The organism is Cellulomonas sp. NS3, from assembly GCF_024757985.1.
GTDB lineage: Bacteria > Actinomycetota > Actinomycetes > Actinomycetales > Cellulomonadaceae > Cellulomonas_A.
In genome coordinates, this window is record NZ_CP103289.1 from 3,423,703 (window position 1) to 3,538,321 (window position 114,619).

Consider the following 114,619-nt stretch of genomic DNA (forward strand, 5'->3'; position numbering starts at 1 on the left):
GTACGCCGCCGCAGAGCCCGCGACCGCACCGGGACGCTCACCGCGGCCGGGCGTCACGTCGTCGAGCAGCGCCTCGCGGACGATGCGGCGCGGGTCGTAGCGGCGCGGGTCCAGCGCCGCCCAGTCGACGTCACGGACCTCGTCGCCGAGCTCCTCGTCGACGCGCTCCTTGGTGTCCCGCAGGAACACACGCGCGCGCCGCGCCCACCGGCCGAGCTGCTCGGCGTACGCGGGCAGGCGCTCCGGCCCGATGACGAGGACGGCGACGATGAGCAGGACGATGAGCTCGCCGCCGTTGATGTCGAACACGGGCTCAGGCTACCCCGGCGCCGGTCGCCGGTCGTCGTGCGCCGGGACGCGAGGTCGCGCAGCCCGATGTCACCCCGGCCGGCCCCACCCCGGACGTCGCAGCGGCAGCCGCGCGGCGTCCGGGGTGCGGCCGCCGGCTCACTCCGGCGCGGACTCGTCGAGCACGACCCGGACGTCGCGCTCCTCCGAGCCGGTGCGCACGCGCAGCACGATCGTCTCGCCCGGGGTCTTCGCGCGGATCGCCACGATGAGCTCGTCGGGCTCCGTGACGGGCCGGCCGTCGATCGCGACGATGACGTCGCCGCGGCGGATCCCCGCACGGTCCGCGGGTCCGCGCGGCGTGACGGGCGGGGTGTCGCCCCGCTGCTCCGTCGCGACCTGCACGCCCTCGCCGGTGTACGCCTGGTCGAGCAGGACCCCGATGATCGGGTACGTCGCCGCGCCCGTCTCGATGAGCTGCTCGGCGGTGCGCCGGGCCTGGTTCGAGGTGATCGCGAAGCCGAGGCCGATGCTGCCGCCGGCCGAGCTCAGGGCCCCCGGCGGCTGTGCGATCGCGGAGTTGATGCCGACGACCTCGCCCGCCGCGTTGACCAGCGGGCCGCCCGAGTTCCCGGGGTTGATCGCGGCGTCGGTCTGGATCGCGTTGATGAACGCGGTCTCCTGCTCGCTGCCCGCGGACACCGGGCGGTTGAGCGCGCTCACGATGCCGGTCGTCACGGTGCCCTCGAGGCCCAGCGGCGCGCCGATCGCGATGACGGGGTCGCCCACCACGACGTCGTCCGAGTCCCCGAGCACGAGCGGCACGAGCCCGGACCGCTCGACCTTGAGCACCGCGATGTCGTACTCGGGCGTCCGCCCGACGATCGTCGCCGGCTCCTCGCTGCCGTCGGCGAACAGCACGCTCGTCGACGCCCCGGCCGTCGCACCGGACTCGACGACGTGGTTGTTGGTCAAGATGTAGCCGTCCTGGCGGAGCACGAGGCCCGAGCCGGTCGCGGTCCCGTCCGCGCCGGCGACCTCGATGGACACGACGCTGGGCAGCACGGTCGCCGCGACCCCGGCGACGCTCTCCGGTGCACGGTCGCCCGCGCCGGTGCCGACCGCGGCGGGCAGCCCGGCGTCGGCGACCTGGCCGTCGTCGAGCAGGCGCGGCGCGAGGATGCCCCCGGTCGCGCCGGCGAGCAGCGCGATCGCGGCGAGACCCGCGGCCCAGCCGAACGACAGGCCGCGGCGGCGCTCGGGGCGCGCGGGGGCGTCCCGCTGCGGCTCGGGCAGCGGACCGGGGAAGCCGCCGTGCCAGGCGCTGGACTGCGGCGCACGGCCCGACGGCGCACGGAACGGGGCCGTGCCGGGCGCGCCGTAGGGCGAGGCCCCGTAGGCGGGCGCACCGGTCGGAGGTCCGTAGGAGGGTGCGGCGTACGGGGACGGCGCCGGGGCGGACGCGGCCGGGCGCACCGGCTGCACGGGTGCCGGCGACGCGAACGACGGCGGCGCGAACGGGTTCGCGGGCTGCTCGGGCGACGTCATCGGTTCAGGAGCGCTTCGGTCACGGTGTCCCATCCTCGGGTGATGCGGGCCGGGACCCCGTCGTCGAAGCCCTCGCCCGGGAACTCGGCGACGACCGACTCGACGTCGCGCGACGTGCTCGCCGAGACGACCTCGACCACGGTGTCGCCCGACTGCCAGGCAGCGTGCCACGGATGCGTCGACAGGACGTAGACCGTCCGGTCGCCGAGGGTGCGGGGCGTCGCGCCCTCGAGCGCGTCCACGTCGAGGCGCCCGTGCTGCTCGGTCACGACGACCGTGCCGCTGGGCCCGGTGAGGTCGATCTCGACCGTGTCGCGCGCGTCGAGGCGCACCGCCGTCACGTCCCAGCCGGCGGGCAGCTCGACCGGGCACGTCCAGCCGCTTGCGCGCAGGCGCTCGAGCTGGTCGACGGTCGACGGGGCCGCGACGGGTGCGCCGCGGGTGAGCGCGGCCTCGGCGAAGCGCTGCGTGCCAGGGGTCGCCTCGCCGAGCAGGCTCAGGGCCTGCGCCGGGTGGCTGGACGGCACGACGGGCGGCCGGTCGCCGAGCGCGAAGAGCATCGCGGCGACCGCCCCGAGGCCCGCGAGCGAGCCGGCGGCGATGCGCGCCCCGGACCTGCGCCGCTCGAGGTCGCCGGTGAGCGTGCGCGGGTGCGAGGTGAGGCGCGACCCGCCCGCGGGCGTCGCCCGCGCCGCGCCCGGGGACGCGAACGGGTCGCAGCGCTGCATCGGGGCGCGCGGCGGCGTGTCCGGCGCGAGTGAGAGCAGGCGCGCGGTCAGGTCGGCGGTCGGGGTCACGTCGTCCGCGGCGGCGAGCGCCCGCCGTGCGGCACGGGCCGCCGCGAGCTCACCGGCGCACTGCGGGCAGGTGGCGACGTGCGCGAGCGCACGCTCGGCCGCCGCCGGCGCGAGCTGCCCGTCGGCGAGGGCGCTGATCCGCGACCCCAGGTGGCTCACGGCGCCCCGACCCGCTCGGTCGGCTCCCCGGTCGGACCAACGGCGTCCTCGTCGTGCGTCAGCGGGGCCCTGTCCTGCAGCGCGACGCGCAGCCGCGCGCGGGCCCGGTGGATGCGCGAGCGCACGGTGCCCATCTTGATCCCGAGCGTCACCGCGATCTCCTCGTACGACAGCCCCTCGATGTCGCACAGCACGACGGCCGCGCGGTACTCGGGCGGCAGGTCGTCGAGCGCGCGCTGCACGTCGTAGTCGAGGTTGCCGTGCTCGAACGCGCGCTCGGGCGCGTGCGGACCCTCGACGGCCGCGGGGAAGCGGTCGGCGTCGTCCCCCATCGCGTCCATCCGGATGCGCTGCTTGCGGCGCACCTGGTCGAGGAACAGGTTCGTGGTGATGCGGTGCAGCCAGCCCTCGAACGTGCCCGGCGTGAAGCTCGACAGCGAGCGGAACACCCGGACGAAGACCTCCTGCGTGAGGTCCTCGGCGTCGTGCTGGTTGCCCGTGAGCCGGTAGGCGAGGCGGTACACGCGCGCGGAGTGCACGCGGACGATCTCCTCCCAGGACGGAGCCACCCACGGCTCGTCGGGGATGGTGGTCGTCATGCGGTTCCTCTCGTCGTCCTGATGACCCAGTGTCCCAGGACCGGGCGAGCCGCGCTCACCACGGGGGTGCGACGGCCGGCGCACGGGGCCGTGCGTGTTCGCTACCCGTGCGAACGCCCGTCCGCGCGATTTCGTTCCGCCGGGTCGCGATCGGCGTCCCGCGGTCCGTCGGGGCCCCGGACTAGGCTCGGCCGGGAGGGCCCCCGCAGCCCGGGAGCGGACCGGGGCAGCCCTCGTGCACGACACCGACGAGCCGAGGAGGCGGACCATCTCGAACGACAAGGCCCAGAGCTGGGTCTACTGCGAGGGCTTCGTGCCCGAGGACGCGACGCTGCTGCGCGCGCGCGAACGCGCGGGCCAGCTGGGCTGCACGCCCGTCCTCCCGGGCTCGGGCGCCGTGCTGAGCGTGCTCGCCGCCGCCGCGCAGGCCCGCGCCGTCGTCGAGGTCGGGACCGGTGCGGGCGTCGGCTCGCTCTACCTGCTGCGCGGCATGCCCGAGGACGGCGTCCTCACGACCATCGACGTCGAGGTCGAGCACCAGCGCGCCGCGAAGGAGGCGTTCGCCGAGGAGGGCCTGCGCACGACGCGCACGCGCACCATCTCGGGCCGCGCGCTGGACGTGCTCCCACGCCTGACCGACGGCGGCTACGACCTCGTCTTCGTCGACGCGGACAAGGAGAACCTGCTGGGGTACGTGGAGCAGGCGCTGCGGCTCCTGCGCCGGGGCGGGGTGCTCGCGGTCGACAACGCCCTGTGGCACGACCGGGTGCCCGACCCCGCACGGCGCGACGAGGTCACGACGATCGTGCGCGAGGTCGGCCGGGTCGTGCGTGAGGACGACCGCCTCGTGCCGGCGCTGCTGCCGACCGGCGACGGGCTGCTGACGGCCGTCAAGCGCTGAGCGCACCACAGCGCGGCGAGCGAGGCCGGTCCTCCGAGCGCCGCGAAGTCCGTCCAGCGCCGGGAGCCGGGGGCGGTCCAACGCCGTGGTCAGTCCGGTGCGGGTCCGCCCAGCGCCGCGGTCAGTCCAGCGCCGCGAGGTACCGCAGGAGCAGACGTGCGCCGTAGCCGGTCGCGCCCTCGGTGACCTCGTGCTTGTCCGACGCGGAGCGCCCCGTGCCGGCGATGTCCAGGTGCGCCCACCGGCGGGTGCCCACGAACTCGCGCAGGAACAGCGCGGCCGTGATGGACCCGCCGCCGGTCCGCCCGTCGCTCGGCACGTGCCGCAGGTCCGCGACCTCCGAGCGCAGCGCCGACCGGTAGTCCTCGACGAGCGGCATGTGCCACACGGGCTCGCCCGACTCCGCGGCGGCGGCCTCGAGTGCGGCGACGAGCCCGGCGTCGTTGGCGTAGAGCGCGGCGTGCTGGCGCCCCAGGCCGACGCTCGCGGCACCGGTCAGCGTCGCGACGTCGACGAGCACGTCGGGCGCGAGCTCGGCGTCCGCCCACGCGAGCGCGTCCGCGAGCACGAGGCGGCCCTCGGCGTCGGTGTTGGCGACCTCGACGGTCGTGCCGCCGTGGATGCGCAGGACGTCGGCCGGGCGGTAGGACGCGGCGCCGACGTGGTTCTCGGCGAGCGGCAGGACCGCGGTCACGCGGTGCGGCAGCCCGGACGCCGCGGCGCCGAGCACGACCGCGAGCGCGACGGCGGCGCCCGCCATGTCGGTCTTCATCGGGACCATGGCCTCGCGCGGCTTGATCGAGAGGCCGCCCGTGTCATACGTGATGCCCTTGCCCACGACGACGACGTGCTGCGGCGCGCGGCCGCTCACGGCGGCCGGCGTGTACTCGACGACGACGAGCCGGGGCGGCGACGCCGAGCCGGCGCCGACCGCGAGGATGCCGCCGAACCCCTCGGCGGCGAGCTCGGCGGGTCCGCGCACGTGCACGGTGAGCCCGGCGTCGCGCGCCAGGCGGCCGGCCTCGTCCGCGACCCACTCGGGGTTCTTGGTGCTCGACGGGATGTTGGCGAGGTCACGCACGAGCCACGTCGCGGTCGACCCGACCACGGCGTGCTGCACGGCGGCCTCGACGTCGGGGCCGTGCCCGGCGTCGCCCCCCAGGACGAGCAGCTCCTGCGCGGGCGCCTGGCGCTGCTCCGACTCCGGGGTGGATGCCGCGGCAGTGGGCATGCGGTACGCCGCGAGCTGGTAGCCCTCGACCAGCGCCGCGACGCGCGCCGCGGACGTCGGTCCGTGCTCCGCGGCGACCGACGTTACGACCCGCCCGAGCCCGCGGGTCGCCCGGGCCAGCGCGGCGCCCGCACGGCGCAGGTCGGCGGGCGTGCCGGCGCCCACCCCGACGAGCACGAGGCGCGACGGGAGGCCGGACCAGGGCAGCGGGGCGGATCCCACCGGGCGCGGCAGGTGCACGGTGTGCGCCTCGCCCGCGGCGCCGGTCAGGCCGGCCCGTTCCGCGAGCTCCGCGAGGTCGATGCCGTAGCGCGCGGCGGCGTCCGCCGTCCCCGCACGGGGCTGCAGGTCCGTCTCGCCCGGCGCCGCGGGGGCGACGGGCACGGCGAGGGCGTCGACCCCCTCGCCGCCCAGGAGGTCGGTGGTGGCGACGGAACCCTCGGCGAGGGTCACGCGGGGGGGCGTGCGCCCGACGGAGGCGCCGCCGCGCGGCTCGGGTCGGGTCGTCACGACGTCAGGACACGACCGAGGTCAGCGCCTCACCCAGCTCCTGCGCCTCGACGGCGTTGAGCTCGACGACCAGCCGGCCACCGCCCTCGAGCGGGACGCGCATGACGATGCCGCGACCCTCCTTGGTCACCTCGAGCGGGCCGTCACCGGTCCTCGGCTTCATCGCGGCCATGGGGGGCTCTCCTTCACGTCGTTCCTCCCGACCGCCGACCGCGGCGACGGCGGCGGCGTGGGCCGGGCACGTCGACCACGGCCGCAGGGGCCGGATGTCCATCGACCATTCTAGGTCACACGTCCGACCTGTCCGGGGCACTCGGGGCCGCGCGACCTGCGGCGGCACCCCGGCGGGCGTCACCGGGGCCGTCGCAGCGGGCGTCGCCGACGGGCACGGCGCCGGCGCGCGTCCCGCGCGGCCCGGCCGAGGACGCCCCGCGCCGCGCGCGGGCGCCCGGCGCGCCGGGGCTCACGGGGGCCAGCCGGTCGGCGGGGTGAGCCGCCACATGTTGTAGACCCAGACGACGTGCAGCGTCCCCATGAGCACGACCACGAACGCGAACCAGGCGCGCCGGGCCGCGACGGGACGCGTCACGAGGCCCGCGGTCACCGCACCGAGCGGGAACGCGAGGAGCAGGAAGCGCGCGAGGCTGCTGCCCGGCTCGATCGCCGCGACGATGTACAGCAGGTACGCGGCCGACCACGCGTGCAGCTCGTTGCCGAGCCGCCACGCCGCGGGGACCACGAGCGTCGCGATCACGAGCGCGAAGCCCGCGACGAGGACCCAGGGCGCCCAGTCACCGAACCAGAAGCGGGACACGTACCCCCAGGGCTCGAACGGCGCGATCTCCCGGACCCCGCGCCAGGCGCCCTGCGTCTGGAGGTAGCCGTCGGGCTCCCCGGTCATCCAGCCGCAGATCAGGGGCCACGCGACGCCCGAGACGGCCGCGGTCACGGCGAGCAGCCCGAGCCCCGCGACGTCCCGCCGCCCGAGGCGGTCCGTCCCGCGCCGGGCACCCCACCAGCGGACCAGGGCGTGCACCACGACGACCGCGGCCATCGGCAGCGCGACCGCGCGCGTGAAGCCGAGCGCGAGCACCACGAGCGACGCCCAGGCGTAGCGCCGCTCCACGACCAGCAGCAGCGCCGACGCTACGAGCAGCAGCGCGAGGGACTCGGTGTACGCGACCTGCAGGACGGCGGCGGTCGGGAACAGCCCGAGCAGCGCGACCGTCGCGAGCGGCAGCCCCGGGCGGGCGGCGGCGGCCCGCGGCGCACCCCGCTCGACGAGCCGGTGCACGACGACCGCGGCCGCGCAGCCCAGCACGAGCGCGACGAGCGGCGCGACGACGTACCAGTCCGCGCGGGTCACGAGCATCACGCCGCGCACGATCATCGGGAACAGCGGGAAGAACGCCCACGGGTTCTGCTGGACGAGGCCGTCCTCGCCGCGCGGCAGCTCCGCCGGGTACCCGTCCTCCGCGATGCCGCGGTACCAGCTCGCGTCCCACATGAGCCCGGTGAACTGCAGGTACGACGGCCGGGCCGCCGTCCAGTAGTTCTCGACCTGGAGCTGCGCGACGGAGACGAGGACGACGGCCGAGAACGCGCGCGTGAGCGCGTAGAGCGAGAGCGCCTGGGCCCAGCCGGGCCACGTCCGGGGGTCGGTCACGCTGCGCGGGCGCGCCGGGCGCGGACCGGGAGCAGGCGACGCGTCCGTCGTGCTCGCGTCCGCGGGTCCGTCGACCCGGACCCTCGCGAGCGCGGCACCCGTCGGCGCGGACGCCGTCGTGCCCGACGGCTCGCCCGACGCCGGTGCCGGGTTGTCGGTGCTCATGCCAGTCCTCTCACGGCGCGCACGGGCAGCGCGTCGCCTCGGATCGCCGCGACCATGTCGAGGGTCCGCCGGGTCGCGCGCACGTCGTGCACCCGGAACACCCGGGCGCCGAGCCACGCCGCGACCGACGTCGCGGCGAGCGTACCCTCGAGCCGCTCCTCGGGGGGGAGGTCGAGCGTCTCCCCCACGAAGTCCTTGCGCGACAGCGCCATGAGCACCGGGTGCCCGAGGGCGACGAGGGCCTGCGTGCGGCGCACGAGGTGCAGCGAGTGCCACGTGTTCTTGCCGAAGTCGTGCGTCGGGTCGACGAGCACGCTCCCGGGCGGGATGCCGAGCCCGACCGCGCGCTCGGCGGCGCGGCGCAGGGTCGCGACGACGTCGAGCACGACGCCGTCGAGCGGGTCCACGTCCGGCCCTGTCCCGGGCGGCAGGAGGTCGGGCAGGGGGTCCGGCAGCGGGTACTGGACGCGCAGCGGGTCGGTCCGCGGGGCCGCTCCCCCGGTGTGCGAGCACACGACGCCGAGCCCGTGCTCGGCGGCGACCTCGACGAGGCGCGGGTCGTGGCCGGCCCACGTGTCGTTGACCAGGTCGGCACCCGCGAGCGCCGCGGCCCGGGCGACCTCGGCGCGCCACGTGTCGACCGAGACGAGCAGGTCGGGGTGACGTGCCCGCACGCGCTCGACGAGCGGCAGCACGCGCGCGAGCTCCTCGGCGACGTCGACGCGCGGACCGCGCCCGGCGCGCACCCCGCCCAGGTCGACGAGGTCGGCGCCCTCCTCCTCGGCGCGCGCGACCGCGGCGTCGGCGGAGCGCTCGTCGTGGCGCGCCGCGGCGTAGAACGAGTCGGGCGTCCGGTTCACGACGGCCATGACGACCGGGTGGGCCGGCCCGAACGTCCGGCCGCGGAGCACGACGTCGGCCCCCGCCGCCGGCACCGGCCCGGGTGGCGAGGTGCTCATGCCCGGCCCACGGGTCAGCGCCCGCGCTCGGGGTGCCGTGGAACGCCGCCGGCGCGCGGCACGGCGGAGACGGGCGTGCGCCCGCACGTCGGCACGGTCACCGGGGGCTCTGCGCGGCAGCCTGCTGGTCGGCCGCGAGCGCCTGCGTCGCCGCCCGCTCGGCCTCCCGCAGCGCGGCGCCGTGGTCCGTGACGATCTTCACGGCCTCGTCGGCGTCGTCCGTGACGCGCAGCAGCTCGAGGTCGACGGCGCTGATCGTGCCGCGCGCGAGGACGGGCCCGCGCAGCCAGTCGAGCAGCCCCGACCAGTAGTCGCTGCCGAGCAGGATGATCGGGAACTCGGTGACCTTGTGCGTCTGGACGAGCGTGAGCGCCTCGAACAACTCGTCGAACGTACCGAAGCCGCCGGGCAGGACCACGAAGCCCTCGGCGTACTTCACGAACATCGTCTTCCGCGCGAAGAAGTACCGGAAGTTCACGCCGAGGTCGACGTAGCGGTTCATGCCCTGCTCGAAGGGCAGCTCGATGCCGAGCCCGACCGACAGCCCGCCCGCCTCCTTGGCGCCCTTGTTGGCGGACTCCATGATCCCGGGGCCGCCGCCGGTGATGACCGCGTAGCCGGCCTCGACGAGCTTGCGCCCCACGGACTCGCCGAGCGCGTAGTCGGGGTGGTCGACGGGCGTGCGCGCCGAGCCGAAGACGCTCACGGCCGGGCCGACCTCCGCGAGCGCCCCGAAGCCCTCGACGAACTCGCTCTGGATGCGCATGACCCGCCAGGGGTCGCCGTGGATCCACGAGGCGCCCTCGGAGCGGGAGAGGAGGCGCTGGTCCGAGGTCTCGGACGGGACCTGGTCGCCGCGCAGCAGCACGGGACCCTTGCGGTAGCCGTCGCCGGGGCGGGCGATGCCGTCGTCACTCGTCATGGCACCGACTCTAGGCGGCGCACCGCGGCGTCGCGTGCCGACCAGGGGGCCGCGCGACTGCCCGCGGCCGGGCTGCGGGCGGGCCGTCGGACGTGCGGTCCCCGGACCGCCCGGGTGGCGGCCGTCGGGCCGGCCGGGAGGCCCGGCCCGCTCGCTCGGGCGGCCCGGCGGTCAGGCCGTGAGCCAGGACCGCAGCGCGTCGTAGCAGGACCGGAGCTGCCACACGGGCAGCCGCTCGTCGTCCTTGTGGGCGAGCATCGGGTCGCCGGGCCCGAAGTTCACGGCGGGGATCCCGAGCGAGGAGAACCGCGCGACGTCCGTCCAGCCGTACTTCGGGGCCGGCGCGCCCCCGGTGACCGCGAGCACCGCGTCGGCGAACGCGGCCGCCGTCGGGTCGTCGAGCCCGGGGCGCGCACCGGCGGCCGCGTCGGTGAGGACCACGTCGTACCCGTCGAGCAGCTCACGCACGTGCGCGAACGCCTCGTCGACCGACCGCGACGGCGCGAACCGGTAGTTGACCGTGACGACGCAGCGGTCCGGGATGACGTTCGTCGCGGTCCCGCCGCTCACGAGGACGGCGTTGAGGCTCTCGCGGTACACCAGGCCGTCGACGTCGACCGACCCGGGCTCGTAGGCGGCCAGCCGGCGCAGGACCTCGGCGGCGGCGTGGATCGCGTTGACCCCGGCCCACGCGCGTGCCGAGTGCGCCGCGACCCCCGTGAGCGTCACCTCGGCGCGCAGCGTCCCGTTGCAGCCGCCCTCGAGCCCGCCCGCCGTCGGCTCGCACAGCACCGCGAAGTCCGCCTCGAGCCACTCAGGGTGCTCACGGGCGATCCGGCCCAGCCCGTTGAGCGAGGCCTCGACCTCCTCGTGGTCGTAGAACACCCAGGTGACGTCGCGCGTCGGCTCCGTGAGCGCCGCCGCGAGCGCGAGCTGCACCGCGACGCCGCCCTTCATGTCGACCGTCCCGCGTCCCCACAGCTCGGCGTGCGCGCCCTCGCCGACGAGCCGCGTCGGGAGGTTGTCCGCGATCGGCACGGTGTCGATGTGCCCGGCGACGACGACCCGCGAGGACCGGCCGAGCCGCGTGCGCGCGACCACCGCGTCCCCGTCGCGGAGGACCTCGAGGTGCGTGAACGCGCTCAGCGTCGCCTCGATCGCGTCGGCCAGGGCCGTCTCGTCGCCGCTCACCGAGGGCAGGTCGCACACCGCGCGGGTCAGGGCGGTGAGGTCCACCCGCAGGTCGAGCGGCGCCGCGGCGACCGCGGCCGGGTCGGCGGGTGCCCCGGGGACGGGCTCGCCGGTGGGGCGCTCGGGCACGGCGGGCACGGTCTGCGGGGCGTCGGTCACGTCACCGACCCTACCGACGCGCCGTCTAGGGTTGTCGCCATGACTGCGCGTTCCGCCTGGGGCTTCGGGCTGGCCTCCGTGACCGACGACGGCACGACCCTCGACACCTGGTACCCCGCGCCGGCGCTCGGGTCCGCGCCCGAGGGCGCCGCCACACCGGCAGGGCTGACCGCCGCCGAGCGCCGCGACGACGCCCGCGGGGTGACGACGCGCGTCGTGCTCACCGAGGTCGACCTCGACGCCGCGCCCGCGACGACCGAGGACGCCTACCTGCGCCTCCACCTGCTCTCGCACCGCCTCGTCGCGCCCCACGGGCAGAACCTCGACGGGATCTTCGGCGTGCTGCCGAACGTCGTGTGGACCGACGCGGGCCCGTGCGCGGTCGACGGCTTCGAGGACACGCGCGTGCGGCTGCGCGCGGCGACCGGCCGGCCCGTGACCGTGCTGTCGGTCGACAAGTTCCCGCGCATGCTCGACTACGTCGTCCCCTCGGGCGTCCGGGTCGCCGACGCGGACCGCGTGCGGCTCGGCGCGCACCTCGCCGCCGGCACGACCGTGATGCACGAGGGCTTCGTCAACTTCAACGCCGGGACGCTCGGCACGTCGATGGTCGAGGGCCGGATCTCCGCGGGCGTCGTCGTCGGGGACGGCAGCGACGTCGGCGGTGGCGCGTCCATCATGGGGACGCTCTCGGGCGGCGGCCGTCAGGTCGTCTCGCTGGGCCGCCGCACGCTGCTCGGCGCGAACTCGGGCCTCGGCATCCCGCTCGGGGACGACTGCGTCGTCGAGGCCGGCCTGTACGTCACCGCGGGCACCAAGGTCGCGCTCGTCGGGTTCGACGACGCGGGTGCGCCGGCCGGTGCCGAGGGCCCGCGCACGGTCAAGGCACGCGAGCTCGCGGGCGCCTCGGGCGTCCTGTTCCGCCGCAACTCGCTGACCGGCGGCGTCGAGGCCGTCGCGCGCACCGGGGCGGGCGTCGAGCTCAACTCGGCGCTGCACGCCAACTGACCCGCGTGGCTCGTCGCTCCCGGCGCTCGCGCGCCTCCCGCGCCGGGTGCGCCGTCGTGGCGTGCGTCGCCGCGCTCGGCGTCGCCGTGGCGGGCGTCGTGGTGGTGCTCCGGCAGGGCGACGGCCCGACGGTGGTCGCGGAGCGGTGCGCCGCGGTGCTCGACGGCACCGCGTGGTACCTCACGCCCGAGCAGGCCGACAACGCCGCCCTCCTCACCGCGCAGGGCCTGGACCGCGGGCTCCCGGCACGTGCGGCGACGATCGCGATCGCGACCGCGCTGCAGGAGTCGAAGCTCAGCAACATCACCTACGGCGACCGCGACTCCCTCGGGCTGTTCCAGCAGCGGCCGTCGCAGGGCTGGGGCACGCCCGAGGAGATCATGGACCCCGTCTACGCGACCGGACGGTTCTACGACGGCCTGGTCCAGGTCCCCGGCTACGACACCCTCCCGATCACCGAGGCCGCGCAGGCCGTCCAGCGCTCGGGCTACCCCGACGCGTACGCCCAGCACGAGGGCCGCGCCCGCGCCTGGGCCTCGGCGCTGGCCGGGTGGTCGCCCGCGACCCTGACGTGCACGCTGCGCGACCCGGACGGCGCCGGCTCCCCGGAGACCTTCGCCCAGCACCTCGCGCGCGACCACGGGGAGCTGACCGTCTCCCCCGCTGCCGACGCCCCGGGCGAGCTCGCGATCGACGCGCGCCCCGTCGGTGCGGGCACGCCCGAGGGGGACGTGCGCGCCGGCTGGGCGCTCGCCCAGTGGGCCGTCGCCGTCGCGCATCCCGAGGCCGTCACGCAGGTCCGTGCGCTCGACCAGGTGTGGGACCGCACGTCGGGCGGATGGGCCGTCGCCGACGCCCCGGCGCTGCCCGCGGGCGAGGTCCGCGTCACGCTCGCCGCCCCCTGACCGGCGGCACGACTCCCGCCGGTCCGCTCCGGACAGCACGACGGCCGCCGGGCCGCGTCCGAGGACGCGCTCCGACGGCCGTGAGCCGTGCGGCGTTCGGTCAGCGCTGCGACAGGTCCTGGTAGTCGCGCTCCGTCGCCCCGGTGTAGATCTGCCGGGGGCGGCCGATCTTCGTCTGCGGGTCGCTCATCATCTCGCGCCACTGCGCGATCCAGCCGGGCATCCGGCCGAGCGCGAACAGCGGCGTGAACATCGAGTCGGAGAAGCCCATCGCCTTGTAGATCAGGCCCGTGTAGAAGTCGACGTTCGGGTAGAGCTTGCGGGAGATGAAGTACTCGTCGTTGAGCGCGATCTCCTCGAGGCGCATCGCGATGTCGAGCAGCTCGTCGTTCTTGCCGAGCGCCGAGAGCACCGCGTCGGCGCTCTGCTTCACGATCGCGGCGCGCGGGTCGTAGTTCTTGTAGACCCGGTGGCCGAAGCCCATGAGGCGGACGCCGTCCTCCTTGTCCTTCACGCGGCGCATGAAGTCGGTCGCGTCGCCGCCGTTCGCCTTGATCTCGTCGAGCATCTTGAGCACGGCCTCGTTGGCGCCGCCGTGCAGCGGGCCGGAGAGGGCGTTGATCCCGGCGGCGACCGACGCGTAGAGGTTCGCGTGGCTCGAGCCGACGATGCGGACCGTCGACGTCGAGCAGTTCTGCTCGTGGTCGGCGTGCAGGATGAGCAGCTTCTCGAGCGCGCTGACGACGACCGGGTCCGACTCGTACTGCATGTACGGGACCGCGAACGTCATGCGCAGGAAGTCCTCGACGTAGCCGCGCGAGTAGTCTGGGTAGAGCAGCGGCTCGCCGCGCGACGTGCGGTGTAGGTACGACGTGATCGTGCGCGTCTTCGCGAGGATGAGGACCGTCGCGAGCTCGACCGTCTCGGGGTCGAACGGGTCGAGGGACTCGGGGTAGAACGTCGACAGCGCGTTGATCGCGGAGGACATGACCGCCATCGGGTGCCCGTTGCGCGGGAACGTCCCCATGAAGGTGCGGAAGTCCTCGTGCACGAGCGTGTGGCGGTTGACCCGCTCGACGAACGCGTCGTGCTCCTCGCGCGTCGGCAGCTCGCCGTGGATGAGCAGGTACGCGACCTCGAGGAAGGTCGAGTGCTCGGCGAGCTGGTCGATCGGGTAGCCGCGGTAGCGCAGGATCCCCTCGTCACCGTCGATGTAGGTGATCTGCGACTCGCACGACGCGGTGTTCATGAAGCCGGGGTCGACCGTGACCATCCCGGTGTCGCGCAGCAGGGTCGACACGACGATGCCGTTGTTGCCCTCGGTGGCGGGGACGACGGGCAGCTCCCGCGTGACTCCGTCCGCGATCAGCTGGACGGGGGCGATGCCGGCATCGGACATGGTGTTCCTCCCTGCGACTCATGGGCTGTGCTCGGTGTGCGTGCCTGGTGTCGCGGCTCGCGGCCTGTCCGGCCGGTGGACGGCCCTCGTTGGCCACCCCGACGGTACCTGCGGGTGAGGCGTGCTGACCAATCCTTGACGTCCCACGTATCACGGTGTGACCACGGTCACAGGCGCTGGTCCGGTGCCGGTGTCCCGGACGAGGTCAGGAGCCGGATGCAGCGAGCCGGCCGGCCGCCTCCGCGACGCGGTCGTCCGGTGCCGTGAGCGCGATGCGCACGTGCCCGGCCGCCGCCGCGCCGTAGAACTCCCCGGGCGCGACGAGGACGCCGAGGTCGGCCAGCCGGGCCACGACGTCCCAGCACCCCTGCGCACGGTCCACGGGGCGGGCCCAGAGGTACAGCCCCGCGGGCGACCCGTCGAGCTCCAGTCCGGCGCCGGCCAGCGCCGGCGCGAGGACCTCGCGGCGCCGCCGGTACCGCTCGCGCTGCTCGTCGACGTGCGCGTCGTCGCGCAGGGCCGCCGTCATCGCGGCCTGGACCGGCCCCGGCACGATCATGCCCGCGTGCTTGCGCGTCTCGAGCAGGCCCGCGACGACCGCGACGTCCCCTGCGACGAACGCCGCGCGGTAGCCCGCGAGGTTCGACTGCTTCGACAGCGAGTACACGGCGAGCAGCCCCGTGACGTCCCCGCCGCTGACCCGGGGGTCGAGCACGCTGGGCACACCGCCGGACAGCCAGGGCTCCTCCCACGGCATCTCGGCGTAGCACTCGTCGGACGCCACGACGACCGGGCGCCCGGTCCGCTCGGCCGCGGCCCGGGCCGCCGCGACGACCGCGCGCAGCTCGTCCGCCGAGAGCACGCTCCCGTCCGGGTTGCCGGGCGAGTTGAGCCACACGAGCCGCACGTCGTCGGCCCCGGGCGTCGCCGGGTCGAGCAGGCGCACCGGGTCGTCGGAGGGCACCGGGATCGCGCCCGCGAGCCGGGCACCCACGTCGTAGGTCGGGTACGCCGTCGCCGGGTGGACGACGACGTCGCCCTCCCCGAGGCCGAGCAGCGACGGCAGCCACGCGACGAGCTCCTTCGAGCCCACCGTCGGCAGCACGCCGGCCGGGTCGAGCCCGGGCACGCCGCGACGCCGCGCGAACCACCCGACGACGGCCTCGCGCAGCTCGCGCGTGCCGTGCGTCGTCGGGTAGCCCGGCGAGTCGGCCGCCGCGGTCAGCGCGTCGCGCACGACCGCGGGCGTCGGGTCGACGGGCGTCCCCACGGACAGGTCGACGATGCCCCCGGCGTGCGCGCGCGCCTTCTCGGCGAACGGGACGAGGCTGTCCCAGGGGAAGTCCGGCAGGTCTCCGGTGCGCAGGCCCATCGGGCGCGCGGTCAGGCTTCGTGCACCTGGAGCGGGAGCGTCGCGATGATCGGGTGGTCCTTCTGGATCTCCCCCATCTTCGCGGCACCGCCCGGCGAGCCCAGGTCGTCGAAGAACTCGACGTTGGCCTTGTAGTACTCGCTCCACTGCTCCGGGACGTCGTCCTCGTAGTAGATGGCCTCCACGGGGCAGACCGGCTCGCACGCACCGCAGTCGACGCACTCGTCGGGGTGGATGTACAGCGACCGCTTGCCCTCGTAGATGCAGTCCACGGGACACTCCTCGATGCACGCCTTGTCCTTGACGTCCACGCAAGGCTGGGCGATCACATACGTCACGGTCGGTCCTCCCGGGGCCCGGCTGGGCGGTCAGGGGTGCCTCGCGGACCGGGACCGGGGTGGGGTCGCGGGCCGTGGCACGGGTACGGCACCTAGTATCCACCAGGTGCGCAGGTCGGTGTCGTGGTGTCCATCACCGGGCGGGGTGTCGTGAGCGGCCGCGCGGGCGCGGCGCCGGGGCCGGCCTGGCGCGACTGGGCCGTCGGCACCCGCGTCGTCGTGCGGCGCCGGCTCGGTCCCGAGGAGGACCACCTGTACACCGACGTCCTCGGCGAGCTCACGCGGGTCGACGACGACGGCGTGCAGGTCGCGACGCGCCGCGGCCCGGTCGACGTGCCGGGCCCCGAGATCGTGCTCGGCAAGGTGGTGCCGCCCGCGCCGCCTCGCCGCCCTCGCTGAGCTCGTCGCAGCCGCGCACGACGGCGGCGACCCGCGGGCGGTGAGCCCGCGGGTCGTGCCTCGTGCGGGCGGTGTCAGCCCGCCGGTGCCGTCGGTGCCGCGCCGCAGATCACGCGGTTCTGCGGCTTGTACTTCCACGTGAACGACTCGGTGTCCTTGAGCTGACCCTCGAGGAACAGCTTGCGCGTCGTGGTCACCGTGAAGCCCGGGTTGCCGGCCGACTGCGGCTCGCACGTCGGGGACTGCGAGTACGTCGTCGTCGGGCTCACGACGCCGGACCGCCCGCTCGTCGTCGACTCGACGGTCCAGTACTTCGTGCCCCAGATGCGCACGTGCACCCGCCCGCCCTCGACGAAGCCCTGGACGAGCGCGCCGTACGGCGTGTTGTTCTTCCACCGCATGTCGAGCGTCCCGGTGTAGATCGTCGCCTCGCGCCCCTCCGGGTAGCGCGCGAACCACTCGGAGTGCGGCCGGTGCTCGACGTCCTCGAAGCCCGCGAAGTGGGCGGCGTTGAACGTCGTCGTCGAGATCTGCGACAGCCCGCCGCCCATCCCGTCGACGTGCTCGCCGTTGACGATCACCCCTGCGCTCTGGAACCCGTTGGCCGCCGTGATCGGGCCGAGGGCCTCCGTGAGGCTGAAGGTCCCACCCGGCTCCACGAGGGTCCCGGTGATGTTCCTCGCGCCGTTGGCGATGTTCGCGGTGCGTCGCGGCTCGCTCGTGAGGGGCGTCGAGAACTCCGAGACGATCTCCTTGATCCCGAGGGCCTCGAGCTTCGCGGTCGACTCCGCCGGGTCGGTCTCGACGAGCTCGACGGCCGCCGTGCGCTGGTCCCCGGTCGCCGCCGTCGTCACCGCCTGCGCGAGAGCCGTCGGGTCGAGCGTGGTGCCCGGCTTCCCTGGCACGATCACGGGCGCGCCGCCCTGGAACTCGAAGTGGGCGTCCGCCGACTGCGTGAGCAGGTTCGTCGTCCGCGCGAGGACCGCCTCGGAGAGCTTCGCGCCGTCGAGCTGGAGCTCGAGGTCCGACGCCACGGGCACCATGCTGGCCGCACCGGCGACGACGTCCGCGGGGAGCTCGACGCGCTGACCGCCGACCTCGACGACCACGGGCGCCGCGACCACGCGCTGCGCGACGGTCGTCAGGGCCGTCTCGGTCTCCTCCTGCGTGATGTCGGGCGCGACGGGCGTCGTGCGCAGCTCGAGCGGCTGCTCGTCCGTGAGCCACCGCGTCCGCAGCACCTCGACCGCGTCGTCCGCGTCGAGCGCCCAGCCGTCGGCCGCCTCCGTCGCGTGCGCGTCGCCGTCCGCGAAGACGACGCCGCCGTCCACGGGCGCGAGCGTCAGCGTCCCGGTCAGGTCGTCGACCGCCGCCTCGAGCGCCGGCACGTCGACCTCCGTGACGGGAGCGTGCTCGTCGACCCCGAACAGGTGCTGCCACAGCCGCTGGGGGCTGAGGTCGAGCCCGGTGAGCTGGTCGACCGTCTCGGCCGCGTCGAACGCGAGGCCCGCTGCGGCCGGCTCGACGGTCGCGACGACCTCGCCGGCCGTGACCGTCACGGGTGAGGTCGCGGTGTCGCCGAGCTCCTGCTCGAGCTCGGCTCGGGCCTGCTCGGCCGGCATCCCGCCGATCTCCACGCCGGCGACGGTCGCGCCGCGCGGAACCCGGTCGGCCAGCGCGTACGCCGCGCCGACGTAGCCCGCCCCGAGGAGGAGCACGACGACGCCGACGACGAGGAGCACCTTGGGCCAGCGCCGGCGCGGCTCGTAGTCGTCGAACTCGTCGATCGGCGACGGACGGTGCTCGGGGTCCTCGCCGCGGGGCTGGGGCGCGGGCGCGGTGCGGGTCGCCGTCCCGTTCGACGCGGTCGACCCGTTCGTCCCTGTCGCCGGGGCGTCGCCGTGCGGCGTCGCTCCGAGGGGGGTCGTGGCGGCGTCAGCGGGGACCCGTGCGGTGGCGCCGGCCGCGGCGGCGGACGCAGCACCGGCACCGGACGCGGCCGTCGCGGCGCCGGGACGCGCACCTCCGGCGGCTGCCGGACCCGGGTAGGCCGTCGTCGGGGGGCCGGCCGGGTCGCCGGCGGTGGGACGGTCGGCGGGTCGGCCGTCCCCGGGCTTCGTGAAGGACGTCGCGGGAGGGCGCACGGTGTCCGTGGGCGCGCCGGCTGCGGCCGGTGCGGCTCCGACCGGTGCGGGTGCTGCGGCGGCCGGTCGGGCGCCGGCGGGACGCAGCGGCAGCTCGGGCGGCGCGGCGGGCCGCGCGGACGCGGCACCGGGCGCGGGCGCTGCGGCAGCTGGCGTCGTCGCAGCAGCGGAGGACGCGCCGACGGGAGCCGTCACGCGCGCAGCAGTCGCGCCCGCGGCCGCTGCAGCAGCCGCTCCTGCGACGGGCACGCGCGCAGGACCGCCGCCCGGGCGGGCACCGGCCGAGTCCGGGGCGGGCGCAGCCGTGGGACCGGTCGGCCGCTCGGTCGCCGGGCCGGAGGTGCCGGGCCGCTCGGGCGCGCCCGGGCTGCCGGGGGTGCCGGCGTGGTCGGACGAGACGGGCCGCTCGGACGCGGCAGGGCGCTGCGAGGGCGCAGGGCGGTCCGAGGGGGCAGGGCGGGCGGAGCCCGGAGCGCCGGTGCGCGCCGCCGCGTCCAGCGCAGGCGTGCGGACCGGGCCCGCGTCGCGGGTCGGCGGGGTGACCTGGGTCGGCGTGTCGTCGGCGCGTGCCGGCCCTGTCCCCGGCCGGCTCGCAGCGCTCGCGGGTGCGGCACCGTTCTGCTGGGCGGCCGGGCGCGTCGCGTTCGGGCCCGCCGGGGGCGCGGACGCCGAGGGCGCGCGCGACGCCTGCTCGGCGGGCACACGCGCCGGGAGCGGGCTCGCCGAGGCGGGGGACGGCGCGGAGGGCGACGACTCCGCAGCTGGGGACGACACGGGCGGCGCGGCCGCGGAGGACACCGGCGCCGACGGCGACGCCGACGACGCGGGAGCCGACGACGACGGGGTCGCCGCGGCGGCGGGCGCGGTCGGGGACTGCTCGCCGGCGGGAGCCGGCCGCGCGGAGGCCGAGGTGCCGGACGACGGGGCGGCCGACGACAGGGCGGCGCTCCTCGACGTCGGAGCGGCGGCCGTCGACGGCGCGGCCGCGGGCACGACGGGTCCGGCGGAGCGGGCATCCCCCGTCGCGGGGCCGCCGGGCGCGGCCGACCGGGGCTGAGCCGCGACCGTGGGAGCGGCAGGCGCGGTGCGCGGTTCCGCAGCCGTGCTCGCGGGCGCGGACGGTGCCGTCGCAGCCGGACGTGCAGGCTCCGGCTTCACCGGCTCGGGCTTCGCCGTCGCTGCAGACGCGGTCGGCGCAGCGGCGCGGGGTGCGGGCGCCGACGGAGCCGCAGCGGCCACGGGCTCGGGCTTCACCGGCTCGGTCTTCGCCGTCGGTGCAGACGCGGTCGAGGCAGCCGACCCGGGTGCGGGCGCCGCGGCTGCCGCTGCCGAGGGCACGGGCTTCTCGGACGCGGCTGCCTGGCGTGCAGGTGCCTCGGTCGCAGCCGCCCGAGGTACGGCCGTCGAGGCCGAGGGCGCTGCGTCCGACGACGCGGCCGGTGCCGGGGCCGCCGGCTCCCCCGACGGGGCCTGCGTGCGCGGCTCGGCGGCGGCGGCCGGACGCGCGTCCGCGGACCTCGCATCCGGCTGCCCGGTCGCGCCGCGCTCCATGGACCCGGACGCCGTCGACGCGGTCTGCGGCACCGTGGCCTCGGACGTCGCGGCGCGCGCGCCCGCATCCGCACCCGCGTCGCTCCCGGCGCGCTCCCCCGGCTGCGCAGCAGCGGGCGAGGCGGACGTCGAGCCCGGCGCCGTGTCGCCCGACGTGGGCGCCTCGGGCGTCGCCTCCGAGTCGTCGCGCTCGGTGCTGCTGGCCATGGATCGTCCCCCTGCTGCTCAAACCGGGCGCGTGCTCGCGTCGGGCGCAATTCTACGGTCCACGTCGAACCGTTTCGTGCAGGGTTTGCCGCGGATTCACCATCCACCCACGCCTTCGGCGCGAGCCCCACGCATCGGCTCAGGCGAGGCCGCGCGTGCGTCCGCGCAGGTGGACCAGACCCCCGGTCGAGGGATCGCCCTGCCGGGCCTCGAGCACGGTCCCGACGACGACGTCGTGGTCCCCCGCCGGGTGCACCGCGGCCGTCCGGCACTCGAACCACGCCGCGGCCCCCTCGACCCATGCCGCACCGGACCGGGGGGCGCGCACGTGCGGGACGCGGTCGAGCTGCCCGAACGCGGGACGGCCGGGCGACGCCAGCCAGTCGGCGACGGGCGCCTGCGCGTCGCCGAGCACGCTGAGGGTCCACAGGTCGACGTCGTCGAGCGCCTCGCGCAGTCGCGCGTCGACGTGCACGCAGAACAGCACGAGCGGGGGGTCGAGCGAGACGGAGGCGACCGAGCTGGCGGTGATCGCGTGGTCGACGCCGCGCCAGCGCAGCGCGACGACCGCGACGCCGGCGGGGAGCCGCGCGACGGCGGCACGGAAGACGGCGGGGTCGACGGCGTCGTGACCGCCGGGCGCGCCGCCGTCGATCACGGTGCGGGCGGTGCGGGCGGGGCCGGGAGCCGCACGTCGCGGAACCAGGACCGCGGCGCGAAGGCGGCGAGCCCGGTCGCGACGGCGGCGCCGATGACCCAGGTCCAGCCGAGCAGGCCCTGCGCGGTCACCAGGACGTCACCGCCCGGGCCGGGCTGCGAGAGCAGCTGCACGACGAGGAACAGGCCGCCCGCGTAGCCGACGAGCGCCGAGAAGCCGGACCACGCACGCACGGTGACCGCGGAGGCCAGCACGAGCGCGAGGCTGAGGACGAGGCCCCACGGCTCGACGGACCGGTGCATCGTGGTCCCGACGGCCGCCACGAGACCGCCGAGGAGCAGGGCGGCGGCCGCGCGCAGGACGGCTCCGCGGGTCAGGGGCTGCACGGCGTCAGGCTACCCGGCGCACACCGAGCGGCCAGCGCACCGGCCGCTCGCTGCGCCCGTCGGCGAACCGGTACGCCTCGGTCGAGAGCAGCGGCGCGAGGACGCCGTTGCTCAGCGCGTAGGCGCCCACGAGCGTCGCACCCGAGGCGCGGCGCCGCCCGGTGCGCGCGTCGGGCACCTCGAGCGCGGTGACCGCCTGCACCTGCGTCGCGTGCGCGCGCAGGGCGGCGACGACGCGCGGCAGCACCGGGGCGACGTCGACGAGCACGTCGAGCTCGTGGTCGGGGACCGCGACCGTCGGCAACGGCCCCTCGGGGTCGGGCAGCGTGAGGTGCGGGCGCCCGTCACGCAGCGCCGTGAGGGCCGGCGCCTGCGCGAGCTCGGCGTAGGCGGAGCGGAGCGCGGTCGCGCCGAGCGCCGCCACGAGCACGACGGGCCCGGTGTGCGGTGGGTGCCCGCCCGCGGCACGTCCCCACGCGGGGTCGGCGGCGAGCGCGACAGCGCGCCGGGTGACCTCGTGCGCGCGCACGTGGTCGGGGTGGCCGTAGCCGCCGCCCGGCTCGTACGTCACGACCACGTCGGGACGACGCACCCGCAGCACGGTCGCGAGGCGACCCGCCGCGTCGTCGAGGTCGGACGCGACGAACGCGTGCTCGGGCAGCACGTCGAGCCGCCCGGCCTGCGCGGTCCCGGCCCAGGCCATGCCCGAGTCGGCGAAGCGCGCGCCCGGCGCGCCGACCCGGTCGAGGAACACGTGGTCGCTCACCCCGAGCGCGCCCAGCGCGTGCGCGAGCTCGCGCTCCCGGTGCGCGGCGAGCGCCGCACCATGGTGCTCGAGGTGGGCGAGCTCGTCGCCGATGACCTCGCCCTCCTCGCCGCGCGTGCACGTCACGACGGTCACGGGCAGCCCGGCGGCGGCCCACGTCGCCAGGAGCGCGCCCGTCGCGAGCGTCTCGTCGTCGGGGTGCGCGTGCACCGCGAGGAGCCCGCCCGTCACCGGGGCGGGGTGCACCGGGACGGGCGCGCTCATCGCGTCAGGACTTCTTGCTGCGCGCGAAGGCGCGGGCACGCTCGGTCTGGTCCAGGATCACCTTGCGGATGCGCACGACCTCGGGCGTGACCTCGACGCACTCGTCCTCGCGGGCGAACTCGAGGGACTCCTCGAGCGTGAGGTGGCGCGGCGGGGTGAGGTTCTCGAACGTGTCGCTGCTCGCAGCGCGCATGTTCGTGAGCTTCTTCTCCTTGGTGATGTTGACGTCCATGTCCTCGTTGCGCGAGTTCTCGCCGACGATCATGCCCTCGTAGACCTCCTGCGTGGGGTCGACGAAGAACGACCCGCGCTCCTGCAGGTTGATCATCGCGAACGGCGTCACGACGCCCGAGCGGTCCGCGACGAGCGAGCCGTTGACGCGGGTCTCGATGTTGCCGACCCACGGCTCGTAGCCCTCGGCGATGGACGACGCGATGCCGGTGCCGCGCGTGTCGGTGAGGAAGCGCGTGCGGAACCCGATGAGCCCGCGCGCCGGGACCATGAACTCCATGCGGACCCAGCCGGTGCCGTGGTTCGACATCGTCTCCATGCGGCCCTTGCGCTGCGCGAGGAGCTGCGTGACCGAGCCGAGGTACTCCTCGGGGACGTCGATCGTCATGCGCTCCATCGGCTCGTGGACCTTGCCGTCGATCTTGCGCGTGACGACCTGCGGCTTGCCGACCGTGAGCTCGAAGCCCTCGCGGCGCATCTGCTCGACGAGGATCGCGAGCGCGAGCTCGCCGCGGCCCTGGACCTCCCAGGCGTCGGGACGCTCGGTCGGCAGGACGCGCAGCGACACGTTGCCGATGAGCTCCTTGTCGAGGCGGTCCTTGACCTGGCGGGCCGTCACCTTGTGGCCCTTGCCGCCCTTGCCGGCGAGCGGCGAGGTGTTGATCCCGATCGTCATCGAGATCGCGGGGTCGTCGACGGTGATCATCGGCAGCGGACGGGGGTCGTCCGGGTCCGTCAGCGTCTCGCCGATCGTGATGTCCTCGATGCCGGCGACGGCGACGATGTCCCCGGGGCCCGCCGACTCGGTGGGCACGCGCGTGAGCGCCTTGGTCTCGAGGAGCTCGGTGATCCGAACGTTCTGCAGCGTGCCGTCGGCGCGGGCCCACGCGACGGTCTGGCCCTTGCGGATGGTGCCGTTGAAGAGGCGCAGCAGCGCGAGGCGGCCGAGGAACGGCGACGCGTCGAGGTTCGTGACGTGCGCCTGCAGCGGGGCGGTCTCGTCGTACGTCGGCGCGGGGATCTTCTCGATGATCGTCTGGAACAGCGGCTCGAGGTTCTCCGAGTCCGGCAGGCTGCCGTCGGCGGGCTGCGTGAGCGACGCGCGCCCCGCCTTGGCCGCCGCGTAGACGACCGGGACGTCGAGGATCGCGTCGAGGTCGAGGTCCGGGACGTCCTCGTGCAGGTCGCTCGCGAGACCGAGCAGCAGGTCGGTCGACTCGTGCACGACCTCTTCGATGCGCGAGTCGGGGCGGTCGACCTTGTTGACCAGGAGGATCACGGGGAGCTTGGCCTCGAGCGCCTTGCGGAGCACGAAGCGGGTCTGCGGGAGCGGGCCCTCGCTCGCGTCGACGAGCAGGACGACGCCGTCCACCATCGACAGGCCGCGCTCCACCTCGCCGCCGAAGTCGGCGTGACCCGGGGTGTCGATGACGTTGATCGTGATGCCGTCGGGCGCACCCGCCGCGGCCGCCGCGGGACCGGTGTACCGGATCGCGGTGTTCTTCGCGAGGATCGTGATCCCCTTCTCGCGCTCCAGGTCCCCCGAGTCCATCGCGCGCTCGTCGACGTGGGCGTGGTCCCCGAAGGACCCGGACTGCCACAGCATCGCGTCGACGAGGGTCGTCTTCCCGTGGTCGACGTGGGCGACGATCGCGACGTTGCGCAGGTCGGCGCGCACGCTGGTGCCGGCGGGCACAGACATAGGAGTACTCATCTCAGGGTGGTGGGAGCGCGCCGCGTCGTGGGGCGCCGATCGATTCTACCGGCACCCGCGGCGCGGGGCCTACGCGGACGGCGGTCGGCACCCGTCCGGACGGCGGCGACCCCCGCCCCGGAGAGCCGGGACGGGGGTCGCGGCTCGGGTGGCGCGGGGGTCGTCGCGGGTCAGAGCCCGCTGCGGCCGACGCTGCGCGTGTTCGTCTCCGCCCCGAACGCGTCCTCGGTCCGCTGGACGCCCGAGCGGTCCGCCCCGGGGGCGCGGACCCCCGCGGCGACGAGCTCCTCCTCGAGCAGGCGGTCGCGCGCCTCGCGGCGGACCCGCTGCTCGGCGGGGTCCGGCACAGGGACGGCCGCGAGCAGCCGGCGCGTGTAGTCCTGTTGCGGCGCGCGCAGGATCTGGTCACGTGCTCCGACCTCGACGAGCCGGCCCTTGTGCATGACCGCGATGCGGCTCGACAGGATCTCCACGACCGCGAGGTCGTGGCTGATGAACAGGCACGCGAAGCCGTACTCGCGCTGCAGCTCCTGGAACAGCTCGAGCACGCGCGCCTGGACGGACACGTCGAGGGCGGACGTCGGCTCGTCGGCGATGAGCAGCTTCGGGCTCAGCGCGAGCGCGCGCGCGATGCCGACGCGCTGGCGCTGGCCGCCCGAGAGCTCGTGCGGGTAGCGGTTGCGCATCGCCCGCGGCAGGTGCACCTGGTCGAGGAGCTCCTCGACCTTCGCGTTGAGCTGCGCACCCGCGGCGACCTTGTGCAGCCGGAGCGGCTCGCCGATGGACTCGCCGATCGGCAGACGCGGGTTGAGGGACGAGCCCGGGTCCTGGAAGACGATCGAGACGTCCTGGCGCGCGGCCCGCAGCGCCTTGGGCTCGACGCCCTTGAGCTCGAGGCCGTTGACCTTGAGCGAGCCGCCCGCCACCGGGAGCAGGCCCACCGCGGCGCGGCCGACCGTCGTCTTCCCCGAGCCGGACTCCCCCACGAGGCCGACGACCTCGCCGCGCCCGATGGTCAGGTCGACGCCGTCGATCGCCCGGAACGCGGGCACACGACCGCGCGAGGGGTACTCGAGCACGAGGTCGCGCGCCTCGAGCGCCGGGACCGCGTCCTTGGTGAGGTCCGGCGCGGTGCGCGGGACGGCGGACGTGTCCGACACACCCACGACGGCCGCACCACCCGGCGTCGCGGCGCCGAGGTGCGGCACGGCGTCGAGGAGCTGGCGGGTGTACGGGTGCTGCGGGCGGTTGAAGATCTCCTCGACCGGGCCCGACTCGACGACGCGGCCGTTCTTCATCACGAGCACGCGGTCGGCGAGGTCCGCGACGACGCCCATGTCGTGCGTGATGAGGATGATCCCGGAGTCGATCCGCGTGCGCAGGTCGCGCATGAGCTTGAGGATCTCGGCCTGGACCGTCACGTCGAGCGCCGTCGTCGGCTCGTCGGCGATGAGCAGCTTGGGCGAGCACGCGAGCGCCTGGGCGATCATCGCGCGCTGGCGCTGGCCGCCGGAGAGCTGGTGCGGGTACTTGTCGAGCGACGCGACCGGGTCGGGCAGGTCGACGAGCGTGAGCAGCTCGACGGCACGCGCGCGCGCCGCCTTGGGACCCACGTCGAAGTGCACGCGGATGGTCTCCATGATCTGGAAGCCCACCGTGTACACGGGGTTCAGCGCGGTCATCGGCTCCTGGAAGATCACGGAGACGTCGTTGCCGCGGACCTTGCTCAGCTGGGAGTGCTTGAGCCCGATGAGCTCACGTCCGGCGAGCTTGGCGCTGCCGGTCGCGCGGCCGTTCGGCGGGAGCAGCCCGATGAGCGACATCGACGACTGCGTCTTGCCCGAGCCGGACTCGCCGACGATCGCGAGGACCTCGCCCGAGCGCACCTCGTAGCTGACGTCGACCGCGGCCGGGAACCACTCGTCCTCGACGAAGAACTCGACGCCGAGGTCGCGGACCTCGAGGATCGGGGCCTTCGCGGCGGCGCTGGGGGGTGTCTGTGTGGTCACGGTCTGACCGAACCTTTCCGTGGACGATCTGCGAGCATGGCCGCATGGATCCGGCCGACGACGTGGAGCTGCGGCCGGGCTTCGGCCGGGTGCTGACGTACGGGACGTGGCTGGTGTGCGCCGCGACCGTCGTGACGACGGCGCTCGACGTCCCCGCCGAGGGCCTGCGCGTCGCCGCGCCGGCGGCCCTCGTGTCCCTCGTGGTGTGGGCGCTGTTCGGGCGCCCCGCGGTGCTCGTGACCCCGGCCGGCGTCGAGCTCCGCAACGTGCTGCGCACGGTCGAGCTCCCGTGGCCGACGATCCAGCTCGTCGACACCCGGTACGCCCTGACGCTGCGCACCGCGTACGGGACCTACGCCGCCTGGGCGGCACCGGCCCCGAGCCGCTCGACCGCGCTGCGCGCCGGGCCCGGGGACCTCGCCCAGGTGCCCGGCTCCGCACGCGGTGCCGGCGGGGCGGTGCGCCCCGGCGACCTGCCGAGCACCCCGTCGGGCGAGGCGGCCCTCGTGGTGCGCCGGCGCTGGGAGGATCTCCGGGATGCCGGCCACCTCGACGACCCCCGCCTCGAGCGGGAGCGACCGCGCGTGCGCTGGCACGTGCGCACGCTCGCGGCGGTCACGGTGCTGAGCGCCCTGACCTGGGTCGCGCTCTCGGCGTGAGCGCAAGTCAGGCCTTCGCCATCTTGCGCTTGCTCGGGATGCGGCGCTGACGCGGGTCGAAGGCGTCGCGCAGGCCGTCACCGATGAAGTTGATGCACAGCGCGATCGACACGATGAACAGACCGGGCCACCAGAACAGCCAGGGACGCGTCGCGAACGCGCTCTGGTACTCGCTGATGAGGTTGCCGAGCGAGACGTCGGGCGGGTTGATCCCGAAGTTCAGGTAGCTGAGCGCGGTCTCGAGCAGGATCGCCGAGGCCATGACGAGCGTCGCGTTGACGATGATCACGCCGACCGCGTTCGGCAGGATGTGCCGGAACATGATGCGGCCGTTGCTCGCGCCCGCGACGCGCGCCGCGTCGACGAACTCGCGCTCGCGCAGCGCGAGGAACTCCCCGCGCACGAGCCGCGCCATCGATGTCCACGTGACGAGCGAGAGCGCGAGGGCCAGGCCGATCGCGCTGCTGCCGCCGACGAGCCGGCCGAGGATCGCGCCGATCATGATGACCGGGATCGTGATGATCATGTCGGTGAACCGCATGAGCAGGTTGTCGAGGCGGCCGCGGAAGAACCCGGCGGCCGCGCCGACGGCGATGCCGATCGTGGTGCTCAGGAGCCCGACGATGAACATGACGAGCAGCGACGTCTGGGTCCCGCGCATGACGCGGGCGAAGCCGTCGCGGCCGATGTTGTCCTGGCCGAACGGGTGGTCCCCGATGTGGAAGCCGCCCTGGAACCCCATCGTCGGCGCGCCGCCCGCGTTCGTGATCGGCGGCAGGTCGCTCGTCGACCACTTCCACCAGCCCGGGACGGGTCCCCAGCCGATCGACGTCGTCGCGAGCAGGATGATGAAGAGCAGGACCGCGGCCGAGGTCATGGCCCCGCGGTGGCGCAGGAAGCGGCGCAGGACGATGCGCCCCTGCGAGAGGCCCTCGACCTCCTTGAGCTCGATCGCGTTCTCGACGTTCTCGACCGGGTCGTGGTGCCCGGTGTCGGGCTCGAGCGCGTGAGGAGGCGGCGTGGTCATGCGTTCACCCGGATCCTGGGGTCGAGGGCGGCGTAGACGAAGTCGACGACGATGTTGGCGAGGACGAGCAGCGAGCCCGCGACGATGAAGTAGCCCATCACGGGGTTAGCGTCCGAGGCCCGGAGCGCGGTCAGGAACATCGTCCCCATGCCGCTCCAGGCGAAGATGCGCTCGGTGATGATCGCGCCGCCGAACAGCGCGGCGATGTCGAGCGGGACCACCGTCGCGAGCGGGATGAGCGCGTTGCGGAACGCGTGCCGCACGATGACGACCCGCTCCGGCAGGCCCTTGGCGCGCGCGGTGCGGATGTAGTCCTGGTTCATGACCTCGAGCAGGCTCGAGCGCGAGTAGCGCGTGTAGGCCGCGAACGAGATGAGGATGAGCGCGATCGTCGGCAGCAGCAGGTGCGTGAACGTGTCGAGCGTCGAGACCCAGTAGTCGCCCTTGAGGCCGGGCGTCTGCGAGCCGATCGTCGCGATCGGGCGGTTGTTGATGCGGCTGGAGTTCGAGTAGACCTGCCAGGCGCCCATCACGCGGTCCACGAACAGGAGCGCGCCGACGCCGATGCCGGTGATCGCGGCCGCGCGCATCGACAGCGCACGGTCGGGCCCGCCGAACAGCCAGCCGACGAGCAGCCCGGCCGCGACGGTGAGCACCGCGAGGCCGAGGATCAGCGGCGTGCTGGCCCCGGCGAACACGTACTGCAGCGGGACGTAGAGCACGACGCCGAGCACGACCATCGTCAGCGCCGAGAACAGCGCGCGACGGTTGCGGGTCCCGGCGGTCACGACGCTCACGCCGTACGCGATCGCCGCGCCGAGCACGCCGATCACGACCGGGCCGAGCGAGGGGTCGAGCAGCCAGGCGCTCGAGGACAGGTACGCCATCGCGGCGCCCGTCGCGAGCGCGGCCGACGCGAACGTGATCGTGCGGCGGCGCGCGTCACCGGCGACGAGCGCGCTCCACACGGCGCCGCTCACGAGCGAGGCCCCGATGATGACCGGGACCGAGAACGTGGGGTCGCGCAGGAAGTCGTTGAAGCCGATCGCGCCCCAGGTCTTGAGGAGCACGGCGACCCAGAAGGACGGCAGCGAGTACAGGACGAACGACATCAGCGTGACGCCGTAGTCGAACCCGGTGTACTGGCGCAGCGCGCTCGAGATGCCGACGACCACGCCGAGGCCGATCGCGAGCACGGTCGAGGCGAGGACGAGCTGGAGGGTCGACGGCAGCGCCGTGGAGAGCATGGCCGTGACGGGCTGGTTCGTGATCCAGCTGGTGCCGAGGTCGCACACGCCGACGACGCAGCCGCTCGCGCCGCGCAGCCACAGCAGGTACCGGATCGCCGGCGGGGTGTCGAGGTTGAGCGCCCGGACGCGCGCCTCGATGAGCGCCTCCTTGTTCGGGGAGGTGCTCGTGCGCAGGTCCTCGAGCGGGTCGATCGAGTACGACAGGAGCATGTACACGATGAACGTCGCGCCGATCAGGACGATGATCGACGAGATCAGGCGCCGTCCGATGAACGCGAGCATCGGTGCCCCCGCATGGAGCCGGGTGACGACTCCAGACGCCCGGGGTGGGGGCGCCGCGGACTCGATCTCGGCACGGCTCGTCACTGTGGTGGCCATGGAATTCGATCCTCGCAGTTATGTCTGGTGAACTTCGCGATTCTACGCGTGGCCGGTGCGGGCTGCGCAGCGCTCGGACGACGGCGTCCGAGCACCCTCGCGCGCCTGCAGGCGCCGGGCGTGCGGCGGGGGCACCGAGGCCGTGGCCTCGGCACCCCCGCCGTCGGACGTCGTGCTGGTCGACTCAGAGGACCGGTCAGGCCTCCGAGGAGACCTCCCACTCCCAGAAGTTCCAGAAGATGGTCGGGGACAGCGGGATCGTCGAGACACCCTGGAGCACGTCACGCGAGGCGACGACACCCGGGAACTGGAAGATCGTGACGCCGAACGCGGCCTCGTTGAGCTTCGTCTCGATCTGGGCGACCAGGTCGGCCTCGGCGTCGGGGTCCGTGTTGGCCCGCAGCTCCTCCCACAGCGCGTCGACCTCGGGGTCGGAGTAGCCGTAGAAGTTGTTCTGGCCACCCGTGATGAAGTTCGCCTCGGAGTTCAGGGCGAACGTGTTGGTCGACTGCCAGCCGAACAGCGCCGCGTCGTAGCCGGTGCGGTCGGTGTCGAGGCGGTCGCCCCAGTCGGTGCTGCTCGCGTTGATCACGTTGAAGCCGGCCTGGGCGGCGGAGGCCGCGATCAGCTGGAACTCGTTCTCGCGGCGGACGTTGCCCTGACCGAACATGAGACGCACGTCGACCGCGGGGACGCCGACCTCGGCGAGGAGCGCCTTGGCACCCTCGATGTCGACCTCGGCCCACAGCTCGGACTTGTTGTTGGCGACGACCTCGTCGTACGCCTCGGAGCCCGGGACGTAGATGAACGAGTCACGCGTCTCGGCGTCCGGCTGGAGCGGCTTGATGAGCTTCTCGATGATCTCCTGGCGCGGGATCGTCTTGAGGAACGCCTGGCGGACCTTGAGGGCCTTCGTCGCGTCGCCGCCGTAGGTCGCCGGGTCGAACGGGCCACCGTTGGTGACCTGCAGGTCGACGTGCTCGAACGTGCCCTCGGGCGCGCCCTCGACGTTGACGCCCTCGAGCGTGTCGAGCGTCGCGAGGACGTCGACCGAGGACTGCGGGGCGATCAGGTCGAGCTCACCGTTCTGGAGAGCGGTGACCGCGGCGAGCGGGTCCTCGTTGTAGCGGACCGTGACCGAGTCGACCTTGGGGACCGGGCCCCAGTCGTAGTCGTCGCGCAGCTGCAGCGTGAGGTACTCGTTCTCGACGAAGTCCGTGAGGACGTACGGACCGTGAGCCAGGTACTGCAGCTCGTTGTCCGGCATCGACGTGAAGTTGAAGTCCTCGTTCCAGCTCTTCGAGAGCGGGCTCAGGGCCGCCGCGTCGTTGTTCGCGAACGCGTCGATGACGGCCTGCTTGCCCTCCTCGGGGTCCGTGATGTCGAGGCCGAGGGCCGCGACGGCGTGGGCCGCGACGGGAGGCATGTAGAACGAGACCTCCCAGTCGGAGCGGGGCTCGCTGTACGTGATGGTCAGCGAACGGCCGTCGTCGCCGATCTCCGGCGTGTCCGTCACGACGTTCATCGCCTCGGAGGTGCTGTTGAAGAACACCCCGGCGTCGACGACGTCCTGGTTGGTGACGTTGCCCTCCTCGTCCGTCTCCGGCGCGACGGAGTCGAACTTGTCGTTCTGGGCGCCCCAGAACAGCATCAGGTCAGCCGCGTCGACGGGCGTGCCGTCCGACCAGGTCACGCCTTCGTTGACCGTGTACTTGACCGTCAGCGGGTCCTCGGTGACGACCTCGTAGGTCCCGAAGTCCTCGTTCTTGGCGATGTTGAGGTCGCCGTCGTAGTACCAGAACCCGTTGCCCGCCGTCATGTAGATGATGTTGGCGTTGGCCGTCGCGTTCCCGGAGGCCGTCAGGTTGTTCTGGGAGTAGAACGGCTGGTTCCACCCGACGTTGACCGAGGTGGTCTCCTCGATCTCGCTCTCGGCCGGGCCCTCGCTGGTGCACGCCGACAGCACCAGGGCGCCTGTGGCCGCTACCGCGACCACGGCGCTCGTTCGCCTGATCTTCACTGTTCCTCCTGAAAAGGTGGCGCACGCCTCGCTGGACGGGGGCGGCTCGACGCGGGCCGGGCCGTCCCGCACGCGGGCCGTGCTGCCGTGGGATGTGGTCACGCTAACCAAGCGACTCGCGACAAACAGGGCGCCGTTGCCCCGGACCCCCGATCGTTACCCGATTGATACTGGCCGGTAGTGTCCACTATACGAGACCAACGCCGCGGAAACATGGGAGAAACGTTCCGGACGCGCGCACGAGACACACGCGGCCGTAGGCCGGACAGCACCGTCCGCCCTGCTCAGTGGCCAGAGCACGGCCCCCAGTGTGGTAGAGAACCCGCGGTTTCGCTCGTCATGACGTCGCGCTCCGCCCCGACGGGACCCCGATCCGCCGCCGCGCCCGCCGTGTCCGTCGGCCCTCGCCGTGCCGGGCGGGCAGGACGTGGCTAGCGTCGCCGCATGACCCCCGTCTCCCGCGCCGTCGACGCGCTCATCGGCCAGTACCAGGTCCGCCTCTCGCCCGGGAAGGGCTGGTCGTGCGCGCACCGCGTCGCGCACGGCGGCGCGTCGTGCTCCGCGGCGGTGCGCGAGCTCGTCCGCGGCCGGGGGGTGGTGCGCGCGCTCCTGCCGACGGCGACCCGGTTCGTCGCGTGCTACCAGGCCGCGCGCCTCCTCATGGCGAGCGACGTGCAGGGCGTGTGCTGCTGCGGCCCGATCCCCATCCCGTTCCGCTTCTGACCTCACGGTTCGGCACGGGGCGGCCGGCGCGCGCTCCGGTGGACAGCCGCCCAGGACCGGAGCAAGGTGAGGAGCGGCGGAAGCAGACCGCCGCGTTGACCCACGACGAGGTGGTGACCGATGGCGCGACTCTCCGACGTCGCGATGTCCCGGCGGCAGGTGCTCGGTCTCGGGGCGCTCGCTGCGGGAGCCGGGTTCGGCCTGAGCGCGTGCGGGTCTCCCGTGCCGCTCGCGAGCTCCGGGCCCCCGCTCGACGGCGAGTACACCGGCCCGCCGGTGCAGCTCGAGTACTGGAACGGGTTCACGGGCGGCGACGGCCCCGCGATGCGGGAGATCGTCGCGCGGTTCAACGACAGCCAGGACCTGATCCGTGTCCGCATGAACGTCGTGCAGTGGGCGCAGTACTACCAGCGCGTCGTCGCCGCGGTGCACGCCGGCAAGGGCCCCGACATCGGGGCCATGCACGTCGAGCAGCTCGCGACCCAGGCCGCGCGGCAGACGATCGCCCCGATCACCGACATCGTCGACGAGCTCGGCGTCAGCGAGGAGGAGTACCCCACCGAGGTGTGGGAGCGTGGGATGTACGCCGGCGAGCGGTACGGCGTCCCCTTCGACGTCCACTCCCTCGCGTCCTACGCGAACCTCGACGTGCTCGAGACGAACGGGGTCCGCGGGCTGCCCGAGGCCCGCCAGGACTTCGAGGCGAGCCTCGCGACCCTCGTCGGCGCCGGGGTGCCGAACCCGTTCTGGGTGCCGAACCGCTGGCCCGCGCACCTCATCTTCCTGTCGTTGCTCTGGCAGTTCGGGGGCGAGCCGTACTCCGAGGACGGCAGCTCCGCGACGTTCGACAGCGAGGCCGGCGTCGAGGCGCTGCAGTGGCTCGTGACCCAGATCCAGACGGGCGTGAGCCCCGAGAACGTCGCCCCCGACTCCCAGTACACCGCCTTCAAGAACGGCGAGGGCGCCTACACGTGGGACGGCATCTGGCAGATCAACGACCTGCTCACCACCGCGCCGGACCTGCGCTGGGGACTCTCGCCCATCCCGACGATCGGTGAGCAGCCGGCCGTGTGGGCGAACTCCCACCAGCTCGTGATGTTCAAGAGCCGCACGCCCGACGACAACCGGCTGCTCGCGACCAAGACGTTCATGCGCTACCTGGTCGAGAACTCCGAGGTCTGGTCGCAGGCCGGGATGGTCCCCGCACGCGCGGCCGCCCGCGAGAGCGAGGAGTTCCTCGCGAGCCCGCAGGCGCCCATCGCCGAGGCGGTGCCGAGCATGCGGTTCCTGCCCTCGGTCGCCGCGATCGGGGAGGTCCAGGCGCAGACGCTCGAGGTCGGGCTCGCGAACGCGATCCTCGGGCGGCAGTCGCCGCAGGAGGCCCTCGCGGGGGCCGCGACGCAGGCGAGCCAGCTCATGCAGTCGAACCTGCGGAAGTTCGAGGGGTGAGGGGGACGTCATGGCCGACATCGCCGTAGGGCGCCGACAGGGCGTCGCCGCACGAGCCACCACGGACACCGCAGCACGCAGCGCGACCGCGAGCACCCACCAGCGGGACAACCGCGACGGGTGGCTCTTCCTCGCGCCGTACCTCGTGCTGTTCACCGTCTTCGTGCTCCTGCCGCTGGGCTGGGGCATCTGGATCAGCCTGCACGACTACGACTACACGCTCCCTGACAAGCCGTTCGTCGGGCTCGACAACTACTCCGGCCTGATCACGGGCGACTCGGCGTTCGCCGCGACGTTCTGGCAGGCGATGCGCGGGACCGGCATCTTCACGCTCGCGTCCGTGCCGCTCCTGCTCGTCCTGCCGCTGCTCGTCGCGCTCATGATGAACCTCAAGTTCAAGGGCCGGAACTTCTTCCGGGCGATCTACTTCGCGCCGTACGTGCTCGGCGTCGCGGTCGTCGCCGTGCTGTGGCGCTACCTGCTCGACACGAACATCGGGCTCGTGAACCAGTACCTCGGGGCTGTCGGGCTCGACTCGACGATCCCGTGGCTCACGCAGCTGCCGTGGGGCTGGGTCTCGCTCGTCGGGGTCACCGTCTGGTGGACCGTCGGGTTCAACGCCGTCATCTACCTCGCGGCGCTCCAGGACATCTCCCCCGAGCTCTACGAGGCCGCGAAGATGGACGGCGCGAGCGCGCTGCAGCGGTTCCGGAACGTCACGCTCCCCGGGCTGCGGCCCGTGCTGCTCTTCGTCACGAGCGTGACGATCATCGCGAGCGTCAACATGTTCGGCCAGAGCTTCCTCATGACGCAGGGCGGCCCGGGCACCGAGACCCGCACCGCGATCTACCAGATCGCCGACACCGGCCTGACGAACTTCAACTCCGGGATGGCGTCGGCGATGTCGATGATCTTCACGGTGTTCCTGGCGATCGTCTCGATCCTCGTGTTCGTGCTGTTCCGCGAGCGCGAGGCCAAGCGCAGCACCACGACGGAGGGGGACGCGTGATGGCCGTCGCAGCAACCACCACCCGGCGGGACCGCCCGGTCCGCCCGGACACCCGAGGCGGCAACGGCGCGACCCGCACGCTGCTCTACGTCGCGCTCGGCGTGCTGAGCCTGCTGTTCATCTCGCCGCTGATCTACATGGTGTCGACGTCGTTCAAGACGACCGCCGACGCCGCCGCGACCACGCCGCAGTGGATCCCCGCCAACCCGACGCTGCAGGCGTACGAGTCGGTGCTCACGACCGAGGGCACGCCGGTGCTGCGCTGGCTGCTCAACAGCCTCGCCTCCGCGACCGCGCAGACGCTGCTCGTGCTGGTCACGGCGTCGATGGCCGCGTACGCGCTGGCCCGGATCGACTTCACGGGCAAGCGCTGGATCTTCGGGCTCATCATCGCGACGCTCTTCGTCCCGCCCGTGATCCTCCTCATCCCGAACTACCTGATCGTCGGGCGGCTCGGCTGGCTCGACACGCTGCTCGCGGTCGTCGTGCCCGGCGCCGCGGGGGCCTTCGGGGTGTTCTTCCTGCGGCAGTTCTTCCTGAGCCTGCCCAAGGAGCTCGAGGAGGCGGCGTTCATCGACGGCGCGACGCGGTGGCGGACCTTCCGGCAGATCATCCTGCCGCTGTCCCGGCCCGCGCTCGTGACGCTCGCGCTCCTGTCGTTCCTCACGAACTGGAACGACTTCCTGTGGCCGGTGTACGTGCTGTTCTCCCCCGAGAACCAGACGCTCCCGGCGGGTCTGTCGACGCTGCAGAACGCGAACGCGGTGCGCTACGACCTGCTCATGGCGGGGGCGGTGATCGCGAGCGTGCCGGTGCTGCTGATCTACATGGCCGCGCAGCGGTACGTCGTCGAGGGCGTCGGGCGCGCCGGGCTCAAGGGATGACGGCGGGCACGACCGGACCTGCCGGGTCGCCCGGCGGGTCCGGGGCGTCGGGGGCGCCCGGGCCGGAGCGGCAGTACACCAACCCCGTGTGGGACGGGTACTTCGCCGACCCGTTCGTGCTGCGCGCGGGCGGCCGGTTCTGGGCGTTCGGGACCGGCGGGGGCGAGCACGCGCAGGAGCTGCTCGGCCTCGTGTCCGACGACCTCGTCACGTGGGAGCCGCACGGTCCCGTGCTCGACCCGGCGACCGTGCCCGACGGGCGCCCGCACCACTGGGCTCCCGAGGTCGTCGCGCACGAGGGCCGCTACCTCCTGTACTACTCGGCGGGGCTCTACGACACCGGGCACCGGATCCGCGTCGCCGTGGCCGACCACCCCGGCGGGCCGTACCGCGACCAGGGCGTCGACCTCACCGGGAGCGAGCCGTTCGCGATCGACCCGCACCCGTTCCGCGACGAGGACGGCACGCTCTACCTCTTCTACTGCGTGGACCGGCTCGAGGGTGAGCGGGTCGGCACGGTGGTCGTCGTCGACCGGCTCGTCAGCCCGACGCAGCTCGCGGGCGAGGCCCGGCCGGTCGTGACGGCGTCGAGCGACTGGCAGCTCTTCCTCGCGGACCGCTCGATGTACGACGCCGTGCACGACTGGTACACGTGCGAGGGCGCCTTCTGCGTCCACCGCGACGGGCGGTACTGGTGCCTGTACTCGGGCGGGAACTGGCAGCAGGAGAGCTACGGCGTCGCGGCGGCGTCGGCCCCGCACCCGCTCGGGCCGTGGACCGAGGAGCCCGGCGAGCTGCCGACCGTCGTGCGGACGACCCCGCCGGCGATCGGGCCGGGGCACGCGAGCGTCGTCACGGACGACGACGGTCAGGACTGGCTCGTCTACCACGCGTGGGACGTCGGCGGCGAGGCCCGGCGGATCTGCCTCGACCCGCTCGACTGGACGGCGTCGGGTCCGGTGTGCCGGGGCCCGAGCGCGGAGCCGCGGCCCGCGCCCGCGGTCCACGTCTCCGGCTGACGCGGCGACGCGCGGACCACTGCGGGTCCGCCGGGGGACCTCAGCGCCCGAAGCCGCCCTCGGTGCTGAGAGTCTGGCCGACCACCCAGCGACCCTCGTCGCTCACGAGCCACGCGATGAGCCGCGCCGGGTCGTCGGGCTCACCCGCCGTGCCGCCGGGGAAGCTCGCGTGCACCCCGGCGATCCCCGGGTCCGACCGGTCGTCGAGGTAGCCGGTGTTCACCGGTCCGGGGTTCACGGTGTTCAGCAGGATGCCGCGCTCGGCGAGGTCGGCGGCGACCGACGCCGTGACGCCCGCGAGCGCGGCCTTGGACGTCGCGTAGGCGATCTCGCCGCTCATGGGCCCGTGCAGCTGCCCGGACGTCATCCAGACGACGCGGCCGCCCGGCCGGCCGTCGTGCTGGGCCGCGAACGCGCGGGTCGCGAGCAGTGTCGCGCGCGCGTTGACGTACCAGTGCGCGTCGAGCATCTCGGCCGTCACGTCCGCGAGCCGGCCGTCTCCCCCGCTGCGCGCGTGGTTGCACACGAGCACGTCGAGGTGACCGAACGCCGCGACACCCGCCGCCACGAGGGCGTCGGACGCGTCGGCCCGCCCCAGGTCGAGCCCCACGTCGACCAGGCGAGCCCCGGGGGCGAGCCGGTCGCGCAGCTCCGTGAGCACCTCGGTGACGTCGTCGCTCCCCCACGGCTGAGCGGCGTCGTGCGCCGCGAAGTGGTGGACGACGAGGTCCGCGCCCATCGACGCGAGGCGCGCGGCGACCGCGAAGCCGATGCCGCGCCGACGGCTCACGCCCGTCACGACGGCCACACGGCCGGACAGGGGCAGGGAGAGGGCCGGCACGTCCGGCAGGTCGGTCACGGGCAGCAACCTACGGACGTCCGGCGATGCGGTCGCGTGCTTTTCCTCGCGCGCGCCGCCTCGCGGGCTCGGCCTCCGGTCACTGCTGCCGGTAGGGCTCCCCGGGGTGCTCGGCCGGAGGCTGCACGGGCGGGGCGTAGCCGGTCGTGGGCTGCTCCGGTGCCGGCGGGTACGCGGCGGGCGGCGGCGCGGCAGGCGGCGGGTATCCGGCGGCCGGCGGCGGTGCGGCGGCCGCCGGGTGCTCCGGCGCGGGCGACGGCGGGGCGGCGGGCTGCGGGGGCGCGGTTGGGGTGCTCGTCCTCGCGCTCTTCCAGCCCTCGACGACGGCGCCACCGAACCCCTTGAGGTCCGATCCGAGCCGGCGTACCGAGGTGCGCACCTGCGGGTCGTTGACGACCCCGTTGGTGCGGGACACGAGCTGCGAGATCGCGTCGGTGAGGGGATTCGTGCTCGCCATGAGTCAACCTCCTGGTCGGGGTGCGACACACCGTACCCCCGCAGGGGCGGCGGTCAGCCGCCGTAGGCGCGCAGCCAGTGCGTGAGCAGGGCCTCGAGCTGGGCGCGCTGCCCGGGCGTCAGCGCCTGCAGGAGCCGGTGCTCGTTCGCCATGTGGTCCTCCATCGCCCGGTCGATCAGCTCCCGGCCGCGGTCCGTGAGGGCGACGACGCGCCCACGGCCGTCGGCCTCGCTCCGGCGCCGCGTCACGAGCCCCGCCGCGACGAGCCGGTCGACCCGCTTCGTCATCGCCCCGGACGTGACCATGGTGTGGTCGGCGAGCTCCCCGGGTGCCCGCTCGTAGGGTGCGCCGGCCCGGCGCAGGGTCGCCAGGACGTCGAAGTCCCCCTCCCCGAGCCCGTGCCGCCGGTAGACGTCGACGAGCTCCTCGGTGAGGAAGCCCGCGAGCCGGTGCAGCCGCCCCAGGACGCCCTGCGGTGTGACGTCGAGGTCCGGCCGCTCACGCGCCCACTCCTGCTGGATCTGCGCGACGCGGTCGGGCGGCAGGGACGCGTCAGGGGGTGGACGGCGGGCCATGCCGTGACTATACCTTCCATGGAAGGTATAGTCCTTTCCATGGAAGGCAGATGGCGGTGGGTCGCCCTGACGGCGGTCGCGCCGGTCCTCTGGGGGGCAAGCTACGTCGTGACGCGTCAGCTGCTGCCCGCCGACCACCCGCTGTGGGGCAGCGTCCTGCGCGCCCTGCCCGCCGGCCTCGTCCTGCTCGCCGTCGCCCGTCGGCTGCCCAGCGGCTCGTGGTGGTGGCGCTCGCTCGTGCTCGGCACGCTCACCATCAGCGCGTTCTTCGTGCTCGTGTACGTCGCCGCCCAGCTGCTGCCGTCGAGCCTCGCCGCGACGCTCATGTCCGCCTCGCCCGCGGTCATGATGCTCCTCGCGTGGCCGCTGCTCGCCCAGCGCCCGCGGTGGCTGTCCGTGGCCGGGGTGACGCTCGGGGTGGCCGGCGTCGGTGCGATGCTGCTGACCGGCGCCTCCGCACCCGACCTCCGCGGTGTCGTCGCCTCGGTCGTCGCGATGCTGATGTCGTCGCTCGGGTTCGTGCTCTCGACGCGCTGGTCCGCGGACGTCCCCGTGCTCCCGCTCACCGCGTGGCAGCTGCTGGGCGGCGCCGTCGTGCTCGTCCCCGTCGCGGCCGTCGTCGAGGGGGCACCGCCGCGGCTCGACGGCACCGAGGTCGCGGCGTTCGCGTTCCTGAGCCTCGTCGCGACCGCCGTCGCCTACGTCTGCTGGTTCTCCGGGCTCGCCCGGCTCGACGCGGGGACGGTGGGGCTCGTCGGGCTCCTCAACCCCGTGACCGGGGCGCTCCTGGGGGTGGTCCTGGCGGCCGAGGTGCTCACCGTGGCCCAGCTCGCCGGCATGGCGCTCGTGCTGGGCGGCATCGGGCTCGGGGCGTCCCGCCGGGCGGCGCGGGGGACGTCGGCAGCCCCGCCCACGCCTCCCGCGCGGGCTGCGGCCGCGGGGCAGGCCGTGCGCGCCGGTCAGGCGATCGAGGCCGAGCACGCGGTGCGCGCCGAGAAGGCCGTGCCCGACGCGCCCGTCGGTGGCCGGTGGCAGGGTGAGGCGCATGAGCACCCCCTCGGACCCCAAGGCGGACCTGCACCAGTACCTGCGCGAGGCACGTGACTCCCTGCTCACCAAGCTCGACGGGCTCTCCGAGTACGACGCCCGCCGTCCGCTGACCCCGACCGGGACCAACCTGCTCGGCCTCCTCAAGCACGCCGCGAGCGTGCAGCTCGACTACCTCGGTGAGACGTTCGGCCGCCCCTCCGGAGAGTCGATCCCCTGGCTCGCCGACGACGCGGAGACCAACGCCGACATGTGGGCGACCGCGCAGGAGTCGCGCGAGGAGATCGTCGCGTTCTACCGGAGGTCAGCGGCGCACGCCGACGCGACCGTCGAGGCGCTGCCGCTCGACGCGGTCGGCCGCGTGCCGTGGTGGCCCGAGGACCGCAACGAGGTCACGCTGCACCGCGTCCTGGTCCACCTGGCGACCGAGCTCAGCCGTCACGCCGGCCACGCCGACATCGTGCGCGAGCTCGTCGACGGCTCGGTCGGCCTCCGCCGGCCGGGCGACAACCTGCCCGACGTCGACGGCGCGTGGTGGTCGGCGTACCGCGAGCGCCTCGAGCGTGCCGCGCGCGAGGCCTCCGGGCACGACGCCTGAGCGGACGGCCGGGCGTCGGTCGGTTGGCCGGTCGGTCGGTCGGCCGGTCGGTCACGATTGGAGAAGCGGTGCCGGCGCCGCGCTCCCTAGGGTCGGGACGACGCCCCAGCCCCGGACGAGGAGACACCCATGAGCACGACGCAGAAGGCCGCCGGCACCGCCCCGGCGACGGACGACGCGGACGCGACGTTCAGCGCCGAGGAGCGCGCCGCGATGAAGGAGCGCGCACGCGAGCTCCGGGCGCAGAGCCGCAAGCGCGGCGCGAAGGTCGACCCCGAGGCCGAGGTGCTCGCGAAGATCGCCGAGATGACGGGCCTCGATCGCACCCTCGCGGAGCGGGTCCACGCCCTCGTGCGCGAGGTCGCGCCCGACCTCACGCCCCGGACCTGGTACGGCATGCCCGGGTACGCCAAGGACGGCAAGGTGCTGTGCTTCTTCACGGCGGCCGAGAAGTTCGAGGGCCGGTACGCGACCCTCGGGTTCAACGACGTCGCCCAGCTCGACGACGGCTCGATGTGGCCGACGGCCTTCGCGCTGACCGGGCTCTCGGACGACGTCGAGGCGCGCATCCGCGAGCTCGTGGCCCGCGCCGCGGCCTGAAGGACGCCGGCGTGCCGGGCACCCGACGCGCAGGCTCGGTCGGCGGCGTCGCGGTGCCCCGGCGCGGCGCGGGCGTGGTACCCGGTACGACCGTGGTGCCCGGCGCGGGGTCAGACGTTGAAGCGGAACTCCACCACGTCGCCGTCGGCCATGACGTAGTCCTTGCCCTCGATGCGCGCCTTGCCCGCCGCGCGTGCGGCGGCGACGGACCCGGCGGCCACGAGGTCGTCGAAGCCGATGACCTCGGCCTTGATGAACCCGCGCTGGAAGTCGGTGTGGATGACGCCCGCGGCCTGCGGCGCCGTCCAGCCGCGGTGGATCGTCCAGGCGCGCGACTCCTTGGGTCCCGCCGTCAGGTAGGTCTGCAGGCCGAGCGTGTGGAAGCCGACGCGCGCGAGCTGGTCGAGGCCCGCCTCCTCCTGGCCGTTCTCGGCGAGCATCTCGCGGGCCTCGTCGGGCTCGAGCTCGACGAGCTCGGACTCGAACTTCGCGTCGAGGAAGATCGCGTCCGCGGGGGCGACGAGCGCGCGGAGCTCGGCCTGCATGGCCTCGTCGGCGAGCCCGGCGTCGTCGGTGTTGAAGACGTAGATGAACGGCTTGGCCGTCATGAGCTGGAGCTGCGCGAGCTGGTCGGGGTCGATGCCCGCCTTCGCGGCGCCCTGGAACAGCGTGTCGCCGGCCTCGAGCACGGCCTGCGCCTGCTGCGCGGCCTGGAGCAGCGCGGCGTCGGCCTTCTTCCCGCGGACCTCCTTCTCGAGCCGCGGCACGGCCTTCTCGAGCGTCTGCAGGTCGGCGAGGATCAGCTCGGTGTTGATCGTCTCGATGTCGTCCTTCGGGGAGACCTTGCCGTCGACGTGCACGACGTCGGGGTCGGCGAACGCCCGAGTGACCTGGCAGATCGCCTCGGCCTCGCGGATGTTCGCGAGGAACTTGTTGCCGAGCCCCTCCCCCTCGCTCGCACCCTTGACGATGCCGGCGATGTCGACGAACGACACGGTCGCGGGCAGGATCCGCTCGCTGCCGAAGATCTCCGCGAGCGTCTGCAGCCGCGGGTCCGGCAGGGGCACGACGCCGACGTTGGGCTCGATCGTCGCGAACGGGTAGTTCGCGGCGAGCACCTGGGCGCGCGTGAGGGCGTTGAAGAGGGTGGACTTGCCGACGTTGGGCAGGCCGACGATGCCGATGGTGAGTGCCACGACGTGCCATCCTACGGGCCAGCCCCGGACGCCGGGTCGCCTGCCCGGACGCCGCAGCGACGCGCCGCTCAGCCGAAGGAGACGAGTCGCTCGAGCAGCTCGGGGGCGCGCCGGTCGTAGACCGTCCCGCCGAGCCGCACCCCGAGCACGAGCACCAGGGCGCCGACGGCGACGCCCACGACGAGCGCGAGCACGCCGAGGAGCGTCGAGCCCGTGATGATCCCGGCCACCGCGAGCCCGAGCGTCGGCAGCCCCAGCAGGAACACCACGCCGGTCCCGACGAGCTGCGCGACCATTCCCGCGCTGGCGCCACCCTGCGCGCTCGAGAACGGGCTCTCCCCCGCCTTCGGCACCTGGTAGACGAGTCGCGACGACACCGCGCTCGCGACGCCGAGCGAGGTCGCGAAGACGCCGAGGGCCGCCCCGAGCACCGGCAGCGCGAGCGACCAGCGCCCGGTGAGCTGGAGCGAGACGAGCGTGAGCACGACGGTCACCGGCACGCCCAGCACCCCGGCAGCCCACGCGCGCCCGGCCCGGTCGACGCGCCCGTCGATCGGTGCCGCGACGTGCGTCCAGAACGGGGTGCCGTCGTAGGCCACGTCCGCCGAGACCGTCCACCCCATGAGGTAGCCGACGAGCGGGCCGAGCGCGAGCATGACCCAGCCGTCGCCCGCGCTGAACCACAGGATCACGGGCAGCAGCGGGACGATCACGACGCCCGCGGCGTAGCGCGCGTCGCGCAGCCAGTAGGTCAGGCAGCGCGCGGCGACCGCGCCCGTCGGCGTCGCCGGGACCCGACCGAAGAACCCCAGCCCGTGCGTGCGGCTGCGCGTGCGACCCTCCTGCGGACCGCGGACGAGTGCGGCGTCGAGCCCGCGCGACCAGGCGAGCAGGAGCACGGCGAGCGTCGCCCCCGCGATGCCGAGCTTCGCGAGCCCGGCCGCCCAGTCCCCCTCGGCGGCGTCCGCCGTCAGCGCCCACGGGGCACCGAACGGCGTCCAGCCGAGGACCCGGACCACGTCGGGCCAGATGTCCTCGCTGCCCGAGAGCCGCTCCTCGAGCACGCTCCCGATCGGCCCGATCAGCATGATCGGCAGGAAGGCCGCGACGGCGGCGACCTCGCGGAACCGGCGCCGGGTCACGAGCGGGGCCAGCACCGTGGTCGTGGTGCGGGAGCCGACCACGCACAGCGCGAGCCCGAGCAGCGCACCGACGACGGCCGGCCCGAGCGCCTGCGGCTGGCGCCACCAGGTCATGACGGTGCCGAGCGCGACGAGCGTCGTCGCCAGCCCCGGGACGCCCACGAGCCCGACCGCGCTCAGGCCGGCGATCATCGTGCGCCGCGGGAGCGGGAGCGTCGCGAACCGTGCCGGGTCGACGGTCGAGTCGACGCCGAACGCGACGAGCGGCACGACCCACCACCCGAAGACCAGCAGGCTGCCGCCGAGGACGAGCGCGAGCCGGACGACCTCGACGTCCTGCGTGCTCAGCGCGGCGAGGCCCACGAGCACCGCGGCCACGACGCCCAGCCCGTACAGCAGCCCGAGCACGAGCCCGACGACCTGCCACGGGCTGCGCCGCAGCCCGTTGCGCAGCAGGGTCAGCTTGAGGCGGACGAGGTGCGCAACCACGCGAGCCCCTCTCCCGTCGAGCGACCGCCGACGAGCTCGACGAACCGGTCCTCGAGGCTCGAGCCGGCGCGGACGTCGTCGATCGTGCCGGCCGCGAGCACCTGGCCACCGGCGATGATCGCCACGTGGTCGCACATGCGCTGCACCAGGTCCATGACGTGCGACGACACGACGACCGTCCCGCCCGAGGCCACGTACCCGGCGAGGATCTCGCGGATGTTCGCCGCCGAGACGGGGTCGACCGCCTCGAACGGCTCGTCGAGCACGAGGACGCGCGGGGCGTGCACGAGGGCGCACGCGAGCGCGACCTTCTTGGTCATGCCCGCGGAGTAGTCGACGACGAGCGTGTCGGCGTCCGCCGACAGGTCGAGCGCCGTGAGCAGGTCACCGACGCGCTGCGCGACGGTCTCGCGGTCCATCCCGCGCAGCAGGCCCGCGTAGGTGATGAGCTGCGCTCCCGAGAGCCGGTCGAACATCTTGACGCCGTCGGGGAGCACCCCGAGCAGGCTCTTGCCCCGCACGGGGTCGGCCCACAGGTCGTTCCCCTGCACGAGGACCTGCCCGAAGTCGGGCCGCAGCAGCCCGGTGGCCATCGACAGCGTCGTCGTCTTCCCGGCGCCGTTGGGCCCGACGAGCCCGTAGAAGGACCCCGCGGGGACCTGGAGGTCGACGCCGGCGACCGCGATCTTCTGGCCGAACCGCTTCCAGAGGCCGCGCACCTCGAGGGCGGCCGGGCGGTCGGGTGCGGGCGCGACGCCGGCCGGGGCCGGGGCCGTGTGGGCCGCGGCTGCGGGGGCGTCGGTGGGCGTGTCGTCGGAGGGGGTGTCGTCGGGCACGGGCGGCATCGCGTCAGGATAGTCCGGCCGTCTGACGTGGGGGGACGTTCGAGCGGACGTCCGGGGACGTCCGGGCGAACAGGGTGCGGGTCGCGGCTGACGTGTCGGTGCGCTCTGGCAGGGTGACGGCCATGGACCTCCTGCTCCCCCTCGCCGCGCTCCTCGTCGGGTGCCTCGTGGGCTGGCTCGCCTCGGCCGCGCGCTCCGCGCGACGCCTGCGCGCCGCCGAGGTCGACGCGGTGCGCGCCCGGGCCCGGCTCGAGGCCGAGGCCGCGGCGCACGCGGAGCGGCTCGAGTCGCTCGCGGCCGACCACGCCCGCCAGGCCGAGCAGTTCCGGGCGCTCGCGGCGGACGCGCTAGCGAACAACAACGAGCACTTCCTCGCGCTCGCCGACCAGCGCCTCGCGGCGAGCCACCAGACCCAGGCGGGCGAGCTGGCCCAGCGCGAGCAGGCGGTCCGGGCGCTCGTCGAGCCGCTGAGCCGCACGCTCGACGCGGTGCGCTCCGAGCTGACGACCGCCGAGCGGGCGCGCGTCGAGGGTCACGCGTCGCTGCGGGAGCAGGTCCGCGCGATGCGCGAGCAGTCCGAGCTGCTGCGCGCCGAGACCGCGCAGCTCGTCACCGCGCTGCGCTCGTCCCAGGTGCGGGGGCGCTGGGGCGAGATCCAGCTGCGCCGCGTCGTCGAGTCCGCCGGGATGCTCGCGCACGTCGACTTCGTCGAGCAGGCGCAGGTGCGCACCGACGACGGGCTCCTGCGCCCCGACATGGTCGTGCGGCTCGCGGGCGGCAAGCAGGTCGTCGTGGACGCCAAGGTCGCGTTCCTCGGCTTCCTCGACGCCTCCACGACGACCGACGACGCCGTGCGGGCGGACCGGCTCGCGGCGCACGCACGCCACGTGCGCGCCCACGTCGACGACCTCGCCGCGAAGCGGTACTGGGACCAGTTCGCGCCCGCGCCCGAGTTCGTCGTGATGTTCGTGCCCGCCGAGTCGTTCCTGCACGCGGCGCTCGACGAGGACCCGACCATCGTCGAGTACGCGTTCGAGCGCAACGTGGTGATCGCGACGCCCATGACCCTGCTCGCGCTGCTGCGGACCATCGCGTACGCGTGGCGGCAGGACGCGCTCGCGTCGAACGCGCAGGCGGTGCTGAGCCTGGGCAAGGAGCTGCACGGCCGGCTCGCGACGCTCGGGTCGCACCTCGCCCGCCTCGGCCGCGCGATCGACGCCGCGGCCGGCGCGTACAACCAGACGGTGTCCTCGCTGGAGACGCGCGTCCTGGTGAGCGCACGGAGGTTCTCCGACCTGCACGTCGTCGACGCGGACCTCGAGACCCCGCCGGCCTCCAACCCGCGGCTGTCGGCCGTGAGCGCCCCCGAGCTCGTGGCGTTCGCGAGCGAGCACGCCGTCGCGCTCGACGACCTGGGCGGGGGCGGTCACGCGGCGTCCAACGCGTGAGCACCCGGGCGCCTGCGTGCGATCCGCCGAGAAGATGTCAGGATGACCGAAATGACGGATCATGACACGGCGGACCACGACATCCCGGTCGGCGAGGACGCCCCGGTCGGTTCGGGAAGCGCGCGTGCGGGCGTCGTCAGCATCTTCCTGACGACCGTGCCCCCGGAACAGCTCGACGAGTACCGCCTGCTGCCCCTCGACGACGACGGCGACCGCAGCCCCTTCCGGCTCGAGGTGGACGCGGGGCTGGTCTCCGTGGACCCCGAGCTGCTCGAGGTCGACGCGTTCGTCGAACCCGCCGACGACCCGGTCGCGGAGCTCACCGGGTACTCCGCCGGAGCCTCCTTCGCGGACGCGGCCGCCGTCGACCTCGCGCGGCTGCGCGCGGACGAGCACACCGGGCTCGTGCTCGTCTACGACCACGACGCCCGCCGGGGCGCGGGGACGCCCGAGGGCTCGGCGCTGACCCTCGTCGGGGTCTACGCGTACGACTGGCGCCTCTGACCCGACGCGGCGCCGCTCGGCGGCCGGTCCGGCGCGGTGCCGGTCGGCGGCCGGTCCGGCGCGGTGCCGCCGGACGTCAGATCGGCTGGACGCTGAGCTCGCGCCGGGCGCCGCGGCCCGGGTTGCCGCCGCTCTTCTTGAGCGTCGTCCGCAGCTCCTTGGGCAGCGAGAACATCAGGTCCTCGGTCGCCGTCCGGACCTCCTCGACGTCGCCGAAGCCGTGCGCCGCGAGCGCGTCCAGCACGTCGCGCACCAGGATCTCCGGGACCGACGCCCCCGAGGTCACACCGACGGTCGTCACGCCCTCGAGCCACGCGGGGTCGATCTCCGCGGCCTTGTCGATCCGGTAGGACGAGCGGGCGCCCGCGTCGAGCGCGACCTCGACGAGCCGCACCGAGTTCGACGAGTTCGCCGAGCCGACCGTGAGCACGAGGTCGCACTCCGGGGCGAGCTTCTTGACCGCGACCTGGCGGTTCTGCGTCGCGTAGCAGATGTCGTCGCTCGGCGGGTCCTGCAGCGTCGGGAAGCGCTCGCGCAGGCGGCGGACCGTCTCCATCGTCTCGTCGACCGAGAGCGTGGTCTGCGAGATCCACACGACCTTGTCGGGGTCGCGCACCGTCACCGAGTCCACGTCGTCGGGCGAGTTGACGACCTGGATGTGGTCCGGGGCCTCGCCGTACGTGCCCTCGACCTCCTCGTGGCCGTCGTGGCCGATGAGGAGGATGTCGTAGTCGTCCGACGCGAAGCGGACGGCCTCCTTGTGCACCTTCGTCACGAGCGGGCACGTCGCGTCGATCGTCTCGAGCGAGCGCGCGGCGGCCGCGGCGTGCACCGCGGGCGAGACCCCGTGGGCGGAGAAGACGACGCGCGCCCCGACCGGGACCTCGTCGGTCTCGTCGACGAAGATCGCGCCGCGCGCGGCGAGCGTCTCGACGACGTGCTTGTTGTGGACGATCTCCTTGCGGACGTACACCGGGGCGCCGTAGTGGTCGAGCGCCTTCTCGACGGCGACGACCGCCCGGTCCACGCCGGCGCAGTACCCGCGGGGCGCGGCGAGCAGGACCCGCTTGCGCGCGGGGGTCGCGGTATCGAGGTTCACGTCCCCAGTCTAGGCAACGGGTCGCGCCCGCGGACCAGCGCCCGTGCGTGGGGTGGGTCACCCCTCGGGCGGGAATGCGCAGGTCCTGCGCGGATCACGTGGGGGGCCGTCTCGCGGGCGGTCCGCGACGGGCGCGTCGGGGCCCGGCGTCGAGCGGCCGGGGGCCGCGGGCCGTGTCCGCGGGTCGTGGCAGGGTGTGCGCGTGAGGTCGACGGGTGGGGCGCAGGACAGCGGACGCACGGGCGGAGCCGTGCCCTCGGGCGGTGCGGAGCCGGGGTCCGGAGCTGCGGCGGCGCGCCTGCCGGGGGCGGGCTCGGCGCCAGCGCCTGCACCCGCGGACCCCACCGACGCCGCCGCGCCCCGCCGCATGCCGCTGCGCGCGCTCGACACGACGGCGGAGCGCCCGTGGCCGGTCCGCCTGCTGTCCTCGAAGATCGCCGAGTACGTCGCGCGCATGGCCCCGGTCTGGATCGAGGGCCAGGTCGTCCAGCTCAACCGGCGCCCGGGCGCGGGGGTCGCGTTCCTCACGCTGCGCGACACGGACGTCGACATGTCGCTGCCGGTCTCGCTCAAGGTCGGCGTGCTCGCGGCGTCCGGGGCGGCGGTCGAGGAGGGCGCACGCGTCGTCGTGCACGCCAAGCCGGAGTTCTGGACCAAGCGCGGGTCCCTGCAGCTCCAGGCCGACGCCGTGCGGGCCGTCGGCGTCGGCGAGCTGCTCGCCCGCATCGAGCACCTCAAGGGCGTGCTGGCCGCCGAGGGGCTGTTCGACGCCCGCCGGAAGGTGCCGCTGCCGTTCCTGCCGCGCGTCGTCGGGCTCGTGTGCGGGCGCGAGTCCAAGGCCGAGCACGACGTCGTCGTCAACGCCCGGGCGCGCTGGCCGCAGGTCGAGTTCGAGATCCGGGAGGTCGCGGTGCAGGGCGTCGGCGCGGTCGCCCAGGTGAGCGCCGCGATCGCGGAGCTCGACGCGGACCCCCGGGTCGAGGTCATCGTGGTCGCGCGCGGCGGCGGCGCGGTCGAGGACCTGCTGCCGTTCAGCAACGAGGCGCTCGTGCGCGCGGCCGCCGCGTGCCGCACGCCGCTCGTGAGCGCGATCGGCCACGAGACCGACTGCCCCCTGCTCGACCTCGTCGCCGACTACCGCGCCTCGACACCGACCGACGCCGCGAAGCACGTCGTCCCCGACGTCGGCGAGGAGCGGGCGCGCCTGACGCAGGCCCGCTCGCGCATGCGCGGCGCCCTCGTGCACCGGCTCACGCGCGAGCAGCACGGGCTCGACTCGCTGCGGAGCCGGCCGGTGCTGGCGTCACCGGTGCGCCTCGTCGAGACCCGCGAGCAGGACGTGCACCGGCTGCGCGACGGCGCACGCCGCGCCCTCGAGCACGCGCTCGTGCGCGCGGGGGCGGACACCACCCGGCTCGCCGCGCAGGTCCGGGCGCTGTCGCCGGCCGCGACGCTCGCCCGCGGCTACGCGGTGGTGCAGCGCGCCGACGGGGCGGTCGTCCGCGACCCGGGGGACGTCACGGAGGGCGAGGACCTGCGGGTCCGGGTCGCGCACGGCGAGATCCACGCGGCGGTCACGCGCCGCGGCTGAGCACCGGCGCCGGTGGACTCCGCCGTCGAGCCACCTCCGCGGCGGCGGACCAGCCTGCGGACGACGGCGCGACCGTTCGCGCGCGAGGTGGGCGGGTGCTGGTTGACTGGTCCCGTGCCGAAGACGACCGAGCCCGCGTCCGCGCCCGCTGTCCCCACCGCGCCCCTCGACGACGCCCACGACCTGAGCTACGAGCAGGCGCGCGACGAGCTCGTCGCCGTCGTCGCCCGGCTCGAGGCCGGCGGGGCGACGCTCGAGGAGTCCCTCGTGCTCTGGGAGCGGGGTGAGGTGCTCGCCGCTCGCTGCCAGGAGTGGCTCGACGGCGCGCGCGAGCGGCTCGCGTCGGCCCGGGGTGACGAGCCCGGCACCGACGCCGAGGCGTCCGACGCCGCGACGACCGTGGGAGGCGCACGATGAGCGCGGCGGGCGAGCGCGCGCTCGTCGTCGGCGAGGCGCTGGTCGACATCGTCCGGCGCACCGACGGCTCGGTCAGCGAGCACCCCGGCGGCAGCCCGGCGAACGTGGCGCTCGGGCTCGCGCGGCTCGGCCGCACCGCCGAGCTGCTGACGTGGCTCGGCGACGACGCGCACGGCGACCTCGTGCGGGCGCACCTCGAGCGGGACGGCGTGCACGTGCTGCGCGGGGACCGGGTCGCGGCGGCGACGTCGACGGCCGCGGCCACGCTCGACACCGAGGGCGGCGCGACCTACGACTTCGAGCTCGAGTGGGACCTGCCGGCGACGTGGGACTCCTCCGACGGCGCGCCCGTCGTGGTGCACACCGGGTCCATCGCGGCGGTGCTGCCCCCGGGCGGTGAGGCCGTCGCGCGTCTCCTCGCGGAGCACCGCGCGACGTCGACCGTCACGTACGACCCGAACCTGCGCCCGGCGCTCATGGCCGCGCCCGCGGTCACGCTGCCGCTCGTCGAGAACCTCGTCGCGCAGGCCGACGTGGTCAAGGTCAGCGACGAGGACCTCGCGTGGCTCATGCCGGGGGTCGCCCCTGCGGAGATCGCCGAGGACTGGGTGCGCCGTGGGCCGGCCGTCGTGGTCGTGACGCACGGCGGCGAGGGTGCGTTCGCGTGCACCGCGGCCGGCGACCGCCTCGCGATCGCGGCCGAGAACGTCGAGGTCGCCGACACGGTCGGCGCGGGCGACTCGTTCATGTCGGGGCTCATCGACGGGCTGTGGTCCGCGGGCCTGCTCGGGGCGGACCGCCGCGAGGCGCTGCGCGCGATCGACGCGGGGACGCTCGAGCAGGTGCTCGTGCGGTGCGTGCGGATCGCGGCCATCACGGTCTCGCGCCCCGGCGCGAACCCGCCGACCTCCGCGGAGCTCGGCGAGGGCTGACGCGAGGTCGTCGACGGCCTCGGCACGTCCACGCGCAGCGCTCGGTCGCCGACTGCCCGGACCGGGACGGCGTGGCGGGCACGCCGCAGCGCCGGGCACGCCGCAGGGTCGGGCGTCAGCCCTGTGCGTCGAGCTCGTCGAGGGTCAGCAGCACGAGCGAGGCGGTCCAGGCGAGCGGCGCGAGGTCGGCGGGCCGGCCGTCCCACAGCACCTTCTCGGGCAGCGAACCGGCGTCGGTGCGGTGCGCGTCGAGCCAGTCGAGCCGGCTCCGGGCGTCGTCCACCCGGCCGGCGCCTGCGGCCGTCAGCGCGAACAGCGCGGTCTGCGGGGTCCACGAGATGCCGTCGGCCTTCCAGCCGGCGCCGGGGGCGAGCCCGCCCGCGGGTCGCTCCATGCCCTCCGCGGCCGCGAGCCACGCCGCGGTGACGTCGGGCGAGCCGGACGCGAAGGGCGGCATGAGGAACGCGACGGCGGCGTCCCGCACCTGGCCCCCGTCGTGCCGCGGGTACCCGAGCGGGGCGAACCGGGTCGCGAGCGCGCGGTCGAGCATCGCCTCGACGGACGCGGCGCGGGCCTCGAGCTCGGGCGCCCACGCCGGTCCGACGCCGGGCGCGGACCCGGCGACGGACTGCGCGAGCTCCTGCGCCGAGCGCGCCCCGAGGAGCATCGGGGCGACGACGCCGAGGGTCGTGCGCGTCTCGCGGACCTCCCAGTAGTCCGGGGACGGGCGCGGCATCCCGGTGACCGGGTCGATCGCGCCCTCGATGGCGGCGAGCGCGCTCGTGAGGCTGGGGGCGAGAGCGTCGAGCGTCGCCGCGCGTGTCTCGTCGTCGGCCGCCGCGTACCACTCGGCGGCGGCCCACAGGTACCAGGCGCCGCCGTCGAGCTGCGTGCCGCGGTCGTCGGGCACACCGCTCTCGTCGGGCAGGTACCGGGCCTGGAACGTCCCGTCGGCCTCCTGGACGCGCGCCAGGTGGCCCAGGATCCGCGCGGCGTCGTCGGCGTGCCCGGTGCGGGCGAGCGCGACGGCCACGAAGCTCGCGTCGCGCGGCCACGAGTAGAGCCACGCCGCGGTCGGCCCCGCCAGGACGGCGCCGTTGTCGAGCGTCAGCGTGTCGAGGTCGAGCAGCGCCTGCCGCGCCATGTCCGCGTACCGCTCGGGCCCGGGCACGGTCCCCGCGGCCAGCCAGTCCCGCTGGACCTCGGCGAGCGCCTCGAGCTCCGCGTGCCGCTCGGTGGCCGCACGCGCGTCGTCCCCCGCGGCGCTCACGACGGCGGCGGTGACGTTGCTGCCCTCGAAGCGGGTGACCGCCTCGTCGGGTCCGACCGCGACGACCACGTCGTCGACCGAGAGCAGCGCGGCCTGGGTGCGCAGCGCGGGCTCCGCGTAGGGGCGCGGCCCACCGACCGACGACGACGCGAGGAGCAGCGTGGCGGCCGCGACCACGGCGGGCACGGCGGCGCGTCGGAGTCGTCGGGCTGGCACCCGGGAACTCTAGTACGGACGCGCACCGCCACCAGGAGGCCGGGCGCCGCCGACCGCACGCGGTGACCGCTCTGCGAGCCGACCGCGCGGGTCGTCCGACGACCTGCCAGCATGTGCTCCGTGACCCCCACCATCACCCCGGCAGAGGCCTGGACCCGGCTCCAGGAGGGCAACGAGCGCTTCGTGCGCGGCGAGATGCTGCACCCGTCGCAGGGCGTCGACCGGCGCAGCGAGCTGAGCGTCGCGCAGGCGCCGTTCGCGGTCGTCTTCGGCTGCTCGGACAGCCGCGTCGCCGCCGAGATCATCTTCGACCAGGGGCTCGGCGACGTCTTCGTCGTCCGGACCGCGGGCCACGTGCTCGACACGACCGTCATCGGCTCGATCGAGTACGGCGTCAACGTGCTCGGCGCGTCGCTGGTCCTGGTCCTCGGGCACGACAGCTGCGGCGCGGTCGCGGCGGCGACGACGGCGCTGACGACCGGCGAGCTGCCCGACGGGTTCGTGCGGGCGATCGTCGACCGGGTGATCCCGAGCATCGTGAACATCGCGAGCGGCCCGGACGGACGCACGTTCGCGTCGCTGTCGGCGGCCGAGCTGGGGCACGAGCACGTGCGGCACACCGTGCAGATGCTGCAGGGCTACTCCAAGTCGCTCGCCGAGGCGGTCGAGGAGGGCCGCTGCGCGATCCTGGGCGTCGAGTACACGCTCGCCGACGGCCGCGCGCAGGTCACGGAGTCGGTCGGGCCCGTCGGGGTCTGACGCAGGACGCGGCCGCTCTCGCTCGGCGACCGCGAGCGGACGGGCGGTCCGCCGACGCGAGCGCGGCGCGCGCGAGACGCGGATCACGCTGGTCGCGCAGCCGCACCTGGACGACGATCGAGGCCCCGCGCGGGCTCGTCGGCCCGTCTCCGGCGAGGTCCACGGCGCGAGAATGCGTTCGCCCTGCCCCCGCGCGGGTGCCAGGGTCGACGCGTGCCCCGACTCCCCCAGCGCGCCGGACCCGGTGCCTTCGCGTCGTTGCAGGTCCCCGCGTACCGCGCGTGGTTCGCGAGCCAGATCCTCTCGGCGTCGGGCCTCGTCACGCAGTCGGTGGGGACCGCGTGGCTCGTGCTCGAGCTGACCGGGCGCGCCGTCGACCTCGCGCTGCTCTCCGCCGCGACGCTCCTGCCCGTGCTGCTCGCGGGTGCGTGGACGGGCGGGCTCGCGGACCGCGTCGACCGCCGCCGCCTGCTCGTGGTCACGCAGTCGGCGTTCGTGGTGCTCGCTCTCGTGCTGACGGCGCTGAGCGCGTCCGGCGCCGCCCAGGTCTGGTCGCTGCTGCTCGTCAACGCCCTGAGCGGCGCGGTGAACGCGGTCGACGCCCCGACGCGTCAGGTCTACGTGATGGACCTCGTCGGGCGGGACCGGCTCGCGAGCGCCGTGAGCCTCTACGAGGTCATCCTCAACGCCTCGCGCGTCGTCGGGCCCGCCGTGGGCGGGCTGCTGCTCACGCTCTCGGGCCCCACCGCGTGCTTCGCGGCCAACGCCGTCTCCTACGTCGCGCCGCTGCTCGTGCTGTGGCGCTACCGGCCGGCGTCGAGCGGCCCGGCACCTGGCTCCGCACCACGCGCGCGCGGCGCCGCTCGCGCGGGCCTGCGGTACGTGTGGTCCACGCCGGTGCTGCGCGCGTGCGTGCTCGTGGCCGGCGCGAGCGGGGTGCTGTTCAACGCGTCGGTGCTGTTCCCCCTGCTCGCGACGCGCGCGCTCGGCATGGACGGCGCCGGGTACGGCGCGCTGCTCGCGTGCTTCGGTCTGGGTGCCCTGCCCGGGGCGCTCGTCGCGGCGCGGCTCGGGCAGCCGAGCGGCGCGGGCGTCCGGGTGCTCGCGCTCGGGACCGGGGTCGCCATGGCGCTGACCGGCCTGTCCCCGACCGCCGGGGTCGCATTCGCCGCGATGGCGGTCACCGGTTTCGTGTCGATCTGGTGCATCACCGCCGCGAACACGCTCGTGCAGCTGCGCGCGGCGCCCGAGCTGCGCGGCCGGACGCTCGGGGTGTGGACGATGGCGCTGCCGGGGCTCAACCCTGTCACGGGGATCGCCGTGGCGACGCTCGCCGACCACGCCGGCGCCCGGGCCGGCTTCGCCGCGGGCGGTGCGGCGATCGCGGTGGCGGCGCTCGTCGGGTGGCGGGCGCTCGGCCGGGACCGCGCACCCGAGCCCGCACCCGATCCCGCACCCCGCGCCGTGGCGCAGGCCACGCCCGCGCCGCGCTGACGGGTCCCGGGGCCCGGTGAGAGGATGCGGGGCATGAGCAGCGACGTCGCTTCCGGGTCCGGTTTCCGTATCGAGCACGACACGATGGGTGAGGTGCGCGTCCCGGCGGACGCGCTGTACCGCGCGCAGACGCAGCGCGCGGTCGAGAACTTCCCCATCTCGGGGACGCGGCTCGAGCGCAGCCACATCGAGGCGCTCGCGCGCATCAAGAAGGCCGCCGCGCGCGCGAACGCCGAGCTCGGGGTCCTCGAGCAGGACGTCGCGGACGCGATCGTCGCGGCCGCCGACGAGGTCGCCTCCGGGGCGCACGACGCGCACTTCCCCGTCGACGTCTTCCAGACCGGGTCCGGCACGTCGTCGAACATGAACACCAACGAGGTCGTCGCGACGCTCGCGAGCACGCGGCTCGGGCGCCCGGTGCACCCCAACGACCACGTCAACGCGTCCCAGTCGTCGAACGACGTGTTCCCCACGTCGGTGCACGTCGCCGCGACCGCGGGCGTCGTCGGCACCCTCGTCCCGGCGCTCGCGCACCTCGCGGAGGCGCTCGAGGCGAAGGCCACGCAGTTCGCGGGCGTCGTGAAGTCGGGGCGCACGCACCTCATGGACGCGACGCCGGTCACGCTCGGCCAGGAGTTCGGCGGGTACGCCGCCGCGGTCCGCTACGGCATCGAGCGCCTCGAGGCCGCGCTCCCCCGCGCCGCGGAGGTCCCGCTCGGCGGCACCGCGGTCGGCACCGGCATCAACACCCCGGCCGGGTTCCCGCAGCGGGTCATCGCGCTCCTGGTGGAGGACACCGGGCTGCCGCTGACCGAGGCGCGCGACCACTTCGAGGCGCAGAGCGCGCGCGACGGGCTCGTCGAGCTCTCGGGTGCCTTGCGCACGATCGCGGTGAGCCTGACGAAGATCTGCAACGACCTGCGCTGGATGGGCTCCGGCCCCAACACGGGCCTCGGCGAGATCGCCATCCCCGACCTGCAGCCCGGGTCGTCGATCATGCCCGGCAAGGTCAACCCGGTGATCCCGGAGGCGGTGCTCATGGTCGCCGCGCGCGTCATCGGCAACGACGCGACGGTCGCGTGGGCGGGCGCGAGCGGCGCGTTCGAGCTCAACGTGCAGATCCCCGTGATCGCGCTCGGGGTGCTCGAGTCGATCCGGCTGCTCGCGAACGCCTCGACGGTGCTCGCGGACCGCACGATCGCCGGCATCGAGGCCAACGAGGAGCGCGCCCGGGCGTTCGCGGAGTCGTCGCCGTCGATCGTGACGCCGCTCAACCGGGTGATCGGGTACGAGGCGGCCGCGAAGATCGCGAAGCACTCCGTGAAGAAGGGCCTGACGGTCCGCGAGGCCGTCGTCGACCTCGGCTACGTCGAGCGCGGCGAGGTCACCGAGGAGCAGCTCGACCAGGCCCTCGACGTGCTGAGCATGACCCGGCCGCCGCAGGCCTGACACCGGCTGCGGTCGCGCCACTCCCACGCCCGGTCCGGCGCGCACCCGCGTGCCGGGCCGGGCGTCGCGCTGTCGCGGGGCGCCGCGGCCGGGCCGTCGACGGAGGACCTCCGGAGGGCTCCCGCAAGGCCCCGACGGGCCGATCCGGAAAAGGTTGAGTCCCGCTCGTCACGGTTCCGTCGCGATCCGCGTGTCCAGGTCACGGGCCCGTAACGATCATCACACCATTGCGTGCAACCGCTCCCACGGGGCCCGGCGGCCCCACTACGTTCGACGGACCGCGCAGGACCCTGCGGGGCGCACGCGGCGGACGACGACGAGGTCGAGGGGGAACTGTGGGCTGGACGATGCGGCTGCTCGCGCACCGGGCGCTGACGCAGGCGTCGCTGCTGGTGACGGTGCTCGCCGTCGCCGTGCTGGGCTCCGGCCTGCTGGGGACGTTCGGGCTGCTGCTCACCGAGAGCGAGGCGCGGTCGCTGCAGACGGCGCTCAGCCGCGAGCCCGGGACGGCGACCGACGTCGACGTCGAGCTCACGCCCGGCGCCAAGGCGCCCCTGCGGTCGATCGAGGCCGCCGAGGGCGTGCTCGCGACCGTCACGGAGGACGTGCCGACCACGTACGACCGCTGGCTGACCTCGGTCCCGTACCGGATCCCCGCCGGGGACGTGTCCCCCGCGCCGCTCGCCTACGTCGCCGCGCAGCCCGCGCTGGAGGACCGCGCCACGCTCCTCGAGGGCCGGTGGCCCGCAGCGGCGGCCGACGGCGACGGGCGCGTCGAGATCGCGGTCCCCGAGACGGCCGCGGAGGCCTTCGGATGGACCGCCGGCAGCACCTTCCCGCTCACGAGCTCGTCGTCGCGCGACGTCGTCGACACCGTCGTCGTGGGCGTCTTCGAGCGGACAGGGCCGCTCGCGCCGTGGGGACGCGACCTGCTCGACGGCGCGCTCGTCGACCGGAACTTCCCCGTCCCGGGGTCCTTCGGCTTCGTGAAGACGACCGCCTACGGCCCGTTCGTCGCGATGCCCGAGGTCCTCACCGACCAGGTCGTCGAGACGCAGTCGGCCCGCGTGGTCGCCCACCCCCAGCTCGGGGAGGCGACCCCCGCGACGCTCGCCGAGGTTCCGCAGCGCGTCGAGGACGCACGCCCCGCCCTCATCGCCGCGCTCTCCGACGTCGCGCTCGGCGGGTACGTCGTGACCGAGCTCGCGACGACCGTCGACGGCGCGCGCACGCAGCTCGCGGTCACGCGGGTGGGTCTCGCGGTGCTCGGCATCATGCTCGCGGTGCTCGCCGTGACCGTGCTGCTCATCGCCGCCCGGCTGCTCGCGGAGCGGCGCGTCGCCGAGCGCACGCTCCTGACCTCCCGCGGCGCGTCGGCGAGGCAGCTCGTGCGCTTCGCCGGTCTCGAGGCGCTTGCCATCGCGGCGCTCACCGCCGCGCTCGCGCCGTTCGTCGCCCGGGCGCTGTACCGCGCGGTGGTCGCCCAGCCCGTGCTCGCGGCCGCCGGGCTGGACCGCGACCCCGGGCTGCCCCGGCACCTGCTCGTCACGTGCGCCGCCGCCGCCGCGCTCTTCGCCGCCGTGCTGCTCGCGCCGCTCCTGCGCCGGCCGACGAGCGTCGTCGACGACGAGCAGCAGCTCGTCCGTCAGGAGGGACGCGGTTCGTTCGCACGCTCGGGCCTCGACCTCGCGCTCGTCGCGCTCGCCGGCGTCGCGTTCTGGCAGCTGCGCGTCTACCGGTCGCCGGTCGTCGAGGGCGGCGGGATCGACCCCGTGCTCGTCGCCGGGCCGGCGCTGTTCCTGCTCGCCGGGGGTGCCCTGACGCTGCGCGCGGCACCGCTCGTGGCGCGCGGCGTCGAGCGGCTCGCGCGGCGCAGCCGCTCGCTCGTCCTCCCGCTCGCCGCGTGGGAGGTCTCCCGCCGCCCGGCACGTGCCTCGGGCGCGGTCCTGCTCCTCACGCTCGCGGTCGCCGTGAGCTCGTTCTCGCAGTCCTTCCTCGCGACGTGGCGGGTGTCGCAGGCCGACCAGGCCGAGCTGCGGGTCGGCACCGACGTGCGCGTCGACGGGCTCGCCGGGACGCCGTTCGACCAGTCTGCGACCATCGGCGCGCTGCCCGGCGCGACGGAGTTCAGCCCGGTGACGTCCCGGTCCGTGAAGATCGGGCGGCCCGTGACCGACAGCCAGCTCCCGTCGACCAACAAGAGCATCGACCTGCTCGCCGTCGACACCGTGGGCGGCTCCGCGGTGCTGCGCGGGCGGTCGGCGCACCCCCAGGGCTGGCCCGGCGAGGTCGAGCGGCTCGCACCCGAGGACGCGGTCCGGGGACCGGTGCTGCCCGGCACGCCCGAGCAGGTCGACCTCACGCTCGCCGCCTCCGTGATGCCTGCGCTCCCCGGCACCCAGGTGCTCGTCACGGTGACGGTGCAGGACGCGCACGGCGCGCGCGTGTCCTACGAGCTCGACCCGTTCCCGGCGGACGGCACCCCCGCGCAGCAGACCGTGACCGTCGCGGCGGCCGGCGCTCGCCTCGCGACCCCGCTGAGGGTCGTGTCCCTCGTCGGCCAGATCTACCTCCCCGCGGAGGCGGTCGTCGCGATCGGCGACGCCCTGCCCGTCGCCCCGCCCAACGGCTCCGCGCCGCTGGTCTTCTGGGACCTCGACGTCGCCGACCTGCGTGCGCGCACCGGTGGCACCGTCTCGGAGCCCGTCGCGTTCGTCGCCGACGAGTGGTCCGGACGGTCGCTGCCCAACTCCTGGGGCGTCGTGACACCGGTCGACCTCACGGTCGGGGACGCCGGTGCGCTGAGCGCGACAGGAACCCTCCCGCTCGACGACCTGATCGAGGGCGGCCGAGGCTTCTCCGTCACGGCGTTCGAGGCCCCGGAGCACGTCCCGGTGATCGCGTCCGACGCGATGCTCGACCTTCTCGAGTCCGAGGTCGGCAACGAGGCGCTGCTCGCGTTCGGGGCCGTCACCGTGCCGGTGCGCCTGGTCGCGGCGGTCCCCCACCTGCCCGGCAGCCCGGCGCGCCCGGCCGCTCTCGCGGACCACGACACCCTGTGGCGCGCGCTCGCCGGCATCGGCCTGACGGACCCGTTGATCGACGAGTGGTGGGCGGCGGTGCCCGACGACGGCCTCGCCTCGACCCTCGCGGACGTCCGCGGCCGCGACGACGGGACGATCGAGAGCCGCGTCGAGGTCCGCGACCTGCTCACCGACGGCCCGCTGCGGGTCGGCATGCAGGCCGCGCTCTGGATCGTCACGATCGCCGCCGTCGCTCTCGCGATCGCCGGGTTCCTGATGAGCGCGACCGTCTCGGTGCGGCTGCGCCGGCTCGAGCTCGCGCGGCTCCAGGCGCTCGGCGCCTCGCGCGGCGGGCTCGTCCGGGCGGTTCTCGCCGAGCACGGGCTGCTCGCGCTGCTCGGCAGCACCGGCGGCCTCCTGCTCGGCCTGCTGCTGGGCCATCTCGTCGCGCCGCTGCTCACGGTCGCCGCCGACGGCCGACGGCCCGTCCCCCCGGTCCTCGTGCAGTGGCCGTGGGCCGACGAGGCCGTGCTCCTCCTGTCCCTGCTCGCCGCCATCGCCATCACCGTCGGGGTGACCACCATGACCCTCCTGCGCCGTGCGTCCGCAGAGCTCCTGCGGCTCGGGGACGACCGATGAGGGCGCCCCGCGTGCTGCCCCTCGTCGCCGGCTCGCCGCTCCTCGCGTGGCGTCGCGCGGTCGCCGACCGCGGCCTCGTCGCGGTGTGCCTCGCGCTCGTCGCGGTGACCGCGTTCCTCGCGCTCGCCGGCCCGCGCTACCTCGTGGAGTCCGCCGACCGGGGCGTGCGCCAGGCCGTGACCGAGGCGGGCAGCCGCAGCGACGTGCTCGCCGAGCTGCCGCCCGCGATGGGCACGGTGCGGGACACCGTGCGCGACCCGCGGCTGGCCGACAAGCTCGAGTCCGCCGCGAACGACCTGCGTGCGGTGCTGCCCGACGAGCTGCGCGCCACGGTGCTGGAGCCCGAGCTGTCGTTCCACAGCACGGACCTGAGCCTCGCCACCCCGCCCGAGACCGGCCTGTGGGCGCTGCGCCTGAGGTGGGTGTGGAGCGAGCGCTCCGCCGGGGTCCGCTGGGTCGAGGGCGCCGAGCCCGGCGCCTCGCCGGACGTGCGCGCCGAGCACGCGGCCGAGCGCGAGGCTGCGGGCTACGACGTGCCCGTGGAGCTCCGCCCGCAGCGCGTCGAGGTCGGCGTCACGCGCGCCACGGCCGACGCGCTCGGCGTGACCGTCGGGTCGGAGATCGGCCTGGCGGGCGCGCTGCGCGGCGAGGCCGTCGCCGTCGTGACGGGCGTCTACGAGCCGGTCGACCCGGCGGACGAGACCTGGGCCGACGCCCCGGAGCTCGTCGAACCCGTCGTCCGGGAGGCCAAGCGGGGCAATCACACGACCACGGGCCTCTTCCTCTCCCGCGAGTCGGTCCCGGACGCCCGCGCGGCGCTACAGGCCTCGGGCCACCGCACGGTCGTCCGGCTCGCCGTCGACGTCCCGGCGCTCACCGCGGCCCGCGCAGGCGCGGTCGCGGACGACGTCGCGTCGATCACGGCGAACCCGGACCAGCTGACCCTCTCGGGCGGGCGCACCCTGGCCGTGTCGACCGAGCTCGACGAGGTGCTCGGCGAGTTCGCGACGCGGTTGCGCGGCGTCACCGCCCAGGCGTCGCTGCTCCTCGTCGGCATCGTCACCGTCGCCGGCCTCGCCCTCGTGCTCGCGGCGCGCCTGCTCGTGACCCGGCGCCGCACGCTGCTCGAGGCCGAGCGGGCCCGCGGCGCGTCGGTCGCGTCGGTGGCGCTGCGCCTCCTGCTCGAGTCGGTGCCGGTCACGCTCGTCGGCCTGGTCCTCGGCCTGGTCGCCGCGCTGCTCGCGACGCCGGGCCCGACAGCCGTCGTGTGGGCCCCGGCGATCGCCGTCGCGGTCGTGGCCGTCCTCGCGACGCCCGTCCTGGGGGCCGCGCTCGTGGCCCGCGCCTGGACCGGGCGCCAGCTGCCCGCGAACCGCCAGGACCGCGAGCGCGTCCTCGGCCGGCGGCGCGCGCAGCGCAGGACGGCCGAGGTCACGGTCGTGGTCCTCGCGGCCGGGGCGGCGTCGGCGGTGCGCGGACGCGGGCTCCTGCAGACGCAGACGTCCGGCGTGGACCTGCTGCTCGCCGCGACGCCGGCGCTCCTCGCGGCGGGCGCGACGATCCTCGTGCTGCGGGCGTTCCCGGTCGTGCTCGGCGCCGTCGGTCGGCTCGCGGCACGGCGTCGCGGGCTCGTGGGCGTCGTGGCGGCGGCCCGTGCGGCGCAGGCTGCCGGGCTCGGCGTCCCGCTGCTCTCGCTCACCGTCGCGCTCGCGCTCGTCGTGTTCGCGGGCCTCACGGCGGCGACCGTCGGCGTCGGTCAGGAGCGGGCGTCGATCGAGCAGGTCGGGGCGGACGTCCTCGTCGAGGGCGGGGTGACCCGCGAGCTCGCCGACGAGGTGCTGCGGCAGGACGGCGTCGACTCCGCCGCGCTCGGCACGGCGATCGGCACGCGCCGGCTCAACGGCGACGGCGGCGAGGTCGTGACGCTCGTCCTCCTCGAGGCCGCGGCGTACGAGCGTGTCCGCGCGGCCGTCGACCCGCGGTACGGCGGAGAGCTGGCCGGGCTCGACGGGACCGGACCCGACGGCCCACGTGCGCTCGTCAGCCCGTCGCTGCGCGTCGAGACCGACGTCGCCGGGGCCCGGGTCTACGACGGCGAGCAGCGCGTGGTGCTGGAGGTCGTGGGGGACACGACGATGACGTTCGGGCCGGAGCCGGTCGTCGTGGCGGACCTCGCCACCTACACCGCGGCGACCGAGGTCCCGCTCGAGCAGGACACGCTGTGGGTCTCCGGCCCGGGCGCTCCCGCCGCCGTCGAGCGCGCGATCGCCGAGGTCGAGGCCGTCGACCTCGACGTCACCGTGCGCGCCGACCGGCTCGCCGCGGAGCGGTCCTCCGCGCTCGTCCGCGCGCTGCAGCAGCTGCTGCTCCTGACGAGCCTCGTGCTCGCGCTGTTCGCGGCCGTGACGCTCGTCCTCACCGTCGTGGCGACCGCCCCGGAGCGCGGGCGCACGCTCTCGGCGCTGCGCACGCTCGGGCTCGACCCGCGCGGCGCACGGCTCGTCACGCTCGGCGAGCTCAGCCCGCTCGTCGTCGCGGCGGTGCTCGCCGGCGCGCTCATCGGGGTCGCGGTGCCCGTCGTGCTGACGAGCGCGCTCGGGCTGCGTCGGGTCACCGGCGAGCTCGGCACGACCGAGCTCGTGGTCACGCCGCTGCCCTTCGCCCTCGCGGTCGGCGTCGCGGTGCTCGCGCTCGTCGTCAGCGTCGTCGCCGAGGCCGCGGTGCGGCGGCGCGACCGGCTCGGCGACGTGCTCCGGGTCGGTGACCGGTGAGCGGCCGGCGCGCCGACCGGGCGCTCGCCACCCGCCACGGGCCGCCCGCCGGCCCGGCCCCGACACCCGTCCCGCCCACCGTCCGAGGAGCAGCCCGGTGACCACGACGCAGACCCCGCAGCAGTCGCTCGCGACCCTCGAGGACCGGGCCCGTGCGCGTCCCGGCGCGTACGGCGAGCACGCGCTCATCGCGTGCGACAACCTCGTGCGGATCTACCAGTCCGAGGGCATCGAGGTGCAGGCCCTGCAGGGCCTGGACCTGCTCGTCGACCCCGGCGAGGAGATCGCGATCGTCGGCGCGTCGGGCTCGGGGAAGTCGACGCTCCTGTCGGTGCTCTCCGGCCTCGACGTGCCCACCGCCGGGCGCGTGCGCGTCGGGCCCTGGGACCTCATGGGGATGTCGGCGCGCGAGCGCGTCGAGTACCGGCGCCGCATGGTCGGCTTCGTGTGGCAGCAGACGGGACGCAACCTCGTGCCCTACCTGTCGGCGACCGAGAACGTGGCCCTCCCCCAGGCCCTTGCCGGCGTCCGGTCGGCCGCCCGGCGGCGCCGCGCGGTCGAGCTCCTCGACGCGCTCGGGGTCGGCTACTGCGCCGACCGGCGCCCCGGCCAGCTCTCGGGGGGCGAGCAGCAGCGCGTGGCGATCGGCGTCGCGCTCGTGAACTCCCCGCAGGTCCTGTTCGCCGACGAGCCGACCGGCGAGCTCGACACCGCGACGTCCGTCGAGGTGTTCGACACCCTGCGCGCCGCGAACCGCGAGCTCGGCGTCACGGTCGTGATCGTCACGCACGACTCGAGCGTGAGCGAGCACGTGCAGCGCACCGTGGAGATCCGCGACGGGCGGACGTCCTCGGAGGTGCTCCGCCGCACCCACACCGACGAGCACGGCACCGAGCAGGTCGTCGCCGAGGAGTACGCGGTGCTCGACCGCGCGGGGCGCGTCCAGCTGCCGGCGGACTACCGCGAGGCGCTCGAGCTGTCCGGCCGCGTCCGGCTCGCGCTCGAGGCCCGCCACGTCGAGGTGTGGCCCGACCGGCCGCGCCCCGGCCGGCACAGCACGACGGGCGCCCCCGACGGCCCCGGCACGCAGCAGCAGACCCGCGAGGAGGAGTCATGACCGGCACACCCGTGACGGGGACCGCCCCCTGGTCCGCCGTGGGCGGCGCCCCCGCTGCCCCGGCCGCACCGATGGTCGTCGTCGAGCACGTCAGCCGCACGTACGGCTCCGGCGCAGGCGCGGTGCACGCGACGCGCGACGTGTCGTTCACCGTGCAGCCGGGCGAGCTCGTCGCGCTCGTCGGCCGGTCGGGGTCCGGCAAGACGACGCTGCTCAACCTCATCGGCGGCCTCGACCGGCCCGACGAGGGGCGCGTCGTGGTCGACGGTCGCGAGGTGTCGAGCCTCGACGAGCGCGGCCTCGTCGAGCTCCGGCGCGACGTCGTGTCGTTCGTCTTCCAGACGTTCGGGCTGGTCCCGGTGCTCTCCGCGGCCGAGAACGTGGGCGTCCCGCTGCGGCTGCGCTCGGTCCCGACCGCGGTCCGCGAGGCACGCGTCGAGCTGCTGCTCGACCTCGTCGGCCTCGGTGCCCACACCCAGCAGCGTCCGGGCGAGCTCTCGGGCGGTCAGCAGCAGCGCGTGGGTCTCGCGCGCGCGCTCGCGAACTCCCCCCGGCTGCTCATCGCCGACGAGCCGACCGGCCAGCTCGACACCGAGACCGGGCTCGCGATCATGGCGCTGCTGCGGGCGGTCGTGCAGGCCGAGGGCATGACGGCGATCGTCTCGACGCACGACCCGCTGATGATCCAGCTCGCGGACCGCGTCGTGCGGCTCGCGGACGGGCGGCTCGTCGAGAGCTGAGCCCGTCCCGCGCGGCGCGGCCCCGGCGTCGCGGCCGGGGTCAGGCGAGCGTGAACTCGTCGACCCCGGCGGCGAGCTCGGACGCGACCCGCCCGAGCTCGACGACGGCGTGCCGCACGTCCTCGGCGCTGTCGAACGCGCTCCCCGCGGCCTGCGCGACGTGCGACGCGCTGTCCGCGATGTCGCGCGAGCTGCCCGCCGCGACCACGAGGTTGCGCTCGATCTCCGACGTCGTGACGGTCTGCTGCTCGACCACCGCGGACATCGACGCCTGGTGCTCGTCGACCGTCGTGATCGACGCCGAGATGCGCTCGACGGCGGCCCGCACGTCGGCCGAGTCGCGGGCGACCGCGTCGAGCACCGGGCTGATCGTCTGGATGGCCGTGGACGTCTGGTCGGCGAGCTCCTTGACCTCGCCCGCGACGACCGCGAACCCCTTGCCCGCGGCCCCGGCGCGGGCCGCCTCGATCGTCGCGTTGAGCGCGAGCAGGTGCGTCTGGCCCGCGATCGCGGTCACGGTGTCGAGGACCGCCGCGATCTGCGAGGACGAGGAGCCGAGCCGCTCGGCGTTCTCGGCGGCGGCACGGGTCGCGCTCACCGCCGTGCCGGCCTCGGCCGACGCCGCGTGGACGCCGTGCGCGATCGACTCGATCGACGCCCGCATCTCGGTCATCGCCGCGGTCACGGCCTGCACCTCCGAGCTCACCACGACGGCACTCTGTGCGGCCCCGTCCGCGCGCTCGACGGTCTGCCCCGCGACACCCTCGAGCGTCCCGCTCGAGGCGTCGAGGCGGCCGGCGGTCACGCGCACCGCCTCGGCACCCGCCTGCATGCGCACGACGGCGCCGCGCATGCCCTCGATCGCCTCGCCCAGCGCGTCGCCCATGACGCCGATCTCGTCGACGCCCTCACCGCGGACGTCGACCGCGAGGTCCCGTGCGGCGACCCGGCGCAGCGCCGCGGTGAGCCGGGACACGCGGGCGACGATGCGCCCCGAGAGCCCGACGACCGCGGCCACGGCGACCACCGTGACGGCGAGCCCCGCGAGCAGCAGCGTCGTCATGAGCGTGCGGGAGCCGTCCGCGAGCCGGTCGGGGACCGCGCGCAGGTCGGAGTCGAAGCCCCACGCGGCGACCGTCCACCCCCAGGGCCCGTAGCGGCTCACGTCGACCGTCGCGAACCCGTCGCCCGCGAGCTCGACGCGGTGCTGGACGGGCTCGTCGCCGGTCGCCGCCGCGCCCGCGTCCACGAGCGCCTGCGCGAACGGCTCGCCGTCGGCGTCCGTCGCCTCCAGAGCCGGCCCCTCGTCGGCGCCCGGCGGCGGCACGACCCACTCGCCGGCGTCGGAGAGCACCGTGAGGTACCCGTGCTCGCCGACGGTCACGGTGCTCAGGGCCTCGCGCAGCGGCGCGTCGACCGCGGCCTGCGGCGTCCCGACGAACAGCGCGCCGACGACCTCACCGCCCTCGAGGAGCGGGGTGTAGGCCGCGACGTACGGCTGGCCGACGACCGTCGCCGTGCCGTAGAACGGCTCGCCGGCGGTGAGCGCCGCGACCACGGCGTTGGGCGTGCCGTCCGGCCCGACGGCGGGGATGTACGTCCCGATCGCGCGCCGGCCTTCGGCGTTCTGCACGCTCGTCGCGACCCGCAGCATGTCGCCCGCGTCGTTGACCCGCTGGAAGAGCGTTGTCGCGGACCCGAGGAGCTCCGTCACGTCGTCCACCACGGGCGTCCGCACCGCCGGGTCCGCGTTGCGGCCGAGGTCGGCGCCGCCGACCGTCAGGCGCGGGACCTCGACCTCGGTCCGCTCCTGGGTCACCTGGTTCGTCGCGGTCCACCGCTCCGGCTCGGCGAACGCGACGCTGCCCTGCTGCGCGAGCACCTGCGACGCCACGCGGAGCTCGGACTCGAGCCGCTCCGTCACGGTCGCGACCTGGGTCTCGACGAGGGTGAGCGCCTGCTGCGAGGTCTGCCGCATCGACTCGTCGGTGAGGGTCCGGACGTCCCGCTCGGCGCTCGAGGCGAGGCCCGAGACCTGCGACCCGCCGAGCGCGGTGAGGAGGGCCGCCGTCACGACGACGGCGCCGCCCCCGGTGGCCACGAGCTGCAGGCGCAGGCTCCGACGGAGACGTGAGGTGAGGACTGGCACGCGAGGGCTCCCGGGGACGAGGCGGCGGTGCCGGTCGTCCGCCAGCCCCCTGGACGACCAGCGGTGGCACCCGCCCCTTCGGACGTGCCCGCCGGGTCGTGAGGGGTTGCGCCCGGGACCTTGGTCCCACGCCCACGTCTCACCCGACCGGCCGTCCCTCACGCGACCCGTCGTCCGCCCCGCCCGTCGTCCGCCTCGCCCGCCGTGCGCCTCGCCGCTCGTCCGCCCGGTCGCGCACGCCGTCCGGTGCCCGAGCGGTGCGGTTCCCGGGACGGGCGCCGCACCGCTCGGCTGCCGGCGTCAGATCTCGATGCCCTCGAACAGCTCGGTGACGAGCGCGGCGACGGGCGAGCGCTCGGAGCGGGTGAGCGTGACGTGCCCGAACAGCGGGTGGCCCTTGAGCGCCTCGATGACCGCGGCGATCCCGTCGTGCCGCCCGACGCGCAGGTTGTCGCGCTGCGCGACGTCGTGCGTGAGGACGACGCGCGAGCTCTGGCCGATGCGCGAGAGCACCGTGAGCAGGACGTTGCGCTCGAGCGACTGCGCCTCGTCGACGATGACGAACGCGTCGTGCAGCGAGCGGCCCCGGATGTGCGTGAGCGGCAGCACCTCGAGCAGGTCGCGGTCGAGCACCTCCTCGACGACCTCCTTGCTGACGACCGCGCTCAGGGTGTCGAAGACCGCTTGCGCCCAGGGGTTCATCTTCTCGGACTCCCCGCCCGGCAGGTAGCCGAGGTCCTGGCCACCGACCGCGTAGAGCGGCCGGAACACCATGACCTTGCGGTGCTGGCGCCGCTCGAGCACCGCCTCGAGCCCGGCGCACAGCGCGAGCGCCGACTTGCCCGTCCCGGCGCGCCCGCCGAGCGAGACGATGCCGATCTCCTCGTCCAGCAGCAGGTCGATCGCGACGCGCTGCTCGGCGCTGCGCCCGTGCAGGCCGAAGACGTCCTGGTCGCCGCGCACGAGCTGGACGTGCTTGTCGGCCGTCACGCGCCCGAGCGCCGAGCCGCGCGGGCTGTGCAGCACGAGGCCGGTGTGGCACGGCAGGTCACGGGCCGCCGCACCGCGCGCGCTCGTCGCCGCCTCCTCGACACCGCCGGCCTCGAGGTCCTGGTCGAGGTCGGCGAGCGCGAACGACTCGTGCTCCCACAGCCGGGCCATCTGCTGCTCGGAGATGTCGAGCGTGTCCATCCCGGTCCAGCCGGAGTCGACCGCGAGCTCCGCGCGGTACTCCTCCGCGCGCAGCCCCACGGCGGACGCCTTGACCCGCATCGGCAGGTCCTTCGAGACGACCGTGACGTCCTTGCCCTCGGCCGCCAGGTTCGCCGCGACCGCGAGGATCCGCGTGTCGTTGTCCCCCAGCCGGAAGCCGGCGGGCAGGACGCTCACGTCGGCGTGGTTGAGCTCGACCCGCAGCGTCCCGCCCGCGGTGCCGAGCGGGATGGGGTGGTCCAGCCCGCCGTGCGCGACGCGCAGGTCGTCGAGGAGCCGGAGCGCGGACCGTGCGAAGTAGCCCAGCTCGGCGTGGTGCCGCTTGGCCTCGAGCTCGGTGATGACGACGACCGGGAGGACGACGTCGTGCTCGGCGAAGCGGTAGACGGCCTTGGGGTCCGAGAGCAGGACGGACGTGTCGAGGACGTGCGTCCGCAGACCCTCGTCCGGCGCGTCCGTCCCGGCCGGCGCTGTCGGACCCGCGGTGCTGGTGGCGGCCGCGCTCGTGCGGGGTCCCAGATCCTTGTTGCCCACAACAGGCTCCCTCCGGCGCGTCAGCGCCGCATCGGGCACCTCGTGCCGGCCCGCGTGAGCGGTGTGCGCCGGCAGTCGGCGACGAGACGAGGTCGGCCGGCCCCGCAGGGCCAGGACCGGCCCTCCTCCCGGAGCGGTTGCTCCATGGGCTGGCCTCCCGAGGACGGCGGGCGCCGTCCGGTGAGCCAGACGCTACGCCCGGGCTCCGACACGCGGCGCACGGACGCGCGCCCCGGGCCACTTCTTCATCCGATGGATACCTGGCAGACACGCGCGCAGACACACGCGCCCGCCCGCGCACGCGGGCGGATCCGGGTCCTCAGCGCCCGAGGCGGCGCTCGCGCGCGGCGTACGAGCGGACCGCGCGCAGGAAGTCCACGCGCCGGAAGTCCGGCCAGTACGCCTCGCAGAAGTAGAACTCCGAGTGCGCGCTCTGCCACAGCAGGAACCCGCCGAGCCGCTGCTCGCCGGAGGTGCGGATCACGAGGTCCGGGTCGGGCTGGCCGCGCGTGTAGAGGTGCTCGGCGATGTGCTCGACGTCGAACTGCTCGGCGAGCTCGTCGAGGCTCGCGCCGCGCTCGGCGTGCGTGCGCAGGAACGAGCGCACGGCGTCGGCGATCTCGCGCCGGCCGCCGTAGCCGATCGCGACGTTGACATGCAGCCCCTGGACGTCGCGCGTGCGCTCCTGCGCGGCGCACAGCGCGTCCGCGGTCGCGCGCGGGAGCAGGTCGAGCGAGCCGACGACCTGCACGCGCCACCGCCCGCTCGCGGCGAGCTCGTCGACCGCGTCCTCGATGATCCGCAGGAGGGCGTCGAGCTCCTCGGCCGACCGGGTGAGGTTGTCGGTCGAGAGCATCCACAGCGTGACGACCTCGACGCCGATGTCCTCGCTCCAGCCGAGCAGGTCCGCGATCTTGTCGGCCCCGCGCTGGTGGCCCGTCGCGGCCGACTCCCCGAGGTTGCGCGCCCACCGCCGGTTCCCGTCGAGGATGACCCCGACATGCCGCGGCATCTGCGCGGGGTCGAGCGAGGCCGCGATCCGGCGCTCGTAGAGCCCGTACAGCAGATGGGGCAGGCGCACGCTCGAACTCCTCGTCAGCGGGCTGGGAACGGTCCGCGCTCACGCTACTCGCCCGGGCTGCCTGCGACGGACGTGACGTCCGGATCCTGGCGGCCGGTGAGGACGTAGGACCTACGCTGACGTAACCTACGGAGACGTAAGTTGTGCTCGGCGACCGCCACCCGAGCCGTGCGCACGACGAGGAGGACGCCCGTGGACATCCCGCGCTCTGTGGAGCACGCAGCCGAGCAGGTGACGGCCGCGGTCAAGCCGCGGCTGCGGGGCTGGATCCACGCCGGCATGTTCCCCGTGGCGCTCGTCGGCGCGGTCCTGCTGCTCGTCGCCGCACCGCCCGGCACGCCGCGCACCGCGGTCGCCGTCTTCGGCGTCACGTCGATCCTGCTATTCGGCACGAGCGGCGTGTACCACCGCGGCACGTGGTCGCCGCGCGTCGCGGGCGTGCTGCGCCGGCTCGACCACTCGAACATCTACCTGATCATCGCCGGCACGTACACGCCGCTCGCGGTGCTCCTGCTGAGCCCCCGGGACGCGACGGTCCTGCTCTGGATCGTGTGGACCGGGGCGTTCGCCGGCCTGCTCATGCGGGTCCTGTGGCTCGACGCGCCGCGCTGGCTCTACACGCCGCTCTACGTGCTCCTCGGGTGCGCCGCCCTCGGCTACCTGCCGCAGTTCGCGCGCGCCGAGGCCGGCGGGGCCGCGATCGTCGCGCTCGTCGTCGGCTGCGGCGTCGCGTACATCCTGGGCGCCGTCGTGTACGCCACGAAGCGGCCGAACCCGAGCCCGCGGTGGTTCGGGTTCCACGAGGTCTTCCACGTGCTCACCGTGATCGGCTGGGCGTGCACGTTCGCCGCCGTCGCGGTCGCGATCGCGCGCACCTGAGGCCGACCGGCCCGGGCTCCCGGGACCGCCGCCCGGCGCTGCGTCAGCCGCGCGGGACGACCGCGTACCGCCGGTTCGCGAGCGACGGGTTGCGCGCTCGCACCGCGGCCAGGCCCGCACCGTCGACGTCGACCGTCCGGACGTCGGGCCGCTCGTCGAGCTCGAGCCCGACGACCCCGTCCGGCCCCACGACGAGGGAGCGACCCACGACCCCGGGGCCCGCCTGCCCGACGCCGATCACCACGGCGGTGTTCTCGATCGCGCGGGCGACGGCCAGCGCCCGCCAGTGCATCGCCTTGAGCTCCCCCGACGCCCACGCGGCGGGGACGACGAGCACGTCCGCCCCCGCGTCGACCACGCGCCGAGCCGACTCCGGGAAGCGCAGGTCGTAGCAGGTCAGGACACCGAACCGCAGGCCGGCGACGTCGAGCACGAGCGGCGGCGCGTCCGGCGGCCCGGCCTCGAGCCGGTCCGACTCCCGGGCGCCGAACGCGTCGTAGAGGTGCACCTTGCGGTACGTGCCGACGAGCTCGCCGTGCGCGTCGATCCCGACGACCGCGTTGACGGCCCGCGCCGGCCCGGCGGCACCTGAGCCCGCAGCGGCGTCGGCGTCCTCGGCCGGCGATCCCGGCAGCGTCGTGCCCGCGAGCACGGCGACGCCGGTGCGCGCCGCGCGCTCGCGCAGCGCCGTCACGAACGGTCCGGTCAGCGGCTCGGCGTGCTCGGGCCCGACGCCGCGCGGGTCGAACGCCGAGGCGTACTCCGGCAGCACCAGCAGGTCCGCACCGGCGCGGGCCGCGGTGGCGAGCGCGTCGAGCGCGACCTCCCGGGCGGCGCCACGGTCGGCGCTCACGCGCAGCTGACCGACCGTCACGCGCACGTCGGGCCGCGTCGGACGGGAACGGGCGCCGCTGCGGGCCTCGCCGCTCACGCGCCCGCGCCGCCGGGTCGTCCGTCGTGGGGGCCGTCCGCGCCGCCGGGTCGTCCGTCGTGGGGGCCGTCCGCGCCGCCGGGTCGTCCGTCGTGGGGGTCGCCCGCGCCACCCGAGCCGGAGCCGTGCGCTCCGCCCGCGCCCCCCGGTCGGGCGTCGTGCGGTCCGCCCGCACCGCCGTCGTCCACGCCGGGCCCGTCCACCGGCTCCTCGTCCCGCGCGAGCTGCGCGGCCCGGCGGTCGACGACCCGCAGGTGCCGGGTGAGCGACAGCGCGAGCAGGATCGCCGCGACCGCGACCGCGAACGTCACGAGGAAGCCGAGGACGCCCGGGGACGCCTGCTCGGACAGCGGGACCTCGAGCGGCGTCGGGCTGGGCGTCGCCGCGAGCCGCACGACCCACGCCGTCCCCGTCACCGCCGTCACGCGCCGGCCTGGTCGGTGCCGCGCACGCCCGCGAACAGGTCGTCCTCGGGCAGCCGCACGGGGACGCGCGACTCGGCGAGCTCGTACTCCTCGTACGGCCACACCTCGCGCTCGAGGTCGCGCGGCATCGCGAAGAAGAAGCCCTCGGGGTCGATCTGGGTCGCGTGCGCCCGCAGCGCGTCGTCGCGCGCACCGAAGAAGTCGGCGCACGCGATCCGCGTCGTGACCTCCCGCTCGGGGATCTCGCGCGCCGCGCGCGACTCGACCCACTCCCCGAACGGGGACTCGATCCCGCGCTCCACGAGCGCCTCGTGCGCCGCCCGGATCCGCGCCATCGAGAAGCCGTGGTTGTAGTAGAGCTTGAGCGGCGTCCACGGCTCGCCCGCGTCGCGGTAGCGCTCGGGGTCGCCCGCGGCGGCGAACGCCTCGGCGGAGACCCGGTGGCACATGATGTGGTCGGGGTGCGGGTACCCGCCGGTCGGGTCGTACGTCGTGATGACGTGCGGCCGGAAGCGGCGCACGAGCTCGACGAGCGGGCGCGCGGCGACCTCGAGCGGCTGAAGCGCGAAGCACCCCTCGGGCAGCGGGGGCAGCGGGTCGCCCTCGGGCAGCCCGGAGTCGACGAAGCCGAGCCACTCCTGGCTCACCCCGAGGGCCTTCGCGGCCGCCGCCATCTCCTCGCGCCGGATCTCGTGCATCCGGTCCGGGTCGTCGACGGGCGGGTAGCTCGGGTTGAGGACGTCGCCGCGCTCGCCGCCCGTGCAGGTCGCGACGAGGACGTCGACGCCCTCGGCCGCGTACCGCGCGGTCGTCGCCGCTCCCTTGCTCGACTCGTCGTCGGGGTGGGCGTGCACCGCCAGCAGGCGCAGCCGTTCTCCGGTCACGTGGGGCCTCCGTGGGTCGGTCACCCGTGCACGTGGCGCGCACGGGGCGAGGGACAATGATCGCGCACCTCGCCGCACGCCGGGTGCACGACGCCCGCTCGGGGCCGTCCGTACCGGACGAGCGTCCGGCAGGAGCCGCCCGCGCCGGGCCGACCGGCAGGCGTGCCCGACGACCAGGAGCGGACCACGTGACGCAGCAGGACGCAGTCGCACCGGCGGACCGGTACGGACGCCGGACCTCGGTGTCGCGCCGCACCTGGGTCGTCGTGTCGGTCGCCGCCGCCGTGGTCGTCGTCGCGGTGCTCGCATGGATCATGTCGGGCCTGCAGCGCGACCCCGTGCGCTGGCAGGACCACGGGTTCCGCGTCGAGCCGGACCGCGTCGTCATGACGTTCGAGGTCACCAAGGACCCGGGGGCGACGGTCGAGTGCCGGCTGCTCGCGCTCAACCAGGCGGCCGCCGAGGTCGGCTTCCGCACCGTGACCGTCGGGCCGGCGCGCACGAGCGTCGTGCGGCTCACCGAGACCCTCGCGACCGCCGAGCTCGCGGTCACCGGGACGGTCGAGACCTGCGTCGTGGTCCCCGACGCCTGAGGCGCCCACCGGGCCGCCCGCACGGCGCTCGACCCCGCGCCCACCCCCGCCCTCACCCGCGCACGTGCACCATCCGGACACCCGTCTTGCTATCCTTGTCGATTCATACGCCGCCCAGGGTCAGCGCGACCCTCCGGTCGACGCGACCGGCAGGCAGCTGGCAGGGCAGGCTCACCGCACACGTGCACGTCCCTCGTACCCGCACGTGCGCACCAGACGAAGATGGCAAGGAAGGAGCGACCGTGACCGAGACGTCGCAGCCCACGTGGCTGACGCAGGAGGCGCACGACCGGCTCAAGACCGAGCTCGCACGCCTCGAGGGTGAGGGTCGTGCCGAGATCACCGCGCGCATCGCCGCCGCACGCGACGAGGGCGACCTCAAGGAGAACGGCGGCTACCACGCCGCGCGCGAGGAGCAGGCGAAGCAGGAGGCGCGCATCCGCGAGCTCAAGCAGAAGCTGCGGAACGTGCAGATCGGCACGCCGCCGGACGACGGCGTCGTCGAGCCGGGCATGGTCGTGACCGCGCTCGTCGCCGGCGACGAGATGGTGTTCCTGCTGGGCTCGCGCGAGATCGCCGGCTCCGCGGACATCGAGGTCTTCTCCCCGACGTCCCCGCTGGGCGCCGCGATCAACGGGCGCGCGGTGGGCGACACGGTCGCCTACGAGGCTCCGAACGGTCGCGAGATCGCGGTCGAGATCAAGGCCGCGCACCCCTTCGCGGGCTGACGCACGGCAGCCGGCTCACGGGCCGCGCAGCACCCGGGACGACGCCGTCCCACCACGCACGGGCGAGGCCCCGCGGACCCACGTCCGCGGTGCCTCGCCCGTCGGCGTCAGTGGTCCGCGAGCCGGAAGCCGCGGGCCCGCAGGTGCGCGAGCACCTCGCCGCAGTGCTCGGGCCCCTTGGTCTCGACCTGCACCTCGATCTCGACCTCGTCGATCGCGAGGTCCACGGACGTGCGCACGTGGCTCACGTGCACCACGTTCCCGCCCGTGGCGGCGAGCTCGGAGAGGAGGCCCGCGAGGGTCCCGGGCGAGTCGTCGATCCGCACGCGCAGCTGCAGGTACCGCCCCGCGGACGCGAGGCCGTGCCGCACGACGCGCAGCAGGACGAGCGGGTCGATGTTGCCGCCCGAGAGGATCGCGACGACCGGCCCCTCGAACGCGCCCGGCGCGGCCATGACCGCCGCGACACCGGCCGCACCGGACGGCTCGACGAGGAGCTTCGCGCGCTCGGCGACGAGCAGCAGCGCGCGTGAGAGGTCCTCCTCCGTCACGGTCCGGATCTCGCAGCCGTGCTCGCGGAGCACGTCGAACGGCACCCGGCCGGGGGTGCCGACCGCGATGCCGTCGGCCATCGTGCGCAGGTCCGTCATCGGCACCGGGTGCCCGGCGGCGAGCGACGCGGGGTACGCGGCGGCGCGAGCCGCCTGCACGCCGACGACCCGCACGTCGGGGCGCGCGGCGGCGACGGCCGCGACCACGCCGGCGGCCAGGCCGCCGCCTCCGACGGAGACGACGATCGTGCGGACGTCGGGCACCTGCTCGAGGATCTCGAGCGCCACAGTGCCCTGGCCGGCGACGACGTCCTCGTGGTCGAACGGGTGGATGAGCACGCGACCCGTGCGGGTGCACTCCTCGCGGGCGGCGACGAGCGCGTCGTCGACCGACGTCCCGGCGAGCACCACCCGGGCGCCGTACTCACGCGTCGCGGCGACCTTGGGCAGCGCGGCGTCGGCGGGCATGAAGACGAGCGCGTCGATCCCGAGCAGGCGCGCCGCGAGCGCGACGCCCTGCGCGTGGTTGCCCGCGCTCGCCGCGACGACGCCGCGCGCCCGTTCCTCCGCGGACAGCCGCGCCATCCGCACGTACGCGCCGCGGACCTTGAACGAGCCCGCGCGCTGCAGGTTCTCGCACTTGAGCCACACGTCGGTGCCCGCGACGCGGCTCAGCGCACGGCTGTAGTCGACGGGCGTGCGGGTCGCGACGCCCTCGAGCAGCGCGGCGGCGGACCGGACGTCCTCGAGGCCGACCCCGCCCACGACGTCGAGAGCGCTCATGCCTCACCGGTCAGGCGGCTCGTCCCCGGGCCGCTGCGGTCGACCTCGCTGGGCGCGACGACCGCCGCCGAGTCGGCCTCGTCCGGCTCCTCGGGTGCGGTCGGTTCACCGCGGACGATGGCGTGGTCGTCGTCACCGAGCCCGGGGAACTTGTCGTGCCCGTGCAGGTACAGGACCACGGTGTTGATGACCGCGACGATCGGGACGGCGAACAGCGCGCCGACGATGCCGGCGGCGAGCGACCCCGCGGCCACCGCGAGCAGGACGGCGACGGGGTGCAGCGAGACCGCGTGGCCCATGAGCAGCGGCTGGAGGACGTGCCCCTCGATCTGCTGCACGAGCAGCACGACGCCGACCATGATCAGCGCGACGACCGGGCCGTGCGCGACGAGCGCCACGAGGACCGCGACCGAGCCGCTCACGAGCGCGCCGACGATCGGGATGAACGAGCCGAGGAAGACCAGCGTGGCGAGCGGCAGCGCGAGCGGGACCTGGAGGATCAGGGCGCCGAGGCCGATGCCGGTCGCGTCGACGAGGGCGACCAGGATCTGCGTGCGCGTGTAGCCGCCGAGGGTCACGACCCCGCGCCGCCCGGCCTGGTGGATGCGGTCGCGCGAGCCGACGGGCATGAGCCCGACGAACCACGCCCACACCTGCCGGCCGTCGAGCAGGAAGAAGAACGTGCAGAACAGCGTGATGAGCGCGCCCGCGACGACGTGGCCCAGCGTCGTGCCGACCGACAGGGCCCCCGAGACCAGGGACGAGGCGTTGTCGCTGACCTGGGCCTGCGCCTGGTCGATGTACTCGTCGATCTGGTCGGTGCTCAGGTCGAGCGGACCCGCCGACAGCCACCGGGCGAGCTCACGGAAGCCCTCCTGCGCCTGGTCGCTGAGCTCCGCGAAGCCGTTGACGATCGAGCGCCCCGCGAGCGTCAGCAGGCCGGAGACGAGCGCGAGCAGCCCGAGGACCGCGGTCCCGGACGCCAGCCCGCGGGAGAAGCGCGCCCGGCGCTGCAGGAACCGCACGAACGGCGCGAGCAGCACGGTCAGCAGCACCGCGATCGCGACCGAGACGACGAGCACCTTGAAGTACCCGATGACCCAGAGCAGCAGCGCGAGCGCGGCCGCGATCAGGATGATCCGCCACGACCACGCCGCGGCGGCCTGGACGGACGGCGGGACGGCCGAGCGCACGTCGGGCTGCGAGGGGCGCGGGTGCGGGTGCGTGGCGCCCGTGCCGGGTTCCTTCGCGGTCGACACGGGGACGGCGGGGCGGGTCGTGGTCATCGCAGCGCCCTCTCGAGGTCGGCGAGCAGGTCGGCGACGTCCTCGATGCCGACCGAGAGACGGACGAGGTCGTCCGGGACCTCGAGCACGGTCCCGAGCACCGAGCCGTGCGTCATCTTCCCGGGGTGCTCGATGAGCGACTCGACGCCGCCGAGCGACTCCGCGAGCGTGAACACGCGCGTGCGGCCGCACACGTCGAGCGCGGACTGCTCGCTGCCCGTGCGGAACGCGACCATGCCGCCGAACCCGCTCATCTGGCGTGCGGCGACCTCGTGGTCGGGGTGGCTCGTGAGGCCGGGGTAGATCACCTGCGTGACCCGGGGGTGCGTCGTGAGGAACTCGGCGATCGCCACGGCGTTGGCCTGGTGGCGGTCCATGCGCACCGCGAGGGTCCGCAGGCCGCGCAGCGTGAGCCACGAGTCGAACGGGCCGGCGACGGCGCCCGACGCGTTCTGGTGGAAGCCCACCGCGTCCGCGAGCGCGGTCGTCCCGGTGGTCCCGACGAGCCCGACGGGCAGCTGCGCGCCGTCCGCGACGACGACCGCGCCCCCGACGACGTCGCTGTGCCCGCCGATGTACTTCGTGGTCGAGTGCACGACCGCGTCGGCGCCGAGCGCGAGCGGCTGCTGCAGGTAGGGGGTCGCGAACGTGTTGTCGACGACGAGCAGCGCACCCGCGGACCGGGCGTGCGCCGCGAGCGCCGCGATGTCGGCGATCCCGAGCAGCGGGTTCGTGGGCGTCTCGGCCCAGACGACCTTGGTGCGCCCGGGCTGGATCGCCGCGAGCACCGCGTCCGGGTCGCTGAGGTTCACCGGCGTGTGCTCGACGCCCCACGGGCCGAGGACGCGCGCGAACAGGCGGTACGTGCCGCCGTACGCGTCGTCGGGCACCACGACGTGGTCACCGGGACGCAGGACCGCACGCAGCAGGGTGTCCTCCGCCGCGAGGCCCGACGCGAACGCGAAGCCGGCCGCGCCGCCCTCGGCCGCCCGCAGGGCCTCCTCGAGCGCCGCACGCGTCGGGTTGCCCGAGCGCGAGTACTCGTAGCCGCCGCGCAGCCCGCCGACGCCGTCCTGCTTGTAGGTGGACACCTGGTAGATCGGCGGGACGACGGCACCGGTGGCGGCGTCGGGGTCCTGGCCAGCGTGGATGGCCCTCGTCGCGAACCCGGCGGTGGCCCAGTCGTGGTCGAGGTCGGAGGTGGGGAACGGGTCGGTCGTCACGGTCTCAGGCTAGGCCGTGCACCGGGTCCGCACGCGGTGGACGCGCTCCGGGGCGACGCGCGCGGGACGGGGCGACGGACGGTGCGCGGGGCGGGACGCGGGGCGGGAACAGACGCACCCCGCCGGACCGTTGTGCCTGGCGACGCACGGTGCACCCGCACCCAGCAGGCGCCGGCGCGTCGACCCGACGAGAGGTGGACCCCCTGTGAGCTGGCTGTTCGGATCGGCCCTCAAGTCCCAGATGGTGACGCCGGAGCGTGCGCTGCCCGGCCGCGACGACTACCCCTACTCCGTCCCCGCGACGCACGCGGTGCTCGGCACCCCGCTGCGCGGCCCGTGGCCCGAGGGCACGCAGGTGATCTACCTCGCGCTCGGCTGCTTTTGGGGAGCCGAGAAGGAGATGTGGAACCTGCCCGGCGTCGTGACGACCGCCGCGGGCTACCAGGGCGGCATCACGCCGTTCCCGACGTACGAGGAGACGTGCACCGGCCTGACCGGGCACACCGAGACCGTCCTCGTCGCGTACGACCCCGCGGTGCTGCCCACCACGGAGCTGCTGCGCACGTTCTGGACGCTGCACGACCCGACCCAGGGCTACCGCCAGGGCAACGACGTCGGCACCCAGTACCGCTCGGCGGTCTTCACGACGACCCCGGAGCAGGCGGAGGCCGCGGCGACGACCCGCGCGCTGTACGAGCCGGAGCTGCGGCGCAACGGCTACGGCGAGATCACCACGGAGGTCCGCCCGGTCGACGGCGAGGGCGGCGCCGGGACGTTCTACTACGCCGAGGACTACCACCAGCAGTACCTGCACAAGGTGCCGAACGGGTACTGCCCGGTGCACTCGACCGGGGTCGCGTGCCCGGTCCCGTGACGACGGCCTGAGCCGGCGACGACGGCCCGGTCCCCCCGAGGGCCGGGCCGTCGTGCGTCCGGGCGGCGGGTGCGGGCTCCGGGCTCCGGGCTCCGGGCTCCGGGCTCAGCCCAGCGCGTCGAGGTACACCCAGGCGCCGCGGTCGCGCACGAACCGGCTGACCTCGTGCAGCGACCCGGCGCCGTCGACCGAGCGGTAGAACGCCCGGAACTCGACGGTCCCGTGCGTGTCGCCGGGCCCCCCGCCGGTCGACCCGAGCACGTCGAGCCGGTACCAGCGCGTGCCGTCGTCGAGGTCGAGCGTGGGCGGGCGCCCGCTCGCGTGCCAGGTCCGGCGCACGTACTCCGCGTCGCGCACCGCGTAGGCGCTGTACCGCGAGCGCATGAGCTGCTCGGCGGTCGACGCGGCCCGCTCGCCGCGGTGCAGCGGACCGCAGCACTCGTCGTACGTCAGGCCGCTCAGGCACGGGCAGCGGGTCGGCACGGGCTCAGCCCCCGTCGGCGGCGAGCGCGTCGTCGGCGGGCAGGTCGTCGGCGGGCAGGTCGTCCGCCGGCTCGTCGTCGTCCGCGGCTCCGTCCTGCGGCGCGGCGTCGGGCGCCGCGGCCGCGGCCCTGGCGTCCGAGTGCCCGAGCGGCTTGTCGGGGGCGACGCGGTCGCGCACGAGCTGCTTGAGCACCGTGATCTCGGGGAAGCCGCGGCGCTCGGACCGGTCCCAGAGCATCTCCCCGTCGACCTCGACCGTGAACACCCCGCCCGTCGCGGGCCGCAGCGCGACCTCGCCGAGCTCGCGGTGGAACGTCGTGAGCAGCTCCTGCGCGAACCACGCGGCACGCAGCAGCCACCGGCACTGCGTGCAGTAGGTGATCGTCACGCGCGGGAGGGCGGCGTCCGTGCTCATGGCGCCAGTCTCGCGCACGCTTGCGATGATCGGGGCATGGCGACGACGGAGACCCTGCGGAACTGGTCCGGCAACTACACGTTCCAGGCGGCCGAGGTGCACCGGCCGGAGACGGTCGAGCAGGTGCAGGAGGTGGTGGCGGCGGCGCGCGGCGGCGAGGCCGGCCGGGTGCGGGCCATCGGCACACGGCACTGCTTCCAGGACCTCGCCGACACGACCGGCGGGCTCGTGTCGCTCGAGCGGCTCGAGCCGACGATCGAGCTCGACGAGGCGGCACGGACGGTGACGGTCTCGGGCGGGACGCGGTACGGGACGCTCGCCGAGCACCTGCACGCGCGGGGCTGGGCGCTGCACAACCTGGCCTCGCTCCCCCACATCTCGGTCGCGGGCGCGGTCGCGACGGCGACCCACGGCTCGGGCGACACGTCGGCGAACCTCGCGACGGCGGTCGTCGGGCTCGAGCTCGTCGGCGCCGACGGGGAGCTGCGGACCCTGACCAGGGCGGACGCCGACTTCCCGGGTGCGGTCGTGTCGCTCGGGGCGCTCGGCGTCGTCGTGCGGCTCACGCTCGAGGTGGAGCCCACCTACGACGTCGCGCAGGAGGTGCACACCGGGCTGCCGTGGGACGCCGCGCTCGCGAACCTCGACGCGGTCACGTCGTCGGCGGACAGCGTGAGCCTGTTCGTGGACTGGACCGGGGACGCCGTGCAGCAGGTGTGGCGCAAGAGCCGCGTGGTCCCGGGCGAGCGGCACGAGCTGCGCACGGAGCTGTTCGGGGCGGCGCCCTCGCCGGTCAAGCTGCACCCGCTGCCCGGGATCGACCCGGTCAACTGCACCGACCAGCTCGGCGTCCCGGGCCCGTGGCACGACCGGCTGCCGCACTTCCGGCTCCGGTACACCCCGAGCAACGGCGACGAGCTGCAGTCGGAGTATCTCGTGCCGCGTGAGCACGCCGTCGGCGCGATCGGGGCGCTGCGCGGGCTGAGCGACCGCATCGCCCCGCTGCTGCAGGTCTCCGAGATCCGCACGATCGGCGCGGACGACCTGTGGCTGTCGACCGCGCACGGCGGGCCGCGCATCGGCCTGCACTTCACGTGGCTCCAGCGGCAGGCCGAGGTCGAGGCGCTGCTGCCGGCGATCGAGGAGGCGCTCGCGCCGTTCGAGGCGCGGCCGCACTGGGGCAAGATCTTCGCCGACACCGGCCGTGACCTCGCGCGCCTCTACCCGCGGATGGACCACTTCCGGGCGCTCGTCGCGCGCAGCGACCCGGGCGGGGTGTTCCGCGGGCCGTTCCTCGAGCGGCACGTCCTGCTCGGCTGAGCCTGCGACCCGCCGGGCGCACGAGAGGGGCCGCGACACCGAGGTGTCGCGGCCCCTCTCTCGGACGGGTGTCAGTTGACGCCGACGACGTCCACAACGAAGACGAGCGTGTCGCCGCCCTTGATGCCGGCCTGCGGCACGCCGCGGTCGCCGTAACCCTGGTGCGGCGGGATCGAGAGCAGCACGCGCGAGCCGATCTGCTGCCCGACGAGCCCCTCGTCCCACCCGGCGATGACGGCGCCGACGCCGATCGGGAAGTTGATCGACGAGCCCCGGTCGTACGAGTTGTCGAACACGTGCCCGTTCCACGTCTGGCCGAGGTAGTGCACGACGAGGTCGTCGCCCGCCTCGACGAGAGCGCCGTCGCCACGGCTGAGCACCTGGACCTCGAGCTCGGCGGGTGCCGGGCCCTCGGGGAACGTCAGCGTGGGCTTCTCGCCGAACGAGCCCGAGGCCTGGGGCAGCTGTGCGGTCATGGGTGGATCTCCTCGCCTTGATGTCGGTACGCGACCCATCCTCGCCGCTCGCCCCCGCGTCGTGCGCGCCGGGGACGTCTGGTGGACGGGGTGAAGCCTCGACGCCGCGAGCTCACGGCCGTGCGCTCCGTCGACCCGCTCAGGGTCCGCGAAGCCGTCGCAGCGCACCGCACCGGCACCCGGGCGACGCGTCAAGGTCGCCCTCGCACCGGCCGATGGACCCGGTATGAGCACGCCCCTCCCCGGTCTCGCCGTGTCGAGCACCGCGCCGGCACTCGACACGACCTGGCTCGACTGGGCAGGACGCGCTGGCGCGCTCGACGAGCTCGGCCTCGCGATCCGGCTGCTCGCGACGGCACCGGTCGCCGCCGACCGAGAAGCGGTCGCGGTCGCGCGCGCCCGGCTGCTGCTGCTCACGGGCGACCTCGACGGTGCTCGCGCGCAGCTCGCGTCCGTCGGGGTGACGAGCGCCGGGCCGGAGGGGCCCCGCAGCTGGCCCGAGGCGGTGCTCGTGACGGTGCAGGCCGCCGCCGGGCACGCCCCCTCCCTGCACGCTCTCCTCACGCTGCGTGGTCGGGCGGGTGATGCTCAGGGTGCCGTCGCGGTCGGGTACCTCCTCGCAGCGGCCGCGCAGCACTCCGGGAACCTTGAGCTGGCCGGGGACGCGTGGCACGACCTCGCGATCCGCCACGGCGTCGTCACGCCGCTCACGGTCGGCCACCTCGCCGCCCGTGAGGTGCACCGACGCGACCCGCTCGACTCTGGCACCGCGATCCAGGTCGTGTGGACGCAGCGCGAGAACCTGGCGACGCTCGAGCCCGACGCCGCGGTCGACCCCGGCCCGGTGCTCCTCGCGGTCGCCGACCTCCGTTCCCTCGACGACGACGAGGGAGCGCGACTGCTGCTCGAGGCGGTCACCCGCAGCCAGCGCCCGCAGCCAGCGCTGACCGAGGCGCTGGCCGAGGTGACCCCCGCGCGGGCGATGCGGCGCCACACGGTCCTCGTGGTCGCTGCCTGGACGTTCAGCCTGCTCCTGGTGCCGCTCGGCGCGATCGGGATGCTCCTGGCGACCGGTGCGAGCCGGCTGTGGACGACCTACGTGCCGCTGCCCGGTCTGGGCCGGGTGGACAGCCAGGTGCTGCGCGGCCTGCGCGGGCTTCGCTTCGACGCGGGCACAGGAGCCGTCGAGCACGAGAGCGCGAGCCCGACGGGGTGGTACGGCCTCGCCGGGATCGCGGGCTTCGCGGCCGGGCTCGCGGCGGCGCTCACCGGCGCGGACGCGCTGACGCAAGCCCTCGGCCCCAGCACGTCGCGCGACGTCGTCGTCTGGCTCACCGCGATCGTCGGCCTCCCGGTCCTGGCCGTGCTCGCCGCGCGGGCCGGGCACCGCCGGCTCAAGGTCCGCGCGCGCCGACGCGCCGGAGCGGCCCGCATACGGGACGTCGTCGCGACGGCGGACCGGTGTCGCTGCTGGAGCGACGTGAGCCTCGTGGGCGAGCTGGCCGAGGCGTACCTCGAGCGTCACCTGCGGGCGTGGCCCGACGCCGAAGGTCCCGTCGAGGTCGCTCGACGCCTGGGCACGGACGCGCGGCTCGGCTGGTGCCCCACGACCGGCACACCCTGGCTCGGTGGACCGATCGGGCGTGGCGGCTCGTACGTCGCCCTGCGGGGGACGGTCCCGGCAGTCCCCGTGCCCGCACCTCCGAGCGCGCCCGACCGGGCGCCCCGGTCCGGCTTCTACCTCTGAGGCGAGCGAGCCGCACCGCACGTCGGTCGCGGCGTCAGCGCACCCCGGACCGCGCGTTCAGCCACTGCAGCTGGCGCGCGAGCTGGTACCCCTCGCCGCCCTCGTGGTTGTTGTACCCGTAGACCTCGATCTGCTTGTCGGTGACCCCGGCGCGCTCGCCGTACCAGTTGTAGGCGGCGTACACGGTCGACGGCGGGCAGACCGTGTCCATGAGCGCGACCGAGAACAGCGTCGGGGCGCTCGCGCGGCGGCCGAGGTGCACGCCGTCGAGGTAGGACAGCGTGCGGAACACCTGCTCCTCGGCGCCCCGGTGCACCGCGAGGTAGTTGGTGATCTCGCCGTACGGGTCGGAGCCGGTGATCTGCACGGCGCGCCGGAAGTGGCACAGGAACGGCACGTCCGGCATCACCGCGAGCAGGCCGTCGACCAGCCCCGCGACGCCCAGGGCGAGCCCGCCGCCCTGGCTCGCGCCCGCGACGGTGACGCGCTCGGGGTCGACGAACGGCAGCGACCGGGCGGCCTCGACCGCGCGGACCCCGTCGGCGACGACGCGGCGGTAGTAGTGGTCCGCGGGGTCGAGAATCCCGCGGGTCATGAACCCGGGGACGGCCGGGCCCGAGCCGACGGGGTCGGGCGTGTGCCCGCCGTTGCCCCACTTGCTGCCCTGCCCGCGCGTGTCCATGAGCAGGTAGGCGTAGCCGGCGGCGGCCCACTGCAGCCGCTCGTGCGCGAACCCGCGCCCGCCCCCGTACCCGATGAACTGCACGACCGCCGGGAGCGGGCCCTCGGCGCCCGCCGGCCGCGAGAGCCAGCCTTTGACGGGGTGCCCGCCGAAGCCCGCGAACGTGACCTCCGAGGTCTCGATGAGCGTCAGCCCTGCGTCGACCGGCGTGACCTCGACGGCGAGGTCGTGCGTGCGGGTCTCGGCGAGGGTCGCCGCCCAGAACGCGTCGAGGTCGGTCGGCTCGTCGAGCTCGGGGCGGTAGGTCTCGAGCTCGGCGAGCGGCAGGTCGAACAGGGGCATCGTCGCTCCTCGGGGGTGTGCGCCAGGGCGCGTCGTCCGGCGGTCGGGCCGGCGGGGCGAGCCCGCGGCGGCCGGGCAGCAGCGTGTCACACGACGGCGCCCACCCGGCGCAGGCGACCGACGGGTCGCCGGCCCGGGCGGGCGGGCGGCGTGCGTGTGTGTGTGTGAGCGACGGGGCGACCGACGGCCGCGGACGGCTCAGCGCGCGAGGAACCCCAGCAGGTCGTGCCGCGTGAGCACGCCCACGGGCTGCCCGTCGTCGACGACCATGAGCGCGTCGGCCGCCTGCAGGGCCTTGCGGGCGTCCTCCACGCCCTCGCCCGAGCCGATCAGCGGCAAGGGCGACGCCATGTGCCGGTCGACGCGGTCCGCGAGCGTCGCCGCCCCGGAGAACACCGCGTCGAGCAGCCCGCGCTCGCTGACGGACCCGGCGACCTCGCCGATCTTGACGGGCGGCTCGGCGCCGACGACCGGCATCTGCGAGACGCCGTACTCGTGCAGGATCGAGATCGCGTCGCGGACCGTCTCGTTCGGGTGGGTGTGCACGAGCGCGGGCAGCTCGCCGCCCTTGCTGCGCAGCACGTCCGCGACCGTCGCGCCCTGCTCGGAGGACAGGAACCCGTACGAGCGCATCCACGAGTCGTTGAAGATCTTCGACAGGTACCCGCGCCCGCCGTCGGGCAGCAGCACGACGATCACGGCCTTCGCCGCCGCCTCGGGGTCCTCGTCCTGCAGCCGGCGCGCGAGCCGGAGCGCCGCGACGACGGCCATGCCGCACGAGCCGCCGACGAGCAGACCCTCCTCGCGGGCGAGGCGCCGGGTCATCGCGAACGAGTCGGCGTCGGAGACCGCGATGATCTCGTCGGGCACGGACGGGTCGTACGCGGTCGGCCAGAAGTCCTCCCCGACGCCCTCGACGAGGTAGGGCCGCCCGTCGCCGCCCGAGTACACCGAGCCCGCAGGGTCGGCGCCGACGATGCGCACCCGTCCGCCGTCCTCGGGCGCGCGGTCGGCGGAGGCCTCCTTGAGGAACCGCCCGGTGCCGCTGATCGTGCCGCCCGTACCGACGCCGAGCACCGCGTGCGTGACGCGCCCGTCGGTGTCGGCCCAGATCTCGGGGCCCGTCGACTCGTAGTGGCTCAGCGGGCCGTTCTGGTTGGCGTACTGGTTCGGCTTCCAGGCGCCCTCGATCTCGAGCGTCAGCCGGTCCGAGACCGAGTAGTAGGAGTCCGGGTGGTCCGGCGCGACCGCCGTCGGGGTCACGACCACCTCGGCGCCGTACGCGCGCAGCACGTCGCGCTTGTCCTGCGAGACCTTGTCGGGGCACACGAACACGCAGCGGTAGCCCTTGCGCTGGGCGACGAGCGCGAGCCCGACGCCCGTGTTCCCGCTCGTCGGCTCGACGATCGTCCCGCCCGGACGCAGCTCGCCGCTCGCCTCCGCGGCCTCGACCATCTTGAGCGCGATGCGGTCCTTCACGGACCCGCCGGGGTTGAGGTACTCGACCTTCGCGAGGACCGTCGCGGCGAGGCCGTCGGTCACCGAGGAGAGCTTCACGAGCGGGGTGTGCCCGACGAGCTCGGAGATGTGCTGCGCGTACTTCACGGCGGGGTGCTCCGGGAGGTGGGAAGGGGCGCGCGCGACGGTCGGCCGCGAGGCGCGGGAAGGGCGCGGGTGGTCGCCTCACGCAACGACCGCCCGGAGCGATCATCGCATCCGGGCGGTCGGTCCTGCAGTCAGCGGGTGCGTCCGCGGGGGTGAGCCGCGGGCACCGAGGTCAGTCGCCCCGCAGGATCGCGAGGAGACGCAGCAGCTCGAGGTAGAGCCAGACGAGCGTGACAATCAGGCCGAACGCCGCGGCCCACGCGAACTTCGCGGGGACGCCCTGCTCGACGCCGCGCTTGATCGAGTCGAAGTCCATGATGAGCGACATCGCCGCGAGGCCCACGGCCACGAGGCCGACGACCACGCCGAGGACGCCGCCGCGCAGCGGGCCGAACATCTCGCTCGGGAACACGAACGACAGCACCAGGTTCAGCACCGAGAACGCGAGGTACCCGACCATCCCGATGATCAGGAAGCGCGTGAACTTCGGGGTCACGCGGACCTTGCCCGAGCGGAACAGCACGAGCGCGCTCGCGAAGACCGCGACGGTCGCGAGCACGGCCTGCGGGACGAGCCCGCCGCCGAACGCGTCCTCGTAGAACTTGCTGATGCCACCGACGAACACGCCCTCGGCGACCGCGTACGCCGCGATGAGGACCGGGCTCGGGTTGCGCCGGAACGCGTTCACGAGGCCGAGCACGAGCCCGACGACCATGCCGATGATCCACAGGCCCGGCGCGAACGCGTACGTCGCCGCCGCGACGACGACGAGCAGCGCGAGCAGCCCGCCGGTCTTGACGATGACGTCGTCGTAGGTCATCCGGCCGGTCTGCGCGGTCGTCGCCGCCGGCGCCTGGTACATCGAGTCGAGGCTCGCGGCGTCGATGGTCTGCGCCCCCGCGGCGCCGTAGCCGGCGGCCTGTCCGGGCTGGACCGCGGTCCCGCCACGCTGACGACCACGCTTGCGCGGGTCGCCGAATATGTCGCTGTTGTTGAAGACGGGGTTGCTCACGGCTTCCTCCTGGTCGCTGGCGGCCGGTTCTACCGTACGCAACGCTCGCGCGGTCGGCATCGTTCCCGCGTCTCCCGGGGTATCTCTCCCCCACTTCTCGGGGGTGGTCTCAGGGTCACCCCAGGGTCCGTTGGGGGGTTGTCCTCCTTACGGCGTATCCCCAGGGCGGAGAAGGATGAGACTCAAGGACGTTCCGGGGCACCACCGCCCCGGCCTACGTTCGAGGAGTCCACCCACCCCCTGCTGCTCTCACGAGGACGTCACATGATCGAGGCACACGGCCTGACCAAGCGGTACGGGCCGAAGACCGCCGTGGACGGCATCAGCTTCACCGTCCAGCCCGGGAAGGTGACCGGCTTCCTCGGCCCCAACGGCGCCGGGAAGTCGACGACGATGCGGATGATCGTCGGGCTCGACCGCCCGACGCAGGGCACCGTCACCGTGAACGGCAAGCCCTACGCCCAGCACCGCTCGCCCCTCGTCGAGGTCGGCGCGCTGCTCGAGGCGAAGGCCGTCCACACGGGCCGCTCGGCCGCGAACCACCTGGCGGCGCTCGGTGCGACCCACGGCATCGGCAAGGCCCGCGTGCAGGAGGTCATCGAGATGACCGGCCTGCAGACCGTCGCCAAGAAGCGGGTCGGCGGCTTCTCGCTCGGCATGGGCCAGCGGCTCGGCATCGCGTCGGCGCTGCTCGGCGACCCGCGCACGCTCATCCTCGACGAGCCCGTCAACGGCCTCGACCCCGAGGGCGTGCTCTGGGTCCGCAACCTCGTGCGCTACCTCGCGTCCGAGGGCCGCACGGTGTTCCTCTCCTCGCACCTCATGAGCGAGATGGCCCTCACCGCCGACCACCTCCTCGTCATCGGGCGCGGCCAGATCATCGCCGACGCACCCGTCCAGGACGTCATCGCCCGTGCCACGAGCACGACGGTGCGCGTCCGCAGCCCGCACGCGACCCAGCTCGTCGAGCTGCTGCGCAGCGCCGACGTCATCGTCACGACGACGGAGCCGGGCCTGCTCGAGATCACCGGCGCGTCGGCCGAGGTCATCGGCGAGACCGCCGCCACGAATCGGCTCGTGCTGCACGAGCTCACCCCCCTGAGCGGCTCGCTCGAGGACGCCTACATGCAGCTCACCGCCGACCAGGTCGAGTACCACTCGGTCGCGGCCGGCGCGTCCACCGTCAGCGCAGCAGCCCAGGAGCAGGCCCGATGAGCACCCTGACCAAGCCGACGAGCGCCGCCCCGACCGCGCCGCCGCGCGCCGTCCGCGCCCACCTGTCGTTCCCGCACCTGGTGCGGTCCGAGTGGATCAAGCTCTGGACCGTCCGGTCCACCTACTGGATCCTGCCGCTGACGGTCCTCGCGTTCGTCGGCATCAGCTTCCTCGTCGCCTTCTTCTCGACGCAGGACGACGCGCAGGCCAACGGTGCCCCGCCCATGGACGCCAGCTTCCTGCTGACGCCGGGCGTGTACTTCGGCCAGCTCGCGATCGTGGTGCTCGCGGTGCTGACCATCACGGGCGAGTACTCGACCGGGATGATCCGCTCGACGTTCGCCGCCGCACCCGCGCGGCTGCCCGTGCTGACCGCCAAGCTGCTCGTGGTCCTCGTCGTGTCGTTCCTCACCGGCGCGGTCGCGACGGCCCTGACGTGGCTCGTGACCCGGCCGGTGCTGGGCGACGAGCACGCGATCGACCTCGGCTCCGCCGAGACGCAGCGCATCCTGCTCGGCGCGCCGCTGTACCTCACGGCCATCGCGCTGTTCGCGTTCGCGCTCGGCGCGCTGCTCCGGCACTCCGCGGCGGCCCTGGCCACGGTCCTCGGGCTGCTGCTCGTCATCGAGACGGTGTTCTCGGCGATCCCGACGGACTTCTTCCGCAACACCGCGCCGTTCCTCCCCGGCACCGCCGGGCAGCGTCTCACGGCGTCGCAGCAGTTCATGGACATGACGGCGCAGATGTCGGACGCGCCGCAGCTCACCCCGTGGCAGGGCTTCGGGGTCCTCCTGGCGTGGGGCGTGGTCATCCTCGTCGCCGCCGCGGTGCTCGTGCGTCGGAGGGACGCCTGAGCGAACCCGCGCCGTGGGCGCCGCACCGGGAGGAGGGTCCCGGGGCGGCGCCCGCCGGCGTGCCGCTGCTGCTCGACGAGCTCGACGCGCGGCCCGTCGGCCCGGTGCGGCGGTGGCTGCGCCGGAACCCCGTCGCGACGGACTGCCTCGTCGCGGCGTTCTTCGCCGTCCCCGCGTTCGCGGGCGCCTCCGCGCACTGGCCCTCGGCTCCCGCGCTGCTCCTCGCGCTCGCGGGGACGGGCGCGGTGCTCGTGCGTCGGCGGGTGCCGCTGTGGTCGGCGGGTGCCGTGACCGCCCTGGGGCTCGCGTCGGTCGCTCTGCACGGCGGGCTCAACGGCTTCGACGTCGGGCTCGGTCTCGCGCTGTACGCCGTCGCGACGCAGCGCACGCCGCGCCAGGCGTGGGTCGCGGTCGTCGTGCCGACCCTGCTGCTGAGCGCGGCGACGCTCCTGTGGGCGCCCCCGCCGACGCACGGCGTCGAGATCACCGGGCTCGCGCTGGTCGTGCTCGTCGGCACCGCCACCGGGGTCGGGGTCCGCAACCGCCGGCTGCACGGCCGGGCGATCGTCGAGCGCGGGCACGCCCTGGCCCGGGAGGCCGAGCAGCGCGCACAGCTCGCGACCGCCGAGGAGCGGGCCCGGATCGCGCGCGAGATGCACGACGTCGTCGCGCACAGCCTCTCCGTCATGATCGCGCTCGCCGACGGGGCCGCGGCGGCCGTCCCCCGCTCACCCGCGAGCGCGCAGGCGGCCATCACGCAGGTCTCCGAGACCGGGCGTGCCGCGCTCACGGACATGCGGCGCGTGCTGGGCGTGCTGCGCGACGACGACGCGTCGTACGGCCCGCCGCCGGGCGGCACGGACCTCGCCGCGCTCGTGGAGGGCTACCGTCGTGCCGGGCTGCCCGTGCACCTGACCGTGTCGGGCGCCGCCCTGCCGAACGACACGGGCCTGCAGCTCGCGGTCTACCGGATCGTGCAGGAGGCGCTCACGAACGCGCTGCGCCACACGCGCGGCTCGGGGCACGTCGAGGCGCGCGTCACCCGCACGGACGGGACGGTCGAGATCGAGGTCACGGACGACGGCGGCGTCGCGCACCCGGGCGGGCCACCGCCCACCCCGGGCAGCGGTCGCGGCATCATCGGGATGCGCGAGCGCGCCGCCATCTACGGCGGGACCGTCGAGGCGGGCCCGTCGGGCGCGGGCTGGCGGGTCCGCACGGCACTGCACTGGGACGAGGAGAGCACGTGAGCGACGGTCGTACGGACGGCACCCCGACGAGCCCGGGGCGCACGCGCGTCCTGCTCGCGGACGACCAGGCGCTGCTGCGCATGGGCTTCCGGCTCGTGCTCGAGGCGGAGGACGACCTCGAGGTCGTCGGCGAGGCCGGGGACGGGCTCGAGGCGGTGCGGCTGACGGCACAGCTGACCCCCGACGTCGTCCTCATGGACGTGCGCATGCCGGGCCTCAACGGCATCGAGGCGACCGAGCGGGTCGTGGCCTCGGGTGCCTGCACGCGCGTGCTGATCCTCACGACGTTCGACCTCGACGAGTACGCGTTCGCGGCGCTGCGGGCAGGGGCCAGCGGCTTCATGCTCAAGGACGCGCGCCCGGCCGAGCTCGTCTCGGCGATCCGCGCCGTCGCGACCGGCGACGCGGTGGTCTCGCCGCGCATCACGCGCCGCATGCTCGAGATGTTCTCCGACGCGCTGCCCGCCGCGGGACAGCAGCCGCCCGAGCCCCACCCGGCGCACGCGCTGCTCGCGCAGCTCACGGCGCGCGAGGCCGAGGTGCTCGGGGCGGTCGCCGAGGGGCTCTCGAACAACGAGATCGCGCTGCGCCTCTACCTCTCCGAGGCGACGGTCAAGACGCACGTCGGCCGGATCCTCGCGAAGCTCGGCGTGCGCGACCGCGTGCAGGCGGTCGTGCTCGCCTACGAGTCGGGGCTCGTCGGGCGCTGAGCCGGTCGCGCGCACCGCAGGTCGCGCGCCGGGCAGGCCGCGCGTCGTACCGGGCCGCGCAGCTCGGGGCGGCGGTCGCGCGGCTCGGGGCCGCGGCCGCACAGGTCGAGCGCCTAGGCTCGCCCGTGCCGACGGCCCCGCACCCGCCGCGGCAGAGACGAGGAACCCGCATGCCCGACGCCCCCACGCCCGCAGCCCCCGCGACCCGCGCCCGCCCGGCGCCGGTGCGCGCCGCGGTGCTGCGGACCGAGCGCGTCGCCGAGCAGCTGGTCCGGGTGGTCCTCGGCGGGCCGGGCATGCGGGTCGTCGACGCGCCGACGCACGCCGACTCCTACGTCAAGGTCGTGTTCGTGCCGCCGGCCGCGCTCGCCGCAATGACCGAGCGGCCCGACGGCCGGGTCGACCTCGACGCCCTGCGGGCCTCGCTCCCTGCCGACCAGCAGCCCCGCGTGCGCGCCTACACGGTGCGGGCCTTCGACGCGGCCTCGGCCGAGCTCACGATCGACGTCGTCGTGCACGGCGACGAGGGGGTCGCCGGTCCGTGGGCCGCGTCCGCCCGGCCCGGCGACGAGGTCCTGCTCCTCGGGCCCGGCGGCGCGTACAGCCCCGACCCGGCGGCCGACCGCTACCTGCTCGTCGGCGACGCGAGCGCCCTCCCCGCGGTCGCCGTGGTGCTCGAGCGGCTCGCCGCCGAGTGCCCCGACGCGGTCGGTGACGCGATCCTCGAGGTGCACGGCCCGGGCGACGAGCTCCCGCTGACCGCACCCGCCGGCGTCCGGCTCCGGTGGGTGCACCAGGGCTCGGGCGTCGTCGGGCTGCGCCTCGTCGAGGCGGTGCGCGACCTCGCGTGGCCGGACGGCCGGGTCGACGCGTTCGTGCACGGCGAGGCGGGCACCGTGAAGGAGCTCCGTCACCATCTGCGGGCCGAGCGCGGGCTCCCGCGCACGGGCCTGTCGATCTCGGGGTACTGGCGCCTCGGCGCCGCCGACGAAGACTGGCGCGCGACCAAGAAGGACTGGGCGCGGTCGATCGAGGAGGCCGAGCAGGCCGCGGGTCTCGACTGAGCCCGAGCGGCCGCGGCCGGCCCGGCGCCCGGCCAGGCCCTGGGCACCGGCGCGCAGCGCACCGGCCGGCCACCGACGCGGCCCGTCGTGCGTGCCTCCGGGTGATCCGGCGTCACCGCAGGCCCAGGCGCCTGACAGCGCACCACCCGCTCCCCTACGGTGCTCCTGGCGCTCCCGCACGGACGCGTCGTCGCGTCGTGGGAAAGGGCCGTCGTGCGTTACCTGCCGTACCTGCTCGAGCTGGCACTGCTCGTCTACTGCCTGATCGACTGCATCCAGACCGACTCGGCGCTCGTGCGCAACCTGCCCAAGCCGCTGTGGATCCTGCTCATCGTCGTCGTGCCGATCGTGGGCGCGATCGCGTGGCTCGTCGCCGGGCGCCCCGAGCGCAGCGCCCGGTCCCGCCACGTCCCGTGGCCGAGCACCGCGACCGCCGGCTTCCCCGAGTACGAGCGGCCGCGCCCGGTCGCTCCGGACGACGACCCGGAGTTCCTCGCGAGCGTGCGGAGGTCCGACGAGAAGCACGAGCGCATGCTGCGCGACTGGGAGGCGGACCTGCGGGCGCGTGAGCAGCGCTTCGACGACACCCCGCCGTCCGCGGACCCGGGCCACCCGGACGCGCCGCCCGCACGACCGTGAGCACGGCGACGGCCGTGACCAGCCTCGGAAGGACCCCGTGAGCGAGCCGCAGGACCCCACGAACGAGGACGCCGGCGAGCGATCGACGGGTGAGCCGCGCTGGCTGACGCCCTCCGAGCGCGGCGCGTGGCTCGCGCTCTCGGCCATGACGATCACGCTGCCGGGCGCGCTCGACGCCCAGCTCCAGCGCGACGCGGGGCTGTCGTTCTACGAGTACATGGTGCTCGCGATGCTCTCCGAGCAGCCCGACCGGACGCTCCGGATGAGCCAGCTGGCACAGCTGACCAACGGCTCGCTCTCCCGCCTCTCGCACGTCGCCAAGCGGCTCGAGCGGGCCGGCTTCATCCGCCGGGAGCGCTCGACGGTCGACGCCCGCGCGACGAACGCGACCCTGACGGACGAGGGGTTCGCCAAGATCGTCGGGAGCGCGCCCGGCCACGTCGAGGAGGCCCGCCGGCTCGTCATCGACGCCCTGACCCCGGACCAGCTCGAGCAGCTGCGCGCGATCGGCGCCGCCGTGATGAGCCGCGTCGACCCCGGGTCGACGTTCCCGTCGGAGCCGGCCCCGGACGCGTCCGCGCGCTGAGGGCCGCGCCGGGCGGTCGCACGTCGGCCCGCCGGCTCGCTCGCAGCGCGCGCGCCGACCGTGACGGTCAGGCAGCGTCCCTCGCGGCGGTGAGCCAGGCGCGCGGGGAGCAGCCGAGCACCTGGGTGAACGCCCGCGAGAACGACGGCGGGCTCGCGTACCCGAGCTCCGCGGCGACGGCCGCGACCGAGGCACCCGCGCGGAGCCGGTCCTGCGCGACGGTGAGCCGCCAGCGCGTCAGGTACTCGGCGGGCGGCTGCCCGACCGTCTCGCGGAACCGCGCGGCGAACGCGCTGCGCGACATGGTCGCCTCGCGCGCCATCGTCGCGAGCGTCCAGGGCCCACCCGGGGTCTCGTGCACGGCGACGAGCGTACGGGCGAGGCGCTCGTCGGCCAGCCCGGGCAGGAGGCCCGCGGGCAGCGCGAGCTCGCCGGTGTGGTCGAGCAGCCAGCGGAATAGCTGCACCAGGACGACCTCGAACAGCCGGTCCGCGACGACGCGGCTGCCGCAGCGCACGGCGTCGACCTCGGCGAACAGCAGGTCCAGCGCGGTGCCGAGCCCCGGGACCGCGTCGAGCGGGATCACCAGCACGGGCGGCAGGGTCCGGACGAGCGGGTGCGTCTCGCCGCCGTCGAAGTCGAGCGTCGCGCACGCGAAGTCGGCCCCCTCGGTGGGCGCCGTGCGGAAGGCGTGCTCGAGGGGCCGGGGGTAGAGCAGCAGGCTCGGGCGGTCGACGTGCACGGTCTCGAGCCGCCCGCCGGGTCCCTGGTGCGTCAGGTCCATCTCGCCGTCGCGCAGCACGTGCAGGAACCCGCGACCCGGCTGGGCGGCGAACGTCGTGACGCCGCACAGCGGGCCCGCGTGGAACAGCCGCGTCCGCACGCGGAAGCGTTCGAGCAGAGGCGAGAGCCGGTCGAGGGGAGGCACAGGTCCAGTCTCTCAGACGATCCGGTACGTATCGCGGAGCATCTGTGGCTTTTCGTCCTGGCGGGGGCGGCAACCTGGGAGCACGTCGCCACCCGGACCGGGCAGCGGCACCCGCACCCATGACCCAGGAGAAGACCATGTCGCACGTCCCCCTCGTCACCCGCGAGTCCGCGACCGGCACCGTCCGCGCCCAGCTCGACGAGATCTACGACGCCTTCGGCACCGTGCCCACGATGTTCCGGGCCGTCGCGCAGTCCCCCGCCGCGCTCACCAGCCTGTGGGGCTCGTTCGGGGCGCTCGCGGGCGGCACGCTCGGCGCGGCCGTCGGCGAGCAGATCGCGGTCGCCGTCGCGAACCGCAACGCGTGCGAGTACTGCCTCGCCGCGCACACCGCGCTCGGCCGCAAGGCCGGCGTGACGCGCGAGGAGCTGGCCGCCGCGCAGGACGGCGACTCCGACGACCCCCGCACCGCGGCGCTGCTGCGCTTCGCGCTCACGGTCGTGGACCTGCGCGGTCAGGTCACCGCCGAGGACGTCCAGGCCGTCCGCGACCAGGGCTGGGGCGACGAGCAGGTCGTCGAGGTCCTCGCGCACGTCGCGCTCAACCTGTTCACGAACTACGTGAACATCGCGCTCGCCGTGCCCGTCGACTTCCCCGTGGTCGGGCTGCGCCGCGCGGGCTGACCCGGTCGCGGGCGCCGGGCAGGGGCCGGGCAGGTGCCGGTGCCCCCGGCGGGGTTCGAACCCGCACTGGACCGGGTTTAAGCCGGTTGCCTCTGCCGGTTGGGCTACGGGGGCCGTGCGCGCCCATCCTGCCAGCCGGGGCGCGCGGTCAGGCGGACACCGGCACGCGGTCGCCGGGCCGGCCGGCCGCCGCACGCCCGTCGGACCGGAGCAGCGCGAGGCCGGACGCACGAGACCTCCGCACCCGTGCCGGGTGCGGAGGTCTCGGCACTGCGCCTGCCGCGTCAGGCCTTCTTCGGATCGCCCGTCCCCGCGGGGTCGGACGCGGGCGAGCCGGCCGTCGTGAGCGCCGACGCCGCCCCGGGCGGGTTCTCGTCCGCCCGGCCTGCCGACGTCACCGCGGCAGCGTCTGGCCCACCGGTGTCCGCCGCGTGCTCGGGCGAGGAGTCGCGCTTCGTGGCCGCGTTGCCGCCCTCGGCGCCGCCCGCCTTCGGCTTGGGCGGCGCGGACGCCGCCTTGAACTCGGCTCGCGGGTCCTGCAGCGCGCCGAGCGCGACGACCTCACGGCGCAGCAGGAGCGACCCCGTCCACCCGGCCATGATGCGAATCTTGCGGTTCACGGTCGGCATCGCGAACACGTGGTACGTGCGGTGCAGCACCCAGGCCGGGAAGCCGCGCACCTTGACCTTGCCGAACATCTGGGCGACGCCCTTGTACATGCCGAGCGACGCGACCGCGCCGACGTTGCGGTGCTTGTACTCGGTCACGGGCGCCGAGCTCAGCACGCGGGCGAGGTTGTCGCCGAGGTGGTTGCCCTCACGCAGCGCGTGCTGGGCGTTCGGCGGGCAGAAGTTGCCCGGGTTGTACAGGTCGGGCACCGCGGCACAGTCGCCGGCGGCGTACGCGTCGGGGATGACGTTCCCCTCGGCGTCGGCCACCTGGAGCGTCGGCAGGCAGATGACGCGGCCCATCTTGTCGAGCGGGAGGTCCGAGTTCTGCAGCACCGGGTTCGCCTTGACGCCCGCGGTCCACACGATGGTCTCCGAGTCGAACTCGGTGCCGTCCGAGAGGACCACGTGGCCGTCGACGCACGAGCTCAGGAACGTCGAGAGGTAGATCTCGATGTCGCGCTTGCGGAGCTGCTCGAGCGTGTAGACGCCGAGCTCTTCGCTGACCTCGGGGAGGATGCGCGGCGAGCCCTCGACGAGCACGAACCGCAGCTCCTCCTGCTCGATCGCGCCGTAGTACCGGACGGCCGCGCGCGCCATGTCCTCGACCTCGGCGAGCGCCTCGACTCCGGCGAACCCACCGCCGACGAACGTGAACGTGAGCATCTTCTTGCGCAGGTCCGGGTCCCACGTGCTCGCCGCGAGGTCGATTCGGCCGAGGACGTGGTTGCGGACCGCGATGGCCTCCTCGACGTTCTTGAAGCCGATGGCCTCGTCCGCGAGCCCGGGGATGGGCAGCGTGCGCGCGACCGAGCCGAGGCCGACGACGAGGTGGTCGTACGTGATCCAGTACGAGTCGCCCTCGGCCGGGGTGATCTGCACGGTGCGGTCCGCGTGCCGGATCTCCGTGACCTTGCCCTGCAGCACGTCGACGTGCTTGAAGGCGCGGCGGTGGGGTGCGACGACGTTGCGCGGGTCGATGCTGCCGGCCGCGGCCTCGGGCAGGAACGGCGCGTAGGTCATGTAGGGACGCGGGTCGACGACGACGATGGCCGCCTCGCGCTTGCCGAGCCGCTTGCGCAGCCGGCGGGCCGCGTACAGGCCGACGGTGCCGCCGCCGAGGACGACGACGCGGGGGACCTTGCGGGGCTTCCCGCGCTGCCCCGTGTGGGCGCTGTCGGGGCCTGTGCGAGGCCCGCTGTCCACCGTGGTCGAGGCATCCTGAGACATGGAATCACGGTAACGCCGCCCGTTGGCCGCAGCGAGCGCGCGGCCCGTGATCCTGGGCACAGCGCCCGGTCGTGCGGACCGCTCGGGGCACCCTCGGGGCGCGTTCGACGGCACCGCACGTCAGCTCCCCGGTCGCGCGGCCGCCCCGTGCGTCAGGGCTGCGCCGGGCGCTCGCCGGCGGCCGTGGGGTCGGGACCGGCGGCGGTCCCGACGGGGGTCCGGACCGCGCCGTCGCCCGCGTCGGGAGCGGGCGGCGCCGTGGGCGACGGCTCCGGGGTCGACCGGGTCGCGGTCCCCGGCGCGCCGTCGTCGGCCCCGGGCAGCACGAGGGACGGCGCCTTGGCGAACGGCAGCGGCGGCGTGCGGCTGTCACCGGCGAGCACGTGCCCCTCCTCCTCGTCCCACTCGAACTCGCTGCTCGGAGCCCCGGTGAGCGGGAAGACGTTCCAGCGCTGGCGCCCGTCGACGTCCGCGACCGGCACGAAGGACCACGGCTCGCGCACGCCGGGCAGCGCCCACTCGGCCTCGCCGTCGTCGAACGTGGTGCGCACGGCACGGCCGCGGTCGTCGTAGATCTGGACGTCGCCGAGCGGGTTGCCCTGCGCGTCGTACACGAACAGGTTGCTCACCGGCATGCCGTCGACCACGACGCCGTCCTGCGGCACGGTCACGCCCGGCAGCGTCTGGGTCTCGTAGACGACATGGACGCGCTCGGTGTCCGCGCTCACGGTGCCGACCACGGGGAGGGCGGCGAGCACGGCGACGACCGTCGCCGCCCCGCGGACCCACCGGCCGGCGGCACCGGGCTGCCACAACCCGCGGCCCCACTGCACGCTCACCACGGTCAGCGCGGCGAGCGCGACCCAGCCGCCGAACGACCGGGGCATCCACACGAGCTCCGACCCCGTGAGGACCCCGCGCAGGACCTGGTAGAGCACCCACGCGCGGGCGAACCACGCGAGCGGCCGCACGCTGCGGGCGAACTCCTCGAACGGGTCCCACCACGGCTGCGGGCGCAGCACCGCGAGGGCGCGGTCGACCTGCTCGCGCGCGAACCGCCCCGGACCCACGAGCGCCTGGCGCACGGGACCGACCGGCGCACCGGGCTCGGGCAGGCCCGCGGACGTGCGCAGCTCGGCGGCGTACGCCCGCGGGTCGCCGAACCGCGCGACGAGGTCGTGCTCGGCGGCGCCCACCCCCGCTCCGCGCGCGTCGTGGTCGGCGAGCGCGTCGGCGAGGTCGGCCTCGAGGCCGTCCGTCAGGTCGTCGACCTGCTCGGTCGTGAGCCCCGCGAGATGGCGGCGCACCGCCGCCGCGTAGCCGGCGACGTCAGCCGCGTGGGTCCCCGTGCTGGTGCTCATCGCACACCCTCCGTCGTGAGCAGGCGCGACATGGTCCGCGCGAACTCGTGCCAGTCCTTGCGCTGCGCGTCGAGCATCGCCCGGCCCTGAGCGTTGATGCCGTAGTACTTGCGGTGCGGGCCCTCGTCGCTCGGCACGACGTAGGACGTCAGCGCGCCCGACGAGTAGAGCCGGCGCAGCGTCCCGTACACCGACGCGTCGCCCACCTCCTCGAGCCCCGCGGCGCGCAGCCGGCGGACGACGTCGTAGCCGTAGCCGTCCTCCTCGGCGACGACGGCGAGCACCGCGACGTCGAGGACCCCCTTGAGCAGCTGCGTCGTGTCCATCGCCGTCCTTCCCGGTCGCGAGGCGGGCGTCCCGCTCCCGCAGTCGGCACAGTACTCCAGACTGCGCGGTACCGGCCACGATGCGCTACCTCGGGCGTGTCGGGCTCCGGCGGGGGCCCGGCGACCGCGCTCCGGGCAGACGGCTCGGGCTCAGCCCGCTCCCGGCGCACGGCCCCCGCGCAGCCGGCTCCCGGCCACACCGCTCCCGCACAGCCGGCTCCCGGCGCGCGGTCCCGCGCAGGCCGAGGCCCCCGGAGGTCGGCCCGGGTGCTCAGCGCCTGGGCGACTCGGCGCCGGTCAGCGCTCCGCGGCGCTCCACGCGATGCCGTCGAGGATGTCGTGCTCGGAGGTCACCACGTGCGTGAGCTCTCCCCCGGCCGCCGCGACGTCGTCGCGCACGCGGGCGACCACGTCGTGCCACACGAGCGCCCCGGCGCCGATGACGTCGACCCGGCCCGGGTGCATGAACCCGAGCGCCGCCCGCGACGCCCGGTCGCGCGCGAGCAGGTCGTCGCACGCCGCGAGGACCTGGTCGATCGGCAGCACCGACCCATCGATCCGGGCGGGGTCGTACGCGGGCAGGCCGAGCGCGTGGGCGGTCACGGTCGTCACCGAGCCGGCGAGGCCGACGAGGGTGACCGCCTTGCCGAGCGGGACGACGCCCGCGGCGACGTCGAGCGCGGCCGCGACGTCGGCCCGCGCCGCCGCGACCTCGGCGCCCGTCGGGGGGTCGCTGCGCAGGTGGCGCTCCGTGAGCCGGACGCAGCCCACGTCCATCGAGTACGCGGCCTCGGGAGCGTCGGTCCCGAGCACGAGCTCGGTCGAGCCGCCGCCGAGGTCGACGACGAGGAACGGTCCCGGGTGCAGGCCCGCGAGCACGCCCGTCGCCCCGCGGAACGACAGGGCCGCCTCCTCCTCGCCCTCGACGACCTCCGGCTCGACGCCCAGCGCGTCACGCACGCCGTCGACGAAGTCCGCGCGGTTCTCTGCGTCGCGCGATGCCGACGTCGCCACGAAGCGGATCCGCTCGACACCGAGCCCGTCGCACACCGCGCCGTAGCGCCGGGCCGCGTCGAGCGTGCGCGCGAGCGCCTCCGGGGCGATCCGGCCCGTGCGGTCGACCCCCTGGCCGAGGCGGACGACCTCCATGCGGCGGTCGAGGTCCGTGAGGGTCCCCGCCTCGACGTCGACGTCCGCGACGAGGAGTCGGATCGAGTTGGTCCCGCAGTCGATGGCTGCCACACGCGTCATGGCGGCATCCTCGCACCCGACGCCGCCGAGCGCCGCGCCCGCTCAGCAGGTGCAGCGGTCGGGACGCCACACGTCGCGGAGCATCACGAGCACCTCGTCGCCGACCGGGTTGACGCCCGGCCCGGCCGCGAGCGCGTGCCCGACGAGGACGTGCAGGCACTTCACCCGGGTCGGCATGCCGCCGGCGGAGACGCCCGCGATCTCGGGCACCTCGCCGAGCGCCTCCCGGTCGCGCAGGTACGCCTCGTGCGCGCCGCGGTAGGCGCGCGCGAGCTCGTCGTCCTCCGTGAGGCGCGCCGTCAGCTCCTTCATCAGGCCGCTCGCCTCGAGCGTGGAGACGGCCGCGACCGCCGGCGGGCAGGTCAGGTAGTACGTCGTCGGGAACGGCGTGCCGTCGTCCAGGCGCGGCGCGGTCCGCACGACGAGCGGGCGCCCGCACACGCAGCGCGCCGCGATGCCGACGACCCCGCGCGGCGGGCGGCCGAGCTGCTCGGCGAGCACCGCGACGTCGGCCTCGGACACCTCCGGCGCGTCGGCGCGCGCACGCGGCACGTCCGCGGCGGGAGGCGGGACGTCGCTCGGGTCGACGGTGCCGGCGACGGGGTTCTCGCTCACGGGACGTCCGTTCGGGCTCGCCCCCGCTCGGCGAGGGTCGGTGGTCAGGGGGTCGGGGCCGGCTCGTCGCCGGCCGGCGCCTGCCCATTGTCCCCCGGCGCGGGCTGCTCCCCGTCCGCCTCCGGCTCGAGCGCGGCCTCCCCGGCGATCCGCACCGAGTCCCACACCACCGAGTACCAGGGCTGCGTCGAGTCGTCGCCGAGCACCGGCCCGCTGCCCTGCGCCGGGATCTCGGGAGCGGTCGGCTCGGGCACGACCTCCGGGTCGCGCACGCGGTAGGCCGTCTCGCCCGGCAGCACGAACGCGAGCCGGTCGCGCGCCTGCGCGATCACGTACTGCTCGTCGTCCCACCGCGCGAGGTCCGCCTCGAGGTCCTCGTTGCGCTGACGCGCCTCGGCGACCTTGACGTGCAGCTGCTCGAGCTCGACGCGCTGCGCGAGGTAGGAGCGCAGGGTCGGGAAGACGAGGATGAACGCGAGCAGGCTCACGACGCCGAGCACCATGACGCGCACCGTGAACAGCCGCGGCACGCGCACCTGGACGCTCTCCGTGCGGGGCACCCCGCGGGGCGGCGTGGACGCACCGCGCGACGCAGGACGCGCGCCGGACGGGCGGGTCGCCGCGCGCGGCGCGACGGGAGTCGACCCGGTGCGCGGCACGGGTGGGCGTCCGCTCACGACGCGGTTCGCCCCCGTGCGCGGGCCGCTGGGGCGCGACGCGGCTCCCCCGGCCCGCGGACCGGCGCCCTTGCCCGGGCTGGGCGAGGCAGGGCGGCGCGGGGACATGTGTCGATTGTGCCCCGGGCCGGGCTGCACGCACCGCAGGCGGGCCGCTCGCCGTGTCCGTCACCCGTCCGTGGGAGACGAGCCGACGCCGGACGTGCCGGGTCCCGGCACGCCGGAGGCCGGCGACCACGTGGGTCGCCGGCCTCCGGGTGCCGCGGCGTCAGGCGCTCACGCGCGCTGCCGCCTCAGGCGCAGGGCTCAGGCCTGCTTCCAGCGCGGGAACGCGCTCGCGCCGGCGTAGCGGCCGGCGTCGTCCAGCTCCTCCTCGATGCGGAGCAGCTGGTTGTACTTGTTGATCCGCTCGCCGCGCGCCGGGGCGCCCGTCTTGATCTGGCCGGCGTTCGTCGCGACGGACAGGTCGGCGATCGTCGTGTCCTCGGTCTCGCCGGAGCGGTGCGAGGTCATCGTCGTGAAGCCGTTGCGCTGCGCGAGCGTCACGGCGTCGAGCGTCTCGGTGAGCGTGCCGATCTGGTTCAGCTTGACCAGCAGCGAGTTCGCCGAGCGGAGCTCGATGCCCTTCGCCAGGCGCGTCGGGTTGGTGACGAACAGGTCGTCGCCGACGATCTGCACCTTGTCGCCGACCTCGCGCATGAGCTGGGCCCAGGCGTCCCACTCGTCCTCCGACAGCGGGTCCTCGATCGAGACCAGCGGGTAGTCCGAGACGAGCTGCTTGTAGTACGCGATGATCTCGTCGGTGCCGGTCGCCTTGCCCTCGAACTGGTAGGCGCCGTCCTTGAAGAACTCGGTCGCGGCGACGTCGAGCGCGAGGCCGACGTCCTTGCCCGGGACGAAGCCGGCCTTCTCGATGGCCGTGATGATCAGGTCGAGCGCCGCGCGGTTGCTCGACAGGTTCGGGGCGAAGCCGCCCTCGTCGCCGAGGCCCGTCGCGAGGCCCTCGCTCTTGAGCACCGACTTGAGCGAGTGGTAGATCTCCGTGCCGGTGCGCAGCGCCTCACGGAACGTGCCCTGGCCGATGGGCGCGACCATGAACTCCTGGATGTCGACGTTGGAGTCGGCGTGCGACCCACCGTTGAGGATGTTCATCATCGGGACCGGCAGGACGTGCGCGTTCGGGCCGCCGACGTAGCGGAAGAGCGGCAGGTCGACCGAGTCGGCCGCGGCCTTCGCGACCGCGAGCGAGACGCCGAGGATCGCGTTGGCGCCGAGCTTGCCCTTGTTGGGCGTGCCGTCCAGGTCGATGAGGGCCTGGTCGACGAGGCGCTGCTCGGTGGCCTCGAAGCCGATGAGCTCGGGCGCGATGTCGTCGATCACGGCGTTGACCGCGTCCTCGACACCCTTGCCCAGGTAGCGGTCCTTGACGCCGTCACGGCGCTCGACGGCCTCGAACGCCCCGGTGGACGCACCCGAGGGCACGGCAGCGCGGGCGATGGTGCCGTCGTCGAGAGCGACCTCGACCTCGACAGTGGGGTTGCCGCGAGAATCCAGGATCTCGCGGGCGCCGACGGCCTCGATGCTGGCCATGGGTGCTCCTTCGACAGACGGGTGGGTTTGCTCCCTCAGCCTAGTGCCGTCCTGACGGACCCGTGGTGGGACCTTTGACGGGTGGACACCCGGGGGCCTCGTCGGACGCGTCGAACCCCCGCCGGGAGGGGTCCGGGCGGGGGTTCGACGGGGTTTCGACGGGACAGCGACGCGCCTGGTGCCGATCAGGGCGCGCGTCGCGGGGTCACCCGACGTACGACTTGACCCCCGCGAGGATCTGCGCGAGGCCCTTCTTGGCGTCCGCGAGCAGCATGCTCGTCTTCGGGTCGCCGTAGAGCTCGTTGTCGAGCCCCGCGTACCCGTGCCCGAGCGAGCGCTTGATCACGACGATCGAGCGGGCGTGGTCGACGTCGAGGATCGGCATCCCGGAGATCGCGTTGCCCGGCCGGCGCGCCGCGGGGTTCGTGACGTCGTTCGCTCCCACGACGAGCGCGACGTCGGCCGTCTCGAACTCCGGGTTGACCTCGTCCATCTCGAGCAGCTGCGGGTAGGGCACGTCGGCCTCGGCGAGCAGCACGTTCATGTGCCCGGGCATGCGCCCCGCGACGGGGTGCACCGCGTAGTACACGGTGATGCCGCGGTCGGTGAGGAGCTGGCCGAGCTCGCCGCACTCGCGCTGCGCCTGGGCGGCGGCGAGGCCGTAGCCCGGGACGATGATGACCTTGCGGGCGTACGCGAGCTGGATCGCGACGTCCTCCGCTCCCACGCGGCGCACCTCGAGACCCTGCAGGCCGGCGGCCGTGTCGCCGCCCGCGAGCGTGTCGCCCGTCCCGAACCCGCCGACCATGATGGAGAGCACCGAGCGGTTCATCGCCTCGGCCATCTGCTGCGTGAGGATCGCGCCGCTCGCCCCGACGAGGGCTCCGGCGATGATCATGATCTGGTTGTCGACGACGAAGCCCGCCATCGCGACGGCGAGCCCGGTGAAGGCGTTGAGCAGCGAGACGACGACGGGCATGTCGGCGCCGCCGATCGGCAGCACCATGAGCACCCCGAAGGCGAGCGCCGCGAGCACGACGACCCACAGCAGCCACGCGCTCGGGCTCACCACGACCACGACCCCGCCGACGACGGCCGCCGCGGCCGACACGATGCTCGCGAGCCGGGAGCCGGGGAACGCGAGGGGCGCCCCCGAGACCCAGCCCTGCAGCTTCCCCGCCGCGACCAGCGACCCGGAGAACGTGACCGCGCCGATGACCACGTCGAGCACGACGGGCACGGACACCCCGGCGGTCAGCGCGCCGTCACCGTGCAGCCGCTGGAAGTCGACGATCGCGACGACCGCGGCCGCCCCGCCGCCCACCGCGTTGAACACCGACACGAGCTGCGGCATCGCCGTCATCTGCACGCGGCGCGCACCGACGAGCCCGCCGAGCGCCCCGACGACCGCCCCTGCCAGCAGCGCGACACCCGCGAGCGGGACGACCCCGCCGTGCTCGCCGGCGCCCGCGAGCAGCAGGACGACGGTCGCGAGCACGGCCGCGGCCATGCCCGACGCCGAGAGCAGGTTGCCGCGCCGCGCGGTCGCCGGGGACCGCATGAGGTGCAGGCCGAGCACGAACGTCACGGCGGCGCCGAGGTAGACGACGCGCACGACGGTGTCCAGCAGGGGAAGCGCCTCGCCGCTCATCGCGCCGCTCCGTCCTCGGTCGGGGCGGCGTCCGCCGCGGCTGCGGCCGGCCGGGGCCGGGCCTTGAACATCTCGAGCATCCGGTCGGTCACGACATAGCCGCCGACGACGTTCATCGCGGCGAACGCGGCCGCGACGAAGGTCAGGACGTACGCGAGCGGGTCGTCGGCGACGGCCGCGACGAGGATCGCGCCCACGAGCACGACGCCGTGGATCGAGTTCGCGCCGGACATCATCGGGGTGTGCAGCGTGGCGGGGATCTTGCTGATGACCTCGAAGCCGACGAGCAGCGCGAGGACGAACAGGGCCAGGTTGCTGAGCAGCTCGGCGCTCATCTCACTCCCCTTCCGGGAGGCTCGCGGGGGTGGTCGGGGCGGGGCCCTGCGTCGCGGCCCGGAGGTCGGCGGGCGCCGCGGGCCGGACCCAGACGGCGCCCACGACCTCGTCCTGCGGGTCGAGCGCGAGCGCGCCGTCCCGCACCACGGCCGCGAGGAGCGCGGTGACGTTGCGCGCGTAGGCCGCCGACGCGCCGGTCGGCATCTGCGCCGGCAGGTCGCCCGCCCCGATGACCGTGACGCCGCCCTCGGTCAGGACCCGCTGCCCGGGGACCGAGCCGTCGACGTTGCCGCCGAGCGGCCCGGACGCGAGGTCGACGACGACCGAGCCCGGCCTCATCGCCGCGAGCGTCTCGGCCGTGACCAGCACGGGCGGGCGCCCGCCGGGCACCTGCGCCGTCGTGATCACCACGTCGAACGTGCGGATCTGCTGCCCGAGCTCGGCCTGCTGGAGCGCCTGCTCCTCGGGGGTGAGCGCCCGGGCGTAGCCGCCCTCGCCCGCACCCGCCGTCACGGACGTGCGCAGGAAGCCGGCGCCGAGCGACGTGACCTCCTCCCGGGCCGCGGGCCGGACGTCGTAGCCGCTGACCTGCGCGCCGAGCCGGCGTGCGGTCCCGATCGCCTGCAGGCCGGCCACGCCGGCGCCGAGCACGAGCACCGTCGCGGGCCGTGCGGTCCCGGCGGCCGTGATCATCATCGGCACGTACCGCCCGAACGCCTCGGCCGCGACGAGCGCCGCGCGGTAGCCGGCGACGGACGCCTGCGAGCTCAGCGCGTCCATGGTCTGCGCCCGCGAGAGGGTGCGCGGGAGGAGGTCGAGCGACAGCACGACGACCCCGCGGGCGGCGAGCTCGTCGAGCCCCGCCCGGGCGTCACCGCGCGCGTCGAGCAGCCCGATCAGCACCTGCCCGGGCCGCAGCCGGTCGAGCACCGTGGGCTCGGGGCGACGCACCGCGAGGAGGACGTCGGCGGCCGCGAGCACGGCGTCGAGCGTGTCGACCTTGGCGCCGGCGGCGACGTACGCGTCGTCGGGGTGGAACGCCCGCGCCCCTGCTCCGGACTCCAGGAGCACCTCGTAGCCGTCCGCGACGAGCCGGGCCACCACCTCGGGGACGAGCGCGACGCGCTGCTCCCCCGCCGCGCGCTCCACGAGCGCCGCCACCGTCAGTGCCGTCGTCATGCGACCTCGCTCTCGCCCGTGCGGGCCGCTGCGCCTGTGCGCCGCGGCGGCCTCGCTGCCGTCCTCCTACGGTGACATCGTGGCGCTCCGCGCGTCGCGCGACCCCGGACCTCCGTCCCGGGCAAGCGCTTCCCTACTGCTCGGCGGAAGAGCGCTCGATCTGCTGCACCTGCTGCTCGACGCCGCGGACGGCTGCCCGCAGCGCCGACTCGGCGTCGACGCCCAGCTCGTCGGCCGTCGCGACGACCTCGAGCAGCCGGCGCCCCACCTCCGCCTCCTGCCACCCGGCCGCGGCCGGGTCCGCCGGCGACGTGACCTGGGCGTCGGAGCGCCAGCCGGTCGCCGCCGCTCCCGTGAGCTCCAGGCCGGCCCTGCGCGCCCGGCCGAGCACCTTCTGGCCCCGGGCGAGCGCCCCGAGCGCGAGCGGGACGCCGTCGAGCACCGACGTCCGCTGCTTCTCCGCGCGCTTGATCCGGTCCCACTGCACGTGGAGGTCACCGACGGGTGCGGTGGCGTCCGCGCCGGCCGCGTACGCTGCCCGCTCCGGGCCGCGGCCGTCGGCACCGGCCGCGGGAGCGGCGTCCGCGCCCCCTCCGTCCGCCCGGGCCCCGGCGTCCGGGCCGTCGGTGCCCACCGCGCCGTCCGCGCCGAACACGTGCGGGTGCCGCCGCACGAGCTTGGCGGTGATCCCGCGCGCGACGTCGTCCAGGTCGAACGGCTCGGTCGGGTGCTCCTGCGCGATGCGCGCGTGGAAGACGACCTGGAGCAGGAGGTCACCGAGCTCCTCGCGCAGGTCCGCGCGGTCGCCCGCCTCGATCGCCTCCGCGACCTCGTAGGCCTCCTCGAGCGCGTACGGCACGAGGCTCGCGTGGGTCTGCTGCGCGTCCCACGGGCACCCGCCCGGCGAGCGGAGCCGGTCCATCGTCGCGACGAGGTCGCGCACGCCGTCGCCCGGCCGGCCGGGACCCGCGGCGGTCACTCGACCGCGGTCTCGTCGTCGCTCGTCACGAGCCACGGCCGGTCGACCGCGACGAGCTCGTTGCCCTCGTCGACGGTGCCGAACCGCGGGCTGACCTCGACGTCGAGCTCGCTGAGCTCGAGCTGCAGGTCGGGGATGAGCGTCTGCGCGTCGGGGAGCCCCGTGAGCTGCTCCCAGACGAGCAGGTACCGCGACACCGAGACCGCCGGCTCGCCGAACTCCTCCGTCGGCACCTCGAGCTGGGCCGCCGCGTCGGTCAGCTGGGCGCGCGCCGCCTGGTCGGACACCGCGACCCCGTGCTCCTGGGCGAAGGCGCGGATCGTCGGCTCCTGGACGAGCACCGCGAGCACGTTCTCGGACGTCGCGCCCTCGAAGAACGGGGAGAGCTGCGCGACGGCCGTGTGCACGTCCTCGACGGCGATGACCCGGCCGTCGACGACCGCCGCGGCCCCCGGCTGCCCGGTGCACCCCGCGAGGGTCACCGCGGCCACGAGCCCCAGCACCGCGCCCGTGCGCAGCCGTGCACGCCGGCGCGTGCCGGGCCGCCGGCCTGCGTGCTCGTCCGGAACCGTCGTCACCGTCGTCACCCTGGGACCTCCCGCGTCGTCGCTCGTGGATCGGGGCCCATCGTAGGCGCACGCCTCACGTCCGGGCTGACGCCGCCCGCCGCTCGTCCGCGGCGAGACCGGGGTGCACGCGCACGCAGTCCCGGCCGCCGTGCTTGGCGTCGTAGAGGGCGGAGTCCGCCGCGTCGACGAGCATGTCGGGGGCCCCGGTCGGGGACCGGGTCGCCGCGACGCCGATGCTGACCGTGCGCGCGCGGGGGGCACCGTCCGCCGACGCGCACGCGGGCGGTTCGGCGCACCGCGCGCGGACCGTCTCGGCGACGGATGCCGCCGCCGCGGTGTCGGCGCCGGGGAGCACGACGAGGAACTCCTCACCGCCCCAGCGCCCGACGAGGGCGTCCTCGGGCGTGACCTCGCACAGCAGCCGCGCGAGCTGCACGAGCACCTCGTCCCCGGCGCGGTGACCCCACCGGTCGTTCACCTGCTTGAAGTGGTCGACGTCGACCATGAGCACCGCGACCGACCCGCCCGGCCCCACCGACGCGGCCGGCCCGTGCGACGCGGCCATCGCCTCCGCGAGGCCGACCATGAGGCGGCGGCGGTTCAGCAGCCCCGTCAGCGGGTCGCGCGACGCCTGCTCGGCCAGGTCCGCCCGGAGCACCTCGATCGTCCGCAGCTGCTCCCCCAGGCGCTCGTTCGCCGCCGCGAGCTCCCGGCGCTGCTCGTTGGCCTCCGTGACGTCGCGGCCCACGAGCACGACGCCGAGGTCCACCCCGCGGTTGTCCACCAGGCGCGACGAGCTCAGCTGCAGCTCGACCGTGCGGTCGTGACCGTGGACCACACGGTCCACGTCCCCGGACCCGGCGAGCAGGTCGCTCACGTCGAAGCCCCCGAGCGCCGACGACGCCGACGACCCGAGCAGCGTCGCGGGCCCCCCGGGGTTCATCGACCGGACGAACCGGTCCGCCGCGGGGTTGACGTCGAGGATCCGCCCGTCCGGGCTGACGACGATGACGTACTCGCCGATGCGGTCCACGACGAGGGCGCGCGCCACCGGGGCGAACGCGATGAGGTCCTGCCGGAAGATCGCCCAGGCCATGATCGCGCCGGTCGCGGCGAACCCGAGGGGAGTCGGCTGCGTGAGGCCCGGGAGCGCGTCGAAGACGCTCAGCACGTTCACGGCCACCGGCACGAGCGACGCGAGCAGGACGCTGAGGTACTGGCGCCGGAAGACCTGCGGCGCCTTCCACCACCCGACCGCGAGCGTGACCATGCCGACGAGCAGCAGCCCGTAGCTGTACGCGGTGTGCACCCAGAAGGCCGGCCCGTGCTCCCACAGCTGCGGCGTCGCGAGCTCACCCGTGCCGGGGCCGTGGTAGAGCAGGCGGTGCCACGGGTTCGTCGCGGCGACTGCGGTCACGAGCACCGGCTCGACCGCTAGCAGCGCGAGCAGCCGCCGGCTCGGGGACCAGTCGCCGGTAGCGACGCTGCGCGCGAGGACCGTGAACGCGAGGACGAGGAGCCCGATGCCCGGGTACACCGCGAGGCTGGCCACCGCGCTGACGGCGTCACCGGCGCCACCGGCCTGGAGCGCCGCGACGACGGACCACCAGCCGGCGCCGACCGCGACCGCCGCGAGGGACGTCGCCGTCACCGCCCGCCCGACGCGGTTGCGCCACGCGTAGACCGCGACGGTGGTGCACAGGATCGCCGACGCGACGTACACGGACGCGACGAGCGGACCCATGCCCACCTTCCCGGGACTGCGCGGCCCGGCGGGCCCCGTCGACCTGCCCCATCGGCAGCCGGTCGGGAAAGGCAAGCCGTCGGCCGACCGCACGGTCAGGATCATCCGACCGCGCGCTCAGGCCCCGGCGACCTCGTCGGCGGCCTCGTCGGACCCGTCCGCGGCGTCGTCCGCCGGGTCGAGCCGCACGGGCCGGGCGGGCGCGCGCGAGCCGTCACCGGGCGGGGGCGCGCGCCGGACGAGGTTGCGCCCGTGGTCCTTCGCCTCGTACAGCGCCCGGTCGGCGGCGAGCAGGAGGTCCGTGACGGTCCCCCCGCTGACCGGGTAGGCCGCGACCCCGGCGCTGAGCGTGCACCGCACGACGCGCTCACCGCTGCCGAGGGGCTCCGCCTCGCACCGGCGGCGCAGCGTCTCGGCGAGCACGGCCCCCTCGGTCAGGTCGGCCCCCGGCACGACGACCACGAACTCCTCACCGCCCCAGCGCGCGGCGAGCGCACCCACGGGCACGCACTCGCGCAGCCGCTGCGCCATCGCGATGAGCACCGCGTCGCCGGTCAGGTGACCGTGCTCGTCGTTCACGCGCTTGAACCGGTCGAGGTCGAGCACGACGACCGCGAGCGGCTCGCCGGCTCCGGCGGCCTCGCCGAGCATCGGGCCGAAGCGCTCCATGAGGTGGCGCCGGTTGTGCAGGTCGGTGAGGGGGTCGCGCACCGCCTGCTCGGCGAGGTCGCTGCGGAGCCGCTCGATGGTCGCGAGCTGCTCGACGAGCCGGGCCCGCTGCGCGTTGACCTCGGTCACGTCGCGCGCGACGAGCACGGTGCCGATCTCCCGCCCGCGCCCGTCGACGAGCGGCGACGCGCGCACCTCCAGGTCGACGGGCGTCCCGGCGACGACCAGCGTGAGGTGCGCGGGCTCGTCCTCCGCGGCGACGAGCCGGCCGTCGGCGTCGAACAGGCCCCAGCACGACATGACGACCCGCGCGGGCATCCCGATGAGCTGGGTGGTGCCGAGCCGTGGGCCGGCGGTCGCGACGAGCAGCTTGAGCGCCGCCGGGTTCGCGTCGATCAGGCGCCCGTCGGGGCTGAGCGCGATCACGGGGTCGCTGATGCGCTCGATGAGCACGTCGCGGGCGACGGGCGCGAACGCGATGAAGTCCTGCCGGAACATCGCGTTCCCGATGACCCCGGCCGTGACCGCGAAGCCGAGCGGCGTCGGGTCGCCCAGGTCGCCGAACGCGCCGGTGAGGTTGACGACGTTGACGAGCACCGGCACGACGGAGGCCAGCAGCAGGTTCCAGCGCTGGCGCCGGAACGCGGGCGGCGCCGTCCACCAGCCGCGCGCGACGAACACGAGGCCCGCCCCGATGAGCACGTAGGAGTACAGCGCGTGCAGCCAGAACAGCGGCGCTCGCTCCCACAGCATCGGGTCGCCGAGCGTCGCCGCCGCGGTGCCGGAGTAGAAGAGCTCGTGCCACGGGTTCGTCGCGGCGGTCACCGTCACGAGGATCGGCTCGACGCTCAGGCCCGCGAGCACCGCCCGGCTCGGCGCCCACCCCGTCCCCGTCGCGCTGCGGCCGAGGCACGCGAACGCCCCGACGGCGACGGCGACGCCCGGGAACGACGCGAGCGCGGCGACGGACTGCACGCGCGGGTCGAACGGTCCGACGCTGATGGCGTCCGCGAGGCTCCACCACGCGCCGGCGACGGCGAGCACCCCGAGCGACGTCGCCGTCACCGTGCGCGGGCCCCGGCGCCGGAACGCGCCGATCGCGACCACGACGAACACCACGACGGCGGCCAGGTAGACGAGCAGGTGCACGACCGGGCTCACGTGCCTGCGCACCCCCCTCGCCCCGCGTGAACGCTCACGCGTGCACGCACCGCCGCGCGCCGCGGCGACCCAGGGGCGGCCGGGCGAGAATCTCGTCGTCCGCCGCGCCCCCGTCCGGAGCACGCGCGGTCCGTGGTGCGATGGCTTCACACCCGGTGTCCAGGTCATCGTCGCACCTCCCCCGCGGGAGTGCGTCCGGCGTTCGGGGGAGCCTCAGCGCCGTGCCGCGGTCCCCACCGTGGCCGCCGCGGACACGTCGCCGACCACCACCGCGTCGATGAGCTGGCGCGCCCACGCGAGCAGCGCCTCGCCGTGCAGCGGCTTGCCGCCGATGCGCGCCGTCGTCGGGAACGGCACGAGGATCGTGCGGATCGCCGGCTTGAGCACCGTGCCGGGGTAGAGCCGCTTGAGCCGCATCTGCGCCGACTCGGGCAGCTCGACCGGCGCGAAGCGCACGAACTTGCCCTGCGCGGTGACGTCGCTCAGGCCGGCCGCGCGCACGCGGGTCCGGAACGCCGCGACGTCGAACAGGTTGTTCACGGCGTCCGGGACCGGGCCGTACCGGTCCACGAGCTCCGCGCGGACCTCCGCGAGCGCCGCCTCGTCGACCGCGGCGGCGATCTTGCGGTACGCCTCGAGGCGCAGGCGCTCGTGGGCGATGTAGTCGTGCGGCAGGTGCGCGTCGACGGGCAGCTCGATCGTGACGTCGGGCAGCTCCTCCTCGACCTCGCCGCGGAAGCCCGCGACGGCCTCGCCGACCATCCGGATGTACAGGTCGAAGCCGACGCCCTCGATGTGCCCGGACTGCTCGCCGCCGAGCAGGTTGCCCGCGCCGCGGATCTCGAGGTCCTTCATCGCGATCGCCATGCCCGCGCCCAGGTCGGTGTTCGCCGCCATCGTCGCGAGCCGGTCGTGCGCGGTCTCGGTGAGCGGGCGCTCGGGCGGGTACAGGAAGTAGGCGTACGCACGCTCGCGCCCGCGGCCCACGCGCCCGCGCAGCTGGTGGAGCTGCGAGAGGCCGAGCAGGTCGGCGCGCTCGAGGATGAGCGTGTTCGCGTTCGAGATGTCGAGGCCCGTCTCGACGATCGTGGTGCAGACCAGCACGTCGAACTTCTTCTCCCAGAAGTCGACGATGACCTGCTCGAGCTGGTGCTCGGGCATCTTGCCGTGCCCGACGGCGACCCGGGCCTCCGGCACGAGCTCGCCCAGGCGCGCCGCGACCCGCTCGATCGACTCGACGCGGTTGTGCACGTAGAAGACCTGGCCCTCGCGCAGCAGCTCGCGGCGGATGGCCGCGGTGATCTGCTTCTCGTCGTACCCGCCGACGAACGTGAGCACCGGGTGGCGCTCCTCGGGCGGCGTCGCGAGCGTCGACATCTCGCGGATGCCGGTGACCGCCATCTCGAGCGTGCGCGGGATCGGGGTCGCGCTCATCGCCAGCACGTCGACGTTGGTCCGCAGCGCCTTGAGCGTCTCCTTGTGCTCGACGCCGAACCGCTGCTCCTCGTCGACGATCACGAGCCCGAGGTCCTTGAACCGGACCTCTCCCGTGATGAGCCGGTGCGTGCCGATGACGACGTCGATGCTGCCGTCGGCGAGCCCGTCGACGATCGCCTTGCTCTCCGCGGCGGTCTGGAAGCGCGAGAGCGCCTTGACCACGACCGGGAACGCCGAGTACCGCTCGGTGAACGTGTCGAGGTGCTGCTGGACGAGCAGCGTCGTCGGCACGAGCACCGCGACCTGCTTGCCGTCCTGCACGGCCTTGAACGCCGCGCGCACCGCGATCTCGGTCTTGCCGTAGCCGACGTCGCCGCACACGAGCCGGTCCATCGGGACGGGCTTCTCCATGTCGGCCTTGACCTCGTCGATCGTGGCGAGCTGGTCGGGGGTCTCGACGTACGCGAACGCGTCCTCGAGCTCGCGCTGCCAGGGGGTGTCCGGGGCGAACGCGTGCCCGGGCGTCGCCATGCGTGCCGAGTACAGGCGGATGAGCTCGGCGGCGATCTCCTTGACCGCCTTGCGCGCACGGCCCTTGGTCTTGGCCCAGTCGCCGCCGCCCATCTTGTTCAGGCTCGGCGCCTCGCCGCCCACGTACTTGGTCACCTGGTCGAGCTGGTCCGTCGGCACGAACAGCCGGTCCCCGGGCTGGCCCCGCTTGCTCGACTGGTACTCGATGACCATGTACTCGCGCGTCGCGGCGGTCGCGCCCGAGCCGATCGTGCGCTGCACGAGCTCGACGAAGCGCCCGACGCCGTGCTGCTCGTGCACGACGTGGTCGCCCGGCCGCAGCTGCAGCGGGTCGACCGTGTTGCGCCGGCGGGACGGCATCTTGCGCATGTCGCGCGTCGAGGTCCCGGTGCGGCCGGTGAGGTCGGACTCGGAGAACACCGCGAGCCGCAGGCCCTCGGCGACGAACCCGGGACCGACGGGTGCGGGCACGACGAGCACGACGCCACCCTCGGGCGCCGCCTCGATCGTCGGCACGAGCCGCGCGGGCACGTCGGCGGCCTTGAGCTGCTCGGTCATGCGCTGCGCGGGGCCGTGCCCCTCGGTCGCGAGCACGAGGTGCCAGCCGGCCTGCTGGAGCGCGCGCACGTCGGCGACCGCCCGGTCGACCTCGCCGCGGTACCGCTCGACGTCGCGCGCCGCCACGACGAGCGTCTCGCCCGCGCCGGTCAGCACGTCGCCCGTCGCGTGGTCGTCCGTGAGCCCGGCCCGCTCGATGCGGTTCCCGGTCTCCTCGGCACGCGCGACTCCCTCGGCGTCGAGCGTGAACGGGCTGAGCGTCCACCACCCGAGCCCGCGCACGGCCGCGAGCGCCCGCACCTCGGCGAACGAGGCGAACGACGCCGCGGACAGGTCGAGCGGCGTCGCACCGCCTGCCGCCGCGGAGGTCCACGCCGCCGCGAGGAACTCCTCGGTCGTGGCCACGAGGTCGTGCGCACGCCGCCGGACCCGCTCGGGGTCGACGAGCACGAGCAGCGCGTCGTCGGGCACGAGGTCGAGCACGGGCACCATGCGCTCGACGAGCGCCGGCGCGAGGGACTCCATGCCCTCGACCGCGATCCCGTCGGCGAGCTTCTCGAGCATCTCCGCGGCACCCGGGAGGTGGTCCATGAGCGCGATCGCACGGCCGCGCACGTCGTCCGTCAGCAGGATCTCCCGGCACGGCGGCGCCCAGAGCCCGTGCGAGGCGATCTCGAGGCTGCGCTGGTCCGCGACGGAGAACCAGCGGATCTCCTCGACGTCCTCGCCCCAGAACTCGATGCGCAGCGGGTGGTCCTCCGTGGGCGGGAACACGTCGAGGATCCCGCCCCGCACCGCGAACTCGCCGCGCTTCTCGACCATGTCGACGCGCGCGTACGCCGCGCCGACGAGCCGGTCCGCGAGCTCGGCGAGGTCGGCGCGATCCCCGACCGCGAGCGCGACGGGCTCGAGCTCCCCGAGACCGTCGACGACGGGCTGGAGCAGCGCGCGCACCGGCACGACGAGGACGCGGATCGGGCCCGTGAGGCCGTCGTCGTCGGTCGGGTGCGCGAGGCGGCGGAAGACCGCCAGCCGGCGCGCGACCGTGTCGCTGCGGGGCGAGAGCCGCTCGTGCGGGAGCGTCTCCCACGCGGGCAGCACCGCGACCGCGTCGTCGGGGAGGTAGCAGCGCAGGGAGGCGGCGAGCTCGTCGGCGTCGCGCCCGGTCGCCGTGACGACCACGAGCGGCCGCCCCGCGGCTCCCCCGGCCGGCCCGTCCGCGCCTGTTCCGTCCGAGGCCCGGGCACCCGCGAGCGCCGCGAGCAGGGGCGGCCGCACGCCCGCGGGGCCGACGACGTCGACCTCTCCCCGCGAGCGGACGAGCTCGACGGCGCGCGCGGCGTTCGGGTCGGCGAGGAGGGCGGGCAGCAGGCCGGTGAGGTTCATGGTTCCCTTCGCAGGCGCTCCCGCGGCCGGCAGGAGGGCGCAGCAGCGGGGGCACGACAGCACAGGCGCCCCGGAACCGTGCGGTCCCGGGGTCGTCGTGCTGGAAGTCTACGAGCCGCGTCCCACACGCACACGGCGGCCGCGGGCTCCGCGGCGTCCGGGCTCAGGCCTGGCTGAGGAGCTCGGACCCGACCGCGGGGAGCACCTGGACCGCGGCCGCCGGCTCCTCGGCCGGCGGGGCGACCCCGTCGAGCCGCGCGAGCGCACGACGCAGGGCGGTGCTCGACGTGTGCGCGGTGTACGGGAAGTAGTGGACCTCGACGCCGACCGCCGCGAAGTCGCGCTCGAGCTTGTCGCCCTTGGGCGTCCCGCGCCAGTCGTCGCCCTTGAAGATCACGTCGAAGCCGACCGAGCGC

The 114,619-nt window shown here is 75.0% G+C and carries 102 protein-coding genes and 1 tRNA gene (2 of these 103 running past the window's edge); 40 read left to right on the plus strand and 63 right to left on the minus strand.

Features of this window, described 5'->3' with window-relative positions; genetic code table 11:
- The 4 genes from NXY84_RS15565 to sigE form a co-directional block, all read right to left on the minus strand.
- Positions 1–309, minus strand: partial view of a twin-arginine translocase TatA/TatE family subunit gene (locus NXY84_RS15565; RefSeq protein ID WP_258723963.1) — the 5' portion only. 93 nt of this gene lie to the left of the window's left edge; only the first 309 of its 402 coding nucleotides appear in the window; its start codon is at positions 307–309; the stop codon falls past the left edge of the window.
- A gap of 138 nt (positions 310–447) precedes the next feature.
- Positions 448–1,836 carry a S1C family serine protease gene (locus NXY84_RS15570; RefSeq protein ID WP_258723964.1) on the minus strand — a complete coding sequence of 463 codons (1,389 nt, stop codon included), beginning with the start codon at positions 1,834–1,836 and terminating at the stop codon, positions 448–450.
- Positions 1,833–2,792 carry a zf-HC2 domain-containing protein gene (locus NXY84_RS15575; protein ID WP_258723965.1) on the minus strand — a complete coding sequence of 320 codons (960 nt, stop codon included), beginning with the start codon at positions 2,790–2,792 and terminating at the stop codon, positions 1,833–1,835. The genes NXY84_RS15570 and NXY84_RS15575 overlap by 4 nt, the downstream gene beginning before the upstream one ends.
- Positions 2,789–3,391 carry an RNA polymerase sigma factor SigE gene (sigE, locus tag NXY84_RS15580; protein WP_258723966.1) on the minus strand — a complete coding sequence of 201 codons (603 nt, stop codon included), beginning with the start codon at positions 3,389–3,391 and terminating at the stop codon, positions 2,789–2,791. The genes NXY84_RS15575 and sigE overlap by 4 nt, the downstream gene beginning before the upstream one ends.
- A 268-nt stretch (positions 3,392–3,659) precedes the next feature.
- On the opposite strand from sigE, the gene NXY84_RS15585 reads away from it, so the two are divergent.
- The gene (locus NXY84_RS15585) at positions 3,660–4,292 is read left to right on the plus strand and encodes an O-methyltransferase (RefSeq protein ID WP_258727238.1); all 633 of its coding nucleotides are present in this window, start codon (positions 3,660–3,662) and stop codon (positions 4,290–4,292) included.
- A gap of 121 nt (positions 4,293–4,413) precedes the next feature.
- Here NXY84_RS15585 and NXY84_RS15590 read toward each other — a convergent pair whose 3' ends face one another.
- The 6 genes from NXY84_RS15590 to dapE form a co-directional block, all read right to left on the minus strand.
- Entirely contained in the window at positions 4,414–6,033 is a 1,620-nt protein-coding gene (locus tag NXY84_RS15590) for a leucyl aminopeptidase family protein (protein ID WP_258723967.1), read from the minus strand.
- Positions 6,034–6,037: 4 nt separating this feature from the next.
- Positions 6,038–6,205, minus strand: coding sequence for a DUF3117 domain-containing protein (locus NXY84_RS15595; protein WP_258723968.1), 168 nt, complete (start codon positions 6,203–6,205; stop codon positions 6,038–6,040).
- Positions 6,206–6,496: 291 nt separating this feature from the next.
- Positions 6,497–7,864, minus strand: coding sequence for a hypothetical protein (locus NXY84_RS15600; protein WP_258723969.1), 1,368 nt, complete (start codon positions 7,862–7,864; stop codon positions 6,497–6,499).
- Complete coding sequence (gene folP / locus NXY84_RS15605; protein WP_258723970.1) at positions 7,861–8,823, minus strand: dihydropteroate synthase; 963 nt, start codon at positions 8,821–8,823, stop codon at positions 7,861–7,863. The genes NXY84_RS15600 and folP overlap by 4 nt, the downstream gene beginning before the upstream one ends.
- A 97-nt stretch (positions 8,824–8,920) precedes the next feature.
- On the minus strand, positions 8,921–9,745 hold the full coding sequence (locus tag NXY84_RS15610) for a TIGR00730 family Rossman fold protein (RefSeq protein ID WP_258723971.1): 825 nt from the start codon (positions 9,743–9,745) through the stop codon (positions 8,921–8,923).
- A 171-nt stretch (positions 9,746–9,916) separates the two neighbouring features.
- Positions 9,917–10,987: a succinyl-diaminopimelate desuccinylase gene (gene dapE, locus NXY84_RS15615; protein ID WP_258727239.1), complete on the minus strand. Its 1,071-nt coding sequence runs from the start codon at positions 10,985–10,987 to the stop codon at positions 9,917–9,919.
- Positions 10,988–11,134: 147 nt separating this feature from the next.
- Here dapE and dapD point away from each other — a divergent pair, with 147 nt between their 5' ends.
- A complete protein-coding gene (gene dapD, locus NXY84_RS15620; RefSeq protein WP_258723972.1) occupies positions 11,135–12,103 on the plus strand; it encodes a 2,3,4,5-tetrahydropyridine-2,6-dicarboxylate N-succinyltransferase in 969 nt (322 codons plus the stop codon).
- A gap of 5 nt (positions 12,104–12,108) precedes the next feature.
- Positions 12,109–13,008 (plus strand): hypothetical protein, encoded by a 900-nt coding sequence (locus NXY84_RS15625; RefSeq protein WP_425322224.1) that lies wholly within the window; start codon positions 12,109–12,111, stop codon positions 13,006–13,008.
- Positions 13,009–13,108: 100 nt separating this feature from the next.
- On the opposite strand, the gene NXY84_RS15630 is transcribed toward NXY84_RS15625, so the two are convergent.
- From NXY84_RS15630 to fdxA, 3 genes are all read right to left on the minus strand, one after another.
- On the minus strand, positions 13,109–14,407 hold the full coding sequence (locus NXY84_RS15630; RefSeq protein ID WP_258723974.1) for a citrate synthase: 1,299 nt from the start codon (positions 14,405–14,407) through the stop codon (positions 13,109–13,111).
- Between the two features lie 205 nt (positions 14,408–14,612).
- The gene (gene dapC / locus NXY84_RS15635; RefSeq protein ID WP_258723975.1) at positions 14,613–15,779 is read right to left on the minus strand and encodes a succinyldiaminopimelate transaminase; all 1,167 of its coding nucleotides are present in this window, start codon (positions 15,777–15,779) and stop codon (positions 14,613–14,615) included.
- 11 nt (positions 15,780–15,790) lie between these two features.
- On the minus strand, positions 15,791–16,117 hold the full coding sequence (fdxA, locus tag NXY84_RS15640; protein ID WP_034633125.1) for a ferredoxin: 327 nt from the start codon (positions 16,115–16,117) through the stop codon (positions 15,791–15,793).
- A 123-nt stretch (positions 16,118–16,240) separates the two neighbouring features.
- Between fdxA and NXY84_RS15645 the strand changes: the two genes are divergently transcribed.
- Positions 16,241–16,516: a hypothetical protein gene (locus tag NXY84_RS15645; RefSeq protein WP_258723976.1), complete on the plus strand. Its 276-nt coding sequence runs from the start codon at positions 16,241–16,243 to the stop codon at positions 16,514–16,516.
- A 74-nt stretch (positions 16,517–16,590) separates the two neighbouring features.
- Here NXY84_RS15645 and NXY84_RS15650 read toward each other — a convergent pair whose 3' ends face one another.
- Positions 16,591–18,855: a VanW family protein gene (locus tag NXY84_RS15650; RefSeq protein ID WP_258723977.1), complete on the minus strand. Its 2,265-nt coding sequence runs from the start codon at positions 18,853–18,855 to the stop codon at positions 16,591–16,593.
- A 343-nt stretch (positions 18,856–19,198) separates the two neighbouring features.
- Between NXY84_RS15650 and NXY84_RS15655 the strand changes: the two genes are divergently transcribed.
- Positions 19,199–19,717, plus strand: coding sequence for a hypothetical protein (locus NXY84_RS15655; RefSeq protein WP_258723978.1), 519 nt, complete (start codon positions 19,199–19,201; stop codon positions 19,715–19,717).
- An 840-nt stretch (positions 19,718–20,557) separates the two neighbouring features.
- On the opposite strand, the gene NXY84_RS15660 is transcribed toward NXY84_RS15655, so the two are convergent.
- The 5 genes from NXY84_RS15660 to NXY84_RS15680 all read right to left on the minus strand — a co-directional run bounded on the left by NXY84_RS15660 (position 20,558) and on the right by NXY84_RS15680 (position 26,446).
- Positions 20,558–21,076 carry a flavin reductase family protein gene (locus tag NXY84_RS15660; protein WP_258723979.1) on the minus strand — a complete coding sequence of 173 codons (519 nt, stop codon included), beginning with the start codon at positions 21,074–21,076 and terminating at the stop codon, positions 20,558–20,560.
- Positions 21,073–21,462, minus strand: coding sequence for a hypothetical protein (locus tag NXY84_RS15665; protein WP_258723980.1), 390 nt, complete (start codon positions 21,460–21,462; stop codon positions 21,073–21,075). Before NXY84_RS15665 ends, NXY84_RS15660 begins: the two co-directional genes overlap by 4 nt.
- A gap of 4 nt (positions 21,463–21,466) precedes the next feature.
- The gene (locus tag NXY84_RS15670) at positions 21,467–22,492 is read right to left on the minus strand and encodes a PIG-L family deacetylase (RefSeq protein WP_258723981.1); all 1,026 of its coding nucleotides are present in this window, start codon (positions 22,490–22,492) and stop codon (positions 21,467–21,469) included.
- A gap of 4 nt (positions 22,493–22,496) precedes the next feature.
- Positions 22,497–24,425 carry a translational GTPase TypA gene (gene typA, locus NXY84_RS15675; RefSeq protein WP_183296708.1) on the minus strand — a complete coding sequence of 643 codons (1,929 nt, stop codon included), beginning with the start codon at positions 24,423–24,425 and terminating at the stop codon, positions 22,497–22,499.
- 182 nt (positions 24,426–24,607) lie between these two features.
- The gene (locus NXY84_RS15680; RefSeq protein WP_258723982.1) at positions 24,608–26,446 is read right to left on the minus strand and encodes an ABC transporter ATP-binding protein; all 1,839 of its coding nucleotides are present in this window, start codon (positions 26,444–26,446) and stop codon (positions 24,608–24,610) included.
- A gap of 44 nt (positions 26,447–26,490) precedes the next feature.
- Between NXY84_RS15680 and NXY84_RS15685 the strand changes: the two genes are divergently transcribed.
- A complete protein-coding gene (locus NXY84_RS15685) occupies positions 26,491–27,105 on the plus strand; it encodes a PH domain-containing protein (protein ID WP_258723983.1) in 615 nt (204 codons plus the stop codon).
- Positions 27,106–27,112: 7 nt separating this feature from the next.
- On the opposite strand, the gene NXY84_RS15690 is transcribed toward NXY84_RS15685, so the two are convergent.
- From NXY84_RS15690 to NXY84_RS15700, 3 genes are all read right to left on the minus strand, one after another.
- Positions 27,113–28,132, minus strand: coding sequence for an ABC transporter permease (locus tag NXY84_RS15690; protein WP_258723984.1), 1,020 nt, complete (start codon positions 28,130–28,132; stop codon positions 27,113–27,115).
- The gene (locus NXY84_RS15695) at positions 28,129–29,664 is read right to left on the minus strand and encodes an ABC transporter permease (RefSeq protein ID WP_258723985.1); all 1,536 of its coding nucleotides are present in this window, start codon (positions 29,662–29,664) and stop codon (positions 28,129–28,131) included. Before NXY84_RS15695 ends, NXY84_RS15690 begins: the two co-directional genes overlap by 4 nt.
- A gap of 292 nt (positions 29,665–29,956) precedes the next feature.
- Complete coding sequence (locus tag NXY84_RS15700) at positions 29,957–31,780, minus strand: ABC transporter family substrate-binding protein (protein ID WP_258723986.1); 1,824 nt, start codon at positions 31,778–31,780, stop codon at positions 29,957–29,959.
- A gap of 444 nt (positions 31,781–32,224) precedes the next feature.
- On the opposite strand from NXY84_RS15700, the gene yidD reads away from it, so the two are divergent.
- The 5 genes from yidD to NXY84_RS15725 all read left to right on the plus strand — a co-directional run bounded on the left by yidD (position 32,225) and on the right by NXY84_RS15725 (position 36,864).
- The gene (gene yidD / locus NXY84_RS15705; protein WP_258723987.1) at positions 32,225–32,503 is read left to right on the plus strand and encodes a membrane protein insertion efficiency factor YidD; all 279 of its coding nucleotides are present in this window, start codon (positions 32,225–32,227) and stop codon (positions 32,501–32,503) included.
- 120 nt (positions 32,504–32,623) lie between these two features.
- Positions 32,624–33,952 (plus strand): ABC transporter substrate-binding protein, encoded by a 1,329-nt coding sequence (locus tag NXY84_RS15710; protein ID WP_258723988.1) that lies wholly within the window; start codon positions 32,624–32,626, stop codon positions 33,950–33,952.
- Between the two features lie 10 nt (positions 33,953–33,962).
- Positions 33,963–34,961 (plus strand): carbohydrate ABC transporter permease, encoded by a 999-nt coding sequence (locus tag NXY84_RS15715; protein WP_258723989.1) that lies wholly within the window; start codon positions 33,963–33,965, stop codon positions 34,959–34,961.
- Positions 34,961–35,845, plus strand: coding sequence for a carbohydrate ABC transporter permease (locus NXY84_RS15720; RefSeq protein WP_258723990.1), 885 nt, complete (start codon positions 34,961–34,963; stop codon positions 35,843–35,845). Before NXY84_RS15715 ends, NXY84_RS15720 begins: the two co-directional genes overlap by 1 nt.
- Positions 35,842–36,864, plus strand: coding sequence for a glycoside hydrolase family 43 protein (locus tag NXY84_RS15725; RefSeq protein ID WP_258723991.1), 1,023 nt, complete (start codon positions 35,842–35,844; stop codon positions 36,862–36,864). The genes NXY84_RS15720 and NXY84_RS15725 overlap by 4 nt, the downstream gene beginning before the upstream one ends.
- Positions 36,865–36,904: 40 nt before the next feature.
- Here the strand turns inward: NXY84_RS15725 and NXY84_RS15730 are convergent, their stop codons facing one another.
- From NXY84_RS15730 to NXY84_RS15740, 3 genes are all read right to left on the minus strand, one after another.
- Entirely contained in the window at positions 36,905–37,723 is an 819-nt protein-coding gene (locus NXY84_RS15730; RefSeq protein WP_258723992.1) for an SDR family oxidoreductase, read from the minus strand.
- Between the two features lie 79 nt (positions 37,724–37,802).
- A complete protein-coding gene (locus NXY84_RS15735) occupies positions 37,803–38,180 on the minus strand; it encodes a hypothetical protein (RefSeq protein ID WP_258723993.1) in 378 nt (125 codons plus the stop codon).
- 53 nt (positions 38,181–38,233) lie between these two features.
- Complete coding sequence (locus NXY84_RS15740) at positions 38,234–38,755, minus strand: MarR family winged helix-turn-helix transcriptional regulator (protein WP_258723994.1); 522 nt, start codon at positions 38,753–38,755, stop codon at positions 38,234–38,236.
- Between the two features lie 39 nt (positions 38,756–38,794).
- Between NXY84_RS15740 and NXY84_RS15745 the strand changes: the two genes are divergently transcribed.
- The 3 genes from NXY84_RS15745 to NXY84_RS15755 all read left to right on the plus strand — a co-directional run bounded on the left by NXY84_RS15745 (position 38,795) and on the right by NXY84_RS15755 (position 41,000).
- Complete coding sequence (locus tag NXY84_RS15745) at positions 38,795–39,859, plus strand: DMT family transporter (protein WP_258723995.1); 1,065 nt, start codon at positions 38,795–38,797, stop codon at positions 39,857–39,859.
- A complete protein-coding gene (locus NXY84_RS15750) occupies positions 39,801–40,400 on the plus strand; it encodes a DinB family protein (RefSeq protein WP_258723996.1) in 600 nt (199 codons plus the stop codon). The genes NXY84_RS15745 and NXY84_RS15750 overlap by 59 nt, the downstream gene beginning before the upstream one ends.
- Before the next feature lie 129 nt (positions 40,401–40,529).
- The gene (locus tag NXY84_RS15755; RefSeq protein ID WP_258723997.1) at positions 40,530–41,000 is read left to right on the plus strand and encodes an iron chaperone; all 471 of its coding nucleotides are present in this window, start codon (positions 40,530–40,532) and stop codon (positions 40,998–41,000) included.
- A gap of 110 nt (positions 41,001–41,110) precedes the next feature.
- Here NXY84_RS15755 and ychF read toward each other — a convergent pair whose 3' ends face one another.
- The 3 genes from ychF to NXY84_RS15770 all read right to left on the minus strand — a co-directional run bounded on the left by ychF (position 41,111) and on the right by NXY84_RS15770 (position 44,672).
- Positions 41,111–42,196, minus strand: a complete 1,086-nt coding sequence (ychF, locus tag NXY84_RS15760) for a redox-regulated ATPase YchF (RefSeq protein WP_258723998.1) — start codon at positions 42,194–42,196, stop codon at positions 41,111–41,113.
- 68 nt (positions 42,197–42,264) lie between these two features.
- Complete coding sequence (locus NXY84_RS15765; RefSeq protein ID WP_258723999.1) at positions 42,265–43,827, minus strand: hypothetical protein; 1,563 nt, start codon at positions 43,825–43,827, stop codon at positions 42,265–42,267.
- Positions 43,797–44,672 carry an ABC transporter ATP-binding protein gene (locus NXY84_RS15770; protein WP_258724000.1) on the minus strand — a complete coding sequence of 292 codons (876 nt, stop codon included), beginning with the start codon at positions 44,670–44,672 and terminating at the stop codon, positions 43,797–43,799. Before NXY84_RS15770 ends, NXY84_RS15765 begins: the two co-directional genes overlap by 31 nt.
- A 122-nt stretch (positions 44,673–44,794) precedes the next feature.
- On the opposite strand from NXY84_RS15770, the gene NXY84_RS15775 reads away from it, so the two are divergent.
- Entirely contained in the window at positions 44,795–46,120 is a 1,326-nt protein-coding gene (locus NXY84_RS15775) for a DNA recombination protein RmuC (protein ID WP_258724001.1), read from the plus strand.
- Between the two features lie 42 nt (positions 46,121–46,162).
- Positions 46,163–46,624, plus strand: a complete 462-nt coding sequence (locus NXY84_RS15780; protein ID WP_258724002.1) for an immunity 22 family protein — start codon at positions 46,163–46,165, stop codon at positions 46,622–46,624.
- A gap of 76 nt (positions 46,625–46,700) precedes the next feature.
- Here NXY84_RS15780 and NXY84_RS15785 read toward each other — a convergent pair whose 3' ends face one another.
- Entirely contained in the window at positions 46,701–47,723 is a 1,023-nt protein-coding gene (locus tag NXY84_RS15785; RefSeq protein ID WP_258724003.1) for a 4-hydroxy-3-methylbut-2-enyl diphosphate reductase, read from the minus strand.
- A gap of 367 nt (positions 47,724–48,090) precedes the next feature.
- On the opposite strand from NXY84_RS15785, the gene xseA reads away from it, so the two are divergent.
- The 3 genes from xseA (at position 48,091) to NXY84_RS15800 (ending at position 50,663) form a co-directional block, all read left to right on the plus strand.
- Complete coding sequence (xseA, locus tag NXY84_RS15790) at positions 48,091–49,314, plus strand: exodeoxyribonuclease VII large subunit (RefSeq protein ID WP_258727240.1); 1,224 nt, start codon at positions 48,091–48,093, stop codon at positions 49,312–49,314.
- A gap of 114 nt (positions 49,315–49,428) precedes the next feature.
- Complete coding sequence (locus NXY84_RS15795) at positions 49,429–49,731, plus strand: exodeoxyribonuclease VII small subunit (RefSeq protein WP_396126254.1); 303 nt, start codon at positions 49,429–49,431, stop codon at positions 49,729–49,731.
- On the plus strand, positions 49,728–50,663 hold the full coding sequence (locus NXY84_RS15800; RefSeq protein WP_258724004.1) for a carbohydrate kinase family protein: 936 nt from the start codon (positions 49,728–49,730) through the stop codon (positions 50,661–50,663). The genes NXY84_RS15795 and NXY84_RS15800 overlap by 4 nt, the downstream gene beginning before the upstream one ends.
- A 115-nt stretch (positions 50,664–50,778) precedes the next feature.
- Here NXY84_RS15800 and NXY84_RS15805 read toward each other — a convergent pair whose 3' ends face one another.
- Positions 50,779–52,149 (minus strand): glycoside hydrolase family 15, encoded by a 1,371-nt coding sequence (locus tag NXY84_RS15805; protein ID WP_258724005.1) that lies wholly within the window; start codon positions 52,147–52,149, stop codon positions 50,779–50,781.
- Between the two features lie 111 nt (positions 52,150–52,260).
- Here NXY84_RS15805 and NXY84_RS15810 point away from each other — a divergent pair, with 111 nt between their 5' ends.
- The 7 genes from NXY84_RS15810 to NXY84_RS15840 all read left to right on the plus strand — a co-directional run bounded on the left by NXY84_RS15810 (position 52,261) and on the right by NXY84_RS15840 (position 64,141).
- Positions 52,261–52,908, plus strand: a complete 648-nt coding sequence (locus NXY84_RS15810) for a carbonic anhydrase (protein WP_258724006.1) — start codon at positions 52,261–52,263, stop codon at positions 52,906–52,908.
- A 213-nt stretch (positions 52,909–53,121) separates the two neighbouring features.
- Complete coding sequence (locus NXY84_RS15815; protein WP_258724007.1) at positions 53,122–54,402, plus strand: MFS transporter; 1,281 nt, start codon at positions 53,122–53,124, stop codon at positions 54,400–54,402.
- Positions 54,403–54,435: 33 nt separating this feature from the next.
- The gene (locus NXY84_RS15820; protein ID WP_258724008.1) at positions 54,436–55,851 is read left to right on the plus strand and encodes a class II fumarate hydratase; all 1,416 of its coding nucleotides are present in this window, start codon (positions 54,436–54,438) and stop codon (positions 55,849–55,851) included.
- Positions 55,852–56,186: 335 nt separating this feature from the next.
- Positions 56,187–59,513 carry an FtsX-like permease family protein gene (locus tag NXY84_RS15825; protein ID WP_258724009.1) on the plus strand — a complete coding sequence of 1,109 codons (3,327 nt, stop codon included), beginning with the start codon at positions 56,187–56,189 and terminating at the stop codon, positions 59,511–59,513.
- Positions 59,510–62,284 carry an FtsX-like permease family protein gene (locus NXY84_RS15830; protein WP_258724010.1) on the plus strand — a complete coding sequence of 925 codons (2,775 nt, stop codon included), beginning with the start codon at positions 59,510–59,512 and terminating at the stop codon, positions 62,282–62,284. The genes NXY84_RS15825 and NXY84_RS15830 overlap by 4 nt, the downstream gene beginning before the upstream one ends.
- Before the next feature lie 97 nt (positions 62,285–62,381).
- Positions 62,382–63,401 carry an ABC transporter ATP-binding protein gene (locus NXY84_RS15835; protein WP_396126255.1) on the plus strand — a complete coding sequence of 340 codons (1,020 nt, stop codon included), beginning with the start codon at positions 62,382–62,384 and terminating at the stop codon, positions 63,399–63,401.
- A gap of 71 nt (positions 63,402–63,472) precedes the next feature.
- A complete protein-coding gene (locus NXY84_RS15840; RefSeq protein WP_258727243.1) occupies positions 63,473–64,141 on the plus strand; it encodes an ABC transporter ATP-binding protein in 669 nt (222 codons plus the stop codon).
- 40 nt (positions 64,142–64,181) lie between these two features.
- Here the strand turns inward: NXY84_RS15840 and NXY84_RS15845 are convergent, their stop codons facing one another.
- From NXY84_RS15845 to NXY84_RS15855, 3 genes are all read right to left on the minus strand, one after another.
- Positions 64,182–66,242, minus strand: a complete 2,061-nt coding sequence (locus NXY84_RS15845) for a methyl-accepting chemotaxis protein (RefSeq protein WP_258724011.1) — start codon at positions 66,240–66,242, stop codon at positions 64,182–64,184.
- Positions 66,243–66,590: 348 nt separating this feature from the next.
- A complete protein-coding gene (locus tag NXY84_RS15850) occupies positions 66,591–67,940 on the minus strand; it encodes a PhoH family protein (protein ID WP_258727244.1) in 1,350 nt (449 codons plus the stop codon).
- A gap of 415 nt (positions 67,941–68,355) precedes the next feature.
- Positions 68,356–69,117 carry an isoprenyl transferase gene (locus tag NXY84_RS15855; protein WP_258724012.1) on the minus strand — a complete coding sequence of 254 codons (762 nt, stop codon included), beginning with the start codon at positions 69,115–69,117 and terminating at the stop codon, positions 68,356–68,358.
- A 192-nt stretch (positions 69,118–69,309) separates the two neighbouring features.
- Between NXY84_RS15855 and trhA the strand changes: the two genes are divergently transcribed.
- Complete coding sequence (gene trhA, locus NXY84_RS15860; RefSeq protein ID WP_258724013.1) at positions 69,310–69,996, plus strand: PAQR family membrane homeostasis protein TrhA; 687 nt, start codon at positions 69,310–69,312, stop codon at positions 69,994–69,996.
- 43 nt (positions 69,997–70,039) lie between these two features.
- Here trhA and NXY84_RS15865 read toward each other — a convergent pair whose 3' ends face one another.
- From NXY84_RS15865 to mca, 3 genes are read right to left on the minus strand one after another with little or no spacing between them, the layout of a single operon-like run.
- Positions 70,040–70,927, minus strand: coding sequence for a nitrilase-related carbon-nitrogen hydrolase (locus tag NXY84_RS15865; protein ID WP_309485004.1), 888 nt, complete (start codon positions 70,925–70,927; stop codon positions 70,040–70,042).
- Positions 70,924–71,352 carry a hypothetical protein gene (locus tag NXY84_RS15870; protein ID WP_258724015.1) on the minus strand — a complete coding sequence of 143 codons (429 nt, stop codon included), beginning with the start codon at positions 71,350–71,352 and terminating at the stop codon, positions 70,924–70,926. The genes NXY84_RS15865 and NXY84_RS15870 overlap by 4 nt, the downstream gene beginning before the upstream one ends.
- Positions 71,349–72,236: a mycothiol conjugate amidase Mca gene (mca, locus tag NXY84_RS15875; RefSeq protein WP_258724016.1), complete on the minus strand. Its 888-nt coding sequence runs from the start codon at positions 72,234–72,236 to the stop codon at positions 71,349–71,351. Before mca ends, NXY84_RS15870 begins: the two co-directional genes overlap by 4 nt.
- A 188-nt stretch (positions 72,237–72,424) precedes the next feature.
- Here mca and NXY84_RS15880 point away from each other — a divergent pair, with 188 nt between their 5' ends.
- Together NXY84_RS15880 and greA are read left to right on the plus strand one after the other, a co-directional pair.
- Positions 72,425–72,829: a DUF4307 domain-containing protein gene (locus tag NXY84_RS15880; protein WP_258724017.1), complete on the plus strand. Its 405-nt coding sequence runs from the start codon at positions 72,425–72,427 to the stop codon at positions 72,827–72,829.
- Between the two features lie 242 nt (positions 72,830–73,071).
- On the plus strand, positions 73,072–73,557 hold the full coding sequence (gene greA / locus NXY84_RS15885; protein ID WP_258724018.1) for a transcription elongation factor GreA: 486 nt from the start codon (positions 73,072–73,074) through the stop codon (positions 73,555–73,557).
- 107 nt (positions 73,558–73,664) lie between these two features.
- Here the strand turns inward: greA and ilvA are convergent, their stop codons facing one another.
- The 3 genes from ilvA to NXY84_RS15900 are packed head-to-tail and all read right to left on the minus strand — an operon-like array spanning position 73,665 to position 77,400.
- Complete coding sequence (ilvA, locus tag NXY84_RS15890; protein WP_258724019.1) at positions 73,665–74,891, minus strand: threonine ammonia-lyase; 1,227 nt, start codon at positions 74,889–74,891, stop codon at positions 73,665–73,667.
- Positions 74,888–76,177: an AI-2E family transporter gene (locus NXY84_RS15895; RefSeq protein ID WP_258724020.1), complete on the minus strand. Its 1,290-nt coding sequence runs from the start codon at positions 76,175–76,177 to the stop codon at positions 74,888–74,890. The genes ilvA and NXY84_RS15895 overlap by 4 nt, the downstream gene beginning before the upstream one ends.
- Positions 76,174–77,400 (minus strand): cystathionine gamma-synthase, encoded by a 1,227-nt coding sequence (locus NXY84_RS15900; RefSeq protein WP_258724021.1) that lies wholly within the window; start codon positions 77,398–77,400, stop codon positions 76,174–76,176. Before NXY84_RS15900 ends, NXY84_RS15895 begins: the two co-directional genes overlap by 4 nt.
- A 241-nt stretch (positions 77,401–77,641) precedes the next feature.
- Between NXY84_RS15900 and msrA the strand changes: the two genes are divergently transcribed.
- On the plus strand, positions 77,642–78,274 hold the full coding sequence (gene msrA, locus NXY84_RS15905; RefSeq protein WP_258727245.1) for a peptide-methionine (S)-S-oxide reductase MsrA: 633 nt from the start codon (positions 77,642–77,644) through the stop codon (positions 78,272–78,274).
- 105 nt (positions 78,275–78,379) lie between these two features.
- Here the strand turns inward: msrA and NXY84_RS15910 are convergent, their stop codons facing one another.
- A complete protein-coding gene (locus NXY84_RS15910) occupies positions 78,380–78,757 on the minus strand; it encodes a YchJ family protein (RefSeq protein ID WP_258724022.1) in 378 nt (125 codons plus the stop codon).
- Positions 78,758–78,761: 4 nt separating this feature from the next.
- Positions 78,762–79,172, minus strand: coding sequence for a SelT/SelW/SelH family protein (locus NXY84_RS15915; RefSeq protein WP_258724023.1), 411 nt, complete (start codon positions 79,170–79,172; stop codon positions 78,762–78,764).
- Between the two features lie 36 nt (positions 79,173–79,208).
- Here NXY84_RS15915 and NXY84_RS15920 point away from each other — a divergent pair, with 36 nt between their 5' ends.
- The gene (locus tag NXY84_RS15920) at positions 79,209–80,492 is read left to right on the plus strand and encodes an FAD-binding protein (RefSeq protein ID WP_258724024.1); all 1,284 of its coding nucleotides are present in this window, start codon (positions 79,209–79,211) and stop codon (positions 80,490–80,492) included.
- A 71-nt stretch (positions 80,493–80,563) separates the two neighbouring features.
- On the opposite strand, the gene NXY84_RS15925 is transcribed toward NXY84_RS15920, so the two are convergent.
- Entirely contained in the window at positions 80,564–80,968 is a 405-nt protein-coding gene (locus NXY84_RS15925) for an FKBP-type peptidyl-prolyl cis-trans isomerase (protein WP_034632015.1), read from the minus strand.
- A 226-nt stretch (positions 80,969–81,194) separates the two neighbouring features.
- Between NXY84_RS15925 and NXY84_RS15930 the strand changes: the two genes are divergently transcribed.
- A complete protein-coding gene (locus NXY84_RS15930) occupies positions 81,195–82,715 on the plus strand; it encodes a hypothetical protein (RefSeq protein WP_258724025.1) in 1,521 nt (506 codons plus the stop codon).
- A gap of 34 nt (positions 82,716–82,749) precedes the next feature.
- On the opposite strand, the gene NXY84_RS15935 is transcribed toward NXY84_RS15930, so the two are convergent.
- The 3 genes from NXY84_RS15935 to NXY84_RS15945 all read right to left on the minus strand — a co-directional run bounded on the left by NXY84_RS15935 (position 82,750) and on the right by NXY84_RS15945 (position 86,356).
- Positions 82,750–83,739 (minus strand): acetylxylan esterase, encoded by a 990-nt coding sequence (locus NXY84_RS15935; RefSeq protein ID WP_258724026.1) that lies wholly within the window; start codon positions 83,737–83,739, stop codon positions 82,750–82,752.
- A gap of 198 nt (positions 83,740–83,937) precedes the next feature.
- Positions 83,938–85,344, minus strand: a complete 1,407-nt coding sequence (locus NXY84_RS15940; RefSeq protein WP_258724027.1) for a cystathionine beta-synthase — start codon at positions 85,342–85,344, stop codon at positions 83,938–83,940.
- Between the two features lie 172 nt (positions 85,345–85,516).
- A complete protein-coding gene (locus NXY84_RS15945; protein ID WP_258724028.1) occupies positions 85,517–86,356 on the minus strand; it encodes a Bax inhibitor-1/YccA family protein in 840 nt (279 codons plus the stop codon).
- 264 nt (positions 86,357–86,620) lie between these two features.
- On the opposite strand from NXY84_RS15945, the gene NXY84_RS15950 reads away from it, so the two are divergent.
- From NXY84_RS15950 to NXY84_RS15980, 7 genes are all read left to right on the plus strand, one after another.
- Positions 86,621–87,571 (plus strand): ABC transporter ATP-binding protein, encoded by a 951-nt coding sequence (locus tag NXY84_RS15950; protein WP_258724029.1) that lies wholly within the window; start codon positions 86,621–86,623, stop codon positions 87,569–87,571.
- Complete coding sequence (locus NXY84_RS15955) at positions 87,568–88,425, plus strand: ABC transporter permease subunit (RefSeq protein ID WP_258724030.1); 858 nt, start codon at positions 87,568–87,570, stop codon at positions 88,423–88,425. The genes NXY84_RS15950 and NXY84_RS15955 overlap by 4 nt, the downstream gene beginning before the upstream one ends.
- Before the next feature lie 59 nt (positions 88,426–88,484).
- On the plus strand, positions 88,485–89,675 hold the full coding sequence (locus tag NXY84_RS15960; RefSeq protein WP_258724031.1) for a sensor histidine kinase: 1,191 nt from the start codon (positions 88,485–88,487) through the stop codon (positions 89,673–89,675).
- A gap of 80 nt (positions 89,676–89,755) precedes the next feature.
- Positions 89,756–90,385, plus strand: a complete 630-nt coding sequence (locus NXY84_RS15965; RefSeq protein WP_396126403.1) for a response regulator — start codon at positions 89,756–89,758, stop codon at positions 90,383–90,385.
- 170 nt (positions 90,386–90,555) lie between these two features.
- Entirely contained in the window at positions 90,556–91,449 is an 894-nt protein-coding gene (locus NXY84_RS15970; protein ID WP_258724033.1) for a siderophore-interacting protein, read from the plus strand.
- A gap of 213 nt (positions 91,450–91,662) precedes the next feature.
- Positions 91,663–92,088, plus strand: coding sequence for a PLD nuclease N-terminal domain-containing protein (locus tag NXY84_RS15975; protein ID WP_258724034.1), 426 nt, complete (start codon positions 91,663–91,665; stop codon positions 92,086–92,088).
- Between the two features lie 37 nt (positions 92,089–92,125).
- On the plus strand, positions 92,126–92,674 hold the full coding sequence (locus tag NXY84_RS15980) for a MarR family winged helix-turn-helix transcriptional regulator (RefSeq protein ID WP_258724035.1): 549 nt from the start codon (positions 92,126–92,128) through the stop codon (positions 92,672–92,674).
- A gap of 67 nt (positions 92,675–92,741) precedes the next feature.
- Here NXY84_RS15980 and NXY84_RS15985 read toward each other — a convergent pair whose 3' ends face one another.
- A complete protein-coding gene (locus NXY84_RS15985) occupies positions 92,742–93,602 on the minus strand; it encodes an AraC family transcriptional regulator (protein ID WP_258724036.1) in 861 nt (286 codons plus the stop codon).
- A gap of 137 nt (positions 93,603–93,739) precedes the next feature.
- On the opposite strand from NXY84_RS15985, the gene NXY84_RS15990 reads away from it, so the two are divergent.
- Positions 93,740–94,285, plus strand: coding sequence for a carboxymuconolactone decarboxylase family protein (locus NXY84_RS15990; protein WP_258724037.1), 546 nt, complete (start codon positions 93,740–93,742; stop codon positions 94,283–94,285).
- Positions 94,286–94,325: 40 nt separating this feature from the next.
- Here NXY84_RS15990 and NXY84_RS15995 read toward each other — a convergent pair.
- The 17 genes from NXY84_RS15995 to NXY84_RS16075 all read right to left on the minus strand — a co-directional run.
- Positions 94,326–94,399 (minus strand) — tRNA-Leu (locus NXY84_RS15995).
- Between the two features lie 170 nt (positions 94,400–94,569).
- On the minus strand, positions 94,570–96,183 hold the full coding sequence (locus tag NXY84_RS16000) for an NAD(P)/FAD-dependent oxidoreductase (protein WP_258724038.1): 1,614 nt from the start codon (positions 96,181–96,183) through the stop codon (positions 94,570–94,572).
- A 152-nt stretch (positions 96,184–96,335) separates the two neighbouring features.
- Complete coding sequence (locus tag NXY84_RS16005; protein ID WP_258724039.1) at positions 96,336–97,544, minus strand: HAAS signaling domain-containing protein; 1,209 nt, start codon at positions 97,542–97,544, stop codon at positions 96,336–96,338.
- Positions 97,541–97,870: a PadR family transcriptional regulator gene (locus NXY84_RS16010; RefSeq protein ID WP_258724040.1), complete on the minus strand. Its 330-nt coding sequence runs from the start codon at positions 97,868–97,870 to the stop codon at positions 97,541–97,543. Before NXY84_RS16010 ends, NXY84_RS16005 begins: the two co-directional genes overlap by 4 nt.
- Before the next feature lie 297 nt (positions 97,871–98,167).
- On the minus strand, positions 98,168–99,121 hold the full coding sequence (locus tag NXY84_RS16015; protein ID WP_258724041.1) for an exopolyphosphatase: 954 nt from the start codon (positions 99,119–99,121) through the stop codon (positions 98,168–98,170).
- A 42-nt stretch (positions 99,122–99,163) separates the two neighbouring features.
- A complete protein-coding gene (locus NXY84_RS16020) occupies positions 99,164–99,673 on the minus strand; it encodes a DUF501 domain-containing protein (protein ID WP_258727246.1) in 510 nt (169 codons plus the stop codon).
- A 107-nt stretch (positions 99,674–99,780) separates the two neighbouring features.
- Complete coding sequence (locus tag NXY84_RS16025) at positions 99,781–100,296, minus strand: FtsB family cell division protein (RefSeq protein WP_258724042.1); 516 nt, start codon at positions 100,294–100,296, stop codon at positions 99,781–99,783.
- A gap of 423 nt (positions 100,297–100,719) precedes the next feature.
- On the minus strand, positions 100,720–102,003 hold the full coding sequence (eno, locus tag NXY84_RS16030) for a phosphopyruvate hydratase (protein WP_258724043.1): 1,284 nt from the start codon (positions 102,001–102,003) through the stop codon (positions 100,720–100,722).
- Positions 102,004–102,208: 205 nt separating this feature from the next.
- Positions 102,209–103,654, minus strand: coding sequence for an NAD(P)(+) transhydrogenase (Re/Si-specific) subunit beta (locus tag NXY84_RS16035; protein ID WP_258724044.1), 1,446 nt, complete (start codon positions 103,652–103,654; stop codon positions 102,209–102,211).
- Positions 103,651–103,989, minus strand: a complete 339-nt coding sequence (locus NXY84_RS16040; protein ID WP_258724045.1) for an NAD(P) transhydrogenase subunit alpha — start codon at positions 103,987–103,989, stop codon at positions 103,651–103,653. Before NXY84_RS16040 ends, NXY84_RS16035 begins: the two co-directional genes overlap by 4 nt.
- 1 nt (position 103,990) lies before the next feature.
- The gene (locus tag NXY84_RS16045) at positions 103,991–105,169 is read right to left on the minus strand and encodes an NAD(P) transhydrogenase subunit alpha (protein WP_258724046.1); all 1,179 of its coding nucleotides are present in this window, start codon (positions 105,167–105,169) and stop codon (positions 103,991–103,993) included.
- Between the two features lie 133 nt (positions 105,170–105,302).
- Positions 105,303–106,148 carry a MazG family protein gene (locus NXY84_RS16050; RefSeq protein WP_258724047.1) on the minus strand — a complete coding sequence of 282 codons (846 nt, stop codon included), beginning with the start codon at positions 106,146–106,148 and terminating at the stop codon, positions 105,303–105,305.
- Complete coding sequence (locus NXY84_RS16055; RefSeq protein ID WP_258724048.1) at positions 106,145–106,726, minus strand: SurA N-terminal domain-containing protein; 582 nt, start codon at positions 106,724–106,726, stop codon at positions 106,145–106,147. The genes NXY84_RS16050 and NXY84_RS16055 overlap by 4 nt, the downstream gene beginning before the upstream one ends.
- A gap of 64 nt (positions 106,727–106,790) precedes the next feature.
- A complete protein-coding gene (locus tag NXY84_RS16060; RefSeq protein ID WP_258724049.1) occupies positions 106,791–108,461 on the minus strand; it encodes a histidine kinase N-terminal 7TM domain-containing protein in 1,671 nt (556 codons plus the stop codon).
- Positions 108,462–108,578: 117 nt separating this feature from the next.
- Positions 108,579–110,291 (minus strand): histidine kinase N-terminal 7TM domain-containing diguanylate cyclase, encoded by a 1,713-nt coding sequence (locus tag NXY84_RS16065; protein ID WP_258724050.1) that lies wholly within the window; start codon positions 110,289–110,291, stop codon positions 108,579–108,581.
- A gap of 213 nt (positions 110,292–110,504) precedes the next feature.
- On the minus strand, positions 110,505–114,203 hold the full coding sequence (mfd, locus tag NXY84_RS16070; RefSeq protein ID WP_258724051.1) for a transcription-repair coupling factor: 3,699 nt from the start codon (positions 114,201–114,203) through the stop codon (positions 110,505–110,507).
- A gap of 163 nt (positions 114,204–114,366) precedes the next feature.
- On the minus strand, positions 114,367–114,619 hold the 3' portion of the coding sequence (locus NXY84_RS16075; protein ID WP_258724052.1) for an adenylyltransferase/cytidyltransferase family protein. The gene runs 245 nt beyond the window's last position; the window shows 253 of its 498 coding nt (coding positions 246–498); its start codon lies beyond the right edge, outside the window — the gene reads right to left on this strand; it ends in the stop codon at positions 114,367–114,369.

Coding starts and splice junctions, on each gene's coding strand:
- msrA (WP_258727245.1), top strand. CDS start 77,642: ATGGTGACGCCGGAGCGTGCGCTGCCCGGCCGCGACGACTACCCCTAC.
- sigE (WP_258723966.1), bottom strand. CDS start 3,391: ATGACGACCACCATCCCCGACGAGCCGTGGGTGGCTCCGTCCTGGGAG.
- NXY84_RS15920 (WP_258724024.1), top strand. CDS start 79,209: ATGGCGACGACGGAGACCCTGCGGAACTGGTCCGGCAACTACACGTTC.
- NXY84_RS15970 (WP_258724033.1), top strand. CDS start 90,556: ATGCCCGACGCCCCCACGCCCGCAGCCCCCGCGACCCGCGCCCGCCCG.
- NXY84_RS15630 (WP_258723974.1), bottom strand. CDS start 14,407: ATGTCCGATGCCGGCATCGCCCCCGTCCAGCTGATCGCGGACGGAGTC.
- NXY84_RS15695 (WP_258723985.1), bottom strand. CDS start 29,664: ATGCTCGCGTTCATCGGACGGCGCCTGATCTCGTCGATCATCGTCCTG.
- NXY84_RS15610 (WP_258723971.1), bottom strand. CDS start 9,745: ATGACGAGTGACGACGGCATCGCCCGCCCCGGCGACGGCTACCGCAAG.
- NXY84_RS15915 (WP_258724023.1), bottom strand. CDS start 79,172: ATGAGCACGGACGCCGCCCTCCCGCGCGTGACGATCACCTACTGCACG.
- NXY84_RS15725 (WP_258723991.1), top strand. CDS start 35,842: ATGACGGCGGGCACGACCGGACCTGCCGGGTCGCCCGGCGGGTCCGGG.
- NXY84_RS15840 (WP_258727243.1), top strand. CDS start 63,473: ATGGTCGTCGTCGAGCACGTCAGCCGCACGTACGGCTCCGGCGCAGGC.
- NXY84_RS15740 (WP_258723994.1), bottom strand. CDS start 38,755: ATGGCCCGCCGTCCACCCCCTGACGCGTCCCTGCCGCCCGACCGCGTC.
- NXY84_RS15775 (WP_258724001.1), top strand. CDS start 44,795: ATGGACCTCCTGCTCCCCCTCGCCGCGCTCCTCGTCGGGTGCCTCGTG.
- ilvA (WP_258724019.1), bottom strand. CDS start 74,891: ATGAGCGCTCTCGACGTCGTGGGCGGGGTCGGCCTCGAGGACGTCCGG.
- eno (WP_258724043.1), bottom strand. CDS start 102,003: ATGGCCAGCATCGAGGCCGTCGGCGCCCGCGAGATCCTGGATTCTCGC.
- yidD (WP_258723987.1), top strand. CDS start 32,225: ATGACCCCCGTCTCCCGCGCCGTCGACGCGCTCATCGGCCAGTACCAG.
- NXY84_RS15715 (WP_258723989.1), top strand. CDS start 33,963: ATGGCCGACATCGCCGTAGGGCGCCGACAGGGCGTCGCCGCACGAGCC.
- folP (WP_258723970.1), bottom strand. CDS start 8,823: ATGAGCACCTCGCCACCCGGGCCGGTGCCGGCGGCGGGGGCCGACGTC.
- NXY84_RS15925 (WP_034632015.1), bottom strand. CDS start 80,968: ATGACCGCACAGCTGCCCCAGGCCTCGGGCTCGTTCGGCGAGAAGCCC.
- NXY84_RS15745 (WP_258723995.1), top strand. CDS start 38,795: ATGGAAGGCAGATGGCGGTGGGTCGCCCTGACGGCGGTCGCGCCGGTC.
- NXY84_RS15735 (WP_258723993.1), bottom strand. CDS start 38,180: ATGGCGAGCACGAATCCCCTCACCGACGCGATCTCGCAGCTCGTGTCC.
- NXY84_RS15955 (WP_258724030.1), top strand. CDS start 87,568: ATGAGCACCCTGACCAAGCCGACGAGCGCCGCCCCGACCGCGCCGCCG.
- NXY84_RS15570 (WP_258723964.1), bottom strand. CDS start 1,836: ATGACGTCGCCCGAGCAGCCCGCGAACCCGTTCGCGCCGCCGTCGTTC.
- typA (WP_183296708.1), bottom strand. CDS start 24,425: ATGTCTGTGCCCGCCGGCACCAGCGTGCGCGCCGACCTGCGCAACGTC.
- NXY84_RS15965 (WP_396126403.1), top strand. CDS start 89,756: ATGGGCTTCCGGCTCGTGCTCGAGGCGGAGGACGACCTCGAGGTCGTC.
- NXY84_RS15930 (WP_258724025.1), top strand. CDS start 81,195: ATGAGCACGCCCCTCCCCGGTCTCGCCGTGTCGAGCACCGCGCCGGCA.
- NXY84_RS16045 (WP_258724046.1), bottom strand. CDS start 105,169: ATGACGACGGCACTGACGGTGGCGGCGCTCGTGGAGCGCGCGGCGGGG.
- NXY84_RS16060 (WP_258724049.1), bottom strand. CDS start 108,461: ATGGGTCCGCTCGTCGCGTCCGTGTACGTCGCGTCGGCGATCCTGTGC.
- NXY84_RS15720 (WP_258723990.1), top strand. CDS start 34,961: ATGGCCGTCGCAGCAACCACCACCCGGCGGGACCGCCCGGTCCGCCCG.
- NXY84_RS15595 (WP_258723968.1), bottom strand. CDS start 6,205: ATGGCCGCGATGAAGCCGAGGACCGGTGACGGCCCGCTCGAGGTGACC.
- NXY84_RS15685 (WP_258723983.1), top strand. CDS start 26,491: ATGGATCCGGCCGACGACGTGGAGCTGCGGCCGGGCTTCGGCCGGGTG.
- NXY84_RS15770 (WP_258724000.1), bottom strand. CDS start 44,672: ATGCCGCCCGTGCCCGACGACACCCCCTCCGACGACACGCCCACCGAC.
- dapC (WP_258723975.1), bottom strand. CDS start 15,779: ATGGGCCTGCGCACCGGAGACCTGCCGGACTTCCCCTGGGACAGCCTC.
- xseA (WP_258727240.1), top strand. CDS start 48,091: ATGCCGCTGCGCGCGCTCGACACGACGGCGGAGCGCCCGTGGCCGGTC.
- NXY84_RS16010 (WP_258724040.1), bottom strand. CDS start 97,870: ATGGACACGACGCAGCTGCTCAAGGGGGTCCTCGACGTCGCGGTGCTC.
- NXY84_RS15990 (WP_258724037.1), top strand. CDS start 93,740: ATGTCGCACGTCCCCCTCGTCACCCGCGAGTCCGCGACCGGCACCGTC.
- NXY84_RS16000 (WP_258724038.1), bottom strand. CDS start 96,183: ATGTCTCAGGATGCCTCGACCACGGTGGACAGCGGGCCTCGCACAGGC.
- NXY84_RS15710 (WP_258723988.1), top strand. CDS start 32,624: ATGGCGCGACTCTCCGACGTCGCGATGTCCCGGCGGCAGGTGCTCGGT.
- NXY84_RS15950 (WP_258724029.1), top strand. CDS start 86,621: ATGATCGAGGCACACGGCCTGACCAAGCGGTACGGGCCGAAGACCGCC.
- NXY84_RS16005 (WP_258724039.1), bottom strand. CDS start 97,544: ATGAGCACCAGCACGGGGACCCACGCGGCTGACGTCGCCGGCTACGCG.
- NXY84_RS15820 (WP_258724008.1), top strand. CDS start 54,436: ATGAGCAGCGACGTCGCTTCCGGGTCCGGTTTCCGTATCGAGCACGAC.
- NXY84_RS15830 (WP_258724010.1), top strand. CDS start 59,510: ATGAGGGCGCCCCGCGTGCTGCCCCTCGTCGCCGGCTCGCCGCTCCTC.
- NXY84_RS15780 (WP_258724002.1), top strand. CDS start 46,163: ATGACCGAAATGACGGATCATGACACGGCGGACCACGACATCCCGGTC.
- NXY84_RS15600 (WP_258723969.1), bottom strand. CDS start 7,864: ATGAGCACCGACAACCCGGCACCGGCGTCGGGCGAGCCGTCGGGCACG.
- NXY84_RS15935 (WP_258724026.1), bottom strand. CDS start 83,739: ATGCCCCTGTTCGACCTGCCGCTCGCCGAGCTCGAGACCTACCGCCCC.
- NXY84_RS15690 (WP_258723984.1), bottom strand. CDS start 28,132: ATGACCACGCCGCCTCCTCACGCGCTCGAGCCCGACACCGGGCACCAC.
- NXY84_RS16040 (WP_258724045.1), bottom strand. CDS start 103,989: ATGAGCGCCGAGCTGCTCAGCAACCTGGCCCTGTTCGTCCTCGCGCTG.
- mfd (WP_258724051.1), bottom strand. CDS start 114,203: ATGAACCTCACCGGCCTGCTGCCCGCCCTCCTCGCCGACCCGAACGCC.
- NXY84_RS15750 (WP_258723996.1), top strand. CDS start 39,801: ATGAGCACCCCCTCGGACCCCAAGGCGGACCTGCACCAGTACCTGCGC.
- NXY84_RS16035 (WP_258724044.1), bottom strand. CDS start 103,654: ATGAGCGGCGAGGCGCTTCCCCTGCTGGACACCGTCGTGCGCGTCGTC.
- dapD (WP_258723972.1), top strand. CDS start 11,135: ATGACTGCGCGTTCCGCCTGGGGCTTCGGGCTGGCCTCCGTGACCGAC.
- NXY84_RS15670 (WP_258723981.1), bottom strand. CDS start 22,492: ATGAGCGCGCCCGTCCCGGTGCACCCCGCCCCGGTGACGGGCGGGCTC.
- NXY84_RS15800 (WP_258724004.1), top strand. CDS start 49,728: ATGAGCGCGGCGGGCGAGCGCGCGCTCGTCGTCGGCGAGGCGCTGGTC.
- NXY84_RS15895 (WP_258724020.1), bottom strand. CDS start 76,177: ATGACCACGACCCGCCCCGCCGTCCCCGTGTCGACCGCGAAGGAACCC.
- NXY84_RS15755 (WP_258723997.1), top strand. CDS start 40,530: ATGAGCACGACGCAGAAGGCCGCCGGCACCGCCCCGGCGACGGACGAC.
- NXY84_RS15810 (WP_258724006.1), top strand. CDS start 52,261: ATGTGCTCCGTGACCCCCACCATCACCCCGGCAGAGGCCTGGACCCGG.
- NXY84_RS16015 (WP_258724041.1), bottom strand. CDS start 99,121: ATGACGCGTGTGGCAGCCATCGACTGCGGGACCAACTCGATCCGACTC.